This window comes from Collinsella sp. CLA-ER-H11 (genome assembly GCF_040092445.1).
Lineage (GTDB): Bacteria > Actinomycetota > Coriobacteriia > Coriobacteriales > Coriobacteriaceae > Collinsella.
Genome location: NZ_JBBNLN010000006.1, coordinates 56078 through 139167, shown reverse-complemented (window position 1 = coordinate 139167; position 83090 = coordinate 56078). Strand labels below are relative to the sequence as shown.

The following is an 83090-nucleotide window of genomic DNA, read 5'->3' as shown; positions in this document are numbered from 1 at the left end:
CAAGCCCATAAGGAGGGCCTACGAGGCATGGGTCGAGGCCGGACTTCCGCTCGATTGGGACAGGCAGGCCTTCGAGGCCGAGCGCAAAATGGATTCTAAAAAACACCTTGCCAAATAGGAGCGTCAGAACACGGGTCGCATGAAGAAAAGGAGATGCCATGGCGCCTATCGCACCGCTCAAGATGCTCGTCGCTCCTGCCGCCAAGGCCATCGCCCGCCTGAGCGACTCACTCACCTACGACGATATCCCCTGTGTTGTCGACGAACGTACGGACAGCTGCCCTTACCTGGGACACGTCCCCTACTTTGCTCCTAAGCTCGCTTCTAACCCCGAGCACCGCGAGCGGTAATCCAAGATGCAGCAAGCGCTGCGCAGCTCGCGGCGTTACTGTTTTGGTGCAAAGAAACCTGTCCCCCTTGCACCAACGCCGGGATTATCGACGCTGCGGCCGCGGCGCGATATGAGGCGCGAAACCTCGCCCAACAACACACCGATTACCACGCCCACGAGAATCGGCAACTTTGTCATCTCGGCGGGTGAGCTGTTGAGCGGCACAATCGTGGCGACAATCGAAAGCACAAGCTCCACCACGGGAATCGCAAGTGCCACCGCGAGCACCTTGCCCTCGAAGGGCGCGCGGAACACGCGCGGGCGATCGTCGTATTTGCGCAGGCGCCAAAACGCCGGGAACATCGGAATATAGCTCATAAGCAGGAAGACGACGTTCATCGAGAAGAAAACCCAAAAGACGTCGGAGCCCTCGCCCAGCGGAATCTGAAGCAGTAGTACCAGGCTGGCAAAACAACCGTTAATGAGTGCCGAGCCATTGGGCATGCCGGTCTTCTTGGACACCAGCGCAAAGGGACGCGGCATATTGCCGTGACGCGCGGCATAGCTCGCCACGTTGTTGACACCAAAGCTCCAGCAGATCATGTTGGCGAACAGCGTCACCAAAAAGGCCGCGCCCACGACCATCGTCAGCGGATGGCTGCGCCCCAACATGGCGGCGACCGCGTCCACAATGCCCGAATCGAGCGAAAGCCGCTCGGTGGGAACCGCGGCTCCAATGCCGATGCCGCAGATAATGTAGATTGCCGCAATGGCAACGCCACCGGCGATAACCGCCTTGGGGATATCACGCGACGGGTTTTTCATCGTGCTGGCAAAGGTTGCGACCACTTCGAAGCCCATAAAGTTGAACAGGATGATCGATAGGTACGTCAACGAATTGGTGTCGCCCAAATCTGGAATGAAGGTCTTAAACGACATGTCGTTGGCAAAGCCGTTATTGCAGGCAAACCAGATGCCGACGATTCCCACCACGGCGGTAATGAGCACCTTGATGACGGCACCGCCGTCCATGACCCAATCGGCCTCGGCCACCGGGTGCATCGCCATGACCGTGACGCCCCACACAAAGGCAAGCTCGATGGCAATTCGGGCCCCAAGCGAAAATTCGATGCCCCATACCGCATTGATGACACTGGGGAACATACAGGCGATACTTGCAACCCACAGTGGAAAGTTGACCCAGTAGCACCAGGAGCAGCAGGCACCCCAACGGTCGCCCAAGCCCAGGCGAACCCAATCGTACAGGCCGCCCTCGGAATCGAACGCCGTACCGAGCTCGGCCACCACCAGGCCATAGGGAAGCAAAAACGTAATGATGAGGAAGATCCACCAGAAGAACTGCACGTTGCCCATGGCAGATGCCGGAGCGGCCGCCTCGATGGTAAATACGACGCAGATAACCGAGAGGATGACCTCGAACAGGGAGAACTTTTTACCTGCCATGGCACGCTCCCCCTACAGCAAAAAAGATGGCATCTGCACCGAAGGCGCAGCCCAAGGTAGGGTTACAGGCCGCGTCACCGGTGCAGGTGCCATCCCAAGGAGAAGAAGGGATGCAATTGTTGGACCAACGCTCGCGGAACAGGCGCGTGTAGATGACGATACGCTGGTACATGGATACTCCGATCAAGACGGCCGCGTATACGACCGGGAACTTTCGGCAATTGGATACGCGTCTGACCTGGGATATCCAAGCGAACAATTGGCCTAACCCGCGATAGGTCCCAGGCCAGGCGGGTATCCAATCGAAGGGGAAGGGCGCTCCGGTGTGGAGGCAGCGGAGCGCCCGGGGAAAGCCCGGCCGGCCGGCCAGGCGGCCCCGTTCGCCCGGCCGGCCGGGCCTCCGGGGTGCGGCGGGCTCCCGTGAAAGAGGGGCGCCGCGCCCCGGCAGGCCGGGCTATTAGGCGGACGGCTCCTGCTGCGTGATGCAGTGGATGTTGCCGCCGCCGTAGACGACCTGGTCGGACTTGACGCCCACGCACTTGTAGACGCCCTCGCCCCAGACCTCGTCGTAGATCTCCTGGAGCGTGTCGACGGCCAGCTGGTCGTTCTCGTCGCCGTACTGCGGGACGATGACGCCGTGGTTGGTCACGAGGTAGTTCATGTAGGAGGCGATCAGCGGCTCGTCGGGGACGCGCGGCTCGGCGTTCTCGTCGGCGTCGATGGTGTCGCAGGAGGCCTGGTCCATGTACAGCGGCTTCACGGGCATGCAGAGCTTGTAGACCTTCAGCTTGCGGCCCTTGGCGTCAACCGCGTTGGAGAGGGTCTCGTAGGCGGCGTGGCACTGCTCGTAGAACGGGTACTCGGGGTCGTCGGTCCAGATGCAGACCATGACGCCCGGGGCGATGAAGGTGGCGACGTCGTCGATGTGGCCGTTGGTCTCCTCGGGGTCGATGCCCTCCTTGACCCAGATGACCTTCTCGACGCCGAGGTAGTCCTTGAGGTGCTCGGTCATGTACTCGCGAAGCTCCTCGCTCCAGGGCTCGAACTTCTTGCGGTACTTGGGCCAGAGGGACTCGGGGTCCTCCTCCTCCTCGAGCACCGCGGAGCAGGTGCGGCCGGGGGACAGGAGGCACTGGTCGGTGACGACGAGGGTGCCCTCGCCGTCGACGGTGATGGAGCCGCCCTCGAGGATCATGTCGTCGGGACGGTAGCGGCGGCAGCCGGAGAGCTCGGCCATCTTGAGGGCGATCTGCTCGTCCTTGTCCCACGGGAAGTAGAGGCCGTCGATGAGGCCGCCGTAGCCGTTGAAGTGCCAGTGGTTGGCGCGCTTCTCGCCCTTGCCGTTGATGACGTAGGTGGCGCCGGTGTCGCGGAACCAGGCGTCGTCGGTGGTCATCTCGACGACGGTGACGTTCTCGTCGTTCTCGAAGACGGCCTTGCAGTTGGCGTAGTCGACCTGGTTGGCGCACATGTAGACCGGGGTGAACTCGGAGATGGCGCGGGCGATGGCGGCATACTGCTTCTGGGCGGGCTTGGCGCCGTGGGCCCAGGTGTCGGTGCGGTGGGGCCAGCCTATCCACACGCGGTCCTGGGGGGCGAACTCGGCGGGCATGAAGAAGCCGTCGGCCCTCGGGGTGGACTCGGACTCGGTGATCGTACGCATAAGATTTCCTCCAAACCGGACGATCGTCTGCCGCGGGCGGGCTGCCCGCGGCCTAGGACCAAGAGATGGCGGGCGCCCGTCCCCCGGCAGAGGTCGGGGCGCCCGGCGCCGGTTTTCACGGGGTCGCACCGGCGGGCGACGACGTAGCCAGGTGCGCGGAGACGGGACGCACGAGGGATACGGGAGAGGGGTCGGGGCGGTCGGCGGCTGCCGGAGCTATCGCCTGCACCCGCCCCGGGGAATGGTTGGCGGACCCGTCGCCCGGGCACGCCTCCGAGGAGGCCGGGGTGCCCGGGGCCGGGTGCCCTAGTTCTCCTCGGCCTCCTCGGCGAGGCGCTGGGCGGCCAGCTCGGGGGTGAGGCCCTTGTACTCGGTCTCGCGGCCCTTGGCGCTGACGACGCGGACGACCTCGCCGATGAGCACGAGCACGATGAAGATGATGATCATCGGGACCTTCTCGCCGACCTCGGCGGCGGAGAACGGCACCAGCGTCGCGACGATGGCCAGGATCAGCTCGATGCAGGGGATGGCCAGCATGACCTTCATCATCGCGCCCTTGAACGGGAACGTGAAGATGCGCTCGCGGTTCGGGTCGTTCTTGCGGAGGTTGAGGAACGCCGGGAACATCGGGATGTAGGTGAGCAGCAGGAAGACGACGGAGGTGCCGAAGAGCATCCAGAAGACGCCGTTGGAGATGGCGTCGACGGGAACGAGCTGCAGGCAGAGGACCAGGGAGGCGACGACGGCGTTGACCAGGTTGGCGCCGTTGGGCATGTCGTCCTCGGAGACCATCGAGGCGAAGACCTTGGGCATGTTGCCGTGCTCGGCGGCATAGCGGGCGACGGAGTTGACGCCGAAGGACCAGGCGGCCATGTTGGCGAACAGGGTGATCAGGAAGGCGATGCAGATGACCTTGAAGAGCACGGAATCGCCCACCATGGTCTGGACTGCGACGATCATGCCGTAGTCGGGGTCGATGGAGTCGGCCGGGATGGCGGCGCCGATGCCGAAGCCAGCGAACAGGTAGATGACGGCAATAGCCACGCCACCGACGACGATAGCCTTGGGGATATCGCGAGCGGGATCGGCCATGTCATCGGTCATGGTGCAGATAACCTCGAAGCCCATGAAGTTGAAGATGATGATGGACAGGTAGCCCAGGGCATTGGTGTTGGTGAGCTCGGGCAGGAAGGTGACGGCGGACATGTCGTTCGCGAAACCGTTCTCCATGGCATACCAGATGCCCAGGGCGCCGACGATGACGGCTACGGCGACCTTGATCAGGGCGCCACCGTTGAGGACCCACTCGGAGTCGGCCGCCTTGGAGCGGCCCATGAGGTAGACGATCCACACGAAGGCGAGCTCGATGCCCATCTTGGCGATCAGGTTGAACTCGACGCCAAAGACCATGCCCAGGATGTCGGGGAACATGGTCGCCAGCGAGGCGATCCACAGCGGGTAGTTGACCCAGTAGTAGTACGAAATGCGGGCGCCCCACTTGTCGCCCAGGCCATCGCGTACCCAGTCGTAAATGCCGCCCTCGCCGTCATAGGTGGTGCCGAGCTCGGCGACGACCATGCCGTAAGGGAGCAGGAAGGTCAGGATCAGGAAGATCCACCAGAAGAACTGCTGGTTGCCGATGGCAGCAGCGGGAGCGGCGGCCTCGCAAACGAAGACGACGCAGATGATGGTCGAAATGACCGTCAGGAAGGAAAGCTTTTTCTTTCCGTCACTCATATTTAATCCTTTGCTCAGTCTTGGACAGATTCGAGGCCCTAAGGTATTAAGGCAATTGCTTGGGCCTCGGTGAGCGGGCGACAGGAGACGAGCATCCACCGCCCGCAAACATGCTTTTAGAAGCCTTGAGGCCTAGAGCTGCTCGAGAGCCTCGAGAGCGGCGTGGAGCTCAGCCTTGGCGGAGTACTCGACACCCTCGTCGTTGAGCGGAGTGCGCTTGCCCAGGGCGGCAAGGAGAGCACGGATGGAGTGCTTGCGGTTCTCGGCCTCGACCCAGCACAGGGAGCGCTCGGGATCGTCCATGACCTCGTCGACGACTTCCTCGCCACGGGTGGCCGGCAGGCAGTGCATGAACTTGGAGTTGGGGCCGGCGAAGTTCATCATGTCCATGGTGACCTGATACTTGGGATAGAACACATCCATGTAGTTCTCGCCCGAGACCTCCTCGTCGTACAGGCCATACCACACGTCGGTGTAGATGAAGTCGGCGCCCTTGATGCACTCGATGTCGTCAGAGATGACAACCGAGCCGCCGGAGACCTTGCAGTTCTCCTCGGCGATGGCCATCATCTGCTTGCCGAACTCGGCGCGCTCCTCGGCGGTGCCAACGTGCAGGCCACCGTCGGGGATCTGGTGGCCCTTAGGTCCAAACTGGACAAACTTCATGCCGACCTTGGAGGCGATGAACATGAGGGAGACGCAGACCTGGGTGGCATCGCCGATGAAGGCCAGGGTGCAGTCCTCGATCTTCTTGCCCTCGGGGAGGTTCTCGAGCATGGTCATGAGGTCGCCCATCTCCTGCGTGGGATGGTTGAACTCGGACATGCCGTTGATGACGGGCACAGCGGAGCCCTCGGCGAGGCCGACGACGTCCTTGTGACGGTCAACGCGAGCCATCATGATGTCGAGCAGCGAGCCCATAACGCGAGCGGTGTCGCCCAGGGACTCGTGACCGCCGAGCTGGATGGTGCCAGGGCCATAGAACTGAGCATGGCCGCCGAGGTCGGTCATGGCCGTCTCGAAGGAAAGACGGGTGCGGGTGGAGACCTGCTGGAAGATCATGCCAAGGCTCTGGTTGCGGAGCAGGTGCGGATAATAACCGTCAACCTTGATGGCCTTCTTCATTGCCAGGCCAAGATCCTCGATAGCCAGGATCTGCTCTTTGGTGAAGTCGTTGGTGTCGATGAAATCCTTAGGCAGTGCCATATCGATTTCCTTTCCGCCGGTCTTGCCGACTTATTTACTGTGAGGCGCTCGTACATCACACCTCGTGTTGACAAGACCATCATTCACCCGTGTGCAATTTTTACCTAGTTTATTCGGGATTAAAGACCGTTCACGGAGTTACACCCTCTATAAACCAATATAAACCCGCAGGCAGCGGGCTTGCAGGGGGTTTACCGTCTGGAACCGCGAACGGTATACGGCTATGCTATGTCTGGCGTCTAATCCGCAATGGAACGACCGGCTGAGACAAGTATACCCGTGGGATATAGCGGGCTCCATAAGAGTTCAAATGAGGCAGGACGGTGACAAATGGACACGCTCATGTTCTTCTATACCTTAGCGATACTCGTAATCTGTATTGTGACGGCAGTGCTTTCGCTTGCCGCCTACGCCTCGTCCCATCGACGCTTCTTTATCTATGGCAGCGGCGTTTTTATTTGCTACGCCATCGAGATGACCGAGATCTTCTTTTTTGAATACACGTTGCAAAACGAGACTTTTCCGGCCAGCGACTATTACGCAATTACCATGCCTGCGTTTCGGACCCTTGTGGCGACCATTTCACAGGCTTTTATTTGGCTGATTGCCATGGACTTGCTCGATAAGCATTCAAAAAAGCAGTTCACTATCCCCGTCTTATTGTTTTTGTTGCTAGAGTCGCTGACTATCGTCGCTGTCCCCTCCGGCCCCATGCGTCAGTGGCTCTACTACACGATGCGTCAGGTATTCCTTGTCTTTGTGGGACTGTATATCTTTTGGACGGCTCATAAAAGTACGGAGGTTGAGCTGAAGGCACGCGTTAACAACCAGCGAAAGCACCTGATTATCGGCGCTATTCTGGTCGGTTGCATCGTTGCCGAGGATTTCTACAACATCTTTGTCATCCCCATGAGTCTGGCACCCTCTTGGCTGCAGCTTTATCTATCCGAGCGCAACTTTAGCGAGAACGTCTTTGCGTGCTACTTTGCGATTCTGCTGATCATCTACTCATACCACGTGCTTTCAATTCGCATGGAGAAGGCGCCCGAGGAAAAGAACGTCAACGATCTTGATCGACACATCGAAGAGCAAATGCCCTTCTATCGCAACGCCTACAGGCTCTCCAACCGCGAGGCCGAGGTTTTGCGTCTGGTTGTGCTGGGCAAGTCGAACCAAGAGATTGCTGACGAGCTATTCCTTGCCGTGGGCACCGTCAAGACCCACATCCACAACATCCTGGTCAAAACCGAGCAGCAAAACCGAACCACGCTCATCCTCCACTTTTGGAAGCGTTAACCTGCCAAAAAGGGACAGGTTTATTTTGGTAGGTTTTATCTGGGCAAACGCCAGCCGCCGCAAGAGAGCTGCTTTCCCTTGCGGCGGTCTTCTAGCAGTAAGACCAAGTGAGTAGACTTTTTGCAGGAGGTCGAGCACAGCCCAAAACGCCGCGGCTCTGACCTGCGATTTTATTGAACATTTATCGCGATGTGCTCGGCATATCTAAATAAGTCTACTCACTTGCATCCGAGACGCACCAGATAGGCAAATAACCGCCGCGAAGGAAGGGTTATGCGGTTTTACCAAACCGCATAACGGCTCGACGCTGCAAGCGCCCCTGAGCGAGCAATCTGACGTTCAGTCGTCGGTCGCGTACAAAAGTACGCTTCCCTCCTCTTTCACGTCACCTTACTCGATTAGGGGCGCTTTCGCTGACCTATGCTCAACCTACAATGATTCCAAACTGGATGAGTTACTCGCTGTAGCGGGTGGCTATGGCAGCTCGCACCATTCCGGTGCTCATGAGGTAGGTCACCAGGAAGTAGCCACCGTATGCTGCCAGGAAGATCGCGCAGGTGAGGCCCACGGTGCCGCCGATGCTCATATTTCCGAATATGCTCACCAGCTCGATAATCACCTTAAGTGCCACAAAGGAGTGCGCCAGACCCACTGCCAGCGGGAACAGGAAGAATACCGCTTGCTGCGCCATCACCGAATGGCGAACCTGGCGGTCGTCGCAGCCGATCTGTGCCAGCACACGATAGCTGCGGCTGCCGTCGGCCACATTGGAGAGCTGCTGGATCGACAGTATCGCCGCACATGCAACGACCAATACAAAGCCGATGTAGATGGCTAGGTAGCTAATAAGACCGTTCATTTGCGCTGCTTGCGCGTTCATCTCGGAGCGTGTGATGAAGGTTCCCCAAAACCCCGGCTCCTTGCCGTCAACGAGCAGATTGTCGAGCAGAGTGTATTTAATGCTCTCGTCTGCCTCGGTCGTATCCATCCCCTGTTTGTAGTTAACGAGCAGGCTACTGGAATACGGCTGCAGATTAAGTTGGGACAACAGTTCGTCGGCAACGACGACGGTACCCGGATTACTGCCCATCGCCGAGTTGGCGATGGCCGCCGTATCTTCGTCCGACTTATCGGTTGCGGGTTTGAGCGTATGCCCGCCCAAGGTAAGGGCATGGCCGCCAGCCATATACTTGGTGTACAGGTCGATCAGCTCACCGCCCATATCACACGTAAGCAAGTACTGGTCGCGGCCAATGCTCACCGGCTCCTCGCCCATCATCTGACGCAGCTTGTTGTACTGGCTCGCCGGCGTCACAAACAGACCTATCGCATCGGGCTTGCTACCCCTGAACGCCTTGGGAAGCTTTTCGCCCATGGTCTTGCACATCTCACCCGCAGACACCGAAAGGCTCGAACCGCCAAACGGGTAACTTAGATACGAATCGATCTGCACATGCTCACCGGCAACATCGGCGATATTGACCTTCTTGCCGGTCTCGTCGTTGTTGTCCGCCGACTTGTCCTTACCGTGCCATGCGGGGTACAAATCGACCGTTGTATCGGCCAGCACCATCCGATCGGCCTCAGACGGATTGACATACTCTTTGTAGTAGTCGAGCGTATCGGGCGTGTAATAGACATACGTCTGCGACATATCGGCCGGCGTATAGCGCTCCAGGTTTTCGTTCATCACATTGGCAATCGACATACCGCACGTCACCGAGGTGATGGCCAAAAACAGGAGCATCGCGATGACGCCCATCGAAAAGCACACCGTGTTGACCTTGGCCGCAAGCTGGCGCACGATAAACATGTTGAGGCCGCGCCAATACACGCCGCGCAGGCTCTGCAGCAGCTTGATAAGCATGCCCGAGAGTCCCCAGAACAGGGCAAAGGTGCCCACGGTAACCATAGCGGTCGTAATGCCAAACTGGTTCATGGCCTCTTGCAGCTTGCTGTCCGTCGCGGTTAGCGGGAACCCATCACGTAGCAGACGGTAATAGGCCACGCCCACAAGCACCACGCCCACGGCAAAGATGGCAATCGCGATCCAGGGGTTGCGTGTCTTGATGCTCTCGTTGCGACGCTCAGCACCCATAAGCTCGATGAGTTTGGTACGACGCACGGCGCGAAGGTTCAGCAGTAGCGTGAGCACAAACATTACGAGCATGCAGGCAAGGGTCAGGTTGAACGCATGCACCGAGAAAAAGAAGTGGAAATTGGCGATCTGTGTCTTAAAGAGCGAGGCCGTAAAGAACGTCATGAGCTGGGAGAGTCCCACACCCAGCACAATGCCGGCGACAAAGGCCACAACCGATACTATCACGGTCTCGAGCGCCATGATCGTGGCGACGCGCCCGCGCCCCATGCCGAGTACCTGGTACAGGCCAAACTCCTTCTTGCGGCGTTTCATGATGAAGTTATTGGCATACACCATCAAAAAGGCCATGACACCGGCCAAAAAGTACGTCAGGTAGCCGAGCATGCTGCCCATAACCTGCGCCAAGCCCTCTTCATCGATTCCGGCGATGTCAACCTGCATCGAGATGGTGTTAAAGGCATAGAAGACCGTGACGCCCAGGGTGAGCGTCAAAAGGTAGACGAGGTAGTCGCGGCCGGCGCGGCGGACGTTGCCCCAAGCGAGTTTACAGAGCATCGGAGCCCTCACCGCCCATCATGGCAACGACCTCCATAATGCGGTCGAAGAACTCGCGGCGGCCGGTGTCTCCGCGACGCAGCTCGGTGAAGATCTTGCCGTCGCGAATAAACAGCACACGGCTCGTGTAGCTGGCGGCAAAGCTGTCGTGCGTGACCATGAGCACGGTGGCGCGCAGGCGGCGGTTAAGGGCCTCCAGGCTCTCGAGCAGCAGGCGAGCGCTCTTGGAATCGAGGGCGCCGGTGGGCTCGTCGGCCATAATCATGGTGGGGTCGGTGACGAGCGCGCGAGCCGCGGCAACGCGCTGCTGCTGACCGCCGGACATCTGGTAGGGATACTTGTCGAGTACCTGGCTGATGGACAGGCGCGCTGCCACATCCTGCACGCGGGTCGAGATCTCTGCCGAGTTTGTGCGGGCGATGGTGAGCGGCAGGGCGATGTTCTCACGTGCCGTGAGCGTATCGAGCAGGTTGGAGTCCTGGAAGATAAAGCCGAGCTCCTCGCGGCGGAACTGCGAAAGCTTAGCCTGCTTCATGCGCGTAACGTCCTGCCCGTTGATGCGAATGGTGCCGCTCGTGGCGCTATCGATGGTCGACACGCAGTTGAGCAACGTCGACTTGCCCGAGCCCGAGGCGCCCATGATGCCCACAAATTCGCCGCGGTTGACGGTAAAGCTGACGTCGTTGAGCGCGCGGGTCACGTTGCCTAGCGCTCCGTATACCTTTTCGAGATGCGCGACCTCCAGTACCGGGGTCGCCATGTGCGTGGTTTGCATACCGAGTCCTTTCTTGCGATTAGTCTACGGCATCTATAGTCGCAAGAAGACGAGTCGGCTACCATCGATATGGCTTACGCTTGCCTTACCGTTGTGTAAGGTACGCGTAGCTACCCTGCCGCGTGTTGATGCTGAGAGAGGACTCCTGTTGAAGACTGTTCATGTTGCCGCTGGGATCATTCGCAAGGAAGGATCCGATGAGCTGCTTGCCGTGCAGCGCGGCTACGGCGACATGCAGGGACTTTGGGAGTTTCCCGGTGGCAAGCTCATGCGCGGCGAGACGCCCGAAGGCGCCGTGCGCCGCGAGCTCATGGAAGAGCTGCAGGTAAAAGTCACCAACCTGCGCGATTTCTACACCGTTGAGTATGACTACCCCGATTTTCATCTCTCCATGGAGTGCTACTACTGCTCGCTCGCCGATGAATCCGATGAGCCGCAGAAGCACGACCGCCAACTCGATATCCGCTGGATTCCGCGCACCTCGCTTGCCACGGTTGAGTGGATGCCCGCCGACAAGGGGCTCATTGATGCCCTGATTGAGCTGAAGGAAGACCGGCTCGAGGCCAACGGCACTGGCAACGACGCCGAGGCCACCACGACCGACGAGCCCGCCACCAAACCCAAGCGCGCACCTAAGCGCCGCAGCAAAAAGCGTCCCAAGCGCGGTCTGCTCGACGGCATCGATACCTCGGACCTTTCCGCTGACGAGCGTGAACTCGTGCGCCGCCGCGCCGCCATCAAAAAGTCCATGAAGGGCAACAAGCGTGCGAACACCAAACCCGAGCTGCTCGTTCGCCAGCGCCTGCGGGCAGCGGGCCTTACGGGTTATCGCTTGGAATGGAAGGTTCCCGGTAAGCCCGACATCGCCTTTCCCGGGCGCAAGATCGCCATCTTCGTCAACGGCTGCTTTTGGCACCGCTGCCCCAAGTGCAACCCTAGCCAGCCCAAGCGCAACGTTGAATTTTGGGAGGCAAAGTTTCGCCGCAACGTCGAGCGCGACCGCGCTGCCATCGACGCGCTTACCCAAATGGGCTGGACGCCCATCACCGTCTGGGAATGTGAGCTCAAAAAGGACCGCATCGACGCCACCATGGAAAAGGTCATCGAGCAGGTGCGCGCCGCAGAGCCGCAGCACTAGGAACGAGCCGTCCACACGCCCCACACAGGCGAGCCACATCCGCACCACAAACCTTAGAAAGCCCTTAAGCTCAAACCTTTCAAGAGTGTTACTCGATAGCTTTGACCTGCGATTTCATCGCAACGTCAAACCTCATTAAGCTTTTCTTTAGCGCTTCTTTGCAGCAGCCGCGGCATAATACTGCCAACGCACGGGACCTAGCAGCGCGCCCCGTGCGCAACCTTTTGGTGGACATCGAGGAGGCCGCATAAGCATGCATTCTTCCAATGACGCAACACAGCAGCCATCCCTAAAACATGCAAACCTTTTCTCCTTCCCCCCGACACAGAGAAACGGCCTCCTCGACTCCCCCACCACAAAAGCCAAACGCTCTGCAGACCAACACCTCAACCTGCAGACATCCTTCGAAAAACTCCAAGCCTCACTAGACCAGGCATTCCCCAACCAAGCCCGGGCATACTAGCCCCTCATCAACAAAGAAGCCCTAACGCCCCACCCATTTCCGCTCTAACGCCACAAGGGCGATCGAGCAGGACGGCTTGGGCGGGTCCCCGTACTTAGTTTCCAAAATCATTCCGCAGCGCGAAGGCCCCCGTTGCCAACGCTTCGTAGAAGCGAGGCAACGGGGGCCTTCATGCGCGAGGACGTTTTGGAAACTAAGTACGGGGACCCGCCCAAGCCGTCCGGTGGGATCAGAGCACCCTTGCTGTTACTCTGCTTTGCCCACAGAGTTGAGGTTGGTCATGCGGATCTTAACCAGCTCGGTGATCTCACGCATGCCCTCCTTGGCCGGCTTCTTGGGATCGAAGCAGGCGGGGTTCTCGGCCATGTAGGCCATGAAGCCCTTAGTGTAGGCCTGACGCAGCTCGGTGGCGTAGTTGACCTTGCAGATGCCGTTCTTCACAGCCTCGGCAACCTGCTCATCGGGCACACCAGAGGTGCCGTGCAGAACCAGCGGCACGTCGACGGCGTCGCGGATGGCCTTGACCACGGACTGCTCGATGTGCGGATCGCTCGTGTACACACCGTGGCTGGTGCCAACGCCAATTGCAAGGGAGGTGCAGCCGGTACGCTCGACGAACTCCTTGGCCTCGGCCGGATCGGTGTAGGGGCTCTCGCCCTCAACCGCGGGACCGTCGTCCTCCTTGCCGCCAACCTTGCCGAGCTCGGCCTCGACGGGCACGCCCATGGCGCGGCCAGCATCGGCGACGGACTTGGTCAGGGCAATGTTGTCCTCGAAGGACTCGTGCGAGCCGTCAATCATGACAGACGTGTAGCCAGTGCGGAAAGCCTGCATGCAGCGGTCATAGCCATCGCCGTGATCGAGGTGCAGAGCGACGGGCACGGAAGCGCGCTCGGCGGCAGCCTTGACCATGCCGTAGAAGTAGTCCAGACCAGCGGTCTTGATGGTGCCCGGGGTGGTCTGCATGATGACGGGGGACTTGGTCTCCTCGGCAGCGGCCAGAACGGCCATAACAAACTCGAGGTTCTCGACGTTGAATGCGCCAACAGCGTAGTGGCCGGCCTGAGCGTCCTTGAGCATCTTTTCGGTGGTAACAAGTGCCATGAGCGTTTGCTCCTCTCCCTCGCCCGCATCTGGACATCGGGCGTAGTTGTTCACAAGGCGTTTTACCTTGCGTTTTTCTGCGCTCATTGTATGAAATTCAGCGGCTTTACACGCGCGAGATATTGAGCCCATGCAGGTCAATACAGTCGTTTTTGAAAAGTAAACGGAAGGAATATGAGCCGAGTGGGCGTGTTCGATATTGAATTTTGGGCGTTCATCGTCTTTCTTTTATAGAAAAGATAAGTAATCGAAAGGTGTTTTCTTACTCAAAAAGAAAATGAACGAAAATAAAGTCAACACAATTCCTGCAAATTTAGCCGAGAATGGAGCAAGTATGGCCCAAGCCACCAACCGTGCCTTTGCCGACGAACGCCGTACCGCCATTATGGAAATGCTCGATCATAATGCCTCGGTGCAGGTAGCAGAAATCGCCCAGACCTTTGGCGTGTCCTCCGTCACCGCCCGCGCCGACCTGGACGCGCTCGCCGAAGCAGGTAAGCTGCGCCGCACACATGGTGGTGCCGTATCGCTCCACAAACGCCTGACCGTTTCTACGCAGGACCGCCGCATCAATGTCAACGTCGCTGCCAAGCAGGCCATCGCGCAAAGCGCCATCGAGCTCGTCAATGACGGCGACACACTGCTCGTCGACTCGGGTACCACGGCGCTCGAGTTCGTTCAGCTCCTCGATCAGCGCAACGGCATCACCGTCATCACGGCCGACATTACCGTCGCCGATTACATCGACGAGAGCATGCCCTCGGTCGATGTCGTCATGCTGGGCGGGGCGCTGCGCAAAGGCCATCGTTACTTGTACGGACCGCTCACTATGCAGGCGCTCCAAATGGTCCATGCCGATCTGGCCGTCATGTGCCCCGGCGCCTTTGTCTCCAGCTGCGGCTTTACGACCGACTTTCCCCAGATGGCCGAGACCAAAACGGCTATGATCGCCGCGGCCCATCAAAGCGTCGCCCTCATGGACGCCAGCAAGGTTAACGGACGCGGCATGTACCGTTTTGCCGAGCTGACCGATGTCGACACCATCGTGATGGACTGTGATCCCGACGATGCCGTCGCCACCTCAATCGCCGAGACTGTCGACGACGCCCGCCCAAATCTCGTCATCGCCGGCGCTTAAACAAAAACCACCACAAAGGTGCCTGTCCCCTTTGTGGTGGTTTTGCTCGTTAAAAGCGAAATATCGCTACTTGGAGAGCTCGTCGGCGAGGGCCTCGATCTGAGCGCGCGATGCGTCGTTGAGCGAACCCAGCACAGTCACCTTGTTCTGCGCCAGGGTGATGTCCTTCATGGCCTCGAGCTCCTTGGTCATAACCTTGGCAGCGGTAGGTGCCCAGGAGCCGGCCTCGACGAGTGCCACCGTACGGTTCTGATAGGCGTGCCCGGCAAGCGTGTGGATAAAGGTGCTCATGAACGGGAAGATCTCGCCCTGATAGGTGATAGAGGCGAGCACCAGACGGTCATAGCGGAACGCATCCTCAACGGCCTCGGCCATGTCGTCGCGAGCCAGGTCAAAGACGGAAACCTTCTGGCCGCGAGCCTCGAGCGCAGATGCAAGCTCCTCGACGGCAGCCTTCAGATGCCCGTACACGCTCGCATAGGCGATCGTGATGCCCTCGTCCTCGGGCTGATAGCTCGACCAGGTGTTGTAGGTGTCGAGGTAATAGCCCAGGTTCTCGCTAAGAACAGGACCGTGAAGCGGGCAGATGATCTGGATGTCCAGATTGGCGGCCTTCTTGAGGACGGCCTGCACGAACTTGCCGAACTTTCCCACGATGCCAAAGTAGTAACGGCGTGCCTCGCAGGCCCAACCCTCGGGATCTTCGATGTCGTTGGCGCCAAACTTGCCAAAGCCGTCGGCGCTAAAGAGCACCTTGTCGGTGGACTCGTAGGAGAAGAGCACCTCGGGCCAGTGCACGTTGGGAGCGCCGACAAACGTCAGACTGTGGCCGCCCAGGTCGAGCACGTCGCCATCTTTGACGACCATCTTGCGCTCGGGGAAGTCGGTGCCAAAGTAGTTGACCATCATGCGGAAAGCGCCCATGCTTGCCACGATCTGCGCCTGGGGATAGCGCTCCATAAAGGCGGCGATGCCAGCAGAGTGATCGGGCTCCATGTGATGGACAACCAGGTAGTCGGGCGTACGGCCGTCGAGCGCGGCCTCGAGGTTGCCGAGCCACTCGTCGACAAAGCCAGCGTCGACCGAATCGGCGACAGCGATTTTATCGCCCAAGATAACGTAGCTGTTATATGCCATACCGTTCTCGGACACGTCGTACTGGCCCTCGAACAGGTCAATGTCGTGATCGTTGACACCGATGTAGCGGATATCCTTGGTGATCTCCATCAGGCAAAGCCTCCTAGATAGACAAAAGAACCCGTCTATCATAACACTCGCCTTTAGAGCCACAGCTATCTGCCGGCATCCTTACCGATTGTTATTGAAATGCGATAAAGCGCCGTTTACCTGCACAAACTATGCGCGCGGTATCGCCGTGCTATGTCGAATGATGAGCTGGCCGGGAATACGAATAGCAACGGTTTTGCCCGCCGTACCCGCCTCGGGAACCGCATGCTCGAATACTTCGCGTCCACGCTGATGCAAATCGAATCGAACGGTCGTGAGCTCGTTGTGTGCCACAAAATCATCGAGCGAATCGTCGACGCCCACCACGCTCACGTCCTCGGGCACGCGCAGACCGCTATCACGCAGCGCGGCAATCGCGCCATTTGCCATCTGATCGTTTGCCGCATAGATCGCCGTCATGGTGCGATCGTGCTCGGCCAGGTACCTGCCGGCCTCGTAGCCGCTGTTGGCAGACCAGTCGCCCTCGAGCGGCTCTACCGGCTCGATGTGTTTACGCTCGAGCGCATCCTGCCAACCGGCGCGACGAAATTGCTCGTCGACCGAGAACGACGGGCCGCCAATATAGCGAATTTGCTCGTGCCCCAGCTCAAACAGATGATCCATAAGCAATAGCGAGCAGCCGTAATGGTCGGAATCGACCGTGGTCACCCGCGGATGCGCGTACATGGTAACAATGACCGTGCCAATGCCCGGCAGTGGATCAAACGTCTCAAAATCGGGCGCCATGCGACTCATGCCGATGATGATGCCGTCCACGGGCAATGCGGCCATACGACGCGTTGCCTCGGCAAGCGAAAACTCCTCGGTCTTGGACATCTCGACCAGCGTGATGGCGCAATGATGCTCGCGAGCAGCGCTGGCGATGCCGTCGATCATTGAGAGGTTGCCGAACTTGGTGACATCGTTGACGCACAGGCCGACCGAATGATAACGGCCGTCGCGCAGCGAGCGACCGGCATAACTCGGACGAAAGCCGAGCTTTTGCATAGCGGCCTGTACGCGCTGGCGCGTCTGCTCGTTAACGTTAGGCAAGCCGTTGGCGACGCGCGAAACCGTCTGCTGCGAAACGCCGGCAGCGCGGGCGACGTCGGCCATGGAGACCGGACGCGTACCTGTATCGTTGGACGGGCGCCTTGCCACAGGATCACCTTCACCCTTGCGAGATCTGAATAGCGTGAATGCCGGCCCGGGCAGAAATACATCCCGCGCCGAGGCCCGCTATCGTCGGACGCATGTTAACGTACTCTACTTTTTCTATCTGCATCTCTTCTGCTTTATAAGTCCATACGGCAGTACCGTTCACGGCTGAATTTCTACCGATTACCAGATTCTCAAAAAGTGACAAGCGATGTGTTATGAGTACGTTAACATAGCCCGTAACGTGCGGTATCGTGAACACTTGGTTCATGCCGCTTTAAGTTGTTAACGTACTCATAACGACGCAAAACCCACCCGGGCGCGCCAAGGAAAGGACTCCCATGACCACCCCCGACGAAAAGACATTCGCCACGCTCACCAAGCTGTTCGAGGAGGAGTTTGGCCCCATCGGCGACCGCCAGGTGCTCTACGTGCACGCGCCCGGCCGCTCCGAGATCAGCGGCAACCACACTGACCACGAGGGCGGCCACGTCATCGCCGGCTCGCTCGATGTCGCCGTCGACGGCATCGCCGTGGCAACCGATTCCAACAAGGTTCGCGTAGCCGACGAGGGCTATCCCACGTTTGAAATCGCGCTCGACACGCTAGACGTTCAGGAGTCCGAGAAGGGCACGTCCGCGAGCCTCGTCCGCGGCATGGCCCACGAAATCGCTGCTCTGGGCGTTGAGCCCCAGGGCTTCGACTTTGCCTTCACCTGCTCCGTCCCCTCGGGCGGCGGTCTTTCGAGCTCCGCTGCTGTCGAGGCGGCATACGGTCGCGCCATGGAAACGCTCTGGGACGCACCCGCCATCGAGCCCGTCGCGCTCGCCCAGATGAGCCAGCGCACCGAGAACAACTATTACGGCAAGCCCTGCGGTCTGATGGACCAGGCCGCCGTTTGCTTGGGCGGCCTCGCCTACATGGACTTTGAGGATCAGGCTCAGCCTAAAACCCAGAAGCTCGAGCTCAACTTTGAGGATCACGGTTATGCGCTCGTGCTCGTTAAGGTCGGTGCCGACCACGTGGCCGCCACCGACGACTACGCCGCCGTTCCGCGCGAGATGCAGGACGTCGCTGCCGAGTTTGGCAAGGCACGCCTGTGCGAGGTAAACGTGGCGGACTTTGACGCCAAGCTCCCCGAGCTGCGCGCCAAGCTGGGCGACCGCGCCTGCCTGCGCGCCGTTCACTACTGGTACGAAAACGGCCTGGTCGATAAGCGCTGGGCTGCCCTGAACGCCGGCGACATCGATCAGTTCCTGGTCCTGACGCGCGAGTCCGGCGCCAGCTCTGCCATGTACCTACAGAATGTCGTTGCCAAGCTGGGCTCCGAGCAGCCCTCGATGTATGCCCTGGCACTGGCCGAGCACGTGCTCGACGGCCGTGGCGCCGTCCGTATCCACGGTGGCGGCTTTGGTGGCACCATCCAGGCCTTCGTGCCGCTCGACCTGGTCGACACCTTTATCACCAAGATGAACGGCTGGCTGGGCGAGGGCTCTGCCCGCCACTACGCAATTTCTGACAAGGGGGCTTACGCGGCATGGCTGTAATGACTGACGTGCGCGAGGCCGCGCAGAACCTGATCGAGTACGCTATCCACCGATCGATGATCGGCCAGGACGATCGCATCTGGGCGTATAACACCATTTTGGAGTGCATCGGCGCCACGGGCCCCGCGCTCGACATGACCTGGGCGCTGCAGAACGAGAAGCTCTCGCTCTTGCACCCCGATACCCTGCACGACTTTGACCTGGAGGGCACGCTTGCCTCGCTTTCCGAGGCTGCCGTTGCCAACGGCGCCGCCGAGGACACGACGTCGGGCCGCGACCGCATCGCCATGCGCATCATGGGCGCGCTCATGCCAAGGCCTTCGGTTGTAAACGAGGAGTTCAACGGACGCATGGGCGTCAACGAGCCCCGCGCCGCGACCGACTGGTTCTACGGCCTGTGCTGCGACGCCGGCTACGTGCGCCGTGCCGCCATCGCGCGCAACATCAAATGGAGCACCCCCACCAACTGGGGCGACCTGGAGATCACCATCAACCTGTCAAAGCCCGAAAAGGACCCGCGCGATATTGCCGCGGCCGGCGCCGCCAAAAACACGGGCGAGAAGTATCCCGCCTGCCAGCTCTGCATCGAAAACGAGGGCTATCCCGGACGCTCCGCTGCAGCCGACGGCGGCGCCCATCCCGCCCGCCAGAATCTGCGCGTTATCCCTATTAAGCTCGACGGCGAGCGCTGGGGCTTCCAATACAGCCCGTACGCGTACTTTAACGAGCACTGCATTGCCATGAGCTCCGAGCATCGTCCGATGCACGTCGACCGCAAGGGGCTGACCTGCCTGCTCGACTTTGTCGACCTGTTCCCGCACTACTTTATTGGCTCCAACGCCGACCTGCCCATCGTGGGCGGCTCGATTCTGTCGCACGACCACTTCCAGGGCGGCGCGCACGAGTTCCCCATGATGCACGCCGCCGAGGTCTCGCAGTTTAGCGTGCCCGGCTTTGACCAGGTCAGCGGTACCGTGTTGCAGTGGCCGCTTTCGGTGCTGCGACTACGATCGCACGACCGCGCCCAGCTGCTCGACGCCGCCGAGAAGATTATCCTTGCCTGGCGCGAGTGGACCGATGAGTCGGTTGGCGTCATCGCACACACGGCCGACGGCGTGGCCCACAACACCGTGACGCCCGTCATTCGCCGCGTGGACTCCCGCGGCAACGCCGGCGGCGAAATCTACGAGGCCTACCTGGCGCTTCGCTGCAACATCACGACTGACGAGCATCCGCTGGGCGTATTCCACCCGCATGCCGAGTACCACCACATTAAGAAGGAGAACATCGGCCTGATCGAGGTCATGGGCCTGGCCATTTTGCCGCCGCGCTTGGTTCCCGAGCTCGGCGCTGTCCGCGAGCACCTGCTGGCGGCCAAGGCAGATGCCAGCTACGACCTTGCCGGCGCGCTCGAGGGCGACGACCTTTGCCGCAGCCACGCCGCATGGGCTGAGGACGTCTTTGCCCGCCGCGCCGACGAGCTTACGGCCGACAACGCCATCGACATCCTGCACGAAGAGGTCGGCGTGGTGTTTGGCCACGTGCTCGACAACGCCGGCGTCTTTAAGTGGGACGAGGCAGGACGCGCCGCCCAACAGCGCTTTATCGACTCGCTATAGCATGCGAGCTCGAACGCACGCACTCAACAAATAGCGTCTACACGACAACGGCGCCCGCCGGCAACATCACCGACGGGCGCCGTTTTTGAGTGTAGTCATTGGGGTCATTCTTAAGGGGCGTTCTTAAACGACTAGTCATTAAAGAGCGTCCCCAATGACTACTTGCGACCAAGGCAACGCCGGTGTCTTGGCAACGACAGCGAAAACGCCCCTAAGCGAGCAAGGTGACGTGAAAGAGGAGGGCATTGACCTTCTGGTCATGCCCGACGATTGAACGTCAGATTGCCGCTTAGGGGCGTTTGCAGCGTCGAGCCGTTAAGGCGTTTGGTAAAACGCCTTAACTCTACAGCTCCGTTACTTCAACACTGTTATAGACCTCGTCCCAGCGGTCCATGACCAGGTGGCCGGTCTTGGGATCCATGGCGTTGAGCTTGCCGCAGGTATTGGCGGTCTTGAGCACCGTGACGTCGTCGGCACCAGCAGCAATGGCATGCGCAAAACCGGCAATGGTCGAGTCACCGGAACCCGTCGCGTTCACAGCCGCAATCGCGGGCGTCTTGGCGTGGAACGCGCGGCCCTCATGGAAGCCCACCGAACCGGCAGCGCCCATCGAAACGACAACCCAGGGGATACCGGCAAAACGGTCATCGGCGGCAAGCGCCTCGCGCAGGGCATCGACATCATCGGTCGTAAAGGACGTACCCAGCAGGCCGTTAATCTCGGTCAGGTTGGGCTTTACGAGCTCAGGCTTAGCGTCGGACTCCAGCGCGGCCTCCAGCGATGCACCCGAGGTGTCGAGCAGCACCTTGGCGCCCGCCTCCTCGGCAATCTTGACGAGCTCGGCATAGTAGCCGGCATCGACACCACGCGGCAGCGAGCCCGAAAGCGTCACAACGTCCGCCTTTGCTGCAAGCTCGGCGAATTTGGCCGTAAAGGCCTCGAGCTCGGCCGGGGCGATCTGCGGGCCGCTCTCCAAAAGCTCGGTCTGATTACCCTCGTGCAGAATATTCAGGCAAATGCGCGTCTCACCGGCGATGGGCACAAAGTCGTTCTTGACGCCGTCGGCATCCATAAGCTCGGCCATATAGGCACCCATGTGGCCGCCGAGCAGACCGGTCGCGAGCACATCGTCGCCCAACTGCAGCAGCACACGGCTCACGTTAAGGCCCTTGCCGCCAGCGGTCTTTTCGGGCGTCACGCGGTTTACATCGTCGATGATCAGCTTGTCGAGCTGATAGCGCGTATCAATCGACGGGTTCATGGTAACGGTCAGAATCATATTGAACTCCTGTTTAGAAAACCGGCCCGCGCCCCATCACAGAAACGCGAGCCGTCAATTAAAAAGCTGCAGAATGCCGGGTACCGCCAAAAACGAAGCACCCAAGCTCAGCAAGCAAAAGTGTTATCAGAGCAACTCGCCCGCCAGATGGCTTCGCAGCGTCGACTGGTCTGGCGTTCGGTAGAACGCCGGAACCTCCTTAGTCGTGGTATTCGCCGCGGTCCCACTTCTCGAGAAACTCGTCAAAGAAGTGCGGGTCGGCCTGAGCCTCGGCGTCGGCCTTATTGCAGGCATCGATCTTGGCAATCAGGGCATCGTGCTCGGGAGTCTTGTCGTAGGGCTCCTCCAGGAAGGCAAGCATGATGTCGGCCATCAGGAACTCGCCGGTAATCTTACCGCCAAAGCCCACGATGTTGGCGTTGAGCTCGCGACGGGCATACAGGGCAGAGGTCATATCGCGGACCAGGGCGCAGCGGGCGCCGGGAACCTTGTTGACGGCGTTGGTGATGCCAATGCCGGTGCCGCACAGGGCCACGCCAAAGTCGGCCTTGCCGCTGGCAACGGCCTCGCCCACGGCCTTACCGTAGATGGGATAGTGCGTACGGGTGTGGCTGTAGGTGCCGCAGTCGAGCACCTTGTAGCCAGCCTGCTCCAGGCGGTCGGCCAGATAGATCTTCTCGTCCGTAACGATATGGTCGCAACCGATTGCGATGGTCTTCTTCATCAGAACGTCCTTTCGTCTGAATTCACAAGTTGAGGTAGAAGTTCGAGTTCTCGGTGGCTCTCGTTAGGCCATCTTGTTGAGCATGTCGACACGGATCTGGTGACGGCCGCCAGCATACTGGGCGCGCAGGAACTCGCGGGCGATCTTCTTTGCGACCTCGGTGCCCACAACGCCCGGGCCCATGGTGACCATGCGCGAGCCGTTGTGCTCGCGGGTCATGTAAGCGGAACGCTCGTCGGAAATGTTGGCGACGACCATGCCCTTGATCTTGACGGCGGCCATATAGGAGCCGACACCGTACTTATCGAATGCGAAGCCCTGGGAATCCTTGTGCTCCAGCAGGTCCTTGGCAACGGCGGTCGCGGAATCGACAAAGTCCGCGGTAGGGGTCTCGGAATAGTCGACGACCTCGTGACCGTCGGCGATGAGCATCTCCTTGATGGACTCCTTCATCGACATACCGTCGGCATCGGAAGCGATTACAACCCTCATGACATCCTCCTTGAGAGATACGCAGGTGCGTAGTTTCTGTTTGGAAGTGTTGAATCGCGTTCAGGTCCGGGCATCTGAATGTGCGATTCTTCACTGTTCGTGTTTATTTGAACACATTCGAACATTAACTGCAACAACTATTTGTTTATCTTTGTTCTTTTTTGAACAAATACCATTCACGGGCGATTGCTGACCGTTTGGGCCCGGCGCGGACGTAGCGACCATGTGTTCAACAAACAAAAGGGCGGCCGAGAACGTGCCTCGGCCGCCCTTCGGCGGTATTCCCCGGTATATACAGCTGTTTTAGCTACTCGGACTGCCCGCCCTTCTTGGTATGCTTAGACGGGGTACTCAGAAAGCGGCCCGTCAAATAGTTCGCGGGACCGGAGATATCAATCCCCAGTAGCACGTGCCCCAGCCACAAAAACGCCGCGAGCACCAGCAGTGGAATCACGCACGAGGTCACGATCATCACGATGACACCTTCGATCAGATCGGTCACCTGCTGCACAATTTCATCGGTCATCTGCTTGGCACCACTGGTCACCGATGTGACGAGACCCGAGGCGCCGTCGGCAAGCTGCTCAAGCACATTCTTGGACTCTGTGGACTCGGTCTTTTTCTTGCTTGCTTTGGAACTGTCGCTATCTGCCGCACCCGCTGCGTCGGCCGCCTTTTGCTCGGCCGCTTCGATGCTCACTCGATACGTTTCGTCGACCTTTTGCGACACCCATACGCTTGCAGGCACCAAGGCCATTCCGATCATGGCGACCACCAGCACGCGCGTCGCCACACGGCGCAGGACGACGCTCGTGCTCCAGCGCCCGTGAATGCCGAGCGACACCGCAAAGAGCACCAGCGCAAACGGAATCAGGATACCCAGACCAACCGACCACAAAATGGTCAGCAGATATTTCTCGAGGTAAAGCACGGCAAGCACGATACCAAGGTTACCCGAAAGCTGTGCGAGCTGCTCGGCAACTGGCGTTCCTGTATCGCCCGGCAGCGCAGTGATACCCGCAGATAGGGCGACGCACGAGGTCGTGAGCGCCAAAACATTGCCCTTCTTTTGATCGATGACCTCGATGGTGGAGTCCCAAGTCTTGGTATCGGCGAAATGCGGACGAGCCACAAAGCCCGACAGCAGCGCCAGTACCACGAGCGCAACGATAAAGCCAATCTGTAGCTTTTTGTTTGCGCACACGACATCGGACAGGCTGGGCTGCAGCTCGGTTACCGTCGTGTGCTCGGTTATCTGGACAGGACGCCCATGAGCCATCTCGTTCGCGTCTCTTTTTTGTATTGACCCGTTATCCGGCATTTGGATACCTCCTCAGTCCGGCGTTTAATGCGAAAGGAAGTATACCCACCGAGCAAAAATCGAACGGGAGGACGAACGGAGCGCACCAAGACTGTCCCCAACGACTAGTCGTTTAAGAACGTCCCCAATGACTATCTCGGGATAAGTTGCGGTGGAATAGGGATTGTTTTGTGCCCACCGGCCCCTATTCAGTCCCTATTTCACCGCAACTTGGAGGAGAACAGAAAAGCCCTGCCGCGGGTAGCGGCAGAGCTTTTGGAAGGGGACTTGGTTGTAAGGACTCGTTAGGCGAGCTTGGCCTCGAGCGCAGCGATGCGCTTGTAGGCGTCGATGGTAAAGCGGGTCTGCTTCTCCAGAATCATGGTGGTCATGAGAGTGTCCTGAGCGTGAGCCATGATGAAGGTCATCTCCATCTCGCCACCGCCGGCCTCCTGCGAAAGCAGCTTGGTCTGCGTGTCGTGGGCACCGATGAGCGCATCGCTGGCATCCTTGTGCAGCTGCTCGGCCTTCTCAAAGTCACCCTCGCGAGCAGCATCGAGCGCTGCAAGCAGATCGGTCTGGGCGTCACCTGCGTATGCGACGATCTCGAATCCAACCATCGAGATTTCTTCTTTGGTTGCCATATTGCGTTCCTTTCACATATGAACCAATGGAGAGCATCGCGTCCGGGCATACGCGCTGCGTTCTGTATGGCAGAAACAATAACATTCAAACAAAAAAGAACAGCGCAAAACGTAATTTCGAGCTATGAACGGTCACTTTTCGCCCGTGAACGGTTTTTAAACCAATCTGAACAATATCGAACACAATTAGCGGCAACCCAAACAGGGCCGCACCCTAACGCAAATCGCGCACCGTATCGCCCTCTACGAGCACACCGGGAATCAGCATGTGCTCCACGCCAGACGCACCCCCATCGGCGCCGGCAATCTTGTCGACCGCCCACATGCCGACGCGCTTGTTGTCAAAGCGCACCGTGGTCAGGCGACAATCGGGCACGATGTCGCCCAGACTGTCATCAACACCCACCACACTCACGTCCTCGGGCACGTGCTTTCCGCGCGACTCGAGCCCGCGAATGCAGCCGTAGGCCATGGCGTCGTTGGAGGCATAGATGGCCGTGCAGGTCGGATCATCCGCAAGCACCTGGCCGGCAGCATATCCACTCTGCGCCGTCCAGTCGCCGCGCACGAGCTGCGGGGGCTCAATGCCATGCGCACGCAATGCCTCACGCCAGCCTTCCTCGCGCCGCATGCCCGAAAGCGAGCGCTCGGGACACGAGATAAAGTGCGCGGTTTTGTGCCCCCGCCCCAGCAAGTACTCGACCACCTGGCGCGAACAATCGAACTGGTCGCTATCGACCGTCGAGCACAGCGGGTGCTCCAGCATGGTAACGAGCACCGTCTGCATTCCGGGCAGCGGCTCAAAAGTGCCAAAGTCCGCCGGCATGCGATTCATGATCACAACCATGCCATCCACCGGCAGTGCGCTCATGCGCGACGATGCGCTCTCGAGGGTATACGGATGCCCGTCTACTTTAGTGAGGGTGATGGCATAGCCATGTTTGTCGGCCGCAGCGGCAAAGCCCTCCATACGGTCGAGGTTGCCGGTGCCGGTAATGTTGAACATGGCGACGCCGACGGTCTTAAACTTGCCGCGGCGCAGCGATCGACCGGCAAAATTGGGGCGATACCCCAGCTCGCGCATGGCGGCACGCACGCGTTCCTTGGTCTCGGGGCGCACGCTGGGCGAATCGTGCACGGTACGCGAGACCGTCTGCTCCGAGACGCCCGCGAGACGCGCCACGTCCTTAACGGAAACCGATTTTTTAACAGCGGCCATAGGTCGATCTTTCTATGTCAACGATGCCATCGCGGGCATCCCAACAGACAAAATGAACGCCTCCAAGTATATCCAACGCCTCCCCCACCATACGCTCACCACCCAAAACCTACCGTTCACCGACATTTTTGCTTCCCCGAACGGCTTTTGTCGCCCAAATGTTAACGTTGCCATTGTGCAAACACAGAGCCACCGGGCGGCTCAAACGTTTACGCGTAAGGAATCGACGGTTCGCAGGCACAGGAACCACCGGTTCGCTTCTTTTTTTGTGTCACAAAATGGCAACGTCAACATTTTGGCAACCGAAAGTCAAAAGCTACCATCGTTGCTAACCCACCGACTCTTAGGAGCATTGCATGGAGCAACTCATCGCCATCATCGAAAAGGGCCAGCCCTTTTTCAACGCGATCGCCCGTAACAAGTACCTCAAGGCGATCCGCGACGGCTTTATCTCCGTCATCCCCATCATCATCTTCTCGTCCATCTTCTGCCTGGTAGCCTCGGTCCCCAACATCTGGGGTTTCTACTGGCCCGATGACATCAACAACGCCCTGTGGAAGTGCTACAACTACTCCATGGGCATCCTGGCCATCGCCTGCGCCGCCACCACGGCCAAGCACTTCGCCGACGCTCAGAACCGCGATCTGCCCAAGAACAACCAGATCAACTTCATCTCGTGCATGTGCGCGGCCATCATCGGCTTCTTGCTCCTTTCGAGCGACACCATCGCCACGGACGCCGCCAGCGGCTTCAACACCACCTACCTTGGTTCCAAGGGCCTGCTAACCGCTTTCATCGCTGCGTTTGTGACTGGCATCATCTACAAGTTCTTCATTAAGCGCAACATCACCGTCAAGATGCCCGAGCAGGTTCCGCCCAACATCTCGCAGACCTTTAAGGACATCATCCCCTTCTCCGTCTGCATCACCGTCTTTTGGGTCTTTGACATCGTCTTCCGCGCTGCCTTTGGCTTCTGCTTTGCCCAGGGCGTCATCCAGGTGTTCCAGCCCCTGTTCACCGCTGCCGACGGCTATATTGGCCTCGCTGTAATTTACGGCGCCATGAGCCTCTTCTGGTTCGTCGGCGTCCACGGCCCCTCAATCGTCGAGCCCGCCATCGCCGCCGCCCTTGTTGCCAACATGACCGACAACCTGGCCGCATTCCAGGCTGGCCAGCACGCTTCCGCTGTCCTGACCCAGGGTGCCCAGTACTTCGTCGTCTGCATGGGCGGCACCGGCGCCACGCTCGTCCTGGTCTTTATGTTCTGCTTCCTGGCCAAGTCCCAGGAGATGCGCGCCGTCGGTAAGGCCGCTATCGTCCCCGTGTGCTTTGCCGTCAACGAGCCGCTGCTGTTCGCCGCACCCATCGTGCTCAATCCCGTCTTCTTTGTCCCGTTTGTCTTTGCCCCGATCGCCAACATCTGGATCCTCAAGATCTTTATCGACTTCTTGGGCATGAACGGCTTTATGTACACCCTGCCCTGGACCGTCCCCGGCCCCATCGGCACCATCATGGGCCTGGGCTTCCAGCCGCTCGCCTTTGTGATGCTCGCCCTTATCCTGGTCGTCGACTTCGTTCTGTACTATCCGTTCTTCCGTGCCTATGACGCCCAGAAGTGCGCCGAGGAGGCCGAGATCTCCCAGGAGGAGCTCGCCGCTAAGAACGCCGAGAAGGCCGCCAAGCTCAACGACGCCTTCCAGGGCAAGGCTGACGCCAAGAGCGTTGCCGCCGGCGCTGCTGCCGAGGCCGTGAAGGCCGACGCCCCCGCCGCTTCCGCAGCACCCGCTGCCGAGGCCACGGCCACCAGCGACCTCAACGGCAAGCGCGTGCTCGTGCTCTGCCAGGGTGGCGGTACCTCGGGCCTGCTCGCCAACGCGCTGGCCAAGGCCGCCAAGGAGCGCGGCATCAATCTTGAGACCGCTGCCGAGGCCTATGGCAACCACGTGGACATGCTCCCCGACTTCGATCTGGTCGTCCTGGCCCCGCAGGCCGCCAGCTACCTGGCCGACCTGCAGAAGGACTGCGAGCGCGTGGGCAACAAGTGCGTCGCCTGCCGCGGTAAGCAGTACATCGAGCTTTCCCAGAACGGCGATAAGTCTCTCGCCTTCGTAAGCGAGCAACTCTCGAAGTAAGTAACGCTCAAGGCCAGCCGACCATCCAAGACCGGCTGGCCCTTCGATTTAGACGATTGGATCATCATGTCCGTTAACCCTGCTAGCGTCACCAACCCGCCTGCGCAGTTTCCCAAGGACTTTGTCTTTGGCGGCGCTACCGCTGCCTACCAGGTAGAGGGCGAGACCCGCACCCACGGTAAAGGCAAAGTCGCCTGGGACGACTTCCTGGAGGCCCAGGGGCGCTTCTCCCCCGATCCCGCTTCGGACTTCTACAACCAGTACCCCGTCGATTTGGAGCTGTGCGAGGAGTTCGGCATCAACGGCATTCGCCTCTCCATCGCCTGGAGCCGCATCTTTCCCAACGGCACCGGCGAAATCAACCCCGAGGGCGTGCAGTTCTATCACGACCTCTTCGCCGAGTGCCACAAGCGCCACGTTGAGCCGTTTGTCACGCTGCATCACTTTGACACGCCGCTGTCCCTCTTTGAGAAGGGCGATTTCCTCAACCGCGAGACCATCGACGCCTTTGTGGACTTTGCCACCTTCTGCTTTAAGGAGTACGCCGACCAGGTGACCTACTGGTTCACCTTTAACGAGATCTGGGCCGACGCCTCCAACACCTACATCGAGGGCACCTTCCCCGGTGGTGTTAAGGCGCATCTGGCCGAGGCCTTCCAGTGCGAGCACAACATGATGCTCGCCCACGCCAAGGCCGTGCTGGCCTTCCACAACGGCGGTTTTAAGGGCAAGATCGGCGTCATCCAGTCGCTGGAGTTTAAGTACCCGCTCAACGAGAACGACCCCGCCGACATCAAAGCCGCCAACAACGAGCACGTGCTGCAGAACCAGTTCTTGCTCGACGCCACCTTCCGCGGCGACTACGCGCCCGACACCCTCGAGTGCGCCAACCGCTTGGCTGCCGTCTCGGGCGGCACCATCGAGATCCTAGACGAGGACCTCGAGATTATGCGCGAAGCCGCGCTCTACAACGACTACCTGGGCGTTAACAACTACCAGTGCCGTTTTTTGAAGGCTTACGACGGCGAGAACGACCTGCACCACAACGGTACGGGCGAGAAGGGCACCGGGCGCTGGCGTGTTAAGGGTATTGGCGAGCATGTGAACAAGCCTGGCATCCCCACCACCGACTGGGACTGGATCATCTATCCCGAGGGTCTGTTCGATCTGCTCGTCTACATTAAGCAGCGCTACCCCAACTACAAGCAGATCTTCATCACCGAGAACGGCATGGGCTACAAGGACCCCTACAAGGACGGTTTTGTGGACGACCAGCCGCGCATCGACTACATCGAGCAGCACCTGCGCTGGTTGCTCAAGGCCATGGAGGTTGGCGTCAACGTGGGCGGCTACTTCCTGTGGAGCCTGCAGGATCAGTTCTCCTGGACCAATGGTTACAACAAGCGTTACGGCTTCTTCTACGTTGACTTTGAAACCCAGAAGCGCACGCCCAAGGCAAGCGCATACTGGTATAAGCACGTGGCGCAGACCCGTCGTCTGGACTAGTGACTGGCGGGGTTGCCCACTCACATAACCTGTCCCCATTTCTCAGCCGGGGGCGGCACGTCACACGGCGCGCCGCCCCCGGCCTTTTTTTTGGGCGGACCGTGTCGCACGTTTGTCTCGATCTGTAACAACTAGCCGAGTTTTTTGGTCCTAGCTGTTACAGATTGAGACGAACAGGATTGCTCTTTCCGAAGAATCTAAATCTGTAACACGTAGCCCGCTTTTGACCGTCTACCTGTTACAAATCGAGACAAACGGAGTAGGACCTAACCCCGTATGTCCCTAACAGTCGAGCGTTCGACCAGCGTACTCGGCACATGAATCGCCTCGATAGACGAGCTCTCTCCAATCGCCGCCTCAAACGCAAGCTTACCGACACCGCGCAAATCAAATCGCAGCGTCGTCAGTCGATTGTGAGGAACAAGTCCCTCGAGTGCGTCGTCGATACCAACCACGCTCACGTCGTCGGGCACGGACAGGCCCGCGTTCTCGAGCGCGGCGATAACGCCCAGCGCCATCTGGTCATTTGCCGCAAGCACGGCAGTCGGCGCCTGCGACCCGCCGGCAAGCACCTCGGCCGCAATCCGCTCGCCCATGGCGTACCCACTGTCCGCACTCCAATCGCCACGCAGCATCGGAGCGGCATCGACATGAGCACGACCCAGCGTATCGCGCCAACCGGCCTCACGAAAACGCGAGGAAATCGAGTTTTCCGGACCCGCCACAAACCGCATATTCGAGTGACCATGTTCCAGCAGATAATTGGTCAACAGCTCGCACGAACCATACTGGTCGGAGTCGATCGTCGTGCAGCGCGGATGCGCATACATGGACAGGATGACCGTTCGCACTCCCGGCTGGGGAACAAACTCCTCAAAATCGGGAGCCATGCGGTTCATGTTGAGAATCATGCCGTCGACGGGTCGCTCGACCATGCGGCGCGAGGCATCGGCAAGTGTATAGGGCTTGTCGCCGCCCATCTCGATCATAGTGACGGCAAAATCGTGCTCGCGCGCCGCTTGTATGATACCCTCGAGCGTCGCCAGGTTACCGACACGTGTGATGTTGTACATGCACAGGCCAATAGAACGATACGACCCGCCGCGCAACGCCGCTCCAGCAAAATTGGGACGAAAGCCCAGCTCTTCCATGGCGGCCAGCACACGCTTGCGCGTCTTTTCCGTCACGTTGGGCATACCGTTGACCACGCGAGACACAGTCTGGCGGCTCACGCCAGCGAGCGCCGCAACCTCTGCCGCGCTCGCCGAATGACCATTCCTTGTCTGCTGAGCCATGCCTTCCACGCTAACCTGCTTCCCAACTATTCCCCGCGCCCATGGCGCATCGTACATACATCGATAACGTGCTCATGATACCCGAGCCATATACCACAACATGAAAACTTCTGTCAATCAAAACCGCTTACCGAACAAATACAACCGTTCGCGGCTGTTTGAAGTTGTTTTGTTTCTATACATCCCAGCCGGGTGTTAACGTGCTCATTGTCAAATGTTCACGTGCTCATTTTGGTTCTAATCATTTTAAGATAGTGTTTATCGGGCTTTTTCACCGCTGAACGCTAACCAGGGAGCCTCCTGAGCGCAAACGCACAATATCGAACAGCGAGACGAGAGGGTGTATGCATATGTCTTTGCTAAACCGCGTACAGCAGCTGCCGAAGGGCTTTGTTTGGGGCGCCGCAACCGCCGCGTACCAAACGGAAGGTTCCACGAAGGTGGCAGGCAAGGGTAAGACCATGTGGGACGATTACCTTGTCGCCCAGGGTCGCTTTTTGCCCGACCCGGCCAGTGATTTCTACAACCGCTACGAGGAGGATATCCGCCTTTCTGCCGAGCATGGACTCAACGCCATCCGTGTGTCCATCGCCTGGACCCGCATCTTCCCCAACGGCGACGATGCCGAGCCCCTCGCCGAGGGCGTTAAGCACTACCACGAGCTGTTCGCCTGCTGCAAAAAGTATGGCGTCGAGCCCTATGTGTCCCTGCATCACTTTGACTCCCCCGCCGCCCTGTTCAACCAGGGCGACTGGCTCAACCGCAAGACCGTCGACGCCTATGTGCGCTATGCCGAGTTCTGCTTCCGCGAGTTCCGCGAGGTCAAGAATTGGTTCACCATCAACGAGCTCATCAGCCTCTCGCACTCCCAATACATCCAAGGCAACTTCCCGCCCAACCATCACTTTGATGTGACGAGCGGCATCCAGAGCCAGCACAACGAGCTCGTTGCCCACGCCCGCGCCGTCAACCTGTATAAGGATCTTGACGAGACCGAGCACCTGGGCGGACGCATTGGCATGGTCAACGTCCTGACGCCGGCATATCCTGCCACAGACTCGCCCGCCGACCAGCACGCCGCCGAACTGTACAACGCCTTCTACACCGACTTCATCATGGACGGCGCCTTCCTGGGTCACTACTCCGCGCGCACCCTCTCACTCATCAACGAGATTCTGCGTGCCAACAACGCCACGCTTACGGTTGAGGACAGCGACATGGAGGAGCTCGCCAAGGCGGCGCCCCGCAACGATATGTTCGGCCTCAACTACTATCAGTCGGCGTTTATCGCCGCCTACGATGGCGAGTCCACCAACAGCTTTAACGGCACCGGAGACAAGGGCACCTCGTGCTTTAAGTTTAAGGGCGTCGGGCAGCAGGTCGATATGCCGGGTATCCCCACCACCGACTGGGATTGGCTCATCTACCCGCAAGGCCTCTACGACACGCTCAAGCACATCAGCGCCACCTATCCCAACCTCCCCGTCATCTATATCACCGAAAACGGCCTGGGCCACAAGGACCCCGAGCCCGACGCAAACGGCATCGTCGCCGATCCCGAGCGCATCGACTTTGTCGACCAGCACATGGAGAAGGTGCTCCGGGCGCGCGCCGAGGGCGTCGACGTCCAGGGCTACTTTATCTGGAGCCTGCAGGACCAGTTCTCGTGGGCCAACGGCTATAACAAGCGCTACGGCCTGTTCTACATCGACTTCGACACGCAAAAACGCTACATCAAGCAGTCGGCACTCTGGTACAAGGAGCTCGCCGACACTATGGCGGACGCGCAGTAGCGCATCGCCTCGCTTTCCCCCGAGAGGGGAGCGGCCCTATGCGATACAAACCCAGCCGCTCCCCTCTCTCCCCCTGGGACCGACCCCGCCTGCACCCGGGCTTTTAGCAAGCGGGAGACCATATAGGTTTTCAACGTCCATGCCATTAAGATTTCATGCAAAGAGGAGCGTGAACTATGGAATCGATCGTTAAGTTCTTGGAGAAAGGTCAGCCGTACTTCGACAAGGTCTCTAAGAACATCTACCTTCAGGCCATTAAAGACGGCTTTTTGGCAGCAATGCCCATCATCCTGTCTTCTTCTGTCTTCCTGCTTATTTCGACCCTGCCGGGCGTTGTCGCCACGGTCGGCGGCTTTACGCTGCCCGACTGGTGGAACGTCGACGTCGTGAACTTCTGCAACAAGGTTTACAACTTCACGATGGGCGTCGTGGGCATCATGGTCGCCGGCACCACCGCAAGCGCGCTGACCGGCTCCAAGAACCGCCGCATGCCTGCCGGCAAGGCCATCAACGCCACGAGCACCATGGTCGCCGCCATGTGCGCTATGCTCATCTTGGCCGTTACCCAGACGAGTGCCAAGATCGACGGCGCCGATGTCTCGGTGTTCTTTACCGACAACATGGGCACCAAGGGCCTACTGAGCTCCTTTGTCGCCGCATTTGCCACGGTCAACATCTATGCCTTCTGCATTAAGCGAGACATCACCATCAAGCTGCCCAAAGAAGTCCCCGGCGCCATCGCCCAGAACTTCCGCGACATCTTCGCCTTCAGCTTCTCCATCCTATTTGTCGCCGTCATCGACGTTATCTGCCGCACCTGCTTGGCCGTCCCGTTTGCCAACGTCATCTCCACGCTGGTGAGCCCGCTGTTCGCCGCTGCCGATTCCTACGCCGGCCTCGCCCTCATCTGGTTCATGATCCCGCTGTTCTGGTTCATGGGCATCCACGGCCCCTCGGTCGTTAAGCCTGCCCTCAACGCCGCGCTGTTTGGCAACATCACCACCAACCTCGCCACGCTGCAGGCCGGCGGTCACCCCGCCCTCGCCCTGACCGAGAACTTCGGTAACTACATCGGCGAACTCGGCGGCACCGGCGCCACGTTCATTGTCCCGATCATCTTCCTGCTCTTTATGCGCTCCAAGCAGCTCAAGGCCGTCGGCAAAGCCTCTGTCGTACCCGTGATGTTCGCCGTCAACGAACCGCTGCTGTTCGCCGCGCCCATCATCCTCAACCCGTACTTCCTGATCCCGTTCCTGTTTGCCCCCGTGGCCAACGTCCTCATTGGTAAGTTCTTCATCGACTTTTTGGGCATGAACGGCTTTATCTATGCCATGCCGTGGGCACTCCCCGGACCGATCGGCACCTTCATCGACACCAACTTCCAGCCGATCTCTCTGGTCCTGGTTGTCGTCCTGCTGGTCGTTGACTTCTTAATCTACTACCCGTTCTGCAAGGCCTACGACAACGTCCTGTGCAAGCAGGAGGCCGAGACCCTGGCCGAAGAAGAGGCCGAGGAGACCAAGGCCGTCAAGACCGCTGCCGCCCCCGCCGTTGAGGCTCCTGTTGTCGAGACCGCTTCTGCCACTGAGGCCTCCGCAGCTCCGTCCGCCCTTAAGGGCAAGGATCTGAGGGTTCTGGTTCTGTGCGCTGGCGCCGGCACCTCTGCACTGCTCGCCAACGCGCTTAAGGAAGGCGCCGACGAGCTGGGCATCGACATTACCGCCAACGCCGGTGCCTACGGCAGCCACTACGCCATCATGGACCAGTACAACGTCATCGTCCTGGCTCCGCAGGTTCGCACCTATTACAACGAGATGAAGGCCGACACCGACCGCCTGGGCATCACGCTGCTGTCGCCCAAGGGCAAACAGTACATCGACCTCACTAAGGATCCCAAGGGTGCCGTCGCCTGGATCGAGGAAAACCTCGAGGCATAAGACGCTGACGCCACCTGCCGCTCGCAGAAAAAAAATGGCCCGTGCATCGATGCGTGATGCGCGGGCCATTTTGTTTAGACCGCACCCGTCCTCCTGTTCATCTTAATCTGTAACATCTAGCCGAGTTTTTGGGTCCCAGCTGTTACAGATCGAGATGAACGAGCCGAGCACGTCTATGCCCGCAGATCCTTCACACTGGAGCGCTCGACCAACACGCCCGAGACAAGCGTACGGCTTCTGGAGCTCGGAGCTTCTAGGCCCGCAACGACCTCGTTGAGCGCACGGACGCCCAGCTCGCGGTGGCGAAACTTCACCGACGTCAGAATCGAGTTGGGAATCGTCTTGTAGAGCTCATCGTCGAAGCCAATCACGGACACGTCGTCGGGCACGTTGAGTCCTTTGTCACGTAGAGCCATCATCACGCCGTTTGCCATGCAGTCGTTAGCAGCGAGGACCGCCGTGCAATCGGGTTTATCGGCAAGAACAAGACCCGCTGCATAGCCACTATCCGCATTCCAATCGCCTTGCAGAGGCTCGAGCGGCTCAATGCCACGCGCCTCGAGTGCCGCACGCCAACCTTTCATACGGCACTGACTCGACAGCGACTCTTTCTTACCCGAAACGAAGTACACGTTCTTGTGCCCGTGATTCAAGAAGTACTCGCACGCCATGCGCGCGCCGCCCTCTTGGTCGTCACTGACGGTGGAGCAGGTAGGATGTTCCATCGGTGTGATAATCACCGTCTTGAGGTCTTTCGGTGCCTCAAAAGTATCAAAGTCATCGACCATCTGACGCAGGTTGAAGATCATGCCATCAACAGGCAGCTGCGACATCCTACGCGCCGCTTCGGCAAGGGTCATCTTCTCCCCCGCCCGCTTTTTGATCATCGTGAGCGCAAAGCCGCGTTCTTCGGCGGCATCGGCGATACCGTCAATCATGTCCACGGCACCGCCCGACAAGTGAAACAGCACGACGCCGATGCACCCGTAACGGCCTAACTTGAGCGAACGTGCGGCAAAGTTGGCTCGAAACCCGAGCGCCTCCATGGCCGAATGAACCTTATCGCGTGTCGACTCTCGCACGCTATCGGGCTCGTTAATCACGCGCGACACCGTCTTGAGAGAAACGCCCGCGGCAACTGCCACATCATTCATTGAGACATTTTTCTTGTCCATCGTTGCCACTACTTCTCCAGTCGGTCTTGCATCGCTTGTTTTTTGCGTTCTAGCATACACTACCTGCCTGACTGACAAATCAACCGTTTACCGGACAATATCGACCGCTCACCCGTATATCCTTGTTGCTCTTCCAAAAATGTCTTACGTTGTCATTAACGAAATGACAACGTTGTCATTTCGCAATGCCTTCCTTAAGCAGGAAGGTTTCCGGGCAGTCCTGACCATCCATCGACGACCAGTTCCATCCACATGCATCGCGCATCAAGTAGCAAAGGAGCTCTATGGACGCCATCGTAAAGATGCTCGAAAAGCATCAACCGTTCTTTGAGAAGATCTCGAGGAACGTCTACCTCCAGGCCATTAAGGACGGATTCCTTGGGTGCATGCCCATTGTCCTCACCTCTTCGATCTTCCTGTTGATCGCCACCCTTCCTGGCGTAGTTGGCATCACGCTGCCCCAGCCGCTCATCGACTGGTGCAATAAGCTGTACAACTTCACCATGGGCGTCATGGGCATCATGGTTGCCGGCACCACTGCCAAGAACTTCACGGCGTCCATGAACCGTCGCATGCCCGCCGGCAAGGTGCTCAACGACGGCTCCACCATGGTTGCCGCCCAGTGCAGCATGCTGCTGCTCGCTGTTACGCAGTTCACCACCAAGCTCAACGGCTCCGAGCTTTCGGTCTTCGATTGCACCAGCATGGGCACGCGCGGTCTGTTCTCGGCCTATATCGCCGCGTTCATTACCGTGTGGGTCTACAAATTCTGCGTCTCGCGCGATCTGACCATTAAGCTGCCCAAGGAGGTCCCGGGCGCCATCGCTCAGAACTTCCGCGACATCATCCCCTTTGGCGGCGCCGTCATCATCTGCGGCATCATCGATGTCGTCGTGCGCAACCTCATGGGCGTTCCGTTCTCCGAGCTGCTTATCAAACTGCTCTCCCCGCTCTTCACCGCTGCAGAAACCTATCCTGGCCTTATCCTTATCCAGGCAGCCACCGCGTTCTTCTGGTTCATCGGCGTCCACGGCCCCTCGATCGTCCAGCCGGGCATCGACCCCATCCGTCTTGCCAATCAGGCCGAGAACCTGCAGGTTCTGCTGGCCGGTGGTCACCCCGCCCACTCCCTCACCTTTAACATGTCGCTCGTGGGTGAGTTCGGCGGCACCGGCGCCACGTTCATCGTGCCGCTTCTGCTGATTCTCTTTATGAAGTCCAAGCAGCTCAAAGCCGTCGGTAAGGCCTCGATTGTTCCTGTTGCTTTCGCCGTCAACGAACCGCTGCTCTTTGGCGCGCCGATGATCCTTAACCCCTACATGCTCATCCCCTTTGTTGCCGCCGGCTGCGTCAACGTGAGTGTTGCCAAGTTCTTTATCGACAATGTGGGCATGAACGGCTTCTCCTTCGTGGTGCCTTGGGCTACCCCTGCCCCCATCGGCATCTTCATCACCACGAACTTCCAGCTTATCGCCCTGGTGTTTGTCGCAATCATCATCTTGCTGGACGCCATCATCTACCTGCCGTTCTTGAAGGCATACGATAAGCTGCTCTGCGACCAGGAGGCCGAGCGCGCCGCCGAGCTGGGTCTTGAGTCCGATGGTGCCGCTTCCATCGCCGCCAGCACCCCTGCGCCCGCTGTCGAGCAGACTACCGCTTCCGTCGAGCCGACCGCCGCTGCCGCCGACAGCAAGCCTGTCGCCGATCAGCCCGAGCCCGCCGCCGACGTATCCGCTAAGAAGGACGTCGATGGCCTGAAGGTCCTCGTCCTGTGCGCCGGCGCCGGCACCTCTGCCATGCTTGCCAACGCCATCAAGGAAGGTGCCGCACAGACCGGAGAGAACATCGCTTCCTCCGCAGGCGCTTATGGTCAGCACACTGCCATCATGGATCAGTACGACGTCATCGTGCTCGCCCCGCAGGTTCGCAGCTACTACAACGACATGAAGGCCGACACCGATCGTCTGGGCATTAAGCTGCTCGCTCCGCGCGGTAAGGAATATATCGACCTTACTCGCGACCCCGCCGGCGCCATCAAGTGGCTCCGCGAGAACCTCGACTAGTTCCTCCCTCTGTTGGTGCCCGGATCCCCAGTTCGGGCACCTCTCCCTATTCGTATCCCACAGAAAGGATGACTCATGACCAACCCCATGCAGTTCCCCGACGGCTTTGTGTTTGGCGGCGCCACCGCCGCTTACCAGGTTGAGGGCGAGACCCGCACGCACGGCAAGGGCAAAGTGCCCTGGGACGATTTCCTGGCAGCTCAGGGTCGCTTCTCCCCCGATCCCGCAAGCGATTTCTACAACAAGTACCCGGTCGATATCGACCTGTGCCAGCGCTTCGGCATCAACGGTATCCGCGTCTCCATCGCTTGGAGCCGCATCTTCCCCAACGGTACTGGCGAGATCAACCCCGAGGGTGTTGCCTTCTATCACGAGCTTTTCGCCACCTGCAACAAAGCTGGCGTTATCCCCTATGTCACGCTCGATCACTTTGATACGCCCGAGGCCTTTTACCAGAACGGCGGCGAGGGCTTCCTGACGCGCACGACGATCGACGCCTTTGTCGAGTACGCCAAGTTCTGCTTTGCCGAGTTCACCGAGGTCAAGCACTGGTTTACCTTTAACGAGATTCCCGCGACCGCCGAGGGCAGCTTTATCGTCGGCAACTGGCCGCACGGCGAGAAGTATCGCCTGGACAAGGCCTTCCAGCTCATGCACAACATGATGGTGGCCCACGCCAAGGCTGTCGTCGCCTTCCATGAGGGCGGCTTTGATGGCGAGATCGGCATTGTCCAGAACCTGGAGCCCAAGTATCCCCTCGACCCCAACAACGCCGCCGACTGCGAGGCAGCTCGCATGGCCGACGTCATCAACAACCGCTGGGTACTCGACGCCACCTTCCGCGGCCATTATGCAGCCGACACCATGGAGGCTGCGACCAAGCTGGCCCATATCGCCGGCGGCGAGCTCGACGTCCGCGACGAGGACATCGCCGCGCTGACCGCCGCGCTCCCCTACAACGATTGCCTGGGCGTCAACACCTACAAGTGCCAGTTCCTGCGTGCCGCCGAGGGCGAAAACGACATCAACCACAATGGCACCGGCGACAAGGGCTCCTCGCGCTGGTTCCTCAAGGGCGTGGGCGAGTCATGCGTGCGCGAAGGCGTACCCACCACCGATTGGGACTGGATCATCTATCCCGAGGGCCTGTACGACCTGCTGCTCCGCATTAAGAACGATTACCCCAACTACAAGAAGATCTACATCACCGAGAACGGCATGGGCTATAAGGACGACTTTGAGGACGGCTTTATCGACGACGCCCCTCGCATCGACTACATGCGTCAGCATCTCGCATGGATCCTCAAGGCAATCGACGGCGGCGTGAACGTCGACGGTTACTTTGTGTGGTCGCTGCAGGACCAGTTCTCCTGGACCAACGGCTATAACAAGCGCTATGGCCTGTTCTACATCGACTTTGAGACCCAGAAGCGCTATCCCAAGGCGAGCGCGTACTGGTACAAGAACGTCGCGGAGACCGGCCTGCTCATGGCCTAACTTTTGCCGCATACCCCTTGTCGGCCGCATACGAATCCCCCACGGGTTCGTATGCGGCCTTTTTGTTTTGGTTCGGCCCGTGCGGGCCGTTTATCTCGATCTGTAACATCTAGCAGGGATTTTCAATCCTAACTGTTATAGATTTAGACGAACGGGCGACCAGGGCTGAAAGATCTCAATCTGTAACACGTAGCCCACTTTCGACCGCCTACCTGCTACAGATCAAGACAATAAGATAGTCAAATCCAAACTTTCCAAGCAGTTATAAAGCATGGTTTCTAGTTTTCGGTATCACGAACATACTTTCGGTATCATTTGATACCGATATGATACCGAAAACATATTCGGTCCCGCTGGAGGACTTCGTACGCTACCCAACCAAGTTGCAGGTTCACGAACTCCGTCGATCTTCCGAGCGCCCATGAATTCCTATTTGCGCGTCAAATCGCGTCACGTTGACACGTAAAATGGCGCGCAAATTTTTACGCGTCATTGTAAAGCGGTACCCCCGCGCCAGCAGGGGCAGAAGTATCGTCTGTAGCATTAGTTAGCAGATGACCCGCGTATGTTCCTCGATGGCGACACGATCCTCGGCGGTAATACCCGGCTCGCACACCACGGCGTCCAAACTGTCCAGGCGGCAGAAGGTGTAGAAGTCGCGCTTGCCGATCTTGCTGGAGTCGGCGATGAGGTAGCGCGAGTCGGCCTTGCTAAAGGCGAGCTGCTGGATACGACCCTCATCCATATTAGACGTAGACACGTCGCCATCCAGAATGCCGTTGGCGCCGATAAACGCCGCGTCGATGCCCAGTGCACGCAGGGTATCCTCGGCCGTTGGTCCCACAAAAGCGGCGGTGCGGCGACGGTACATGCCGCCTACCAGGCACAGGTCACAGTCCTCGCGCGGCTCGAGCAGGTTAAAGACCGAAAGCGAGTTAGTCACGATGCGCAGGCGACACGCCGGCAGCATCGAGGCCATCTGCTCCACCGTAGTGCCCGTGCCCAAAAAGATGGTCGAGCCTTCCTCGATAAGCTCCACGGCGCGGCGCGCGATCTGCAACTTTTCCTCGGCATGCTTGGTGCGCTTTTCGCTGTGCGAATACTCATGGCGCAACATAGCATGTGGACGGCCCTGCGCACTGCGGGCTCCACCGTGCACGCGTTCGATCTCGCCCAGGCTCGCAAGTTCCTCAAGGTCGCGGCGGATCGTCATATCCGAGACACCTAACGTATCAGAAATCTCTTTAACCGAGACCGTGCCCTGCTCTTCGAGCAGCTGACGAACCTTATCCTGTCGCTCTGCCTTAATCACGATGAATCCTCGCCGTTCTTTGCGCGCATATCATTCAAACAGTAACGAACAAATTGTATCAGACTCGTACGCGTCACAAATGAACGCCCGCGCAGCTCCAATCATCACTTTTTTGAGAAAAATACCCCCTGCTTTAGTGGGGTGTAGTGATAATCTCGCCTGTTCGCGCTACAGTTTGTCGGAAATACCTCGATGTTAGGAACCAAATGATCACTTCCGAGCTTTTCGGCACCGCGCCGTGCGGTACCCCCGTTCATCGTTACACCCTCAACGGGCCCGAGATCTGCGTTCGCATTATGGACTATGGTGCCACCGTGTTGGGCATCGACGTGCCCGACATCCCCGGCAACGTGCGCGATGTGGTGCTGGGCTTCGATAAGCTCGAGGATTACTTTGACAACCCCGCCTGCTTTGGCGCGACCATCGGCCCCGTGGCCAACCGTACTGCGGGTGCCACGATCACCATTGACGGTACGGACTGGCATATGCCGGCCAACGAAGGCGTCAACAACCTGCACAGTGATCTTGAGCATGGCCTGCACAAGCGCGTGTGGGATGTTGAGCTCGACGAGGTCCACAATGCCGTGCGCATGACCACCTCGCTTAAGGATGGCGAGCTGGGCCTGCCCGGCAACCGCACGTTTACGGCCGTGTTTACCGTAACGCGCACCGGTTGCTTCCGTATCGAATATGGCTGTGAGAGCGACCGCGCCACGTACGTGTCCATGACCAACCACACGTACTTTAACCTTGCCGGCCACAACGCCGGCATGGACTGTGAGCACTTCTTTGTTGCTAACGCTGCCCACTACCTGCCCATCAACGAGCAGAACATTCCCACCGGCGAGATCGCTCCGGTCGAAGGCACGCCGTTTGACTTTCGCGAGCTGCGCCCCGTCGCGCCCGGCATGGAAGCCGACGACCCGCAGATTAAGCAGGCCCGTGGCTATGACCACTGCCTGTGCATCGATGGCTATCAGTACGGCCGCAATCTGCGCCGCGCGATGCACGTCGAGGAGATGTGGACCGGTCGTGAGCTGGACTACTACACCACCGCCCCGGGTGTGCAGCTCTACACCGGCAACTGGCTGGGCGACGAGCACGCCAAGGACGATGCTAACTATGGCTGGGGCGCCGGCTTTGCCCTTGAGGCCGAGATGTACCCCGACACGCCGCACCAGCCGCTGTTCCCGCAGGGCATTGTGGGCCCGGGTCATCCCTACAGCAATGTGATTGAGTACCACTTTATGAGGCACTAAGCCCACAACGCAACATATCGCACAGCAACGCCCGCCGGCACCACCGCCGACGGGCGTTTTTTCATCTTTTGGGCTCTTTTTCGCTGTGACTGTATGAGTGACATATCAAAACTATGCCCATTTACTACGTTTAGCCCGGGATGCTCGGCCATGCACCGGTTTTTGCTAAATGCGCGAGCCGTCTACCTGCGGTTTTGTTTTTCTCAAATTCGACATGCTCGGCGATAGCCGATCAAACGTAGTAAATGGGCATTGTTTTTGACAGGCAGCATCGCGCGCGTCCCTCGCAAGGGCAAAATGATTCGTTTTTCTCCGTCCCCAAGGGATCAGTTGAACAGATTGCCGATGGGGTCGGGATTGGAGCTGGGGAGGTAGCGGATTTCTAGCTCTATGCCAAGCTTTTGCAGCTCTTTAAAGGCGGCGACATCTGCGTCGTCTACGGCAACGGCAGGCGTTATGGGGCGCTTGCCCTCCCCTGTCTGCATATGGCCAATGCTGATCTTGGTTATTGGCACACCGCCCTTAACCAGCGCGAGCGCATCGGCAGGTGAGGCCACCATGACCAGAATCCATTGACGCGGCGTTGCGGTATGAATGATATCGATGGTCCTTTGCACCGAGAAAAACCTTGTCCAAACGCCTTCTGGCGCCGCCACCCTCATGGGTGCCCATTGGCGCGAATCCGCCGCGATCTCATCGTTGACGATTAGGACAAGGTTGGAACCAGTCGCCTCGTTCCACAGCTCAATGTCTTGCCCGTAAATAAACCGGTCATCGATGCGTGTGAGAAGAATCTTGGGTTGAGCCATCGCTGCCCCATTCTGTTTGAGACCCGTAAGAGCAAGACATCGCGTCTCCAATATTAGTGCATTTAAAGTGAGAAAAGCCGTCAGAACACTTGCGCGGATGTGCGATGTCCCGTATCATAGACAGCCGTTGACGCCTCAGTTGCGTCACCACATGGCCGCCAGCGTAGCTCAGTTGGTAGAGCACCGCTCTCGTAAAGCGGGGGTCACCGGTTCGAGCCCGGTCGCTGGCTCCATTCACAAGATAGCCGCCTTCGGGCGGCTTTTTTGTTGCCGATTTCGAGCGCACATCCGCCAATGCAAGCACATCGCCGCCGGCAACTCCCCACTCAACAACAAGCCCCGCCAACCGCAATCCCCAAAGGAACCGCGATCAGCGGGACCCAAGCGCGCTCCCCCAAGGGTAACGCTCGCAAAACGAACAGCTCAGCCGAGCGGCTCGTTACTCTTCCCAGTAAGCATCTGCAAGCAGCTTAAAGCAGATCTTCTTGACCGGCTGTGCGCCATCGCCCGGGAACTCGAGCGTGGGCATATGAGGCTCGCCGGCAACAAACAGTGCAAACTTATCGTCAGCAAGATCGCCGGCGATCGAAGCGTCGGAATCGACCAGATCGTAGTCGTCCTTCTCGTCAAACTCCTGGACCAGTGTCAGGCTACCCGTAGCGACCTTAAAGGCCTCGCGGCCCTCGACGTCGATCTGCAGATCATGATAGCGCTGATGCGTCTCATAGTGAGCCTCGGCCTCGGGACGCGTCGTGGGCGCCATGACGTTCGCAAAGACCTTGTCGCCCAGAATCGGATGGCTGCCGACCTCGAGCTCCGCCGGATCGTTCTCCTCGAGCCAGTCGATCAGCACGTCGAGGCCCTTGAGCATTCCGCGATACTCCTCGATATCGCCCAATGCACCGTAAATCATCTAAATCCCCTCTCGGATCGCTTCTTTGGCGGCTACTCGGCAAACGCGTTACCGACGCTGTTGCCACCCACATACGCCTCGACCAGGGTAAGGTCGGGATTGAGCACGACAAACTCGGCGTCGCGCCCCAGCATAATGCTACCGCACTTGTCGTCGACATGAGCTAGCAAGCAATGCCGGGGCCGACGCCCAGGCTTTTACAGCTCGGTCACGACAACGCCGTTGTAGACCTCGTCCCAACGGTCCATGACCAGATGGCCGGTCATGGGATCCATGGCATTGAGCTTGCCGCAGGTATTGGCGGTACGCAGCACCGTCTCGTCGTCCGCGCCAGCAGCAATGGCATGCGCGAAGCCAGCGATAGTGGAGTCACCAGAGCCCGTGGCGTTAACGGCAGGGATATCGGGCGTCTTTGCGCGGAACGCACGGCCATTGTGGAAGCCAACGGAGCCGGCAGCGCCCATGGACACGACGACCCAGGGGATATCGGAGAAGCGGGCATCAGAGGCGAGCGCGGCGCGGAGCTCGTCCACATCGTCGGTGGTAAAGCTCGTACCCAAAAGGCCGTTGATCTCGGTCAGGTTAGGCTTGACCAGCTCGGGCTTAATTTCGGACTTAAGGGCGGCCTCGAGCGAAGCACCCGAGGTATCGAGCAGCACCTTGGCGCCGGCGTTCTCGGCAATGCCCGTGATCTTGGCATAGTAGTCTGCCTCGACACCGCGGGGCAACGAACCCGAGATGGTGACGACGTCGGCCTTGCTCGCAAGCTCGGCGAACTTTGCGGTAAAGGCATCGAGCTCCTCGGGGGCAATCGTCGGGCCGCTCTCGAGCAGCTCGGTCTGGTTGCCGGCGTGGAGGATGTTGAGGCAAATGCGAGTCTCGCCCTTGATGGGCACAAAATCATTCTTAATGCCGTTGGCATCCATGAGCTCTTCCATATAGGCGCCCATATGACCACCAAGCAGGCCGGTTGCCACAACGTTGTCGCCCAGCTGGCCCAGGACGCGGGCAACGTTAAGGCCCTTGCCGCCGGCGGTCTTTTCGGGTGTCACGCGGTTGACGTCGTCGATGACGAGTTCATCGAGCTGATAGCGCGTATCGACAGACGGGTTCATCGTAACGGTGAGGATCATTTTTAACTCCTTATCTCGCAGGCTCCTTGTGCCTCGCGATACGAGTCGACAAAACGGAATTACAGGATCTCAATCGTGAACGAGCGCACGATGGTTTCTTTGGGCTTGGCGATAAGGCAGCCGCGCTTGTGCTCAAGCACGTCGTCCTCATCGGAGCAGGTCGAAAGGCCGCCCCAGGGCTCAACTGCTACAAAATCGCCCTCGGGCTTACTCCACACAATGAGATACGGGAAACCCTCAAAGCTCAGGCGAACGCCTTTGTCCTCGCCCTTCTTGGAAAGCGTGACCTGACGGCTCTCGAGCACGTCAAAGATGGTCTCCGCAAAATCGAAGAGCTCGTGCGACAGGGGCAGCGTCTTTCCCACCATGGGGTTCTTGGAGCGGTTTGCGACGTCAATCAATCCAGTCGAGGGAACGGCGGTGCAGAGCTCCGCAGCCTCGTCTTTCTCAAAGCGCAGCTCGTAGTCCGTATAGGCCTCGCCCTCATCGAGCGGACACCTAAAGCCAGGATGACCGCCGATAAAGAACGGCATGTCCTCGGTTCCCTCGTTGGTCACCTCATAGGAGACGCGCACGGCGGTATCCTCGAGCGTATAACGGGCGACAAGCTTAAACGGATACGGATAATCGCTCAGCAGCGCGGCGTTATCCTCGGAAGCCAGGCACATCGCCAGCTCGTTCTCGCCTTGGCTCAGCAGCTTCCACTCCTGTTTGCGCGCAAATCCGTGGCGAGCGAGCTTTACATGATGCCCGGCAAACGTCATGGCGCTGTTATCGCGCAAACCTCCGCAAATCGGGAAGCAAATCGGTGCCTGGCCGGACCACACGGCGGGATCGCCCTGCCACAGATACTCGCGACCTCCGGCCTCAATCGAGGTAAACGAACCACCAGCCGTGGACACCTTAATAGAAATCGAATCGTTGGAGAGAGCGTATTCCATTGCCCATCCTTTCGAACAACTGCTTTTTTGCTCGCAAGAACCCGTCTCGGCCCTGACCAAAGGACAAACCCGCACGTTCATCGATGCGTCCGGTATCCCAGCCATGCAACGGGGTACCATACAGACATTGATGCAATTACAGCTGAAAGGCCTTCTTATGCGAACCATCATCCTCTACGCCTCGCGCCATCACGGCAATACGAAAAAGCTCGTGGACGCCATCGTTGAGGCACACCCCGAGATCGATACCCTCGACGTCAAGGCGCTCGGCAAAAACGAGTATCCCAACCTGCACGAATATCATCTGATCGGTGTCGCCACGGGCATCTATTACTCCGAGATCGACAAAGATATGGCACGCGTGCTCACTAACGTGCTGCAACCGCAGGACAAGGTGTTTGGCCTTATGACCTATGGCGGCAAAAACAAGTGGTACGGCAAGGATATCGATGGCATCTGCCGCATGAGGCAGGCCATCTTTATGGGTGTCTACGGCTGCCCCGGCTTTGATACGTGGGGGCCGTTCAAACTCACCGGCGGTGTCCAAAAGGGACACCCAACCGCTGAGGAAATTAAGGGCGCCGTCGACTTCTTCGACAAGATCGAAGACGAGTATGGCGACATCATCGTCGAAGAGTACGCCAAGCGCGAAAAGCGCCTAGCATACGAGAAGGAGCATCCTGCGGGAGGCCTGGTGGCCGGCGTTAAGCGCACGGCAAAGAAGATCGCTAACAAGCTGCAACTGTGAAGGTGCTTTTGAGCGTTTAACCCATACGGCGGGTCCGAGCAGATTCGGGCCCGCCGTCTTTTTCTATCGTTACTCGGTAAAGGCGTTGCCGACGCTCTGGCCGCCAACATACGTCTCGACGAGGGTGAGCTCATGGTCGAACACGACAAAGTCGGCGTCGCGACCCGGCATGATGCTGCCGCACTTATCCTCGATGTGCGCGGAGCGTGCCGGCACCTCGGTTGCCATGCGAATGGCGATATCGGCGCTGGCGATGCCCCAGTCGACGATGTTCTTGACGCCCTGGGCAAGCGTGAGCACCGAGCCGGCAATGCTCTTGCCGTCGGCGAGCCAGCACAGGTTGTCCTTCATGATGACGTCCATGCCACCGCTGGTGTAGCTGCCCTCGGGCATGCCGCCGCAACCCAGACAGTCGGTGATGAGCACCGTGTGCTGCCAGCCCTTTGCCTGCAGCAGCGCCTTGATGGCGGCAGGGTTTACGTGCTTGCCGTCACAGATGATCTCGGCGTAGGTCTCGGGCGTGGACATGGCAGCACCCACGACACCGGGCTCACGGTGATGCAGCCCGCGCTGGCCGTTATAGGTATGCGTAAAGCAGCTGGCGCCGGCGTTGATGGCGGCGATGCACTCATCGTAGGTGGCGTCAGAGTGACCGATGCTGGTCACCACTCCCTTGGCATTCAGAGCAGCCGCATAAGCAGCGGCACCGTCGCGCTCGGCCGCCATGGCGCTCTTAACGATGCGACCACCCGCAGCCTCCTGCCACTGATCGAAGACCTCCTCGGAGGGATCGATCAGATAAGCGGGGTTCTGCGCGCCCACGTGCTTCATGGTAAAGAAGGGGCCCTCCAGGTAGATGCCCTGAATGCGAGCACCGCAGAAGTCGGGGCCGCGACCCTCGTCCGCCTGAGCGATGGCAGCGCAGGCGTCCTTGATCTGCTCGACGCCATCGGTGAACGTCGTGGGCAGCCAGCTGGTGGTGCCGCGACGGGCTAGCTCGGTCGAGCTGATATCGATGCCCTCGGGATCGTTATCGGTAGTCGAGTGGTTGTAGAAGCCATGGATGTGAGTATCGACCATGCCCGGTGCGATCCACGATCCCGTGTAGTCCTTAATCTCGCAAGAGGGCTCGTCGGCCTGCCAGGCGCCAAAGACGCCATCCTCGACCATAAGATAGCCGCCCAGTTGCGGGCCTGCCGGCAAGAAGAACTTGTCAGCCTTAATTGCGTACGTGCTCATATGCACTCCTTGCTTCTAAAGCAGTTGACTGTGGTGATGCTTATACCCAGCACACGTGAAACAAAAAGCGCCCGCCCGCCGTTATGAGCGGACGGGCGCCCTTACAGGGGGACGCGATTAAGCGGTGAAGGGGTGAATCGTCACGCCCTTAACCACGCGGTTGACCGTGCCGGTGGGGCTCGGCGTATCGGGCGTGTTGCCCACGCGCACGGAGTTGAGCAGGCTGATAGCCTGGGCAAACATCACGAACGGCAGAGCAAGGTAGCCCTCGGGAAGTGCCTCGTAGCCCTTAAAGGTGAAGGACTCACCCTCATAGACGGTGGCACCTTCCTGCTGAACGGCGATGGTGTGCTGAGCGATCTCGTCGCCACCGATCTCGTTGAGGATGTCGATGTCGTACTGACGGGTGTAGGCGTCGTTATTGACGAACACGAAGACGAGCGTCTTATCGTCGACGAAGGACTTAGGTCCGTGACGATAGCCCATGGAGGTGTCGTAGGAAGTAGCGACCAGACCGTGAGCGAGCTCGAGGATCTTGAGCTGGCTCTCCTGGGCAAGGCCACCGAAGGAGCCAGAACCCAAGTAGGTCACGCGGTTGAAGTCGCCAGCCAGGTAATCGGCGATCTCGGGCTCACGGGAGATGACCTCCTCGCCCATCTTGGCGATGGTCTCGACCCACTCGGCCTTCTGCTCATCAGAGGCAGTGTCGAAAATAAGGGTAGAGAGCAGGGTCATGCAGGAATAAGAACCGGTCATGGCGAAGCCCTTGTCGTTGGCGCGCGGAATGAGCAGCGTCAGCGCGTTGGGATCATCGGCAGACTCGACGGCGAGCTTGCCCTCGGGAGCGCAGGTGATGTTGAGGAACTTGACGTTGTGGACGAGCTCCTTGGCAACGGCAACGGCGGCAAGGCTCTCGGGGCTGTTGCCAGAGCGGGCAAAGGAAACCACGAGCGTGGGATCCTCGGCGCGCAGGAAGTCGCGCGGGGCGCTCACGATGTCGGTCGTGGCGATGGGCTTAAAGTCGTAGAGATCAGTGTTGCCAGCGTGACGCAGGTACGGGGCGCAGGTATCGCCAACGTAGTCGGACGTACCGGCACCGGTGAAGACAACGGACAGACGACCCTCGCCCATGGCGCGAGCCTCGGCCAGGAAGGCCTCGATGGCCTCCTTGTTCTCGCGATAGATGTTGAGCGTATCACGCCAAAGCTCGGGCTGCTGAGCAATCTCGGCCGTGGTGATCTGGGCGCCGAGCTCGGTGAGCTCCTCGACACTCTTCTCGAACATTTCTAATACCTCTCTCTAGAAGTAATCCTCTGACGTGCAATTATACACTTCGGTTGGTTATCTGGTAGTAACCAGTTAAATGCAAAGAATCATCATATGGAAACGATGCGAACACTAGTCGCTACGCTGGTGGTAAACCTTGTATTTAAACTGATCGGCACGAGCAACCGAGAGTGTGTACTCCACTACCTCGTTTGACTCGTTATACGTAGTCCTGACCAAATCGAGCACAGGCGAGCCCTCGACAATTCCCAAAAGGTGGGCATCGGTGGGACGGGCTATGCTCGCATAGAACTCCTCTTCGGCCACGCGTATCTTTTGCTGAAAGTCTTGCTCAATCACATCGTAAAGCGGCTTACGCTCCAGCAGCGGTCGCTTTAGGGACAAAAATTGACGAACTGGTAGATAGCTGCGTTCGACCATCATGGGCATGTTGTCGGCAGAACGAAGGCGTTTAAGCTTAAAAATGCGATCACCGATACGCAATCCCATATGCTCGGCCAGATTTTTATCGGCCTCCATCTCGCAAAACTCGAGAATCGTGGTCTCGGGGTCGCGACCCATCGCGCGCATCTGCTCGGTAAAGCTGTAGGACTGCATAAGATTGGTTGCCTTTGCCGAACGGTCGGTCACAAAGGTACCGCGACCGTGCTGCCGAACCACCAGTCCTAAACGCTCCAGTTCCTGCAGAGCCAGGCGTACCGTAGTACGCGAGAGACCATAGCGCTCCGAAAGTTCGCGCTCGGAAGGAATCATGTCACCGGCGCGATATTCATGGTCGATCTTTTCGGTCAGAATATCGACCAGCTGATCGTACAGCGGTTGCTTACGCGCTCCGATCGCCATCCTATCCTCCCTTTTGCTCGAATTCGGCTAACTACCTAGGGTGTTTAGCATTATCTGTCTGCCACACCCGAATCATCAAGAAAACAAAAGCCGCGCGCTCTTTCGAGCACGCGGCTTTTAACATACACATGGCTTAAGGGGTCGGGGTGTGAGCCGCGTAGGGACACACCCCTCAAGCTAGAGCCTTACCAGATGCTCGGCCAGAGACCAAGCGGGCCAGCGCCCAGGATGCCAAGGACGAAGAGCAGGAGAATGCCCTTGGTCGGGGTCCAGCTGTGCTTAGCGAACATGTAGTAAAGCAGCAGCGTAAGCATAAGCGGGACAAGCTTCGGGACGATAGTGTTGAGAGTGTCGGCAACAGAGAAGTTGACCGGATCCTCGGTAACGGTGCCGTAGGTAACGGACTCCATGCCGTTGCCCAGATCGGTGACGCCGCACTCGACAGGGTTGCCGTCGGCATCGGTGGCGGTGAGGGCGTCGCCGTCCTCATTAGTCATGGCGATGGTACCGGCCTCAGCGGTCTCGGTATCGATGCCCTCCATACCGGTGAAGTTCTCGGCCTCCTTCTCGGAGACGATCACGGTAGTGGCGGAGAGGCCACGGGTGGTGCCGTTGGGGATCTCGAGGTTGATCTGGGTGCCACCCATGGTGACGACCAGGCAACCGACGACGAAGACACCCATGATGGAAGCGGCACGCGTGAAGGCCTGCATGTTGGCGGTCAGAGCGTCAATAGCGCTGGTACCAAGCTTGTAGGACCAGTTCATGAGCCAGAAGCGCAGAGCGAACTGGACGGCGTTGAAGATCACCAGGAAGATGATCGGCGCAGCAGCGTTGCCGTTGATGGCCATGTTGGAGGTGATGCCGGCCGTGATAGGCACGAGCGTCAGCCAGAACAGGGCGTCACCGATACCACCGAGCGGGCCCATTGCGGCGACGCGGACGGCGCGGATCGTGGGGATGTCAACCTTGTTCTGCTCGAGCGAAAGCACGATGCCCATAACAAAGGTGACGAGGAACGGGTGGGTGTTGAAGAACTCCAGGTTATGGCTCATGGAAGCCGCGAGGTCGTTCTTGTTGGTGTGGATCTTCTCCAGACCGGGGATGATGGAGTAAAGCCAGCCAGCGGCCTGCATGCGCTCGTAGTTGAACGATGCCTGCAGGAAGCAGGAGCGCCAAGCCATCTTGTTGAGGGTCTTCTGGTCGAGCTGCGGAGCAGGAGTGAGATCCTCGTAGTGCTCCGGGATCACATACTCATTAGATGCCATCTTCGAAGTCACCTCCGTCAGAAACAGCTGCACCCTTCAGCTCGGTCTGCTGCTGGAAGTCCCAGAAAGCGATGCCGAAGCCGATGAGAGCGAGGATGAGCAGAGCAGGGGTTGCCAGCGAATCGTTGGCAACGGTGATGAGTGCGAGGCCAAAGCCCATGAGGAAGAAGCCCCACATATCGCGGTTCATCATAACCTTGAGCAGGACGGCGAAGCCGACGAAGCGCATCATGCCGCCTGCAGCGGACAGACCGGTCTGCAGCCAAGTCGGGATGGCAGAAGCGATGGTCTGACCAATGGTAGCGCCAGCGATGAAGAACAGGGTGACGACGACAGCGAAGATCAGGCCGAGCAGAGCCATGGCGAAGTAGTTCAGGCGCTCGATGCCCTTGGTGTCCGCGTTGTGAGCCATGTTATCGGCCGTGGACATAAGCGGGGACATAAGCGTGAAGACCAGGGTAACGCCAAGCTGGCCAAGCAGAGCGAACGGAATGGCGAGGCCGACTGCCGCGTTGGGCTCGAGGCCCGTGGCGATAGCGAGAATGGCTGCCATGATGCCGCCGATGACGGCGTTAGGCGGCTGAGCGCCTCCGATCGGCATGTTGCCGATCGTCATGAGCTGATAGGTACCACCCACGAGAAGACCGGTGTTGAGGTCGCCAAGGATAAGACCGATGACGGCGCCGGTGACGATGGGCTGATAGAGAGACTCGAGGAAGTCAAACTGGTCGATTGCCGCGATGAACGTGACGACGAAGACCAGAGCGATCTGGATGATCGAGTATTCCATCTTGCTCCTCCTTTCAAAATGAATGTACGCACTTTGGATATCACGTACAGAACGTCAGGGTTTCACTCCTGACAACGTGGATCACGAGGATTACGAGAAGAGCTTGCTCGTGTCCTCAACAGGCGTGCTCGGAACGCGCCTGATCTCCAACTCCACCCCCAATTCCTGCAGCTCTTTAAACGCAGCGACATCCTCGTCGTTAACTGCGACGGAGGTGGCGACTTGGCGCTTTCCTTCCGACATGTGCATGTTGCCGATGTTTACCTTCTTTATAGGCACACCGCCCTTGACGAGCGTAAGCACGTCTTCCGGTGTTTCGGCCACGATGAAGATCTTCTGGCGCGGGCTCGCCTTGTCAATGACGTCGATGGTCTTCTGCAGAGAGAAGAAACGCGTAGCGACGCCGGCGGGAGCGGCCATCTTCATGAGGTTCTGGCGCATGGTGTTGGACGCCACGTCGTCGTTGGCGACGAGGATGAGGTTGGAGCCCAGAGTGGAGTTCCACTGGGTGGCAACCTGACCATGAACCAGTCGGTTATCGATGCGGGTAAGAAGAATGTTGGGTTCTGCCATGTTGATCAGCTTCCTTTCGATATTTGCTGACGACAGTTACTTGATCTCCTGAATCGCGTAACGCGAAACATCTACGACGGCTCCGGATCGGACTTTGATCTGGACCTTCTCGCCTTCGATGCCTTTGACGGTTCCGTAGATACCGCCGGCGAAAAGAACCTCCTGACCCGGCTTGAGCTCGGTGTGCAGCTCCTTGAAGTACTTCTGCTTCTTCTTCATGTTGATTTGCGACCAGATGGTGTAAATCAAGCCCATGATGACAAGCAGGCCTAAAAGGGCGACCGAGGAGCTCAGGACGTTGGCTCCGAAATCGGCCATTAGATGCCGTCCTCGTCGCCGAAGATATCCTCTTCCTCGGAGCCGGCAACGGATGCGACCGTCTGGGCGGTGACGCCCGTCTGGCCAACGGTCACGGCCTGCTCGCCAAGCTCGGCGAGCGTGGCATTGCCGCGGAGGAACAGAAGCTCAATAACCATGGGAAGGTTGGTGCCAGTCAGAACCTCGACGTTGTCGACATCCTGGGCAATCATCATCGACTGGTTGAACGGGGTGCCGCCAAGCAGGTCGGTAAAGACGAGCACGCCATCGCACTCCTCGCGCATGGCGGTAATAGCGGCGCGGAGATCCTCACCGTAGGATGCGGCCTGGTCGCCCTCAAAAGGAACGACGGTAAAAGCAGGCTGGTCGCCGGCAACCATAGCGATAGCGCTTGCAAGGCCGGGTGCGAACTGTCCATGACCGGTAAGAATAAAGCCAACCATTCAAATTTCCCTTCCGAAGGTGTGTACGATCTGAGTCCGATGATTTTCGGAAGCCAGCGGGCACTCGCCCTTAAAGCTTCTTAGAAAGCGTTTTTTGAAGACCAGTGGTTTCTAAACTGGTAGTAACCACGTGACGTATTGTTGTCACTATATCACCCTAGAAGAGGTCGCTTTCGCTGATTCAAACAGTAAAACGTTTTTGCACCGCTCACGGTGATATTTCGACCGTTTACCGCTCGTTAACACTTCTACCTGCGGTTTTGAAACCGTTTCGAAACGCTTTGGCAAAAGATCGGAACTTTCCCGGTGTCTAAACAACGCAGGGCGGCTAAAAATAGCGTGTGGAAAAATTGCAGGTCATTGTGAAGATATGTGAATTGGTCTTTTTGACTTAATACCAGTTAGAACCAGTTTTGAGATTATCGGTGAACGGTAGTTTTCGACCGTTCACCGGTTACTTGCAATCGTTTGCAGTTGTTTTCCCAGATGAATTAGGGGAACCCGGTGGAGCGCTTGCGCGATCAAAGGAAATTTTGGCATTTGTCCTTATCCCCCACGCGCCAAACTCCGGCATCCAAAATGAGCTAATAGCTCACGCTAATCGTTTTCAATCATTACTTACTCAGTATCCGTAATTATTTATCGTTTATCGTTAATTCTGATATGATACAAGTATCATCCCAAACGCCGATTGGAGGGGTTATGGCCCATCGAAACGCATCTATATCGAATGAAACCATCAGCCGCGAACAGACGGTAGCCAAACTGAGGAAGCTCGCTCGCATCTGCAAATGGGCCACGATCTGCATTACCACCGCGCTCGCTCTGGGGCTCCTCGCAGTCATTGCGATTGACCTTCTACTCATATTGCCTGGCCTCTCCCAAGGCCCGTGTCTCCAATCCGTAGAACTTCAAGCCGGCGAAGGGCCGTGCCTTGCTATCGTCGGCACCGATGCGCAGGCCCCACTTATGCTCGTCGCACACGATGGTCACACTGCCATAGGGAGCCTCTTGATGACATGTCTCGCGCTTACCATCGCGCTAAGCGTGCGCAGGCTTTTCTTCAACATTGAAAAGGAAGGCAGGCCCTTTGACCTTGAATGTAACCAGACACTTCGTCGAGTAGGACATTTATTCCTTATCGGCGGCGTTGCCGTGAGGCTTCTTGGCGCCGTAATCACGGGAATGATACTCTCAGGATTTGGCGGCAGCTTTACGGATGCGTTCGTCGGCCAGTTATTCGAGCCCTCCATGCTCTTTGCAGGCCTGATTATTTGCCTGATTGCCAGCATCTTCCGCTACGGGTATATCCTGCAAAAACAAGATGACGAGTTGCTCTAGGGGGAATCCATGATTATTCTGCGGCTTGACCGCATGCTCGCCGAACGCAAGATCTCATCCAAAGAGCTTGCGGAATGTGTGGGCATCTCCCAGGTTAATATGTCACGCATTAAGACGGGCAAGGTTTCTGCCATACGTTTTTCAACTCTTGACGCGATATGCCGGGCACTCGACTGCCAACCGGGCGATGTACTGGAATATATATCCGACGATGAAGCCGATAGCCTTTTTGGGCTTAAAGATGAATAGCCATAATTAAACTGCCGATCACGCTCTCAACGCAAATAGCCCGCCAGAACGACTTCCGTACTGGCGGGCTATTTGCTGTCTATCGGCTAGATGCTCGATGAGCCGTGCAGCTCTTTACGCAAACAGGCCGTAGATGCTGATGTTGGCCTTGGCGTAGAGGCCGTTAGCATACTCGGTCCACTTGGAGCTGGCGCTCGAAGCCTGCGAGGAATACTGCTGGTAGGCGGTGTAATAGGCGGTCATGGCCTGCTTATAGGTGGCGCTATCGGCAGTAAAGGCATCGTCGGCGAAGGCCTTAGCGTAGGTGCTGTCGGCATCCTTCCAGGCGCCCTTCTCGCTATCCCACTCGTCGCCGGCAAGGTTGATGATGTAGTCGGCGTAGTCCTTGCTCGCGGTCTCCTCGTTGCCGTCAGCAGGCTCGGTCGGGGCGGTCGGCATGCTTGCGGAGCTGTCGCCGACCTTCTTCTTGTAGAGCTTCTGCAGCGTCGCGGACTGACGGACAATCTGCTTGGCCTGATCCTTGGACACGCCGTACTGCGTGGCCATGGTCTTGTAGTCGGAGGTGCCGATGGAATCCTCGGCGTACTTCTTCATCTCCTTGGAAGAGACGGTAATGCCCTCGTCCTCGGCAGCATCGAGCAGGATCTTGTTGCGCACGTAGGACAGGATAACGTCGGCAGACGGAGCGGTATAGTTGCCATCGCTATCCTTGACGGTGTCGAGGCTGTACTGGCTCTCGATAGCCTCGCGCGCGGTGATGTCGCTCTTCTTGCCGTTGTAGCTGTAGCTTGCCACGGTCGAATCGAGTTGGTCCTCGGTGAGGGTCGCCGAGCCGACGCCCTTGCCGCCAAAACCACCGTTGCCGATAAAGAAACCGACCACAGCAGCGATCACGACTGCAACCACAAAGGCGGCAATCATCGTCTTCTTGTGCTTGGATGCATGGTCGTCCACGTCGGAGTCGTTGTCCTCATCCTGCTCCTCGGGCATCAGATTCTCGTCAGCGGCATCCGCGGCAATCTGAGCCTCCAGGCGAGCGTCCTCCTCCTCGGCCGTCGTACCGGCGGCAATATGTTCGGCAGACGTACCGGCGACCAGATCGATCTTCTCCTCCTCATCACCATCGGGGCCTTCGCCGCGCTCGATGATCTGGATGCCGTCGATCTCGTCCTTCTCGTCCTTCTTTTGAATCAGACCCATATCGGTTACTCCTTGTTAGGAAACATAGTCCTCAATAGAATACGCCCGACAGAGCGCCGGGCGTATTGATTCTTAGGTTATACGCAAACACTTAAGTACTATTTAGGCGTTTGCAGTGTGCATGTCTTAGGCCAGGTGCGCGATAACGGCATCGGCAAAGGCCTGCGTGCCCACAGCGCCCTCAACGGAGCCGGTCTGGGCACGACGCACGTCACCGGTGACCTGCTCGCCCTCGTCAAGCGTGGCAGATACGGCGGCACGAATGCGATTGGCCGCGTCGTTCTCGCCCAGGTGATCGAGCATCATCGCAGCAGAGAGGATCTCGGCCGTGGGGTTGGCGATATCCTGGCCAGCGATATCGGGCGCGGAGCCGTGCGTCGCCTCAAAGATTGCGCAGTCGGCACCGATGTTGGAGCCGGGGGCCATCCCTAAGCCGCCCACCAGGCCAGCGCACAGGTCGCTGACGATGTCGCCGTACAGGTTGGGCAGCACCAGGACATCGAAGTCGTTGGGGTTCTGGACCAGGCCCATGCAGGTGGCGTCGACAATCTTGTCGTTGAACTCGATATCGGGATAGTTGGCGGCCACCTCGCGCGCAACGCGCAGGAACAGGCCATCGGTCGCCTTCATGATGTTGGCCTTATGCACGGCCGTCACCTTTTTGCGTCCGCAGCGGCGGGCATACTCAAAGGCGTACTCCACAATGCGGCGGCTCTTGGCGATGGAGATCGGCTTGATCGAGATGGCGGAATCGGCGGCGAAGGTCTTCTGACCCGAGCGCTCGACAAGCTGCGAGAGCTCCTCGACCTCGGCAGCGCCCTCATCGAACTCGATGCCGGCGTAGAGGTCCTCGGTGTTCTCGCGCACGATGACCAGGTCAACGTCGCGGAAGCGCGAGCCGTCGCCCGGCTGCGACAGGCAGGGGCGCACGCAGGCGTACAGGTCGAAATGCTTGCGCAGGGCGACGTTAACGCTGCGGAAGCCCGTGCCGACCGGCGTGGTGATGGGGCCCTTGATGGCAGCCTTGGTCTCGGCGACCGCATCGAGCACATGCTGGGGCAGCGGCGTGCCAAACTCGTCCATGACGCCGGCGCCGGCCTCCTGGACGTTCCAGTTGATCTGGACACCGGTGGCCTCGACCACGCGGCGCATGGCCTGCGTAATCTCGGGACCGATACCGTCACCGGGAATCAGGACTACATCGTGCGCCATAATCTGTTACTCCTCGTCTTCGGCGTCGTCAGATTTTTTAACGCTAGCACGCTTCTTCTTTTTGGAGAGATCCAGGCCAAAACGTTTAACAAGCATTTCGCAAATCTCGCTCGAACGGGCCTTGAGATAGCTGCCCTTGCCGTTCTCGGCATCGAACTTAAGGCGCAGCGCAAGCTTCTCGGCGACCTCGGCGTCGATCTCGCCCTGGCCAAACTCATACAGGCAACCGAGCATGTCGCGATACTCGAGGTCGCCGTGGTAGCACTGGATAGCCTCGTCTAGGATGGGCCAAGCCTCGCGCGAACGCTCGACGCTCGTGGCACCCCACACGCACAGCAGGCGGAAGGCGGCATAGCGCAGCGTGGACGAAATCTCGTCGAACAGCGCGGTCTCGGCGCCCTCAAAGGCATCGCCCAGCTGCTCGGGGCAGGTGGTGGCGAGCGCCGCCAGGGCATCGAGGGCCTCCCAGCGGGTCTGAGCCTCGGGACGATCGAGCGCCTCGATTAGCGCGGGCACGCAAGGCACGACGCGCTGCGGATCGCGCTCGGCAAGCAGGTGCAGCACGCGGGCGGCAAACTGACGGATGCGGCGCGTGGGGCAGCCGAGCTCCTTGACCAGGCGGTCGACGGCGTTCTCGTTCTCCTCTGCCAGCTGAAGCTGTGCCAGCTCCTCGTCGGTGAGCTGTTCTTCCTTGTTTTCTGCCATAGTTACCTCTTCTTACTATTTCTTAGCGTGCTTGCCAGCACCCTTGCTGTCATCGGTGACCGAGATGAGCTGTCGGTCGGCCGCGCCATCGTGACGCGCACGGCGACGTTCCTCGGCGTCGCCCGCATCGGCGGCGGCGCGGTGAGCCTTGTTGACGTTAAAGACCTCGTCGTGCTTGCGCCACGGGCCGACGGACTCGCCAAAACTCATCTTAAGCCCGGCGATAAAGCCGCCGAGCCAGCCGATCGGCGCAAACTGCACCAGCGGGAACAGCGAAAACACCCAGGTTAGCAGGACGACTGCCGCCGCACCTGCAAAATTGGCGATCCAGTAGTCGCGCTTGGTGATGACGCGCTTTTCGCACGCCCACTGGCCGCACAAAAAGCCGATGTAAATCGCAAAGATAAAGAGCACCAGCGCGAGCACCACGAACGTCCAGCTCATGGGCGCTACTCCTCGTGATGATGGCCGCAGCAGCACTCGTGGCCGTCATCATGGCCGTGGCCGCCGCAGCACTCGTGGTCCTCGCCATGGTGGTGGCCACAACCGCACTCGTGGTCGTCGCCATGCTCACCGCAACCGCAGCCGTCCTCGTGAGCACCGTGCTCCTCGGGACGATACTGCGACCAGTCCAGACCGGCGGCAATGGCGTCGGCTTCCTCCTTGTAGAGCACCGTGATGGCCTGGGTGCCCAGCTTGGCGCCACCGATGGCGTCGAGCATGTCGTAGAGCGTAAAGGCCACGTCGGCACCGGGCAGCGCGAGCTCGCGATCGTCGGCGTAAGCGAGCGCCAGGCGCAGGTCCTTGATGAAGTGCTCAACCATAAAGCCGGGCTTGTAGTCGCCGTCGAGCGCCTTGGGAGCCAGGCTCTCCATGGCGCCGGACTTGCCGGTGCCGCCCAGGATCATCTGGCGGGTCTTCTCCAGGTCAAGGCCGCTCAGCTCGGCAAATGCCATGGCGTCTGCCATGCCGACCATGCAGGCGCCCAGCGACACCTGATTGGCGAGCTTGGCAGCCTGGCCCTTGCCGGCGCCGTCGAAGCAGCAGATGTTGGCCGCAAAGGTGGCAAGGATGTCGCGGACCGGCGCGACGTCGTTCTCGGTAGCGCCCACGATAGCCGTGAGCGTGCCGGCGATAGCACCCGACTCGCCGCCGGTGACGGGGCAGTCAAACGCCATGCGACCAGAAACCTGGGCGGCCTCGGCAATGTCACGGGCGAGCTCGGGCGAGCTCGTGGTGAGGTCGATCAAGACCGCGCCCGGCTTGGTGCACGCGAGCAGGCCGTCGCCCGCCAGGTAGAGTTCCTCGACCTCGGAAGGATAGCCCACCATGGTAAAGACGACATCGGCGTTAGCCGCGGCATCTGCCGGCGTATCGGCCCAGACAGCGCCGCGCTCGATAAGCGCGGCGGCCTTGGACTTGGTGCGGTTGTTGACCGTGACGGGATAGCCGGCATCCAGGATGTGGCCGGCGATAGGGGCACCCATGATTCCGGTGCCAATGAATGCGACGGAGAGCTTGTTTGCCATGAAACCTTTCCTTTTGGGTTGGGTGTTGTTACCAGGTTGAATACTCGGTGCCAGCGTTTGGGCTGTGAGTCGAGGGCGATTACGGACGCAGCGCTTGCCTACTGACCGCGCACGCGGCGGGCGATACGGTCGGAAAGCGACGCCTTGTCGGCGCGGTTCTTACCCCAAAACGCGCAGCCCACCATGCCGGGGCCCACGTGCGAGCCGACGGTGGGACCCACGGAGCCGCGAATGATCGTGACGTCGGCGCAACCCTCCTCCTTGCGGATGGCGGCTTCGAGCCAGTCACCATCCTTTTCGGCATCGGCCGTCATGATGGCGATGGGCATGGTGCGATCGGGCACGTAGTTCTCGCGGAACGACTTGAGGATGGACTTGAGCGCCTTCTTGCGGCCGCGGTTGACGCCGATCAGCGACAGCGAGCCGGCCAGGTCGTAGGAGAGCTCGGGCTTGACGTCGAGCTTTGCCGTGAGCTGCGCCGCCGCGGGCGGAATGCGGCCGCCGGCAGCCAGTGCGTCGAAGCTCTCGAGCGTAAAGTAGCCGTGGACGTAGGTCTTTGCCTCGTTTGCCCAATCGACCAGCTGCTTGGCGGTCAGTCCCGCCGAACGCTGGCGCACGGCCTCGAGCGCCAAGAGCGCGCCGGTCGCGCAGGGCAGAGCGTTGTCGACCACGTACAGCTCAAAATCGGGATACTCGGCGCGCACGGCATCTGCCGCCTGGCACGCGGAGTTGTAGCTCGACGACAGCGCCGAGGTAAAGCACAGGTAGACCGTGGGCGTGCCCTCTTTGGCGCACTCGGTAAAGAACTCGATATAGCGACCGAGCGACACAGCCGAGGTGGACACGCGGGCACCAGCGCGCATGCGGTCGTAAAACTCCTTGGGCGTGATGCTCGACCAGATGTCATCCGTGCGCTCCTCGCCATCGATAATGAAGGGGAAACCCAGGATATCGACATCGAGGTTCGCGGCGACCTCGGGGCTAAAGTCGCAGCAGGTATCGACGACGATGCGGCAACGGTCCGAATGACCGGTAGATGCGGCCTTGTCCATCAAAGCGACTCCTTACGTAAAAAGGCGGCCACCCGCATGGGATGGCCGCCAACCGTTAACTCATGCAAGTTAACGTATTTTACTCGTCAAGTGTTTCGATGCGGGGCTTGATGATGCCATATCCACCATTCTTACGGTGATACACCACATTGATAAGGCCGGTCGTCGCGTTCTCGAACACGTAGAAGTCGTGGCCGAGCAGATCGGTCTGCACCAGCGCCTGCTCCTCAGTCATCGGGGTGACGTCGATAACCTTCTCGCGGACGAGCAGGTCGTCCTCCTCCTCGGGCAGCAGCAGGTCGGCCAGATCCTCGACGCGCTCGACCGGCGCGACATCCGCGGCGCTGGCACCGCCCTGGCGGTTGTCCACGACCTTGGTCTTGAACTTGCGCAGCTGGCGGGTGACCTTATCGGCGGAGAGGTCGATGGCGGCGTACATATCTGCACCGTGCTCGGCAACGCGAATCACCGAACCGCGGGCACGAACCGTGACCTCGACGATTGCCGGGTTGGGGTTCGAGGGGTTCTTCTCATAGCGAAGTACAACGTCGACCGTCATGGGCTCGATATCGAAAACCTTGAGCGCCTCGCCGATCTTCTCATCCACATGCGCACGCAGAGCATCGGTTACCGTCGTCTTGCGTCCAGAAACCTTGATATCCATACGTGGCTCCAATCTGCCTCGGGGACTTACCGTACTGGCTATGTACCCATTGCCGTGTATTTAATCACGCGGATTCCTAAAGACCCGAATAACGATTGCTTGATACCGCATACCGAAGTCTCGCACTTTTCTGTGGCAAAGTGCGCTATAGGAGGGAGCCGACAGATTTGTATTTGGTCCCGAAAATTAGCTTTGACCTGCTGGTTTTATAGGGATGAAAAAGCCGGACTCCCCTATTGGAGAAGCCCGGCAGTGCGTGTTGAAACCGTGAAAAGGTGTCCTTTCCAACGTATAGGAGACACCACCCCTAGCAATAACTAGCTATTGAGTTTGTTAATGTCGTCGTCGGTGATGGTGCCTTCCTGGCTGAACGATTTGTCCTCGGAGGATGCGGTCTCATTGTTGGAATCGGAGGACTCGCTGCCGGAGGACGTGGTCTCACTGGACTCAGAGTCGCCCGGTTGCACGTTAGCGCCCGAAACCGTCTTAGTGGTGAGGTCGTAGGGCATCGTGCCATACCAGACGCAGTGGACTGCCTCGAGCGTACCGTCGACCGTGATGCCGTCGAGGGCATCGCTCACGGCACGGCACAGTTCGTCATTGGACGAGAGGCCCGCAACACCAAGCGTCGAGGGCGCCTCGAGCGAACCGACATAGGAGACCTCGCTCATCAGGCGTGCAAGGTAGCCGCCGGCCGTGGAGTCGCAGATCACATAGTCGACCTCGCCGGACTCAAGCGCCTCAAAGCACTCGTTGATGTTGGAGTAGGTCTTTTGATTGGCGGTGATGCTCTGCTTAGCAAGCGCCTCCTGCGAGGCCGAGGACATTTGGACACCCAGAGTAGACGCGTTAAGGGTATCGGTGGAAACGCTTAGCGACCCACCATCGCTAGTTTTACCGAACACGGAAGTGGCATCGTACAGGCAGGTGCCGAGCGAGCTAATGTCCCCGTCCGTGGAGTTAATCTCGCCGATAAAGATATCGGCCTTTTTGTCGCCGAGCGCGGAATCTGCCGAAGACGCATCGACAAAGGCGACCTTAAGGCCCATGCGGCTTGCGAGGGCGCGGGCGGCGTCAACCGCATACCCCGTGAGCTCGCCGTCGGCGTCCTGCATGGCCTGCGGCGCATCGGAAGTATCGAGGGCGACCGTCAGGGTTCCGGAAGTGACCAGGGCATCGTCCGACACCGCCGGCGTGACGGTCTCGTACTCGATCTGGTCGATCGTGGGAGTCGTGAACGTAGACAGCGGGTTGAACGCGCATCCGCTCAGGCCCAAAACGGCGATGACCGCTGCGGTCCCAGCACCTAACCGAGCCGCGTGCATCAAGCTGCCCCTCACCATGTCCACTACCCTGCCTTCTGTGTCGTATACAATCCGTGCGTTGCGCGGAATATCAGGTTGTTCCCACCAGCTGACCTGGTATTTGACCCCACACTTGCGCACCGGGGTGTTTGCTCGGGAGGCCGCAGCCACCTTCACGACTGACCCGCTCGCCCGCGAGGCGGTATTGCCCCAAAGAAAGTAGAACGGACGGTGCGGCTTACATCTAGGACGCGCCATGATCGCGCCGCGCGCACGCGGTCGCTTACGTGGATCCCTTTGACCGCGTCTGTCTTGGACTAGGACGGGCATTTCGTCCGTCCGCAACCACAGCCTGGTAGGAACGAAGCGCATTATAGCTAAGTTCAAGCTAAAGTTTAAGGTTAGGGGCGTCATTCGCATCGCGAGTACAGATTTTGCGGGTCGGAGCGGACCATTCGTGCCCCTATGAAGCCCGGAGCTTCCCTACGGGGAGCTCCGGGGCACCCGTCTCAGGGTGCCGTGTGCAAAAAACGGCAAATATGAGTACTGTTACCAATTTAGTAGCAGCGTATTACCGCCTCACGAGCCCTTTTTGAGTTCCGCACAGCCTGCTTGGCGCCAAGATATTCCACATTCGTTTATTATCTCTTCGCTGAATCCAGATTATCGGCCCAAGTTTCTTTGTTTTTGCTGTCACTAATCTAGTAACAGTACTCATATTTGCCTTTTTTTGCACAGAGCATATAAACAGACCCCCTATAAAGCCATAGTTTTACGCTGGTTTGAGCCCAAAGCACGCTCGGAGCGTATTCAGCAGAGCATCTTGCCTCTTTCGACGAGCCTCTACGCGATTCTGATATCGCTTACCCATACGCTGGTGGATGCGCCATGCGAGTGCTTCCATCGCTTCCATGTCACAGAGCATTTCGTTGTTGACCGTCGCGACCTCGATTCCCATAGTAATCAAGCCCGTGTTGCGCTTTTCATCATGGATACGTCCCCTCCGAGAGGAATGGCCCAGCTCACCGTTGTATTCCAAGTCAAACCGGGCTGCTTCCTGAAAGGCATCGCAAACCGCATGCGGCATCCCCGAGATCGCCTGTGCACGGTCGTTGAACTCGATCTTGTAGTCGGTCTTAAAGGGACCACAGGCAAATCCGCCATAGGAAAACGGAAGCGAAAACATGGCAAGCATGATGCACTCCATGGGTGAACGCAGGTTTTCCGACAGATAGGGACACAGCCGCCGCAGCTGCTTGGCCGCGCTCCCCTTGCATGCCGCGAGGTAATCTACCAGGCAATCGGGTGTCAGCACGGACTCGACCTCAAAGTAACCGACATCTGGCGGCTGGTCTTTGTCCTTTGCCAATTTGTTCACGACAGGCGAGGTGTAGGGAGGCAGATACTTCCCGCGGTCACTCAGTGAAATCTTAGAGCACAGCTCCTGGGCCAGGGCAAATGCCTGGATGCAGCCGACCTCGCGCGCGACGGCTACGCAAAGGGCCTCGGGAGATAGACTGTACACCCCCGGTTCCACCTCTAGAATCGAGCCGGCGGGCAACTCGGAGCATACGGACCAGCTCACGCCAAGAATACGGCGGCGCTGCGCTGCAGACCCTACCAGCAAGCACAAATCCTCTTGCACCTCGCCGCTTGCGGCCCCAATCCGCACCAAATCGGGAAGATAGATGTCCTCGGTCGAGGGCGACGATGTGCGCAGCACACGGCGCTCTTCATCGGGATTAAGGTCCTTCCAGCTGATATAGCCCATCTGCCGGCGCTCGGCGCGCATCATGCGCAGCGCCGAGGCGCCGGTCAGAATTATGGAAGCCGCTAGCTGTTCGCCTGTCGGCTCGTTGCGCCGCTCAATCTTTACTGCCACAAAACCACCCCTACCAAACGCGTGCGATAGTGAGGCCATCAACGGCCGTGGCACCGGCGCGCTTGAGTTCCGCCGAAGCCGCTGCCATCGTCGCACCCGTGGTGATAACGTCATCGATAAGCAGCAGGTGGCGGCCGTGCACGTCCTCAACCGTCTCGTACATGCCTTGGGCACGCTCGCGGCGCTCCTCACGACCGAGTTCACGCTGGTCGCCATGCCCGTACTTGACGAGAGCATCGAGCAGGGGAACACCCGACAGCTCGCAAAATGGGCGCGCAATAGCCTCCATATGATCAAAACCACGCCGCCGAAACGCTGCCGCCGTCGCAGGCACAAACACCACCGCATCCGCGCCGGACAGCACACCTCCATAGCGATCGGGCGCTACGACCTGGGCATGCAGGGCGGTGTCGTAGACCAGCTCCGCCAGATACGGAGCCAGACGTCGCTCGCCCGCGTCCTTGTACGCTTTAATGATGCGCGGCAGTGGATGCGCATAGACAGCGCACGCCAGGCAGCGGTCGAGTGCCTCCGCCATTGCCGAGGACGTGCCCTCGACCGAACACTCAGTGCACAGCAAATCCCCAAACGGGGCGCCGCATCGGGTGCAGCTATGACGTGGGTCGATGAGCGTGAGCGCGGTCAGGCAGTCTTGGCAAATAAGCGCACCGGCGCGCTCGCAGCCGGCACATCGTGTTGGCGACAATGCCTCGAGCGCCTCGCGTGCCACCCACTCGGCAAACGGTAGCAATTCGTCCGCAAACGGTAGGGCGCCGGCGCCCTGCAGACGGCTCAATATGTTCAGATGGCTCTTCAAGACACAACCCTCCCTACGTTCGGTCGCAGGGAGGGTTGTTGATTCGGCGCTATGATACCCCGATGCGCTCGGGGCAAGGCGGGCTAAATCCGCTCGCGGGCGTTATTCGCCGGCGGGCGGTTGTGGTGCGGACGAAGACGGGGTCGGGCCCTCGCCACCATCCTGGCGCGGCTTGCGGGAACGGCGACGGCGACGGCGCTTTTGACCCTGGTCGGCCGAGCCCTCGCCACCGCGATCCTCGCGCGGCTCGCGCTCGTCGCGAGCGGCGCCACGCGAAGCCTTGGCAGCCGCTCCCCCGCCATCTCCGGGACGACGGCGCGTGACCTTGACCTCGCCATCCGAGACCTGATCGGCCACAGAGGGCACTGAAGGCTTCTGCTGCGTGCCCGAGGAATGGCGACGGCGCGGACGCGGCGCGCGCTCCTCCTCGCCACGTGACTTGCCGCCCTTGTCGGCAGGCGCATCGGAAGCCGAGGGGCCCTTGGAAGCGGCACCAGCCTCGCGAGCAGCTGCGGCGCGAAAGGCGTCCTCGCGCTCCTCGCTCGACAGATGACGGCGGCGACGACGTGTGGGGTTCATGCCACCGCCGCGATTCTGCTGCTGGGGCTGCTGAACCTCGCGCTCGCGAGAGGCGTTCTTGCCCGCGGCTGCAACCTCGGTAGCATCGCCCGAGCCCGCGCGCTTGCGACGGCGACGGCCATCGGCCGCCCCCTCGGCCTCGGGTGTCTCGGCCTTACCGCGGCCTTTTCCGCGGCCACGGCCCTCGCCCTGACCCTGACCGGCGCGAGCATCGGATTCAGCATCGCGACGACGGCGCTTGGGCATCGACGTGCCGGCCAGACGGTCGGCACTCGACAGGCCATCGCCCACATCGACGCCGTTTTCGCGATCGAGCTCCATGAGCGCCAGGCGCATCTCGGGCGACTCGATGCGCTCGAGCACGTCGCGCGTCACGCAGTCGGGGCGGCAGTTGCAGCCCTGCTCGGCGGCCTTCTTTTTGCAGCCCTCCGAGCACGTCATATCGGCTAGGTTGACCTTAAAGACTTTGCCGTTCTCCAGGCGCAGCACCAGCTGCTCACGCGGCGTGTCATACTCCTGGATACGCGCCTTGCCAAGCGGCGTATCGATGAGCGTCTTCTTTTTGGGCGCACGGCTCTTAAAGTCCTTGTAGGCCTCGAACTCGTAGCGCAGGCAGCACATCAGACGACCGCACACGCCGCTGATCTTGGAGGAATTGAGCGGCAGGTCTTGCTCTTTTGCCATGCGAATCGAGACGGGCTCAAACTGTCCGCCAAAGCGCGTGCAGCAGAGTTCCTGTCCGCACTGGGCATAGCCGCCCACCAGGCGGGTCTCGTCGCGCACGCCGATCTGGCGCATGTCGACGCGAATGTGCAGCGTCGAGGACAGATCCTTGACAAGCTGGCGAAAATCGACGCGCTCCTCGGCCGCAAAGTAGAACACGGCCTTCTCGCCGCCAAACAGGTACTCGACGCCCACCGGCTTCATCTCGAGGTCGAGCTCCTTGACCAGGCGGCGGAAGTCGACCATGGCCTCGTCGCCCTGGATGGCCAGGTCGTCGGCAAGCTGGAGGTCGATGTCGCTCGCCACGCGCAGCACGGGCTTGAGCGGCTGACCGATCTCGTCTTGCGGCACCTCAAAGGGATCGGCCGTGACCAGGCCAATCTCGGTTCCGCGCTCGGTGGAGCAAATGGCATAATCGGCCTCGAGGATATCCAAATCCTGCGGATCGAACCACAGGTCGCGCGAGGCGTAGGTAAACTTAACGGGTACGACTAACGGCATTTCAGTGCCTTCCTGATATCGAACAGCATGACCTCGATGGCCAGCTGGGGAGTAACGTTTCTGGCGATGTTGCGTTCGGCGGTTGCGACTGCCTCGAGCGCCCGCGTGGCGCCCGCAACATTCGTCGCGGCGGCAAGCCGACCGATCGTGTCGCGCACGTCTTCGTTCACCACGTCGGCCGCCTCGTCCTGAAGCGTCAGCAGCACGTCGCGCATGAGCGTCCGCGCGCTCGCCAGCGCTTCCATGATACCCGAACGCTCGCGCGCGTTGAGTTCGCGCTTGTTGCGGTCCTCAAGCTGCTTCAATGCTCCACGCGACAGGTAGTCGGCGTTTTGCTCGAGCACCTTTTCCTGCGTGGACTTGACCTCGGCTAACGGCGCCTTAACGGCGACGATGAGTGACTTGGCACGGCTGAGCACGTCGGCCTCGTCGGCGGCAATGAGCGAATCGATGGCACGAACCATCTGACGGCGGGCGTCCTGGCGCTCGGCGCTCTTGAGGAACTCGATGCCACGCGTGGGGCTTCCCGCTACGGCGACGGCCATGCGGCAACGCGCAGGGTCCTGACCGGTGGCGCGGCTCACGGCCTGAGCGGCGACGGCGGGCGACACCAGCCGAAACGGCACGCACTGGCAGCGGCTCACGATGGTGGGCAACATCACGTCTGCCGAGGTGCCCAGCAAGATAAACATAACGCCCTCGGGCGGCTCCTCGAGTGTTTTGAGCAGTGCGTTGGCGGTGTTGGCGCGCAGCTGCTCGGCACGGTCAATGATGTAGACCTTGGCCTTGGCGCGGATGGGCGCCAGGGGTACGTCGTCGAGTAGCTCGCGCGTCTGGGCGATGAGGTAGCCCGTGGCGCTCTCGGGCGTGTAATAGTGCACGTCGGGGTGCGTATGGCGGGCGACGCGCACGCAGCTATCGCATGAGCCGCAGCCATCCTGCTCGCACAGGAAGGCTTGGGCGAGCGCCCACGCGGCGTCGAGCTTGCCCGCGCCGGGCGCGCCCAAAAACAGGTAGGCGTGCGATGCGCGACCGCTGGCGACGGCATTGGTCAAAAAGTCGCGCACGCGCTCTTGGGTGTCAAGCTTGGCCAGCAGGCTTGTCTGAGCGGGGGCCATGTTACTCGGCCTCCTGGGCAAGCGCGGCGGTGACGGCGTCCTGGGAAATGTCGAGGCCGTAGACGCGAACCTGCTCGACCGTCCGCGCGAAGACGTCCTCGATGGACGCGGTCGCGTCGATGAGCTTTACGCGGTTTGGTTCCTCGGCGGCGATGGCGCAAAATCCCTGGTAGACACGCTCTTGGAAGGCCATGCCCTTAGCCTCCATGCGATCTGCCGCGCCACGGGCTGCCATGCGCAGCGCCGCCTGCTCGGGCGTGATGTGATAGACGAGCGTGAGCGCCGGGTGCGTCCCCGCGACGGCCAGGTTGTTGGCATCGCGTACTATCTGGCGATCGAGGCCATCGGCAAACGCCTGATAGCAAGTTGTGGAATCGTAGAAGCGGTCGCACAGGACCACCTTGCCGGCAGCAAGGGCAGGCGCGATGACCTCGTGCACCAACTGGGCGCGCGCGGCCTCGTAGAGCAACAACTCGCAGGTGTCGCCCATCGCCGTATTGGCGGGGTCGAGCAGCAGAGCACGGATCTTTTCGCTGATGGCGGTACCGCCCGGCTCGCGCAGGGTCACAACCTGGTAGCCGGCAAGGTCGAGCGCACGGGCAAGCAGGCGCGCCTGCGTAGATTTACCGGCGCCATCGACACCCTCGAGCGTAATGAAGCTATGTTGAGCGGGCTCAAAAGCCATGGGCGCAGCCCCTTCCTACAAGGCGCGTAAATGCAGATATATCAACCAAGCCATGATACCCCAGTGCTCGGCGCGTCCCAAATCCAACCTAGCCATCGAGGCATCCCCGAAGTTGCGGTGAAATAGGGACTGATTGAAGCTCTGAGACCGCCAAACAGTCCCTATTTCACCGCAACTTATGATGGGGAATTTTGGACGCTGGGTATAATCGTCGTATTGCATTGAAATGTGGCGAAAGGAGTGGCAATGTCTCGGTATTGCGCCTCGTGCGGCAAGCTTCTTGCAGATAATGCCAAGTTCTGCACCTCGTGCGGTGCACCCGTTGAGCAAACAACCGCAAGCGATAGCCAGCCCGCTTTTGAGCAGACCGGTTCCCTCGATACGCCGCAAGCCAAGGCGGACGACCCCCTCGCCTATCGCCCCGACCCCGCCGCAGGCCCCGCAGCCGTCGAGACCACGCAGCGCATACCCGTCGCGAGCGGCTCGCCCCAACAGCAGCCGGCTCCCGCATACGCGCCCGCTTCGTCACAGACCCCCGCTCCCAAAAAGAGCGGCACCGGGCCGCTTATCGCCGTTATCGTTGTGCTGGTGGCGATCATCATCGCCCTGGTCGTTTTCTTTGTGATCAAGCCTTTCGACAACGCCGCCACGCAGACGACTGCCGAGGTAGCTAAGCTGCACCATGACGTCGACGACGATGACCTAAAGCCTCTCGGCGATCCCAACAGCCTGTACGACGATGATGACGATGACGACGACGAGGATGGCGGCGAAGCAACGCTCTCCGAGCAGAATCTCTACCGCCGACTGAGCGAATACTACGACTTGCTCGAAGACCTCGACAACTACGTCCGTGGCTGCGCGCAGAACTTCAACGGCAGCTATCTGGAAGAGGATCGAACCACCCGTCAAAATCTCGCCGACGTCGCCGAGCGCACGGAGGACACCATCGAGCAGTATTACGACATCGTCGAGGACCTAGACGTCCCGACGAGCTCCAAGAACTACAGCTCCTGGAAAGACATCGTTGCCCTGTACGACGACCTGGATCACCGCATTGACGCAATCTGTGATGCCTGGGAGATCAGCCTGAAATACGCCAAGCCTGCGGACCACAAGAATGAGATCGTGACGCCACTGTCGCGCGACAACGTGGCGGGCACCAATGACAATAAGTACCGTCTAGACTTTGAGGAGCGCTATCCCGGCGCCAAACCCGTCGAAGTGAACTAGTCGCATGCGACGTTCTCAAACGACTACTCATTAAAGAACGTCCCCAATGACTGCCTAGAAAACGAGCGAGGATCGCGGGGTCCTCGCTCGTTTTTGTTTTCGGCAATGTTTCGACTGCGCCGCTACTTGTCGGCAGCGGTCTTTTTGGTAGTCGACTTCTTGGCCGTCGCCTTTTTGGCCGTCGCCTTTTTGGCGGTCGTCTTTTTAGCCGCCGTCGTCTTCTTTGCCGTGCTCGCCTTGGTCGTGGTCTTGCGGCCGCGGGCGGGCTTCTTCTCCTTGGTCGGGCAGTCCATGTTGACGCAGATACGCCACGGACCGCGTGCCGTGTTGACCACCACGATGGGAGCGCCGCACTCGGGGCAGGTCTCGCCCGTCGCCTCGAGCTTGCCACGCGCCGGCAGCGGATAGCTCACGCCGCAGTCATCGTAGTTGGTGCAGCGGATAAAGCGCTTGCCGCTCTTTTCGCTCTTGTGCGCGATCAGGTCGCCATGGCGTCCTGCTTCGGCGCACACCTTGCACTCGCCCACCTTAAGATCGGGCTCGTAGTTGGTGGGGCACGTGGGGTTCACGCAAATCTCGAAGGCCTTCTGGCGGAACGGCTGGCACTTAATGCGCGGTGCGCCGCACTCGGGACACACGGCCGCCTCGCCCTCGAGCGGGCTTACCTTGACGCCACTCGGCACCGGATAGGTCACGTCGCAGTCGGGCCAGCCCATGCAGCCAATGAAGCTGCCGCGGGTCTTGGCGCTCGTCTTCATAACCAGATCCTTGCCGCACTTGGGGCAGGCACCCACGCGCGCATCGGCCGTGACGGCGTCGCTGATGGCGTCGCCCAGCTCCTGCGTGTGCTTGAGCAGCTCGTCGAGCACGCCGGCCAGCAGTGCGCGCGAGTGCGTCACGACATGCTCTTCGGTGTCCTCGCCGCGCTCCACACGGGTCATATCGCCATCGAGCTCGCTGGTCATATCGGGGCTCGTGATGCGCGGGGCAAACTGCGTCAGCGCGTCGATGATGGCGATGCCCAGCTGGCTCGGCTCAACGGGATCATTTTTAAGATAGCGCACGGCATACAGACGCTCAATGATGCTCGCGCGCGTGGACTTGGTGCCCAGGCCGCGCTTCTCCATCTCCTGCACGAGCTTGCCCTGGCTGTAGCGCGCGGGCGGCTCGGTCTGTTTGGCCTCGAGCTTAATGTCGAATACGTCGACCGTGTCACCCTGCTCAAGCGGCGGCATCTGCTCGTCGCGTTTAAGGCCGTACGGGTAGGCCTCGCGGAAGCCAGGGGTCACGAGCACATCGCCCGAAGCCACGAACGGCTCACCATTCACGTCGAGCTCGAGCTTGGTGTTCTCGATGGTCGCAGGACCCATAAGCGTCGCCAGGAAGCGACGGGCGATGAGGTCGTAGAGTTTGCGCTGGCCGCCGTCGAGCGTGGACGGATCGCCCTCGCCCGTGGGATAGATAGGCGGGTGGTCGGTGGTCTCGACTTTGCCGCGCGTGGGCTTCATGGGACCGGCGAGCACCTTTTTGCACACGGGCGCCAGCGCCGGGTTGATCTTTGCCAGGTCGCTCACCACGGCGCCCAGATCGAGCGTCGCAGGGTACACGGTGTTGTCGACACGCGGGTAGCTGATGAGGCCCGCCATGTAGAGGGACTCGGCGATGCGCATGGTACGCGCAGGCGAGATGCCCTCGGCTGCGGCAGCAGCCTGCAGCGAGGTGGTCGCAAACGGCGTGGGCGGCTGCTGCTTGCGCGAGCGTTTGGTCACCGCGGCGACGGTTGCCGTCGCAACGCCGTCGACATGGCTGTACGCCGTCTCGGCAGCATCTTTGTCGGTAAAGCGCGCCGTCTTGTGAGCGATCTTAAAGCGATCATCCTCGGCAGCACCCTGTGCGGCGCCCATGCCGCGGATCTGCCAATAGTCCTCGGGCACAAACGCCATGCGCTCGCGCTCGCGCTCAACCACCAGGGCGAGCGTCGGCGTCTGCACGCGACCGGCGGAACGCACGTTGCCAAAGCCGCCAAACTTGGCGAGCGTCAGGTAGCGCGTGAGCACCGCGCCCCAAATGAGGTCGATGTGCTGACGGCTCTCGCCGGCGTCGGCCAGGTTCTGGTCGAGCGAGACGAGATTATCGAAGGCCTGCGTGATCTCGGCCTTGGTAAACGAAGAATACTGGGCGCGGGCGACCGGCAGGTCGGGCGCAACCTCGCGCACCTTGTTGAGGGCGTCCGAACCGATCAGCTCGCCCTCGCGATCGAAGTCCGTAGCGATGATGACGCTGTCGGACTTCTTGGCAAGGTTCTTGAGCGAGCGAATGAGCTCTTTCTCGGCCGGCAACTTAATGACAGGCGCCCAGGTGAGATACGGCAGGCTCTCGAGCTTCCAGCCCTTGATTGAGATGCCGTCGGCAAGAAACGGCTTGCGCTTGGTGTCGTAGGGCGGACGTGCCAGGCCATCGGGTATGTCGGCCGGCAGCATCTCGCCGTCCTCGGTGACCGAATACCAGCCCAGCTTTTTATTGAACAGCACGCTGTCACAAAAATCGGGCGCGAGGATGTGACCGGCAAGGCCAATCGTCACGCACTCCTCGCCCTTCCACTCAAAACGGTAGATGGCGGTGTTGTACACCTTGTCCTTTTTGGGCTTACCCGTGGACAGACGCTCGGCAATCTGACGCGCGGCGTCGTTTTTCTCGGCGATGATGAGCTTCAAAAGAGGCTCCTATCTCGTATCTCTGCGGCTACGCCCGCCCGTATGGCGGCCGACTTACGCCCTTGCTTGCTCAATCTGCCCGATGAGCCAATCGCACCAGGCATCCATGCCCTCGCCCTTGCGCGCGCTCACGGCAAACCGCGGCGCCTGCGGATTGAGGCCATCGAGTGTCTTAGTATACCTATCCATGTCAAAATCGAAAGCCGGGGCCACATCGACCTTGTTGAGCAGCTGCGCGCCGGCGTGTTGGAAGATGCCCGGGTACTTGATGGGCTTGTCGTCGCCCTCGGGCACCGAGAGGATCATGATGGACAGGTTCTCACCCAGGTCAAAGTCGACCGGGCAGACCAGGTTGCCCACGTTTTCGATAAAGATGACGTCAATGTTTTCCAGACCCACAGCCTGGTCGAACGCGTCAACGGCCTCCATGATCATGTTGCCCTCGAGGTGGCACAGACCGCCCGTGTTGATCTGGATGGCGGGCATGCCGGCTTCCTTCATGGTGATGGCGTCGACGTCCGAGGCGATATCGCCCTCGATGACGGCGCAGCGCAGGCCGGCCTTGTCGCGCAGGCGCTCGTTGGTGCCCAAAATCGTGGTGGTCTTGCCCGAACCGGGGCTCGACAGCACATTGATCACATAGGTGTTTGTCTCTTTAAATCGCTGACGCAGCTGATCTGCCAGGCGCTCATTGCGCGACAGGATCGGCGACGCGATATCAATCGTTTTCTCGGCCATACTCGGCGCTCCTTACTTCTGCCATCTGGGGACGGGGTAGAAATGGTAGATTTCGTCGTTGACACTTGCCATTTTGCCTGCTTGCACACGTTGGAACGGAATGTCAAGCCGCACGGCGTATCTATTTCTACCATTTATACCCCGTCCCCAAATGGCTAGCGGGCTAATCGTCGGGGGTTTCGATTTCGATACTTGCGATGTCGAGCTCGCGGCCGTGCAGTAGGCGCACGTTGGCACCACCACACTGGGGACAGCGACAATGGAAGCGATCGTGGTCGAAAACCTCGCCGCAGTCCAGACACTCGCTTTGTGGATGGACCTCCTCCACGGCAAGCTCGCAGCCCTTCGTGAGCGGGTCCTCGTCGCGAAATGTCTCCCACGCAAAGTCGAGCGCCTCGCGCACAACTTCGGTCATATCCCCGATACGCAGCGTTACCAAAACGGCGCGCGAGGCCCCCGCCCCACGCGCCGCGCGAATCACTGTATCGAGTATGCCGCTGACAATGCCAACCTCGTGCATACCGATTTACTCCTCGTCGTCCTCATCGTCCGAGAACAGGTCCAGACGACTCACAAACAAGCCCTCCTTGCCCTCGCGCGCGGTAATGACCACTCGGGCGATGGCAAGCGAAATCTCGTAGAGCGAGAGCAGGGCGCCATACATGAGGCCCAGCGTAACGGGCGAGCCGTCGGGCGTGATCACAGCCGAACCCACGAGCAGGCCTACGTACACGTAGCGCCAGGCGCTGCGGAAGGCCGCGTAGGACACGATGTGGAAAACAGACAGGTAGAAGATGATGAGCGGCAGCTCAAACGCCACACCAAAGCCGATCATAAAGAGCAGCTCCATGTTGACGTAGTTCTCCAGGTCGGGCAGTGCCGTGGCGACGGCCGAGGTCTCGCCGATGAGCCACTCAAAGCCCGCCGGGATGATGATGAAGTAGCAAAAGATTGCGCCCAGGAAGAACAGCACCGTCGAGGCGAGCACCGTGGGCACGACCCACTTGCGCTCGTTGGGGCGAAGCGCCGGCAGGAAAAACGCCAGAATCTGCCAGATAATCATGGGCGTGCACATGACCACGGCCATCTTGATGGCCAGCGAGAAGCGCAAGCCAAAGCCGCCGAGCGTGGTGGTGATGTAGAACTTACCGTCCGGCACAAAGGAGCGGATGGGGTCTTCCAAGATGTCGAGCACCACGGGCGTGGCGAAGTACAGCACGATAGCGGCGGCAAACACCGAGACGACCACGATGGTCAGGCGGCGACGGAGCTCTCCCAGGTGATCGAAGAGCGGCATTCGCGCAGGTCCGATAGGCATTACTCATCGCCTCCCTTCGGGGCGTCGGCGGCAGCGGCTTCGTCCTCGGCCTCGAGCTCGCGAGCGAGCTGGTCGACGACGGCCTTGCGCTTGCGGGGACGACGGGCGTAGAGGTCAGCCGTCGTGGGCTCTGCCGGCTCGGGCTCCGGCTCTGCAACAGGCTCGGGCTCGGCAGGCTCGGCCTCGGCGGGCTCGGCGCCCTCGGCCTCATCGGCAGCACCTTCGCCCTCAGCAGCACCCTCGCTCGCGGCCTTCTCGGCGGCAAGGCGGGCACGGCGCTCGGCAAAGGTCTCCTTCTTGGCGGGCGCAGCCGTCTCGGCGGCATCCTCGTCCGCATCGGAATCGTCGTCGGTCGCAGCGGCCTTCTTGGGCTTGACCGGGGCCGACGCGGCCTCGCTCACCGGATCGATAATCTCGGACTGAACAACGGCCGTCATCTTTTCCTGCGTCTCGCGGAACTGACGGATGGCACGGCCGATCGTGCGGCCCATCTGCGGGAGCTTATCCGGGCCAAACAGCAAAAAGCCGAAGACCACGATGATCGCGAGCTCACCCTCTCCAATACCAAACACACATACCTCCAAGGCTCGATGTGAGTCGAGCCCGCACCGCGCCATTCGGCCGGAACTCGTCTATTCATTCGGTCAAGTATAGCGCCCGGACGCTAAAACGTCCGAGCGCATCACAAACATATGCCAAACGGCACGCCCTTTTGGGGGCAAAGATTATGCAGCGGTGATCGAAATCTCCTGGTCGACACCCAACAGCTGAACCACGCGCATCACCGGGGGCTGCACATTGGTGCAGCTAAAGCGCTTGCCGTGGTCGACCGCGTGGTGCGCGGCGCCCACGAGCACGCCAATGCCCGTCGAATCGATGTAGCTCACTTGGGCAAAGTCGAGCTCAACGGCCTCGGTGGGCTGCTCGAGCGCCAGGTCGATGGCATTGCGCAGGCTATCGGCGTTAGAAATATCGATCTCGCCGGTTACCTTAATGGTGTAGAGCTCTGGCGTGGGGTTGGTGGAAATACCCAAATCCATAAATACGCTCCTTTACGTATCGAAAGTGCGGATAGTACGGGAAGCCGCGCGTTAGGCGCGCTCGGCACGCGCAAGCTCGGCAGCGACGAGCTTAACGGCCAGCACCAGCACGTCGAGCGCGGCCTCCAGGTCCTCGACCGTGGGATAGCTCGGCGCGATGCGGATGTTGGTGTCGCGCGGGTCCTTGCCATAGGGCCAGGTAGCACCGGCCGGCGTGAGCTTGACGCCCAGGTCGGCGCAAAGCGCGGCGACCTTCTGGGCCGAGCCCTCGGGACCATCGAAGCTTACAAAGTAGCCGCCGCGGGGGTGCGTCCAGGTGGCACAGCCCGTATCGCCCAAGCCCTCGGTGAGCTTGCGCTCGACGGCCTCAAAGCGCGGACGCAGGAACTCGGCATGCTTTTTCATGTGCTCCTTGACCGCCTCGATGGTGGGAAGGAAACGCACGTGACGCAGCTGGTTGAGCTTGTCGGCGCTGATGAGGCCGGCCTTCAGGCGCTTGGAGAACTCGGCGATGACCGCGGGGCTCGCACCGATAAAGCCGATGCCGGCGCCCGGGAAGGTGATCTTGGACGTCGAGGCAAAGGCCACCACGCGGTCCTCGGTACCCGCCGCGCGAGCGAGGTCAAAGATGTTTGCGAGCTCGTCGGTCTCGTCGTACAGGTCGTGCACGCAGTAGGCGTTGTCCCAGAAGATGCGGAAATCGGGCGCGGCCGTGGGCATCTCGACCAGACGGCGCACAGTGTCCTCGCTAAAGGTGATGCCCGTGGGGTTGGAATACTTGGGCACGCACCAGATGCCCTTAATGGAGTCGTCAGCGGCAACGAGGCGCTCGATCTCGTCCATGTCGGGGCCGTTGTCGGTCATCGCAACGGGGACGTTCTCGATGCCCAAGTCGGCGGTGATGCCAAAGTGGCGATCGTAGCCGGGAACAGGGCACAGGAATTTGACCTTCTTGCCGTCGTGCGCGGCCTCGTAAGCCTCCCAGGGCTCGCTGCCGCACGAGCGGCAGCGCCAGAACATGCCAGCGATATCGTGCTCGATAAGCAGGCTCGACGAACCCAGTACAAGCGTCTGCTCGGCGGGGCAACCCAGGAACTCCCCTGCCAGCTTGCGTGCCGAGGGAATGCCCTCAAAGCAGCCGTAGTTTGAGCAGTCGACGTTGCCGTCGTGCAGATCGGCATCGGCATTGAGGATATCGAGCATGGGTCGAGAGATGTCCACCTGGGAGGGCGACGGCTTGCCGCGGGCCATGTCGAGCGCCAGGCCCTTGGCCTTGACCTCGGCGACCTCGGCTTTGAGCGCCTCGATGGCGGCATCGAGTTCGGTGGTTTCCATCTTCTGGTAGATCGTCTGCATGGGTGCGACCTTTCGCGAAGCGGGACGTTGCAGTTCGTCTAAGTATAGACCGCCACCGCCGCAACGGCATGAAGCCGTGATAGATTAAGTTCATCGCAATGATTTACGAATCGCCGCGCATGCCGGCGTGGGGCGCCCAAGGAGGCACTATGGAGTACGGATCGTTCCAGGCCGAGGAATTCGGCGACCTGCAGCGCCTGGTCGACGGACTATTTTACGACCGGCACGCCATCGACCGCCTGGATCTCATCGTGCAGGCCGAGATCTTGGACCTCGCGCCCGACCTCATGGAAATCGTGAACCTATTGCCGCCCGGCTACTACGACCGCCAATCGCTTTGCGACCAGCTCAACTCCGCCCTTGCCGCCCACGGCTGGGGCGCCGTCTACGGAACGGTGGAATAAACCTAGTCGTTTAAGAACGTCCCCAATGACTAAAACGCCGCTTGTGATGGTGTTCACAGGCGGCGTTTTCAAACTTGTATGTGCTCTTACTCGTCCTTGGGCGCGGGGTGTTTGCAGACCACACTCATGTAGATCATGCCGAGCACGGCAGCGGTGACCGAACCGGCAAGGATGGCGGCCTTGGCAGCCAGAACCTCAAACTGAGCCGTCGGGAAGGCAAGGCCACTGATGAGGATCGACATGGTAAAGCCGATACCGCCCAGAATGCCCACACCGGCAATCATGTGCCAGTTGACATTGTGCGGCAGCTCACAGACCCTAAACTTAACCAGGGCAAACGTCATGCCAAAGATGCCGATCGGCTTGCCCAGCAGCATGCCAAAGTACACGCCGAGCGTCACCGGGTCGGTGAGCAGCGTGCTCATGTCCACGCCCACCAGGCGAACCTGTGCGTTGACGAACGCGAAGATCGGCAGGATCACAAAGTTGACCGGCGTGGAGATCAGACGCTCCATGCGGATGAGCGGCGGGGTCACGCGGTGCATGACGCGCTCGACCTTGGTGGTCGAGACGGTAAAGTCATGCTGGCCCAGGATGTGTGCCTCGTCGTCGTAGCGGTCGTCGAGCAGCGGCAGGCACTCGCCCAACCAATCGGTGAGGCTATCGAGCTTAACGCCGCACTTGGCCGGGATGGTAAAGGCCAAGATGACGCCGGCGAGCGTAGCGTGCACGCCGCTCTTGAACATGCAGAACCACAGCAGCAGGCCCAGTACCGAATACGGGGCAAGGCGGTAATGCTGCGTCTTGTTGAGCCACACGAGCGCGCAGGTCACAAGCGCGGCGGCGCCCAACCAAAACGGATTGGGGCTCTGACCGTAGAAAATGGCGATGGCGGCGATGGAGATGAGGTCGTCGGCGATGGCAAGCGTCGAGAAGAACACGCGCACGCCGTTGGGTACGCGATTGCCCAAAAGCGACAGCACGCCCAGCGCGAAGGCAATATCGGTTGCCATGGGGATGGCCCAGCCGTTGTGCGCGCCGGCATGGTTAAAGATCAGGTAGATGCAGGCGGGAACGACGACGCCGCCCACGGCCGCCAGCATGGGGAGCATGGCCTGGCGCGGGTTCTTGAGCTCGCCGACCGTCATCTCGTACTTAAGCTCGATGCCCACTAGCAAAAAGAAGATCGCCATGAGGAAGTCGTTGACGAAAAGCTCAACGGTGAGACCGGCTGTCAGGTTACCCAGACCCACATACAGCGGGGTCTCCAAAAAGTGATGGATGGCCTCGTAGGCATCGGTGTTGGCGCAAATGACGGCGGCGATAGCGGCGAAGACCATGACGGCGGCGGAAATAGTGCCGTTCTCGGCAATGCGCTCCCAAATGTCGTGACGCTCAAAGCGTTTGCGCTCACGAACGTTAAACAGCTGCTCGGGTGCTGCCATGGGCGGCTCCTTTCACGGGAAGGCTCCCGTCTTAAAAAAGCACGGCCCGCCCAAGTGGCGGCGCCGCGCTCCAACGTATTACGCTTGCATCTAGCCTACCCTGCACGACAAGCGCACAAGCACGGCCGAAAAGCGGAACCACAGGTTGAACATTATTTGCTCAACGGCGCGGGCACGCCTGTCCAAGAGACGACGCGGCGCCGCGCACAAAAAACGACCGGAGCGCGGGGTGTCCGCGATCCGGTCGTGGCATTTGGTCAACTAAACCTAGCAGGCGGCCATGATGGGGGCAGCGACCTGCTTCTTACGGGAGAGGACGCCCGGCATCCAGACGCCGTCGTGCTCGTCGGCAATGCCCAGGCCCTTCTGAGCAGCCTCGGTCTCGCCCTCGAGCAGGACCTGCGAGCCCTCCTCCATGATGTCGGTGATGCACAGGACAATGCCGTCAGCACCCTTCTCGGCGGCGTAGGCGCGCATGGCCTCGCGAATCTCGTCGATCATGCCGAGTGCGCGGCTCTTGTCGACGGTCTCGTACTGGCCGATGAGCAGCTTCTTGCCGGCGGGCTCGAACATCTTGATGTCGTTGCCGACCATCTCGGCAGCGGTGAAGGAGCCGGACGGACGGGTAAGGAAGACCTCCATGCCAAACTTGACCGGGTCGACGCCCACTTGCTCGCCGAGCTTGGCGGCAACGGCGCGGTCGACATCGGTGGTGGTGGGGCTCTTGAGCATGAGCGTATCGGTCATCATGGCCGAGAGCAGCAGCTTGGCCTGGACGTCGGAAAGCTCAACGCCGAGCACGCCGGCGAGCTTGGTGACGATGGTGCAGCTGGAGCCCCAGGGCAGGCAGATGTAGTGCAGCGGGCCGGCGGTCTCGAAGTCGCCGATGCGGTGATGGTCGACGACGCCAAAGACCGTGGCGTCCTTAAGGCCGGCGACGGACTGGGCGGACTCGTTGTGGTCGGTGAGGACGACGAGCTGACCGGCCTCGACGGACTCAATCACGCGAGGCTCGGCGATGCCGGCGTCGGCGAGCAGCTTGGCGGACTCTGCCGGAAGCTGACCAAGGGCGCAGGCCTCGTAGGTGTTGCCGGCATACTCAACCTGGTTGAGCAGCTGGGACAGGACGACGGCGCTCATGATGGCGTCGTTATCGGGGTTCTGGTGACCAAAGACAAGAACGTTTGCCATGGATATCCTCCACTTGATATGTGTACTTGGACGTAGCTATGGTAGCACGCCGATGCCGAGCCTTCGCAGACAGAAGGGCCACGGCATATTTTGTGGCAGCCTTGGCCCCCATGCACCAGCTATTTGCCGGCAGCGCGCAGGGCTACGTAGGCGGCACCGATGATGCCGGCGTCGTTGCCGAGCGAAGCGACCTTAATGGGCGTCTCGCGCGAGGCGGAAAGCGCGTAGCGCTGGAAGTGCTCGCGAACCTTGTCGAGGTAGACATCGGCCGAGGCAGACGCACCGCCGCCGATCAGGAACATCTCGGGGTCGACCACGTTGGCAATAAGCGCCAGGGCACGACCGAGATAATCGGCCATGGTATCGGCCGCGGCCAGCGCGAGCTTGTCTCCCTCGCGGCAGGCCTGGAACACGTCCTTGGAATCGGAGGGGCCGGTGAGCTCGATGGGCTCGACGCCCGCCTTCTTGCACTCGGCAAGGTAGTTGCTCACCACGCCGGTGGCGCTGGAATACTGCTCCAGGTGGCCATGGCCGCCGCAGCCGCAGGTGCGCTCCTCAGCTGGGTTCAGGCACATGTGGCCAATCTCGCCGCCAGCACCCACAACGCCCGATACCACGTCGCCATTAACGATAACGCCGCCACCCACGCCGGTACCGATGGTGACCATCACCACGTTCTGCACGCCCTTGGCAGAGCCGAGCCAGGCCTCGCCCATGGCGGCGGCGTTGGCATCGTTCTCGTACTTAACGACCGCGTCGGGGCAGTGCTGCTGAATGGCGATCCTCAGCTCGGGCAGGTTAATGGCAATGTTGGCCTTGACCTTGGCATCGCCCGACGCCGGGATGGGGCACGGAACGGCCAGGCCAATGCCAGCCACAAAGGCGCGCGGAATCTGGGCCTTGGCGACCACCTGGTCGATAGCCTCGGTCACCGCGGCAAAGCCCGCAGCGTCAACGATGGGAGGCGTAGGCACGCTGGCCTTGGCCAGCAGGTTGCCGTCCTCGTCGAACAGACCCTCCTTAACCGAAGTGCCGCCGACGTCAATGCCGATGTAGTACTGCTTAGGTTCCATGGGAGCCCGCCTTTCTCGTTTAAACATTGCCTGTATGGTACCGCTCCCAAGGCAAAAACCTACCAAAAAGGGACAGGTTTGTTTTGGCAGGTTTTATCCTGGGAAACGCAAATGGCCGCTCAACAGGCCGCACAAGACCATCCCCAAAAATAGAGGCGCCGGGAGGCGGAGACTCCCGGCGCCCGTCAAAGGGACTATGTTGTCTGTTGGACCGCACGGTCCTTCGCGGCGATAACGCCGACTAGGCCTTAAGTGCCTGCAGCTGCTTGTGGATCTCGATGAGCTCCGTCGCCATGACGCGCATGGTCTCGGTACCGGCCATCTGGTCCTCGGCATGCAGCAGAATCAACGGGGCCTCGCCGTTACGCTCGCCGTTGGCCTCTTTCTTCAGAAGCCCCATGTGAACATCGTGGCCACCGTTATAGGCCTCGTCGCCCTGCTTGATAAGCTCCTCGGCGGCGTCAAAATCGCCCTCCTTGGCCTTTTGCACGGCATTGATGTACATGCTCTTGGCGGTACCGACGTAGCTGATGATCTCGAAGCAGGTCATCTGCAGTTCGTTCATATCCTCCATACAGAGCACCTAGCCCATCACGCTGACGCAGTGGTCGATGATGCCGGCAGCGTTCATGCGGCCGTAGTCGACCATGTTGATGACCTCGACCGGAAAACGACCGGCGGCCTCCTTCTCAAAGTCGCCCTTGGTGTAGCCGATCTGCGGGCCAAGCAGCAACATGTCGCACTCGTCCAGGTGATCGTGGGCCTCGTTCATGGGACGAGCCTCGACCTCGATATCCAGACCACGGTTTGCAACCTCGGCCTGCATCTTCTGGACCAGCAGGCTCGTGGACATACCGGCATTGCAGCAGAGCATGATCTTCTTCATGGTTTCCTCCTTATAACTGCGCGGCGCGCAGACGACAACTGGTTTTATTCCTTGCGGCTATTGTGCCCACCCCCCTGCATCTTTACACAAGGGAGAGAGCCGCGGGCACCGGCACCGCGTACCGGCGCCCGCAAAGGTGAAAGGGACGAACGTTAGGCGTTCTACTCGGCGAGAGCCTCCTGCTTGGCGATTGCCTTCTCGGAAATCTTCATAAAGGGCAGGTAGACGGCCATGCCAATGACAATCTCGAGAGCCTGCCACACGCCGGCGCGCCAGTCAAAGCCCGTAGCGAGCAGGGCATTGATGACGGGAGGCATGGTCCAGGGCACCTGGGCGATGCAGGGGCTGATGATGCCTGCGCAGGTAAGGCCATAGGTGATGCCGATGAACAGATCGGGGAGGAGGACAAACGGAATCATGAGCGGCAGGTTGTACACGATGGGGTAACCGTAGATAACCGGCTCGTTGATGTTGAACAGACCAGGCAGGATAGCCATCTTGGAAACGGTCTCGGAAGCCTTGTTCTTGGAGAACAGGAGCGTGTCGAGCAGAAGCATGAGGGTGCAGCCCGAGCCGCCGATGAGGGCAAAGCTGTTAACGATCTGCATGTTCATGTAGTGATCGGGCTGGATGGTGCCACCGGCGGCAAAGGTAGCCATGTTGTCGACGATGAGCAT

The 83090-nt window shown here is 59.8% G+C and carries 74 protein-coding genes and 1 tRNA gene (1 of these 75 cut by a window edge); 19 read left to right on the top strand and 56 right to left on the bottom strand.

Annotated features, from left to right (window positions below; genetic code table 11):
- The first annotated feature begins 158 nt into the window (after positions 1-158).
- A complete protein-coding gene (locus tag AAAX35_RS06225; protein WP_349117085.1) occupies positions 159-350 on the top strand; it encodes a hypothetical protein in 192 nt (63 codons plus the stop codon).
- A 35-nt stretch (positions 351-385) separates the two neighbouring features.
- On the opposite strand, the gene AAAX35_RS06220 is transcribed toward AAAX35_RS06225, so the two are convergent.
- The 4 genes from AAAX35_RS06220 to ptcA all read right to left on the bottom strand — a co-directional run bounded on the left by AAAX35_RS06220 (position 386) and on the right by ptcA (position 6401).
- Positions 386-1795: an APC family permease gene (locus tag AAAX35_RS06220; protein ID WP_349117084.1), complete on the bottom strand. Its 1410-nt coding sequence runs from the start codon at positions 1793-1795 to the stop codon at positions 386-388.
- 457 nt (positions 1796-2252) lie between these two features.
- Entirely contained in the window at positions 2253-3458 is a 1206-nt protein-coding gene (locus AAAX35_RS06215) for an agmatine deiminase family protein (protein ID WP_349117083.1), read from the bottom strand.
- 306 nt (positions 3459-3764) lie between these two features.
- The gene (locus AAAX35_RS06210) at positions 3765-5195 is read right to left on the bottom strand and encodes an APC family permease (RefSeq protein ID WP_349117082.1); all 1431 of its coding nucleotides are present in this window, start codon (positions 5193-5195) and stop codon (positions 3765-3767) included.
- A 132-nt stretch (positions 5196-5327) separates the two neighbouring features.
- Complete coding sequence (ptcA, locus tag AAAX35_RS06205; RefSeq protein ID WP_154514956.1) at positions 5328-6401, bottom strand: putrescine carbamoyltransferase; 1074 nt, start codon at positions 6399-6401, stop codon at positions 5328-5330.
- A 330-nt stretch (positions 6402-6731) separates the two neighbouring features.
- On the opposite strand from ptcA, the gene AAAX35_RS06200 reads away from it, so the two are divergent.
- Entirely contained in the window at positions 6732-7697 is a 966-nt protein-coding gene (locus AAAX35_RS06200; protein WP_349117081.1) for a LuxR C-terminal-related transcriptional regulator, read from the top strand.
- A 454-nt stretch (positions 7698-8151) separates the two neighbouring features.
- Here the strand turns inward: AAAX35_RS06200 and AAAX35_RS06195 are convergent, their stop codons facing one another.
- Together AAAX35_RS06195 and AAAX35_RS06190 are read right to left on the bottom strand one after the other, a co-directional pair.
- Positions 8152-10353 (bottom strand): ABC transporter permease, encoded by a 2202-nt coding sequence (locus AAAX35_RS06195; RefSeq protein ID WP_349117080.1) that lies wholly within the window; start codon positions 10351-10353, stop codon positions 8152-8154.
- Entirely contained in the window at positions 10343-11128 is a 786-nt protein-coding gene (locus AAAX35_RS06190; RefSeq protein ID WP_349117079.1) for an ABC transporter ATP-binding protein, read from the bottom strand. Before AAAX35_RS06190 ends, AAAX35_RS06195 begins: the two co-directional genes overlap by 11 nt.
- A 148-nt stretch (positions 11129-11276) precedes the next feature.
- Between AAAX35_RS06190 and vsr the strand changes: the two genes are divergently transcribed.
- Entirely contained in the window at positions 11277-12266 is a 990-nt protein-coding gene (vsr, locus tag AAAX35_RS06185) for a DNA mismatch endonuclease Vsr (RefSeq protein ID WP_349117078.1), read from the top strand.
- Between the two features lie 709 nt (positions 12267-12975).
- Here vsr and AAAX35_RS06180 read toward each other — a convergent pair.
- Entirely contained in the window at positions 12976-13833 is an 858-nt protein-coding gene (locus AAAX35_RS06180) for a class II fructose-bisphosphate aldolase (protein WP_022095149.1), read from the bottom strand.
- 334 nt (positions 13834-14167) lie between these two features.
- On the opposite strand from AAAX35_RS06180, the gene AAAX35_RS06175 reads away from it, so the two are divergent.
- A complete protein-coding gene (locus AAAX35_RS06175) occupies positions 14168-14971 on the top strand; it encodes a DeoR/GlpR family DNA-binding transcription regulator (RefSeq protein WP_349117077.1) in 804 nt (267 codons plus the stop codon).
- Positions 14972-15037: 66 nt separating this feature from the next.
- Here AAAX35_RS06175 and AAAX35_RS06170 read toward each other — a convergent pair whose 3' ends face one another.
- Both AAAX35_RS06170 and AAAX35_RS06165 read right to left on the bottom strand, forming a co-directional pair.
- Complete coding sequence (locus AAAX35_RS06170) at positions 15038-16198, bottom strand: FprA family A-type flavoprotein (protein WP_349117076.1); 1161 nt, start codon at positions 16196-16198, stop codon at positions 15038-15040.
- 129 nt (positions 16199-16327) lie between these two features.
- Positions 16328-17314, bottom strand: coding sequence for a LacI family DNA-binding transcriptional regulator (locus tag AAAX35_RS06165; protein ID WP_349117087.1), 987 nt, complete (start codon positions 17312-17314; stop codon positions 16328-16330).
- A gap of 383 nt (positions 17315-17697) precedes the next feature.
- Between AAAX35_RS06165 and AAAX35_RS06160 the strand changes: the two genes are divergently transcribed.
- Together AAAX35_RS06160 and AAAX35_RS06155 are read left to right on the top strand one after the other, a co-directional pair.
- Positions 17698-18903: a galactokinase family protein gene (locus AAAX35_RS06160; protein WP_195445006.1), complete on the top strand. Its 1206-nt coding sequence runs from the start codon at positions 17698-17700 to the stop codon at positions 18901-18903.
- Positions 18894-20522, top strand: a complete 1629-nt coding sequence (locus AAAX35_RS06155) for a UDP-glucose--hexose-1-phosphate uridylyltransferase (RefSeq protein ID WP_349117075.1) — start codon at positions 18894-18896, stop codon at positions 20520-20522. Before AAAX35_RS06160 ends, AAAX35_RS06155 begins: the two co-directional genes overlap by 10 nt.
- Before the next feature lie 343 nt (positions 20523-20865).
- On the opposite strand, the gene AAAX35_RS06150 is transcribed toward AAAX35_RS06155, so the two are convergent.
- The 6 genes from AAAX35_RS06150 to AAAX35_RS06125 all read right to left on the bottom strand — a co-directional run bounded on the left by AAAX35_RS06150 (position 20866) and on the right by AAAX35_RS06125 (position 26180).
- Complete coding sequence (locus AAAX35_RS06150) at positions 20866-21801, bottom strand: hexose kinase (protein WP_349117074.1); 936 nt, start codon at positions 21799-21801, stop codon at positions 20866-20868.
- A 199-nt stretch (positions 21802-22000) separates the two neighbouring features.
- Positions 22001-22525, bottom strand: a complete 525-nt coding sequence (gene lacB / locus AAAX35_RS06145; protein WP_117583544.1) for a galactose-6-phosphate isomerase subunit LacB — start codon at positions 22523-22525, stop codon at positions 22001-22003.
- A 63-nt stretch (positions 22526-22588) separates the two neighbouring features.
- Positions 22589-23017 (bottom strand): galactose-6-phosphate isomerase subunit LacA, encoded by a 429-nt coding sequence (gene lacA, locus AAAX35_RS06140; RefSeq protein WP_349117073.1) that lies wholly within the window; start codon positions 23015-23017, stop codon positions 22589-22591.
- 307 nt (positions 23018-23324) lie between these two features.
- Positions 23325-24296, bottom strand: coding sequence for a hypothetical protein (locus AAAX35_RS06135; RefSeq protein WP_349117072.1), 972 nt, complete (start codon positions 24294-24296; stop codon positions 23325-23327).
- 326 nt (positions 24297-24622) lie between these two features.
- Positions 24623-24961: a PTS lactose/cellobiose transporter subunit IIA gene (locus AAAX35_RS06130; protein ID WP_089572387.1), complete on the bottom strand. Its 339-nt coding sequence runs from the start codon at positions 24959-24961 to the stop codon at positions 24623-24625.
- A gap of 214 nt (positions 24962-25175) precedes the next feature.
- Positions 25176-26180 (bottom strand): LacI family DNA-binding transcriptional regulator, encoded by a 1005-nt coding sequence (locus tag AAAX35_RS06125; protein ID WP_349117071.1) that lies wholly within the window; start codon positions 26178-26180, stop codon positions 25176-25178.
- Positions 26181-26536: 356 nt separating this feature from the next.
- On the opposite strand from AAAX35_RS06125, the gene AAAX35_RS06120 reads away from it, so the two are divergent.
- Both AAAX35_RS06120 and lacG (AAAX35_RS06115) read left to right on the top strand, forming a co-directional pair.
- Positions 26537-28312, top strand: a complete 1776-nt coding sequence (locus AAAX35_RS06120) for a lactose/cellobiose PTS transporter subunit IIB (RefSeq protein ID WP_349104700.1) — start codon at positions 26537-26539, stop codon at positions 28310-28312.
- A 66-nt stretch (positions 28313-28378) separates the two neighbouring features.
- Positions 28379-29818 (top strand): 6-phospho-beta-galactosidase, encoded by a 1440-nt coding sequence (gene lacG / locus AAAX35_RS06115; protein WP_349117070.1) that lies wholly within the window; start codon positions 28379-28381, stop codon positions 29816-29818.
- 266 nt (positions 29819-30084) lie between these two features.
- Here lacG (AAAX35_RS06115) and AAAX35_RS06110 read toward each other — a convergent pair whose 3' ends face one another.
- On the bottom strand, positions 30085-31113 hold the full coding sequence (locus tag AAAX35_RS06110; protein ID WP_349117069.1) for a substrate-binding domain-containing protein: 1029 nt from the start codon (positions 31111-31113) through the stop codon (positions 30085-30087).
- A gap of 344 nt (positions 31114-31457) precedes the next feature.
- Here AAAX35_RS06110 and lacG (AAAX35_RS06105) point away from each other — a divergent pair, with 344 nt between their 5' ends.
- Both lacG (AAAX35_RS06105) and AAAX35_RS06100 read left to right on the top strand, forming a co-directional pair.
- On the top strand, positions 31458-32906 hold the full coding sequence (gene lacG, locus AAAX35_RS06105) for a 6-phospho-beta-galactosidase (RefSeq protein WP_349117067.1): 1449 nt from the start codon (positions 31458-31460) through the stop codon (positions 32904-32906).
- 176 nt (positions 32907-33082) lie between these two features.
- Positions 33083-34843 (top strand): PTS lactose transporter subunit IIBC, encoded by a 1761-nt coding sequence (locus AAAX35_RS06100; RefSeq protein ID WP_022094682.1) that lies wholly within the window; start codon positions 33083-33085, stop codon positions 34841-34843.
- Between the two features lie 173 nt (positions 34844-35016).
- Here AAAX35_RS06100 and AAAX35_RS06095 read toward each other — a convergent pair whose 3' ends face one another.
- The gene (locus tag AAAX35_RS06095) at positions 35017-36018 is read right to left on the bottom strand and encodes a LacI family DNA-binding transcriptional regulator (protein ID WP_349117066.1); all 1002 of its coding nucleotides are present in this window, start codon (positions 36016-36018) and stop codon (positions 35017-35019) included.
- A gap of 284 nt (positions 36019-36302) precedes the next feature.
- Here AAAX35_RS06095 and AAAX35_RS06090 point away from each other — a divergent pair, with 284 nt between their 5' ends.
- Both AAAX35_RS06090 and lacG (AAAX35_RS06085) read left to right on the top strand, forming a co-directional pair.
- On the top strand, positions 36303-38081 hold the full coding sequence (locus AAAX35_RS06090; RefSeq protein ID WP_349117065.1) for a PTS lactose transporter subunit IIBC: 1779 nt from the start codon (positions 36303-36305) through the stop codon (positions 38079-38081).
- Positions 38082-38156: 75 nt separating this feature from the next.
- Positions 38157-39578 (top strand): 6-phospho-beta-galactosidase, encoded by a 1422-nt coding sequence (lacG, locus tag AAAX35_RS06085; protein WP_349117064.1) that lies wholly within the window; start codon positions 38157-38159, stop codon positions 39576-39578.
- Positions 39579-40125: 547 nt separating this feature from the next.
- Here the strand turns inward: lacG (AAAX35_RS06085) and AAAX35_RS06080 are convergent.
- Positions 40126-40890, bottom strand: a complete 765-nt coding sequence (locus AAAX35_RS06080) for a DeoR/GlpR family DNA-binding transcription regulator (RefSeq protein ID WP_349117063.1) — start codon at positions 40888-40890, stop codon at positions 40126-40128.
- A 206-nt stretch (positions 40891-41096) separates the two neighbouring features.
- On the opposite strand from AAAX35_RS06080, the gene AAAX35_RS06075 reads away from it, so the two are divergent.
- Complete coding sequence (locus tag AAAX35_RS06075; protein ID WP_349117062.1) at positions 41097-42149, top strand: aldose epimerase family protein; 1053 nt, start codon at positions 41097-41099, stop codon at positions 42147-42149.
- A gap of 326 nt (positions 42150-42475) precedes the next feature.
- Here the strand turns inward: AAAX35_RS06075 and AAAX35_RS06070 are convergent, their stop codons facing one another.
- Positions 42476-42958, bottom strand: a complete 483-nt coding sequence (locus AAAX35_RS06070) for a PTS sugar transporter subunit IIB (protein WP_349117061.1) — start codon at positions 42956-42958, stop codon at positions 42476-42478.
- A 157-nt stretch (positions 42959-43115) separates the two neighbouring features.
- On the opposite strand from AAAX35_RS06070, the gene AAAX35_RS06065 reads away from it, so the two are divergent.
- Positions 43116-43191, top strand: a tRNA-Thr gene (locus AAAX35_RS06065).
- A 206-nt stretch (positions 43192-43397) separates the two neighbouring features.
- Here AAAX35_RS06065 and AAAX35_RS06060 read toward each other — a convergent pair.
- The 3 genes from AAAX35_RS06060 to AAAX35_RS06050 all read right to left on the bottom strand — a co-directional run bounded on the left by AAAX35_RS06060 (position 43398) and on the right by AAAX35_RS06050 (position 45945).
- Complete coding sequence (locus AAAX35_RS06060; RefSeq protein ID WP_117778978.1) at positions 43398-43871, bottom strand: YhcH/YjgK/YiaL family protein; 474 nt, start codon at positions 43869-43871, stop codon at positions 43398-43400.
- 197 nt (positions 43872-44068) lie between these two features.
- Positions 44069-45004 carry a hexose kinase gene (locus AAAX35_RS06055; RefSeq protein WP_349117060.1) on the bottom strand — a complete coding sequence of 312 codons (936 nt, stop codon included), beginning with the start codon at positions 45002-45004 and terminating at the stop codon, positions 44069-44071.
- 59 nt (positions 45005-45063) lie between these two features.
- Positions 45064-45945, bottom strand: coding sequence for an aldose 1-epimerase family protein (locus tag AAAX35_RS06050; protein ID WP_349117059.1), 882 nt, complete (start codon positions 45943-45945; stop codon positions 45064-45066).
- A gap of 157 nt (positions 45946-46102) precedes the next feature.
- Here AAAX35_RS06050 and AAAX35_RS06045 point away from each other — a divergent pair, with 157 nt between their 5' ends.
- Positions 46103-46693, top strand: coding sequence for a flavodoxin domain-containing protein (locus AAAX35_RS06045; protein ID WP_349117058.1), 591 nt, complete (start codon positions 46103-46105; stop codon positions 46691-46693).
- A gap of 69 nt (positions 46694-46762) precedes the next feature.
- Here AAAX35_RS06045 and nagA read toward each other — a convergent pair whose 3' ends face one another.
- The 8 genes from nagA to AAAX35_RS06005 form a co-directional block, all read right to left on the bottom strand.
- A complete protein-coding gene (nagA, locus tag AAAX35_RS06040) occupies positions 46763-47932 on the bottom strand; it encodes an N-acetylglucosamine-6-phosphate deacetylase (RefSeq protein ID WP_022094606.1) in 1170 nt (389 codons plus the stop codon).
- Positions 47933-48049: 117 nt separating this feature from the next.
- On the bottom strand, positions 48050-49216 hold the full coding sequence (locus AAAX35_RS06035; protein ID WP_035137674.1) for an SIS domain-containing protein: 1167 nt from the start codon (positions 49214-49216) through the stop codon (positions 48050-48052).
- 114 nt (positions 49217-49330) lie between these two features.
- Positions 49331-50062, bottom strand: coding sequence for a GntR family transcriptional regulator (locus tag AAAX35_RS06030; RefSeq protein ID WP_055310430.1), 732 nt, complete (start codon positions 50060-50062; stop codon positions 49331-49333).
- 185 nt (positions 50063-50247) lie between these two features.
- Positions 50248-51330 (bottom strand): PTS system mannose/fructose/sorbose family transporter subunit IID, encoded by a 1083-nt coding sequence (locus AAAX35_RS06025; RefSeq protein WP_055310429.1) that lies wholly within the window; start codon positions 51328-51330, stop codon positions 50248-50250.
- Positions 51320-52120 (bottom strand): PTS sugar transporter subunit IIC, encoded by an 801-nt coding sequence (locus AAAX35_RS06020; RefSeq protein ID WP_022094610.1) that lies wholly within the window; start codon positions 52118-52120, stop codon positions 51320-51322. The genes AAAX35_RS06025 and AAAX35_RS06020 overlap by 11 nt, the downstream gene beginning before the upstream one ends.
- 90 nt (positions 52121-52210) lie before the next feature.
- A complete protein-coding gene (agaV, locus tag AAAX35_RS06015; RefSeq protein ID WP_349117057.1) occupies positions 52211-52693 on the bottom strand; it encodes a PTS N-acetylgalactosamine transporter subunit IIB in 483 nt (160 codons plus the stop codon).
- Positions 52694-52729: 36 nt separating this feature from the next.
- Positions 52730-53011 (bottom strand): preprotein translocase subunit YajC, encoded by a 282-nt coding sequence (gene yajC / locus AAAX35_RS06010; RefSeq protein ID WP_022094612.1) that lies wholly within the window; start codon positions 53009-53011, stop codon positions 52730-52732.
- Positions 53011-53454: a PTS sugar transporter subunit IIA gene (locus AAAX35_RS06005; RefSeq protein ID WP_035137680.1), complete on the bottom strand. Its 444-nt coding sequence runs from the start codon at positions 53452-53454 to the stop codon at positions 53011-53013. Before AAAX35_RS06005 ends, yajC begins: the two co-directional genes overlap by 1 nt.
- Before the next feature lie 702 nt (positions 53455-54156).
- Here AAAX35_RS06005 and AAAX35_RS06000 point away from each other — a divergent pair.
- Both AAAX35_RS06000 and AAAX35_RS05995 read left to right on the top strand, forming a co-directional pair.
- Complete coding sequence (locus tag AAAX35_RS06000; RefSeq protein ID WP_349117056.1) at positions 54157-54795, top strand: hypothetical protein; 639 nt, start codon at positions 54157-54159, stop codon at positions 54793-54795.
- A 9-nt stretch (positions 54796-54804) separates the two neighbouring features.
- Positions 54805-55044: a helix-turn-helix transcriptional regulator gene (locus AAAX35_RS05995; RefSeq protein ID WP_349117055.1), complete on the top strand. Its 240-nt coding sequence runs from the start codon at positions 54805-54807 to the stop codon at positions 55042-55044.
- Between the two features lie 114 nt (positions 55045-55158).
- On the opposite strand, the gene AAAX35_RS05990 is transcribed toward AAAX35_RS05995, so the two are convergent.
- The 13 genes from AAAX35_RS05990 to tmk form a co-directional block, all read right to left on the bottom strand.
- Positions 55159-56244 (bottom strand): hypothetical protein, encoded by a 1086-nt coding sequence (locus AAAX35_RS05990; protein ID WP_349117054.1) that lies wholly within the window; start codon positions 56242-56244, stop codon positions 55159-55161.
- Positions 56245-56370: 126 nt separating this feature from the next.
- Complete coding sequence (locus tag AAAX35_RS05985; RefSeq protein WP_349117053.1) at positions 56371-57456, bottom strand: isocitrate/isopropylmalate family dehydrogenase; 1086 nt, start codon at positions 57454-57456, stop codon at positions 56371-56373.
- 6 nt (positions 57457-57462) lie between these two features.
- Positions 57463-58161: a hypothetical protein gene (locus AAAX35_RS05980; RefSeq protein WP_006236252.1), complete on the bottom strand. Its 699-nt coding sequence runs from the start codon at positions 58159-58161 to the stop codon at positions 57463-57465.
- A gap of 15 nt (positions 58162-58176) precedes the next feature.
- A complete protein-coding gene (locus AAAX35_RS05975; RefSeq protein WP_349117052.1) occupies positions 58177-58605 on the bottom strand; it encodes a hypothetical protein in 429 nt (142 codons plus the stop codon).
- 5 nt (positions 58606-58610) lie between these two features.
- Positions 58611-59690, bottom strand: a complete 1080-nt coding sequence (locus AAAX35_RS05970; RefSeq protein ID WP_349117051.1) for an NAD(P)-binding domain-containing protein — start codon at positions 59688-59690, stop codon at positions 58611-58613.
- Between the two features lie 98 nt (positions 59691-59788).
- On the bottom strand, positions 59789-60742 hold the full coding sequence (locus AAAX35_RS05965) for a DegV family protein (protein ID WP_195240960.1): 954 nt from the start codon (positions 60740-60742) through the stop codon (positions 59789-59791).
- Between the two features lie 79 nt (positions 60743-60821).
- Positions 60822-61406: a ribosome-associated translation inhibitor RaiA gene (gene raiA, locus AAAX35_RS05960; RefSeq protein ID WP_035137685.1), complete on the bottom strand. Its 585-nt coding sequence runs from the start codon at positions 61404-61406 to the stop codon at positions 60822-60824.
- 317 nt (positions 61407-61723) lie between these two features.
- Positions 61724-62749, bottom strand: a complete 1026-nt coding sequence (locus tag AAAX35_RS05955; RefSeq protein WP_349117086.1) for a transporter substrate-binding domain-containing protein — start codon at positions 62747-62749, stop codon at positions 61724-61726.
- 733 nt (positions 62750-63482) lie between these two features.
- Positions 63483-64592, bottom strand: a complete 1110-nt coding sequence (locus tag AAAX35_RS05950) for a hypothetical protein (protein WP_195535144.1) — start codon at positions 64590-64592, stop codon at positions 63483-63485.
- Between the two features lie 10 nt (positions 64593-64602).
- Complete coding sequence (locus AAAX35_RS05945; protein WP_349117050.1) at positions 64603-65409, bottom strand: double zinc ribbon domain-containing protein; 807 nt, start codon at positions 65407-65409, stop codon at positions 64603-64605.
- A 102-nt stretch (positions 65410-65511) separates the two neighbouring features.
- Entirely contained in the window at positions 65512-67212 is a 1701-nt protein-coding gene (ricT, locus tag AAAX35_RS05940; RefSeq protein WP_349117049.1) for a regulatory iron-sulfur-containing complex subunit RicT, read from the bottom strand.
- Positions 67203-68330 (bottom strand): DNA polymerase III subunit, encoded by a 1128-nt coding sequence (locus tag AAAX35_RS05935; protein ID WP_349117047.1) that lies wholly within the window; start codon positions 68328-68330, stop codon positions 67203-67205. The genes ricT and AAAX35_RS05935 overlap by 10 nt, the downstream gene beginning before the upstream one ends.
- A gap of 1 nt (position 68331) precedes the next feature.
- Positions 68332-69015, bottom strand: a complete 684-nt coding sequence (gene tmk, locus AAAX35_RS05930; RefSeq protein WP_195503296.1) for a dTMP kinase — start codon at positions 69013-69015, stop codon at positions 68332-68334.
- Between the two features lie 246 nt (positions 69016-69261).
- Here tmk and AAAX35_RS05925 point away from each other — a divergent pair, with 246 nt between their 5' ends.
- Positions 69262-70248, top strand: coding sequence for a zinc ribbon domain-containing protein (locus tag AAAX35_RS05925; RefSeq protein WP_195520975.1), 987 nt, complete (start codon positions 69262-69264; stop codon positions 70246-70248).
- Positions 70249-70370: 122 nt separating this feature from the next.
- On the opposite strand, the gene AAAX35_RS05920 is transcribed toward AAAX35_RS05925, so the two are convergent.
- The 7 genes from AAAX35_RS05920 to AAAX35_RS05890 all read right to left on the bottom strand — a co-directional run bounded on the left by AAAX35_RS05920 (position 70371) and on the right by AAAX35_RS05890 (position 77414).
- A complete protein-coding gene (locus AAAX35_RS05920) occupies positions 70371-72962 on the bottom strand; it encodes a DNA topoisomerase I (RefSeq protein ID WP_349117046.1) in 2592 nt (863 codons plus the stop codon).
- A 54-nt stretch (positions 72963-73016) separates the two neighbouring features.
- Positions 73017-73700, bottom strand: a complete 684-nt coding sequence (hypB, locus tag AAAX35_RS05915; RefSeq protein WP_349117045.1) for a hydrogenase nickel incorporation protein HypB — start codon at positions 73698-73700, stop codon at positions 73017-73019.
- A 163-nt stretch (positions 73701-73863) separates the two neighbouring features.
- Positions 73864-74220, bottom strand: coding sequence for a hydrogenase maturation nickel metallochaperone HypA (gene hypA, locus AAAX35_RS05910; protein WP_349117044.1), 357 nt, complete (start codon positions 74218-74220; stop codon positions 73864-73866).
- Between the two features lie 6 nt (positions 74221-74226).
- Positions 74227-75018, bottom strand: coding sequence for a twin-arginine translocase subunit TatC (tatC, locus tag AAAX35_RS05905; RefSeq protein ID WP_055285525.1), 792 nt, complete (start codon positions 75016-75018; stop codon positions 74227-74229).
- The gene (locus tag AAAX35_RS05900; RefSeq protein WP_349117043.1) at positions 75018-75590 is read right to left on the bottom strand and encodes a twin-arginine translocase TatA/TatE family subunit; all 573 of its coding nucleotides are present in this window, start codon (positions 75588-75590) and stop codon (positions 75018-75020) included. The genes tatC and AAAX35_RS05900 overlap by 1 nt, the downstream gene beginning before the upstream one ends.
- 153 nt (positions 75591-75743) lie before the next feature.
- Positions 75744-76058 (bottom strand): STAS domain-containing protein, encoded by a 315-nt coding sequence (locus AAAX35_RS05895; RefSeq protein WP_035137695.1) that lies wholly within the window; start codon positions 76056-76058, stop codon positions 75744-75746.
- A gap of 51 nt (positions 76059-76109) precedes the next feature.
- Positions 76110-77414, bottom strand: coding sequence for an aminotransferase class I/II-fold pyridoxal phosphate-dependent enzyme (locus AAAX35_RS05890; protein ID WP_349117042.1), 1305 nt, complete (start codon positions 77412-77414; stop codon positions 76110-76112).
- A 149-nt stretch (positions 77415-77563) separates the two neighbouring features.
- On the opposite strand from AAAX35_RS05890, the gene AAAX35_RS05885 reads away from it, so the two are divergent.
- Complete coding sequence (locus AAAX35_RS05885; RefSeq protein ID WP_022093864.1) at positions 77564-77818, top strand: hypothetical protein; 255 nt, start codon at positions 77564-77566, stop codon at positions 77816-77818.
- Between the two features lie 86 nt (positions 77819-77904).
- On the opposite strand, the gene nhaA is transcribed toward AAAX35_RS05885, so the two are convergent.
- From nhaA to AAAX35_RS05855, 6 genes are all read right to left on the bottom strand, one after another.
- On the bottom strand, positions 77905-79263 hold the full coding sequence (gene nhaA / locus AAAX35_RS05880; protein ID WP_343007800.1) for a Na+/H+ antiporter NhaA: 1359 nt from the start codon (positions 79261-79263) through the stop codon (positions 77905-77907).
- A gap of 267 nt (positions 79264-79530) precedes the next feature.
- The gene (locus AAAX35_RS05875) at positions 79531-80454 is read right to left on the bottom strand and encodes a manganese-dependent inorganic pyrophosphatase (RefSeq protein ID WP_006235927.1); all 924 of its coding nucleotides are present in this window, start codon (positions 80452-80454) and stop codon (positions 79531-79533) included.
- A 119-nt stretch (positions 80455-80573) separates the two neighbouring features.
- Entirely contained in the window at positions 80574-81527 is a 954-nt protein-coding gene (locus AAAX35_RS05870) for an ROK family protein (protein ID WP_271738974.1), read from the bottom strand.
- A gap of 241 nt (positions 81528-81768) precedes the next feature.
- On the bottom strand, positions 81769-82101 hold the full coding sequence (locus AAAX35_RS05865; protein WP_199411192.1) for a PTS lactose/cellobiose transporter subunit IIA: 333 nt from the start codon (positions 82099-82101) through the stop codon (positions 81769-81771).
- 9 nt (positions 82102-82110) lie between these two features.
- A complete protein-coding gene (locus AAAX35_RS05860; protein ID WP_035137700.1) occupies positions 82111-82413 on the bottom strand; it encodes a PTS sugar transporter subunit IIB in 303 nt (100 codons plus the stop codon).
- Between the two features lie 161 nt (positions 82414-82574).
- Positions 82575-83090: the 3' end of a PTS transporter subunit EIIC gene (locus AAAX35_RS05855; protein WP_118226878.1), read on the bottom strand. Its footprint extends 828 nt past the window's final position; 516 of the gene's 1344 nt are visible here — the last part of the coding sequence; the start codon falls outside the window, past its right edge — the gene reads right to left on this strand; it ends in the stop codon at positions 82575-82577.

Coding starts and splice junctions, on each gene's coding strand:
- AAAX35_RS06225 (WP_349117085.1), top strand. CDS start 159: ATGGCGCCTATCGCACCGCTCAAGATGCTCGTCGCTCCTGCCGCCAAG.
- AAAX35_RS06220 (WP_349117084.1), bottom strand. CDS start 1,795: ATGGCAGGTAAAAAGTTCTCCCTGTTCGAGGTCATCCTCTCGGTTATC.
- AAAX35_RS06215 (WP_349117083.1), bottom strand. CDS start 3,458: ATGCGTACGATCACCGAGTCCGAGTCCACCCCGAGGGCCGACGGCTTC.
- AAAX35_RS06210 (WP_349117082.1), bottom strand. CDS start 5,195: ATGAGTGACGGAAAGAAAAAGCTTTCCTTCCTGACGGTCATTTCGACC.
- ptcA (WP_154514956.1), bottom strand. CDS start 6,401: ATGGCACTGCCTAAGGATTTCATCGACACCAACGACTTCACCAAAGAG.
- AAAX35_RS06200 (WP_349117081.1), top strand. CDS start 6,732: ATGGACACGCTCATGTTCTTCTATACCTTAGCGATACTCGTAATCTGT.
- AAAX35_RS06195 (WP_349117080.1), bottom strand. CDS start 10,353: ATGCTCTGTAAACTCGCTTGGGGCAACGTCCGCCGCGCCGGCCGCGAC.
- AAAX35_RS06190 (WP_349117079.1), bottom strand. CDS start 11,128: ATGCAAACCACGCACATGGCGACCCCGGTACTGGAGGTCGCGCATCTC.
- AAAX35_RS06180 (WP_022095149.1), bottom strand. CDS start 13,833: ATGGCACTTGTTACCACCGAAAAGATGCTCAAGGACGCTCAGGCCGGC.
- AAAX35_RS06175 (WP_349117077.1), top strand. CDS start 14,168: ATGGCCCAAGCCACCAACCGTGCCTTTGCCGACGAACGCCGTACCGCC.
- AAAX35_RS06170 (WP_349117076.1), bottom strand. CDS start 16,198: ATGGAGATCACCAAGGATATCCGCTACATCGGTGTCAACGATCACGAC.
- AAAX35_RS06165 (WP_349117087.1), bottom strand. CDS start 17,314: ATGGCCGACGTCGCCCGCGCTGCCGGCGTTTCGCAGCAGACGGTTTCG.
- AAAX35_RS06160 (WP_195445006.1), top strand. CDS start 17,698: ATGACCACCCCCGACGAAAAGACATTCGCCACGCTCACCAAGCTGTTC.
- AAAX35_RS06155 (WP_349117075.1), top strand. CDS start 18,894: ATGGCTGTAATGACTGACGTGCGCGAGGCCGCGCAGAACCTGATCGAG.
- AAAX35_RS06150 (WP_349117074.1), bottom strand. CDS start 21,801: ATGATTCTGACCGTTACCATGAACCCGTCGATTGATACGCGCTATCAG.
- lacB (WP_117583544.1), bottom strand. CDS start 22,525: ATGAAGAAGACCATCGCAATCGGTTGCGACCATATCGTTACGGACGAG.
- lacA (WP_349117073.1), bottom strand. CDS start 23,017: ATGAGGGTTGTAATCGCTTCCGATGCCGACGGTATGTCGATGAAGGAG.
- AAAX35_RS06135 (WP_349117072.1), bottom strand. CDS start 24,296: ATGGCTCATGGGCGTCCTGTCCAGATAACCGAGCACACGACGGTAACC.
- AAAX35_RS06130 (WP_089572387.1), bottom strand. CDS start 24,961: ATGGCAACCAAAGAAGAAATCTCGATGGTTGGATTCGAGATCGTCGCA.
- AAAX35_RS06125 (WP_349117071.1), bottom strand. CDS start 26,180: ATGGCCGCTGTTAAAAAATCGGTTTCCGTTAAGGACGTGGCGCGTCTC.
- AAAX35_RS06120 (WP_349104700.1), top strand. CDS start 26,537: ATGGAGCAACTCATCGCCATCATCGAAAAGGGCCAGCCCTTTTTCAAC.
- lacG (WP_349117070.1), top strand. CDS start 28,379: ATGTCCGTTAACCCTGCTAGCGTCACCAACCCGCCTGCGCAGTTTCCC.
- AAAX35_RS06110 (WP_349117069.1), bottom strand. CDS start 31,113: ATGGCTCAGCAGACAAGGAATGGTCATTCGGCGAGCGCGGCAGAGGTT.
- lacG (WP_349117067.1), top strand. CDS start 31,458: ATGCATATGTCTTTGCTAAACCGCGTACAGCAGCTGCCGAAGGGCTTT.
- AAAX35_RS06100 (WP_022094682.1), top strand. CDS start 33,083: ATGGAATCGATCGTTAAGTTCTTGGAGAAAGGTCAGCCGTACTTCGAC.
- AAAX35_RS06095 (WP_349117066.1), bottom strand. CDS start 36,018: ATGGACAAGAAAAATGTCTCAATGAATGATGTGGCAGTTGCCGCGGGC.
- AAAX35_RS06090 (WP_349117065.1), top strand. CDS start 36,303: ATGGACGCCATCGTAAAGATGCTCGAAAAGCATCAACCGTTCTTTGAG.
- lacG (WP_349117064.1), top strand. CDS start 38,157: ATGACCAACCCCATGCAGTTCCCCGACGGCTTTGTGTTTGGCGGCGCC.
- AAAX35_RS06075 (WP_349117062.1), top strand. CDS start 41,097: ATGATCACTTCCGAGCTTTTCGGCACCGCGCCGTGCGGTACCCCCGTT.
- AAAX35_RS06070 (WP_349117061.1), bottom strand. CDS start 42,958: ATGGCTCAACCCAAGATTCTTCTCACACGCATCGATGACCGGTTTATT.
- AAAX35_RS06060 (WP_117778978.1), bottom strand. CDS start 43,871: ATGATTTACGGTGCATTGGGCGATATCGAGGAGTATCGCGGAATGCTC.
- AAAX35_RS06055 (WP_349117060.1), bottom strand. CDS start 45,004: ATGATCCTCACCGTTACGATGAACCCGTCTGTCGATACGCGCTATCAG.
- AAAX35_RS06050 (WP_349117059.1), bottom strand. CDS start 45,945: ATGGAATACGCTCTCTCCAACGATTCGATTTCTATTAAGGTGTCCACG.
- AAAX35_RS06045 (WP_349117058.1), top strand. CDS start 46,103: ATGCGAACCATCATCCTCTACGCCTCGCGCCATCACGGCAATACGAAA.
- nagA (WP_022094606.1), bottom strand. CDS start 47,932: ATGAGCACGTACGCAATTAAGGCTGACAAGTTCTTCTTGCCGGCAGGC.
- AAAX35_RS06035 (WP_035137674.1), bottom strand. CDS start 49,216: ATGTTCGAGAAGAGTGTCGAGGAGCTCACCGAGCTCGGCGCCCAGATC.
- AAAX35_RS06030 (WP_055310430.1), bottom strand. CDS start 50,062: ATGGCGATCGGAGCGCGTAAGCAACCGCTGTACGATCAGCTGGTCGAT.
- AAAX35_RS06025 (WP_055310429.1), bottom strand. CDS start 51,330: ATGGCATCTAATGAGTATGTGATCCCGGAGCACTACGAGGATCTCACT.
- AAAX35_RS06020 (WP_022094610.1), bottom strand. CDS start 52,120: ATGGAATACTCGATCATCCAGATCGCTCTGGTCTTCGTCGTCACGTTC.
- agaV (WP_349117057.1), bottom strand. CDS start 52,693: ATGGCAGAACCCAACATTCTTCTTACCCGCATCGATAACCGACTGGTT.
- yajC (WP_022094612.1), bottom strand. CDS start 53,011: ATGGCCGATTTCGGAGCCAACGTCCTGAGCTCCTCGGTCGCCCTTTTA.
- AAAX35_RS06005 (WP_035137680.1), bottom strand. CDS start 53,454: ATGGTTGGCTTTATTCTTACCGGTCATGGACAGTTCGCACCCGGCCTT.
- AAAX35_RS06000 (WP_349117056.1), top strand. CDS start 54,157: ATGGCCCATCGAAACGCATCTATATCGAATGAAACCATCAGCCGCGAA.
- AAAX35_RS05995 (WP_349117055.1), top strand. CDS start 54,805: ATGATTATTCTGCGGCTTGACCGCATGCTCGCCGAACGCAAGATCTCA.
- AAAX35_RS05990 (WP_349117054.1), bottom strand. CDS start 56,244: ATGGGTCTGATTCAAAAGAAGGACGAGAAGGACGAGATCGACGGCATC.
- AAAX35_RS05985 (WP_349117053.1), bottom strand. CDS start 57,456: ATGGCGCACGATGTAGTCCTGATTCCCGGTGACGGTATCGGTCCCGAG.
- AAAX35_RS05980 (WP_006236252.1), bottom strand. CDS start 58,161: ATGGCAGAAAACAAGGAAGAACAGCTCACCGACGAGGAGCTGGCACAG.
- AAAX35_RS05975 (WP_349117052.1), bottom strand. CDS start 58,605: ATGAGCTGGACGTTCGTGGTGCTCGCGCTGGTGCTCTTTATCTTTGCG.
- AAAX35_RS05970 (WP_349117051.1), bottom strand. CDS start 59,690: ATGGCAAACAAGCTCTCCGTCGCATTCATTGGCACCGGAATCATGGGT.
- AAAX35_RS05965 (WP_195240960.1), bottom strand. CDS start 60,742: ATGGACAAGGCCGCATCTACCGGTCATTCGGACCGTTGCCGCATCGTC.
- raiA (WP_035137685.1), bottom strand. CDS start 61,406: ATGGATATCAAGGTTTCTGGACGCAAGACGACGGTAACCGATGCTCTG.
- AAAX35_RS05955 (WP_349117086.1), bottom strand. CDS start 62,749: ATGGTGAGGGGCAGCTTGATGCACGCGGCTCGGTTAGGTGCTGGGACC.
- ricT (WP_349117049.1), bottom strand. CDS start 67,212: ATGCCGTTAGTCGTACCCGTTAAGTTTACCTACGCCTCGCGCGACCTG.
- AAAX35_RS05935 (WP_349117047.1), bottom strand. CDS start 68,330: ATGGCCCCCGCTCAGACAAGCCTGCTGGCCAAGCTTGACACCCAAGAG.
- tmk (WP_195503296.1), bottom strand. CDS start 69,015: ATGGCTTTTGAGCCCGCTCAACATAGCTTCATTACGCTCGAGGGTGTC.
- AAAX35_RS05925 (WP_195520975.1), top strand. CDS start 69,262: ATGTCTCGGTATTGCGCCTCGTGCGGCAAGCTTCTTGCAGATAATGCC.
- hypB (WP_349117045.1), bottom strand. CDS start 73,700: ATGGCCGAGAAAACGATTGATATCGCGTCGCCGATCCTGTCGCGCAAT.
- hypA (WP_349117044.1), bottom strand. CDS start 74,220: ATGCACGAGGTTGGCATTGTCAGCGGCATACTCGATACAGTGATTCGC.
- tatC (WP_055285525.1), bottom strand. CDS start 75,018: ATGCCTATCGGACCTGCGCGAATGCCGCTCTTCGATCACCTGGGAGAG.
- AAAX35_RS05895 (WP_035137695.1), bottom strand. CDS start 76,058: ATGGATTTGGGTATTTCCACCAACCCCACGCCAGAGCTCTACACCATT.
- AAAX35_RS05890 (WP_349117042.1), bottom strand. CDS start 77,414: ATGCAGACGATCTACCAGAAGATGGAAACCACCGAACTCGATGCCGCC.
- AAAX35_RS05885 (WP_022093864.1), top strand. CDS start 77,564: ATGGAGTACGGATCGTTCCAGGCCGAGGAATTCGGCGACCTGCAGCGC.
- nhaA (WP_343007800.1), bottom strand. CDS start 79,263: ATGGCAGCACCCGAGCAGCTGTTTAACGTTCGTGAGCGCAAACGCTTT.
- AAAX35_RS05875 (WP_006235927.1), bottom strand. CDS start 80,454: ATGGCAAACGTTCTTGTCTTTGGTCACCAGAACCCCGATAACGACGCC.
- AAAX35_RS05870 (WP_271738974.1), bottom strand. CDS start 81,527: ATGGAACCTAAGCAGTACTACATCGGCATTGACGTCGGCGGCACTTCG.
- AAAX35_RS05865 (WP_199411192.1), bottom strand. CDS start 82,101: ATGGAGGATATGAACGAACTGCAGATGACCTGCTTCGAGATCATCAGC.
- AAAX35_RS05860 (WP_035137700.1), bottom strand. CDS start 82,413: ATGAAGAAGATCATGCTCTGCTGCAATGCCGGTATGTCCACGAGCCTG.